Origin of the sequence: Microbacterium sp. USTB-Y (genome assembly GCF_023703415.1) — a bacterium.
Taxonomy (GTDB): Bacteria; Actinomycetota; Actinomycetes; order Actinomycetales; family Microbacteriaceae; genus Microbacterium.
On the sequence record NZ_JAGMTU010000004.1, the window covers coordinates 1 to 111,452 of the forward strand.

The following is a 111,452-nucleotide window of genomic DNA, read 5'->3' on the forward strand; positions in this document are numbered from 1 at the left end:
GGGGGCGGCGCGCGGGCCGTGGGGGTGGGCCCCCCGGCCCCCGGCCCCCGGGGGGGGGGGGCTGCGGCCACGGGCGCGAGGGTCAGCTCGATGACCGGGATGAGCACGTCGGGGCGCCGCACGGGCAGGTGCACGGTGAGCGTGCCCTCCTGCTCCCCCGCCGGAGTCATGAGCGACGCCTGCTGGTGCGGATCCGTCACCGAGGTCTTCAGCCAGGATCCGTCGTTCAGCAGACGCGCGTACGTGACGCGGTCCGCGAGCCCCTCGAGGTGCACGTAGCCGAGCGGCCAGGAGAACAGGTGCAGGTAGAGGCGGTCGCCCCGCCGCGTGTAGACGCCCTCGCGCGGCGCGGCGAAGGGCGCATGGCCCGCGCCGACGATCGCGTCGCGGTGCAGGCGCATCCACTCGCCCAGCTCGGCGAGCACGGCCTCGTCGCGCGGCGCGATGCTCCCCCGGCCGTCCGGGCCGACGTTGAGCAGCATGTTGCCGTCCATCGCCACGGAGTCCGCGAGCATCTGGGCCAGCAGCACGGCGGACTTCTGATCGTGGTTGTCGCGGTGATAGCCCCAGGATCCGTTGATCGTCTGGCACGCCTCCCACACCTGGGGGACGCCCTCCACGACGATCGGGGCGGTCGGCTGGTACTGCTCCGGCGTCACGAAGTCGGCGGGGATCCCGAGCCGGTCGTTCACGAGCATCTGCGGCTGCAGCTCGCGGCAGAGCGCCAGGAGCGTCTCCGCGTCCCAATCCGCCGGCCCCTTCCCCGCCCAGCCGTCCTTCTCCTCGGGGTAGGTGAAGTCGAAGAACAGGTAGTCGATGTCGCCGTACCGGGTGAGCAGCTCGCGCACCTGCCCGTGCAGGTACGCGCGGTAGCGATCCATGTCCCGCGCGCGGTTGCGCTCGTGCTCGATCGCGTCGGCACGGCGAGGGTGGTTCCCATCCACCGTGAAGTCCGGGTGATGCCAGTCGATGAGCGAGTGGTACAGCCCCACCCGCAGTCCCTTGGCGCGCAGGGCGTCGACGTACTCGCGCACCAGATCACGCCCGCACGCCGTCATCGACGTGTAGTCGGTGAGCGCCGAGTCCCAGAGGCAGAACCCGTCGTGGTGCTTCGTGGTGAGCACGACGTAGCCCATCCCCGTCGCCTTCGCACGACGCGCGAGCGCGGTCGCGTCGAACAGGTCGGGGTCGAAGTGGTCGAAGTAGGCGCGATACTCCTCCGCCGTCAGGCGCTCGTAGTTCTGCACCCATTCGTGCCGGGCGGCCCCGCTGTAGAGGCCGAAATGCACGAACATCCCGAACCGGGCCTCATCGAACCACTGCTGTCGCATCTCTGCCTCTTCCTCGATCCTCGGGTGGGTGCGGTTCAGGCGGAGGGGTGCCCGACGACGCCCTTGCGCAGCAGCGCGTTGCCGTACTTGCGGGTCTCCCCCGTGCGCACCATGAGGTAGGCCCCCTGCGCGACGTCGTAGTACGCGAAGCGCTCCACGAAGCGCGTGGTCTCCTCGTCCGTGCCGGCGGCCGCCATGAGCTCCCGCTGCACGTCGAGCACCGTCGCGTCGGCCGACTCCATGAGGTCCATGCCCGGGGCGTCGTCGAGGGGCAGCACCGAGCGGATCGCGGCGACCACGGCCGGCGTCGTGGTGCCGGGCAGATCGACCACGCGCGCGCCGAGCGCCCACGCCGGGAAGTGCGCGTCGGCCACGACGACCGCGTCGGAGTGTCCCATCCGGTCGAGGTGCAGCAGCAGCTCACCGGTGAGCAGGGGGTCGATTCCTTCGAGCATGAGGACTCCTGTTCAGGAAGGGATGAGAGCTTCGGCCGCGAGCTCGCGCCAGAGGTCCGCGGGGATGTCGAGGGCGGCGAGCTGCGCGTTCTGGCGCAGCTGCTCCGGACGGCTCCCGCCCACCACGACCGACGTCACGACCGGGGACTGCAGCGGGTACTGTATCGCGGCCGCGGGCAGCGGGACCCCGTGCGCGCGGCAGATGTCCGCGATCCGGGTGAGACGCTGCCAGAGCTCCTCCGGCAGCGCGCCGTACTCGTAGCGACCGTCGCGGCGCGGCTCGCTCTGCGCGAGCAGGCCCGAGTTGAAGACCGAGGCGGCGACGATGTCGGTCCCGCGCTCGGCGCAGGCCGGGATCACGTCCGCCGCCGCAGGCTGCTCGAGCAGGGTGTAGCGCCCGGCGACCATGATCGTGTCGAGGTCGGCGGAGCGCACCGCGGCGGTCAGGGCCGCGGCCGTCATGGATCCGATGCCGATCCGGCCGACCTCCCCCTGGGCACGCAGCGCCTCGAGCGCGGGGAACGCCTCGGAGAGCGCCAGATCCAGGTCGTGCCGTTCCGGGTCGTGCAGGTAGAGGATGTCGATGCGCTCGATCCCGAGGCGCTCGCGCGACTCGTCGAGGCTCGCGCGGATCCCCGCGTCCGAGAAGTCCCAGACGCGCTGCAGGTCGTCCGGCACGAAGAAGTCGTTGTCGGTGTCGAGACCGCCCGCGACGTGGCCGGGATTCGGACGGAGCAGGCGGCCCGCCTTGGTGGAGAGCACGTACTCGTCACGCGGCTTGGTCTGCAGGAAGGCGCCGAGACGTCGCTCCGAGAGCCCGAGCCCGTAGTGCGGGGCCGTGTCGTAGAGGCGGATCCCGCTCTCCCAGGCCGCGTCCAGCACGGCCCAGGCCTCGTCGTCGGTCAGCGCGCGGAACAGGTTGCCGACGTTCGCGGCGCCGTATCCCAGAGCCGGGACGCCGGGCCGCGTCGTGGCGTCGACGGACTCAGACATGCGCGCCCGCCTCCCGGTGCTCGCCGGTCCAGGTGAACTCCGCGCGGCTCGCCGCCTTCATCTCCATGCCGTTGCCGGGCTCCGTCGGAGCCGTGTAGGAACCGCCGCGGATGTCGGTCGGCACCGCGAAGTGCTCGTGCAGGTGGTCCACGTACTCGATCATGCGCCCTTCGCGGCTTCCGGAGACGGCGACGAAGTCGAACATGGAGAGGTGCTGCACGGCCTCGCACAGGCCGACGCCGCCGGCGTGCGGGCACACCGGCACGCCGAACTTCGCGGCGAGCAGCAGGTTCGCGATGTTCTCGTTCACGCCGGCCACGCGCACCGCGTCGATCTGCATGACCTGGATGGCCTCGGCCTGCAGCAGCTGCTTGAAGATCATCCGGTTCTGCGCGTGCTCGCCGGTCGCGACGCGGATCGGCGCCACGCCACGGGCGATCTCGGCGTGCCCGAGCACGTCGTCGGGGCTCGTCGGCTCCTCGATCCACGCGGGACGGAACTCGGCGAGCGCGTTCACCCAGGCGATCGCCTCGGAGACCTCCCAGCGCTGGTTGGCGTCGATCGCGATCGGGAAGTCGGGGCCGCACACCTCGCGGGCCTTGCGGAACCGCCGGATGTCGTCGTCGAGGTCGGCGCCGACCTTGAGCTTGATCTGCGTGAACCCGTCGGCCATCGCCTCCCGGGCGAGGCGCTCGAGCTTCTCGTCCGAGTAGCCCAGCCAGCCGGGACTCGTCGTGTAGCCCGGGTACCCAGTCGCGAGCAACTGCTGCTCCCGCTCGGCGCGGCCGGGCTCGGCGGCGCGCAGGATCGCCAGGGCGTCCTCGCGGGTGAGCGCGTTGGTGAGGTAGCGGAAGTCGACGAGATCGACGAGCTGCTCCGGCGTCATCCGGGAGAGGAGCTGCCAGAGCGGAAGCCCTGCGCGCTTGGCCTTGATGTCCCACAGCGCGTTGATCACGGCGCCGATCGCCATGTGCATGACGCCCTTCTCCGGGCCGAGCCAGCGCAGCTGCGAGTCGCCGATGATCTCCCGGAACGTGCCGCCCATGTCGTCGAGCAGCGGCTCCAGCTCGCGGCCCACGAGATGCCCGGCGAGCGCGTCGATGCCCGCGACCTGCACGTCGTTGCCGCGGCCGATCGTGAACACGAACGCGTGCCCGTCGATGCCGTCGGCCGCGTCGGTTCGCACGATCACGTAGGCCGCGGAGTAGTCGGGGTCGGGGTTCATCGCGTCGGAGCCGTCGAGGCTGAGCGAGGTGGGGAATCGGATGTCGCTGGTCTCCAGCGCGACGATGCGGCTCACGGTTCTCCTGTTCTGGGCCGAAGTCGGGGCGGTGGCGCGGAAGGCCGTCATGGGCCCCGACAGTTGGAGTGTAAACATCGGATGTCTATACTGTCAACGCGGGATGCATCCGCTCACGTCGTTCCGGCGGCGGATCCACCCATCCCTCTGAGAAGGCAGGAGAATCATGAAGTTCGCGCGTCTGGGCGACCCCGGATCCGAGATCCCGGTCGTCATCGCCGAGGGCCGTACCTACGATCTTCGGCCCGTGACCTCCGATGTGAACGGCGACTTCCTCGCCGCCGACCCGGTGGGCCGCACGCGTGCCGCCCTGGATGCCGGAGCCCTCCCCGAACTGGCCGACGCCGTCGCGCAGCGCATCGGAGCGCCGATCGCGCGCCCCAGCGCCGTGATCTGCGTCGGGCAGAACTACGCCGCCCACGCCCGCGAGTCGGGCGCGGAGCCGCCCACCGTGCCGATCCTGTTCCTGAAGACGCCGAACACCGTCGTGGGTCCCGACGACGCGGTGACGATCCCGCGCGGCAGCGAGAAGACGGACTGGGAGGTGGAGCTCGGCGTCGTGATCGGATCCCGCGCCGCCTACCTCGACTCCCCCGCCGACTCCGCGGCGCACATCGCCGGATACGTGGTGTGCAACGACGTCTCGGAGCGGGCCTTCCAGATGGAGGTCTCCGGCGGGCAGTGGTCCAAGGGCAAGGCGGCCTTCGGGTTCAACCCGACCGGGCCGTGGCTCGTGACCCCCGACGAGGTCGACGTGCAGAACCTGCGGCTGCGCAGCTTCGTGAACGGCGAGCCGCGGCAGGACTCGAACACGAACGACATGATCTTCCCCGTCGCGGAGATCGTGCACCACATCTCGCAGTACATGACCCTCGAGCCCGGGGACCTCATCCTCACGGGCACCCCGCAGGGCGTCGCGTTCGGCGGGAAGTTCCCGTACCTCCGCGCCGGGGACGTCGTCGAGATCGACATCGAGGGGCTGGGGAGCCAGCGTCAGGAATTCATCGCATGGGAGGCACAGGCATGACCGGTCAGGTGGAAGGGCTCGTCGCGATCGTCACGGGCGGCGCATCGGGGATCGGCGCGGCGATCGCCGCGCAGCTGCACGAGCAGGGCGCCGAGGTCGCGGTGCTCGACCGCGACGTGACCGGCGCGGATCCGCGCTTCGCCGCCTTCACGGCCGACGTGTCGGACCGGGCGAGCGTGGACGCGGCCGTCGCCGCCATCGGCGAGCGCTTCGGCCGCATCGACATCGTGGTGAACAACGCCGGGATCGGCGCACAGGGCGACGTCGCCGCGAACGGCGACGACGAGTGGGCGCGCGTGCTCTCGATCAACGTGACGGGCATCGCCCGCGTCTCCGCCGCGGCACTGCCCTGGCTGCGGAAGTCCCCGGCCGCCGCGATCTGCAACACCGCCTCGATCGCCTCGACCACGGGGCTGCCGCAGCGCGCGCTCTACTCCGCCTCGAAGGGCGCCGTGTCCGCGCTCACCCGGGCGATGGCGGCGGATCATCTCCGCGAGGGGATCCGCGTCAACGCGGTCAACCCTGGCACCGCCGACACCCCGTGGGTGGGACGGCTGCTCGACTCCGCCTCCGACCCCGCCGCGGAGCGCGCCGCGCTCAACGCCCGCCAGCCGCACGGTCGCCTGGTGTCGCCGGACGAGGTCGCCGGCGCCGTGCTGTACCTCGTCAGCCCGACCTCCGGATCCACCACCGGCACCTCCATCGAGGTCGACGGCGGCATGGCCCAGCTGCGCCTGCGCGCCGAGTAGCCGGGCTCCGGGGCCGCTTCGGCCGGCTCCCCCACCGGCTTCCGCTGCTCCCGTCGCAGAAGAGCTGCTCCCGTCGCAGAAGATGTCGCTGACCGGCGTTCAGAACGACATCTTCTGCGACGGGAGCGGTTCGAGCCGCCGCGAGCGGTGGGAACGGACTCAGGCCTGGGCAGCCTGGCGCAGCCAGCGCTCGACGCCCGCGATGTGCGCGGTGGCGAGCGAGGTCGCGAGGGCGGGGTCGTGCTGCGCGATCGCATCGGCGATGGCGCGATGCTCGGACAGCGTGCGCTCGACCGCCCCCTGCTCGGTGAGCCCGCGCCAGACCCGGGCACGGATGGTCTGGCTCGACAGGCTGTCGATGAGGCTCGCGAGATAGCCGTTGCCGGTCATCTGCACGATCTCGCGGTGGAAGCGGATGTCGTGAGCCACGAGGTCGTCGATCGAGACGGCGGCGTCGACCCCGTCGATCTCCGCCTGCAGCGTCGCGATCGCCTCATCATCGCCGTGGGTCGCAGCGAGGCCGGTCGCCTGGGACTCCAGCATGCGACGCACCGCGAACAGCTCGAGCAGGGAGTCGTCGTCGTGCATGTCGACGACGAAGCTGATCGCCTCGAGGAGGAGGTGCGGCTCGAGACTCGTCACATAGGTGCCGTCCCCGCGGCGCACGTCGAGGACGCGGATCACCTCGAGCGCCTTGACCGCCTCGCGCATCGAGTTGCGGCTCAGGCCGAGGCGCTCGGCGAGTTCCTTCTCCGGCGGCAGCCGATCGCCGGGGCCGAGCTCGCCCGACACGATCATCGCCTTGATCTTCTCGATCGCCTCGTCGGTGACTGCCATGGCGTCATCCTAGGCGCTGGAGCGAACATCGGATGTCTGCGCCACACGGGCCGCGATCTGCGAAAGAATGTCACCATGCGTCTCCTCGACTCCCACCTGCACCTGTGGGATCCCTCCCGCCTCGACTACACCTGGCTCGACGGACCGCTGGCTCAGCGGTACGCCGCCGAGGAGCTCGCCAAGGCGTCCCTCACCGGCGCCGAGCGGGCTGCGGCGATCTTCGTGCAGGCGGAGTGCGTCGAGGCGGAGTTCCTCGACGAGGTGCGCTGGGTCTCCGAGACCGCCGCGCGCACCGGCGTGATCGGCATCGTGGCGGGGGCACGGCTCGACCGGGGCGAGCAGACGACCGCGCATCTCGACGCGCTCGTCGGCCTCACCGGGGTCGTCGGCGTGCGGCACAACCTCCAGGACGAGCCCGACGGCACCGCCCGCCACGACGCCTTCCGTGCGGGTGCCGCCGCCGTGGCCGCGCGCGGGCTCCGCTTCGACGCCTGCGTGCGCGCCCACCAACTCCCCGACGTCTCCGATCTCGCCGGGGCGGTGCCTGCGCTGCCGATCGTGCTGGACCATCTCGGGAAGCCGTCCGTCGGCACCGCCGCGGATCCGCTCCGCCCCGACGCCGGCTGGCTGCGCGACCTGCGCGCACTGGCGGCGCATCCGCGGGTCGCCGTGAAGCTCTCCGGGCTGCCCGCGGAAGCCGGAGGCCTCTGGAGCCCGGCCCAGGTGATCCCCTTCCTCGATGCGGCCGCCGACGCGTTCGGATCCGACCGCCTGCTCTGGGGCAGCGACTGGCCCGTCTCGGCGATCACCGGCGAGGCGTGCGAGTACCGGGCGGAGAGCCGCGGGCTCTGGGCCGAGACGGTGGTGGAGTGGGCGGCGGCCCGAGGCCTCGACGCCGACGCCGTCCTCTGGGGCAACGCGGCGAGGTTCTACGGCGTGGGCTGATCGCCCTGTCGCCCGTTCAGGCAGACCTCGCACGGTTCTCAGGAATGTCATCAGGTTGGTGAGTGAGGCTTGCCTTACCTACGATGTGATTCGCGACCTCCGCATCACCCCCGCCACGAAGGACTCTCCGTGAACCGTTCCCTCCGCCTGCTCTCCGCTGCGGCAGCAGCCTCCGCCGTCGCCCTGGCCTTGACCGCCTGCAGCGGCGGCGGCTCCACGCCCGCCGCGAGCACCGGCGGCGATAACCTCGCCGGGCAGACCATCACGATCTACAACGCGCAGCACGAAGAGCTCACGAAGTCGTGGACCGATGCGTTCACGACGGCGACCGGCATCAAGGTCCAGGTGCGCAACGGCGACGACACCGAGATGTCCCAGCAGCTCATCCAGGAGGGCGATCGCTCCCCCGCCGACGTGTTCCTCACCGAGAACTCGCCGTCGATGTCGGCCGTCGAGAAGGCGGGCCTGTTCGCGTCGCCGGGCGACGAGGCGCTGAAGAACGTCCCGACGGAGTACCGCCCGTCCTCCGGCAAGTGGGTCGGCATCGCGGCCCGCTCGACCGTGTTCGCCTACAACACGTCGAAGCTCACCGAGGCGCAGCTGCCGAAGTCGCTGATGGATCTCGCCGACCCGTCCTGGAAGGGCCGCTGGGCCGCATCGCCCTCCGGCGCCGACTTCCAGGCCATCGTCTCGGCGCTCGTGCAGCTCAAGGGCGCCGACGCCGCCGAGGAGTGGCTGAAGGCCATGAAGACCAACTCGGTCGCCTACAAGGGCAACTCCACCGCGATGAAGGCGGTCAACGCCGGTGAGATCGACGGCGCGGTGATCTACCACTACTACTGGTTCGGCGATCAGGCGGCGACCGGAGAGAACTCGAAGAACGTGCAGCTGCACTACTTCAAGAACCAGGATCCGGGTGCGTTCGTCTCGGTGTCCGGGGGCGGCGTGCTGAAGTCGAGCAAGCACCAGGCCGCAGCGCAGAAGTTCCTCGCGTTCGTGACGGGCACCGAGGGCCAGAAGATCCTGCAGACCGGAACCTCGTTCGAGTACCCGGTCGGATCCGGGGTCGCCGCGAACCCGAAGCTCGTTCCCCTCGAGGACCTGCAGGCGCCGACCATCGACCCGGCTACGCTGAACTCCAAGCAGGTCACCGATCTGATGACCCAGGCGGGCCTGCTCTAGGGCGCAGACATCACCACCACGACCACTTCCCGACGGGCGGTCGGAGCGCAACGGCTCCGGCCGCCCCGCGGCGTCTCCCGGGGAGCCGGATCCTGGGTCGTGATCACCGCCGGCGTCGTGGTCGCGGCGCTCTCGCTGCTTCCGCTGCTCTTCGTCGTCACGACCGCGGCCCAGATCGGCTGGGCCGAGTCGGCGGCGCTGATCTTCCGCCCACGGGTCGGCGAGCTGCTGACGAACACCGTGCTGCTCGTCGCGATCACCGTGCCACTGTGTGCCGTGATCGGGGTCGGCGGCGCGTGGCTCGTCGAACGGACGTCGCTCGCGGGCGCCGGGGCGTGGGGCGCGGTGCTCGCGATGCCGCTCGCGATCCCCGCGTTCGTGAACTCCTACGCCTGGGTCTCCGCGGTCCCCTCGCTCGCCGGACTCGGATCCGGCGTGCTGCTGGCGACGCTGTCCTACTTCCCGCTCGTGTACCTCCCGGTGCGCGCCGCGCTCGCGCGCCTGGATCCCTCCCTCGAGCAGGCCGCGGCGAGCCTCGGCCGCGGTCCGGTGCGCGTGTTCTTCGGGACCGTGCTGCCGCAGCTGCGCCTCGCGCTGCTCGGCGGCGCGCTGCTCGTGGGGCTGCACCTGCTCAGCGAGTACGGCGCGTTCGCCCTGATCCGCTTCGACACGTTCACGACCGCGATCATGGATCAGTACCGCTCCACGTTCAACGGGTCGGCGGGGAGCATGCTGTCCGGCGTGCTCATGCTGCTCTGCTTCGCGCTGCTGCTGCTGGAGAGCCGCGCCCGCGGACGCGCCCGCTACGCACGGATCGGATCGGGTACGGCAGCGCCGCCCCGACGGATCCGGCTGCGCGGGTGGCAGCTCCCGGCCCAGGTCGCCCTGCTCGCCCTCGGCGTCGCCGCGCTCGGTGTGCCCGCGGTCGTCATCGGCGGCTGGCTGGCCTACGGCGGCACCGCGGTCTGGACGGCGCCCGATCTGGTGCCGACCCTGCTGCAGACGCTCGCTCTCGCGCTCGGCGGCGGTGTGGTCACCGTCGTCGCTGCGTTCCCGCTGTCCTGGCTCGCCGTGCGCCGTCCCGGCGCGCTCAGCCGGCTGCTGGAGCGCACGAACTACATCACCAGCTCCATGCCGGGCATCGTGCTCGCGCTCGCACTCGTCACGGTCTCGCTCTTCTTCGTGCCGGCGCTGTACCAGACGACGGCACTGCTGCTCCTCGCCTATGCCCTCCTCTTCCTTCCCCGCGCACTGGTGCCGCTCCAGGCGGGCATCGCACAGGCGCCGCAGAGCCTCGAGGAAGCGGCGCAGGCGCTCGGCCGTCGGCCGCTGCGGGCCTTCTTCGGGGTCACGCTGCGCCTGGTGGCGCCCGCGACGGCCGCCGCCCTGGCGATGGTGTTCCTCGCGGTGGCCGGGGAGCTGACCGCGACCCTGCTGCTCTCGCCGATCGGCGTGCAGACGCTCGCCACACGGTTCTGGAGCCTGTCCAGCGAGATCGACTTCGCGGGTGCCGCGCCGTACGCGACGCTCCTGATCCTGCTCTCCGCCCCCATGACCTATCTGCTCTTCCGGCAGTCCGCGGTGCTCTCCACCGCCGACGCCTCCCCCGGCAGTTCGACGACGCCCGCCCCCTCGACCGCGGAGAACGCATGACCGCACGCAACCTCGGATCGCTCGGCGCCGTGCCCTCGCCCGGGACCGGCCCCCTGCCCACCGCGCACCTGCAGGTGGCCGGCGTCACTGCGTCGTACGGCGGGCATCGCGTGCTGCACGGCGTCGACCTCGCTGTGCAGAAGGGCGGGATCACCGCGATCGTCGGCGCCTCGGGGTCGGGCAAGACCACCCTGCTGCGCATCATCGCCGGTTTCGAGCGCCCGGAGCAGGGCGAGGTCGTGCTGGGATCCCGCTCCGTCGCGGGTCCCGATACCTGGGTTCCCGTCCATCGCCGCGACATCGGCTACGTGACGCAGGACGGCGGCCTGTTCCCGCATCTCTCGGTCGCGCGCAACATCTCCTTCGGCCTCGACGACCTCGGCCGCGCCGCCCGGGATCGGCGGGTGGCTGAGCTGCTGGCTCTCGTCGCCCTGCCGCAGGACGTGGCGGATCGCCGCCCGGACCAGCTCTCGGGCGGACAGCAGCAGCGCGTCGCGATCGCCCGGGCGCTCGCCCGCGAGCCCGAGCTGATGCTGCTGGACGAGCCGTTCTCCGCCCTCGACACCGGACTGCGCGCCGCGACGCGGGAGGCGGTGGCCCGGATCCTGACCGATGCCGGCACGACGACCATCCTCGTCACGCACGACCAGTCCGAGGCGCTGAGCTTCTCCGACCAGGTGGCCGTGATGCGCGACGGCCGCCTCGTGCAGACGGGGCACCCGTTCGTCGTGTACACGCGTCCGGCGGACCGCGGGGTGGCGGAGTTCCTCGGCGAGGCGATCGTGCTGGACGCCTGGCTGGACGGATCCCTCGCGTCCTGCGCGCTGGGCTACGTGCCGGTGCGGAATCCACCGGTCCAGGGGCATGTGCAGCTCATGCTGCGCCCGGAGCAGGTGCAGCTCGTCGCCGACTCTCCGATCCGGGCGACCGTCGAGTCGGGCGTCTACTTCGGGTCGGAGACGTCGGCGCGGATCCGGCTGGAGCCCCGCGCCGGCGCGGATCCCCGCCTCGATGCGGAGCCGCCGGTGATCGTCATCCGGCACGCCAACCCGGCCCTCACCCGCCCCGGCCAGCGCATCGCCCTGCGCGTGGTCGGCGAGGGCGTGGTCTTCCCGGCGTAGCGCGCCCCGGAGTCGTCGAGCGAGGACGCGCGCAGCGCGACCGGGCTCGGCGTCCTCGGAACAGATGACAGAACGGGCGCCCCCGAAGGGACGCCCGTTCTCTCGTCAGCCGTGGGTCAGCGCGCGGCGCTGCCCTCGACGTAGTCCTCGTCCTGCGACTTCCAGGCGAAGAGCGCACGCAGCTCCTTGCCGGTGGCCTCGATCGGGTGCCCCTGCTCCTTCTCGCGAAGGGCGAGGAACTCGGTCGCGCCGTTGTCCTGGTCCTCGATGAAGCGGGTCGCGAAGGCGCCGGACTGGATGTCCGCGAGGACCTCCTTCATGCGCTCCTTCACACCGGCGTCGATGATGCGCGGACCGGAGACGTAGTCGCCGAACTCGGCGGTGTCGGAGATCGACCAGCGCTGCTTGGCGATGCCGCCCTCCCACATCAGGTCGACGATGAGCTTGAGCTCGTGCAGCACCTCGAAGTAGGCGATCTGCGGCTGGTAGCCCGCCTCGGTGAGGGTCTCGAAGCCCGCCTGCACGAGGTGGCTCATGCCACCGCAGAGCACGGCCTGCTCGCCGAACAGGTCGGTCTCGGTCTCCTCGGTGAAGGTGGTCTTGATGACGCCGGCGCGGGTGCCGCCGATCGCCTTCGCGTACGAGAGGGCGGTCGCCCAGGCGTTGCCCGACGCGTCGCGCTCCACGGCGATGATGTCCGGGATGCCGCGGCCGGCGACGAACTCGCGGCGCACGGTGTGACCCGGGGCCTTCGGGGCGATGAGGATCACATCGACGCCCTCGGGAGCGTCGATGTAGCCGAAGCGGATGTTGAACCCGTGCGCGAACGCGAGGGTCTTGCCCGCGGTGAGGTTCGGCGCGATCGACTCGCTGTAGATGCCGCGCTGGTGCTGGTCCGGCGCGAGGATCATGATGAGGTCGGCCCACTGGGTCGCCTCGGCGACGGTCTTGACGGGGAAGCCGGCCTCCTCGGCCTTGGCGATCGAGCGCGAGCCCTCCTTGAGGGCGATCGCGACCTCGACGCCGCTGTCGCGCAGGTTCATCGCGTGCGCGTGGCCCTGGGAGCCGTAGCCGACGATCGCGACCTTCTTGTTCTGGATGATCGACAGGTCCGCGTCTGCGTCGTAGAAGATCTCGGTGCTCACTGTGTGTTTCTCCTTGTTGGGGTTCTGGGAAGTTCTGCTGCCGGCCCCGTCGACGGGCTCAGGGGCCGGCGGGGGTCAGCTGCGCAGCACGCGCTCCGTGATGCTCTTGCCGCCGCGGCCGATCGCGAGCAGGCCCGACTGGGCGAGCTCCTTGATGCCGAACGGCTCGAGTGCGCGCAGCAGCGCGTCGACCTTGCCCTTGTCGCCCGTGACCTCGACCACGAGCGCCTCGGGCGCGTAGTCGACGACGGACGCGCGGAAGAGGTTCACGACCTCGAGCACGTTCGAACGGCTGTTGTTGTCCGTGCGCACCTTGATGAGCATGTGCTCACGCTGCACGGAGGCGCTCTGCTCCAGCTCGACGATCTTGATGACGTTGATCAGCTTGTTCAGCTGCTTGGTCACCTGCTCGAGCGGGAACTCCTCGACGTCGACGACGACCGTGATCCGGGAGATGCCCGGCACCTCCGTCACGCCCACGGCGAGCGACTCGATGTTGAAGCCGCGGCGCGCGAACAGTCCGGCGACGCGGGTCAGGATACCCGGGGTGTCCTCCACCAGGAGGCTCAGCACATGCGTGGACATGGATCAGTCCTCCTCGTCGAAAGCGGGCGCGTGGTCGCGCGCGTACTGGATGTAGCTGTTGCTGACGCCCTGCGGCACCATCGGCCACACCATGGCATCCGCGCTGACGACGAAGTCGATCACGACGGGGCGATCGTTCGTCTCGAGGGCGAGCTTGATGGCGGCGTCGATCTCCTCCTCCTTCTCCACCCGGATCGCGAGGCAGCCGTAGGCCTCGGCGAGCTTGACGAAGTCGGGGATCCGGATCGTCCCGTGCCCGGTGTTCAGGTCGGTGTTCGAGTGCCGGCCCTCGTAGAACAGGGTCTGCCACTGGCGGACCATGCCCAGGGAGGAGTTGTTGATGATCGCGACCTTGATCGGGATGTCGTTGATGACGCAGGTCGCGAGCTCCTGGTTGGTCATCTGGAAGCAGCCGTCGCCGTCGATCGCCCAGACCACGCGGTCGGGCTCGGCGACCTTGGCGCCCATGGCCGCCGGCACGGCGTAGCCCATGGTGCCGGCACCGCCGGAGTTCAGCCAGGAGTTGGGGCGCTCGTACTTGATGAACTGCGCCGCCCACATCTGATGCTGGCCGACGCCTGCGGCGTAGACCGCCTCGGGGCCGGTGAGCTCGCCGATCCGCTGGATCACGTGCTGCGGGGACATCAGGCCGTCCTCGGGCGGCGTGTAGCCGAGCGGGAACTCGGCACGCAGCCCGTCGAGGTAGGCCCACCACTCCTCGATGTCGCCCTTGGCGCCACCGGTGAGCCCGCGGAACGCGGCCTCGAGATCCGTGATGACCTCGCGCACGCCGCCCACGATGGGCACGTCGGCGGTGCGGATCTTGGAGATCTCGGCCGGGTCGATGTCGACGTGGACGACCTTCGCGTTCGGGGCGAACAGCTCGGCCTTGCCCGTCACGCGGTCGTCGAACCGGGTGCCGAGGGCCACGAGCAGATCGGCCTCCTGCAGCGCGAGCACCGCCGGCACCGTGCCGTGCATGCCGGGCATGCCGACGTGCTGCGGGTGCGAGTCGGGGAACGCGCCACGCGCCATCAGCGTGGTCACGACGGGAGCGCCGGTGAGCTCGGCGAGGGTCAGCAGCTCCTCCGAGGCGTTGCCGCGGATGATGCCGCCGCCGACGTAGAGCACCGGCTTCTTGGCCTCTGCGAGCAGGGTCGCCGCGGCCTGGATCTGCTTGCCGTGCGCCTTCGTCACGGGACGGTAGCCGGGCAGGTCGTACTTCGGCGGCCACACGAAGGGCGCCGTCGCCTGCTGCGCGTCCTTGGTGATGTCCACCAGGACGGGCCCGGGACGACCGGTCGCGGCGATCTCGAACGCCGCGGCGATGGCGCCCGGGATGTCCTCCGGACGCTTGACGAGGATCGAGTGCTTGGTGATCGGCATGGTGATGCCGACGATGTCCGCCTCCTGGAACGCATCCGTGCCCATCAGCCGGGAGAACACCTGTCCGGTGATCGCGACGATCGGGATGGAGTCCATGTAGGCGTCCGCGATCGCGGTGACGAGGTTGGTCGCCCCGGGACCGGAGGTCGCGATGGTGACGCCGACCTTCCCGGAGGCGGTGGCGTAGCCCTCGGCGGCGTGACCGCCGCCCTGCTCGTGACGCACGAGGATGTGACGCAGCTCGGTCGACGCCATCAGCGGGTCGTAGACCTCCATGATCGCGCCGCCGGGGATGCCGAACACATCCGTGACCCCGAGGAGCTCGAGGGAGCGGACGACGGCCTGCGCGCCGGTGAGGACAGGGGCCGCCGCCGGGCGGGCAGGCGGACGAGGGACGGCTGGAGCGGTATCAGCGGTCATGAAGGTTCCTTGCGGTGATGAACGATCGGCGGAAGCGGCGGGACGATGCCCCGTCGCGGACGACTCTCCGACCCGGTCCGCGGGGAGCGGGCCGCAGGGGTCGGGAATGCTGGGCTGGAACGCCTCGGGTGCAGCGCGGGGAAGTCGGCTCGACGTCGCGACGAACATCGTCGCGGTAGGAGCCCGGCTCAGGCGTCCCGGCGAGTGGGCCGAGAGCACGAGCCGCGATATCGACCCGAATCAGATCACCATCGCGCCCGACGGACTGCGAGACCGCCGGAGCTCTGCGTCCGATCCGTGATCCGGTTGTGCCGATCACGCATCGAACGTGCGTCAAGCCTAACGCATGATCCTCGCGGGCCAGGACGCGGATGCGCACGACGAACGGACGACCGTGTTCGTCCTGCGCGCGCATGGAAGAAGTCTATTGCGCGCTCGCCCTGGCGTCGGCCAGGGCGTCGAGGAGACCCGCGAACGCGGCGGGATCGGCGACGCGCAGTCCCGCGGCCGTCTCGCCCGCGCCGATCCGCACGCCCAGGTCCTCACTGCCGAGCGTGCGCATCCCGTCCTCGTCGGTGACGTCGTCGCCGGCGAAGAGCACGCCGGTCGCCTGCACGTGCGTCCGAAGGCGCGCGAGCGCCGCGTCCTTGCCCTCGGCCCGCCAGGAGAACTCGCGCAGATGGTGCCCCGTGCGACGGCGCCACGAGGGGATGCGCTCGGAGGCCCACTTCTCCACGCGCAGGAACGCGATCTCCTCCTGCCCGGGCGCCGCCGTGCGCGTGTGCACGCCGAAGCCGAAGGTCTTCGGCTCGTGGACCACGCCGTCGAGATCGGCGATCAGCGCGCGCAGCTCGGCGACGACCTCCGCCTGATCGGCGGGCTCGGAGGAGAGGTCCGTCTCCTCCCCCGTGTCCGGGAACCAGAACTGCGCGCCGTGGGATCCGGCGAGCAGGATCGGCGAGCCGTCCTCGTGCTCGGTGATCTCGCGGAGGTCGTGCAGGCTGCGCCCGGACGCGTAGGCGACGAAGGTCTGCGGCAGTGCGGCGAGACGCCCCACGGCGGCGACGGCCGCCGGCAGCGCCCGGGCCGACATCGGGTCCGCGACGTGCGGCGAGACGGTGCCGTCGAAGTCGAGCGCGACCAGCAGGCGCGGCGTGCGGGCGATCGCCGCGAGGGCGGGATCGAGGTCTCCGGGGGTCCAGTCGCGGGTCATCGCGTGCTCCGTACGTCCTCGAGGGCGGTGAGGAACTCCTGCGACCAGGCGTTCACGTCGTTCTCCAGCACCCGTTTGCGCAGCGCCCGCATGCGGCGCGCCTGCTCGCGCGGAGGCATCTCGACGGCCTGCATGATCGCGTCCTTGAGCCCCTCGATGTCGTGCGGGTTGACCAGCACCGCCTGGCGCAGCTCGTCGGCGGCACCGGTGAACTCGCTGAGCACGAGCACCCCGCGGTGGTCGCCGCGGGTGGCGACGTACTCCTTGGCGACGAGGTTCATGCCGTCGCGGAGGGCGGTGACGAGCATCGCGTCGGCGGCGAGGTAGAGCGCGACCATCTCCTCGCGCGGGAAGCCCTGGTGCAGGTAGCGGATCGCCGTGTGGTCGATCGTGTCGTGGTCGCCGTTGATCCGCGCGACGGCGAGCTCGATCTCGTCCCGCAGCTGCACATAGGCGTCGACCCGCTCCCGACTGGGGCTGGCGACCTGCACGAGAGTGACGTCCTCGACGGAGATGCGCCCCTGATCCAGCAGCTCGCCGAACGCCTTGATCCGGTGCCGGATCCCCTTGGTGTAGTCGAGGCGGTCCACCCCGAGCAGGATCTTCTTCGGGTTGCCGAGTCCCTCGCGGATCTCGGCGGCCCGAGCACGCACGTCCGGGCGCGCCGCGAGTTCGAGGTACGGCGTCGTGTCGATGGAGATCGGGAACGCCTGGGCGACGGACGTGCGCGCGCCGCCGTAGGGCACGGACACCGTGGATCCCTTGACGTCCAGCCTCAGCCTGCGGCGCACGGCCGTCAGGAAGTTCGTGGCGTCCTGCGCCCGCTGGAAGCCCACGACATCGGCGCCCAGCAGCCCCTGGAGCACCTGATCGCGCCAGGGCAGCTGCGCGTACAGGCCGTGCGCGGGGAACGGGATGTGGTGGAAGTACCCGATGGTGAGATCGGGACGGCGCTCGCGCAGCATCGCGGGCACCAGCTGGAGCTGATAGTCGTGCACCCAGACCGTTCCGCCCTCGGACACGGCCTGGGCCGCCCGCTCGGCGAAGCGCCGGTTCACCCGGACGTAGGCGTCCCACCACTCCCGGTGGAACTGCGGCGGCGCGATGACGTCGTGATACAGCGGCCAGATCGTGTCGTTCGAGAAGCCCTCGTAGAACTCCTCGACCTCCTGGGCCGACAGCGACACGGGGAGCAGGCGGATCCCGTCCTCCGTGAACGGGTCGAGCTCCAGATCCGGTTGCCCGGCCCACCCCACCCACGCCCCGTCGACGGCCTGCATGACGGGCTCGAGCGCGGCCACGAGGCCGCCGGGCGAACGCCGCCAGACCTCGGAGCCGTCGGGACCGTGCACCCGGTCGACGGGAAGACGGTTGGCGACGATCACGAACGGCGCGGTCGGTGTGGACGAAGGCATGGAACGCTCCTCACGGCAGCGGGGGCTGCATCTCCAGGCTAGCCAACCGACGCCGACCGGCGGTGCGCGTCAGTCCGCGGCGCGGCGCGAGCGCGCCCGCAGCGCGTTCGCCACGCCGGCGACCAGCACCAGCGCAGCGGCGGCGACCGGCAGCACGAGGGCCGTCTGCGCACCGCCGGCATCGGCGACCTGGCCGGCGGTGACGGCGCCGATCGCCTGACCGACCACCATCGCCGAGCCGAGCATCGTCATCACGGTGGCGGATCGATCGGCGGGGCCGAACGCCGCGCCCAGGCTGAACTGGGTCACCAGGGTCGGGCCGATCCCGCAGCCCATCACCGTCAGGGCGATCAGCATCGCCCCCACGTCGTGCACCCAGGGCAGCATCAGGCTGCCGCCGAACAGCACGCCGGCGAAGACGAGCCAGCGCGCGGCGAGCGTGAACCGTGCCGGCAGGAACGCGACGCCGAGCGCGAGGATCGCGGACCCGACGCCCAGCGCGCCGTAGAGCAGGCCCGCCTCCTCGGCCCGGCCGTGCTCCGTCATGAACGCGGTGAGCGAGGTGAGCATGGCGCCGAAGAACACGCCGACCCCGAGCATGCCCACCACCACGATCATCAGCCGAGGGCGGAACAGCTCCGAGACACGCGAGGTCGCGTGCCCGTCGGCGCCGCGCTGCGCGGAGACGTGTGCGGCGGTCGGATGCAGGGCGAAAGCGCCCACGAACACGAGGATGAGGGCGGCGGCGATCACGAGGGGCATCCAGGGCGCGATGGCCGTGGCGAGCACGCCCACGAGGAAAGGGCCGAACACGAACACCGTCTCGTCGGCGGCCGACTCGTACGACATCGTCGACGACGTGGTGCGGGCGCGACGCTCGGCAGGAACCCGCTCGGCGATGATCGTGACCAGGCGCGACCGCGACATCGGCGAGACCTGCGGTGCGGTGGCGCCGATCGCGAACGCGCTGAGCAGCACGAGCGGCTCGGGCGCCGGTGAGTAGACGACGAACGTGAACCCGATCAGCGCCGCGGCGTTGGCGACGGAGATGAGGCCGAGCACGATCCGCTGCCCGCGACGGTCGGCCGCGGCGCCCAGCAGCGGACCGAAGCAGGCGGTGCCGATGCCCACGGCCGCGGAGGTGAGTCCGCCGAGCGCCACCGACTCGCGGGCGGCGACGACGACGGTGAGCACCCCGACGACCATCATCGCGAAGGGAAGCCGGGCGATGAAGGCGATGAGGAAATACGACAGCCCGACCCGGCGGAAGAGGCTCGGGTGGACCGGAGTGGACGAGGTGTGCGAAGTCATGGCGGGAGAGGTCTCTGGCGTCGCCGCGGGAGGAGACGCAGTCAGGTGCCGCCGCTTTCCGCCGGAAGAGCCGGCGGCCGGTAATGCACAACGGTGATGTCACCAGGGTAGCGTGGTCGTATGCGCAACTACCTCTTCGCGAGCGGTCTCTTCGGGGCGATCACGAGCGGCATCGCGCTGCTGCGCGGAACGCGGGACGCGCCGATCACCTGGCGCGCGGTCCTCGCCTGGCTGAGCTGGGGCATCACGATCGCGCTCGCGATCGGCGCCATCGTCGACTTCCGTCGTGACGAGCGCGGCGAGATGGTGTCCGCCGACTCGCCCGTCGCGCCGGTGCAGTTCAAGCGGGCCAAGAAGGCGCTCAAGGCCGAGGAGAAGGCCGAGCGCAAGGCTCAGAAGTAGGGGCCCGGGTTCGATCAGACCAGCTCGATCTCGTAGTGGATGAACCCGCTGCGGGAGGCGACCCGGTCGTAGAGGCCCCGCGCCGTCGTGTTGGTCTCGGCGGTGAGCCAGTAGACCTTGTCGCTGCCGGCCGCCCGCGCCGCCTCGGTCACATGCGCGATCAGAGCGCGTCCCACGCCGCCGCCGCGGACCGAGGGGTCGACGAACAGGTCCTCGAGATACGTGTAGTGGCTCGTCGACCAGGTCGAGGGGTGCGCGAGCCAGTGCACGATGCCCACCGCGCGGCCGTCGTCGTCGCGCGCGATCGCCCCGTGGATGTCGCCGGCGGGATCCACGATCCGGGCGAAGGTCGACGCGGTGACGTCCCCCGCGAGCGGGGTCTCGTAGAACGTCAGGTACGCCTGCCACAGGGGCAGCCAGTCGTCCCGGTCGGCCGCCGTGAGCGCACGGATCGTCGTCATGCGCCGATCCTACGGGAGCGGTTCCTCAGCGGGTGAGGATCAGCGCCTCGCCCTGACCGCCTCCGCCGCAGAGCGCCACCACGGCGGTGCCCGATCCGCGACGCACCAGTTCGTGGGCCATGTGCACGGCGAGCCGGTTGCCGCTCGCGCCGATCGGGTGGCCGATCGCGATGCCGCCGCCGTGGACGTTGACGATCTGCGGATCCAGGCCGAGCACCGCCTCCGAGCGGGCGACCACGGCCCCGAACGCCTCGTTGATCTCGACCAGGTCGACGTCCGCCGCCGTGATCCCCTGCTTGTCGAGGGCGCGCTGGATGGCGTGCGCCGGCTGCTCCTGCAGTGAGTTGTCGGGGCCCGCGGTCTGTCCGCTGGCGCCGACCGTGACGAGCACCGGCCAGCCGTGGGCCTCGGCCTCGGCGCGCGTGGTGACGACGACCGCCGAAGCGCCGTCGGAGATCTGCGAGGAGTTGCCCGCGGTGATCGACCCGCCTTCGGCGAACGCCGGACGGAGCCCGGCGAGCGTCTCGACGGTCGTCTCCGGCCTGATGCCCTCGTCCGCCGTCAGGACCAGGGGCTCGCCGCGGCGCTGGGGCACGGTGACCGGCACGATCTCCGCGTCGAACACCCCCGCCTCGCGTGCTGCGGCGGCGCGCTGGTGCGAGCGGGCCGCGACCTCGTCCTGCGCCTCGCGGGTGAGGCCGAAGCGCGGGTTGTGCCGCTCGGTCGACGCGCCCATGCTCTCGGCGTCGTAGGCATCGGTGAGACCGTCGTAGGCCATGTGGTCGAGGACTTCGACGGACCCGTAAGTCCAGCCGTCGCGCGAGCCCATCAGCAGGTGCGGTGCGCGGGTCATCGACTCCATGCCGGCCGCGACCACGGTGCGCGCGTCGCCGGTGCGGATCATGCGGGTGGCGTCGATGATCGCGGTGAGCCCCGACAGGCACACCTTGTTCACCGAGTGCGCCGGCACGTCCCATCCGATGCCGGCTCCGATCGCGGCCTGCCGGGCGGCGTTCTGCCCCGACCCCGCGGCCAGGACCTGGCCGACGATGACCGCGTCGACGTCCGCCGCGTCCACCCCGCCCTGCTCCAGCGCGCCCCGGATCGCCAGGGCTCCGAGCTGCGGCGCGGTGAACGACGCCAGCTGCCCCTTCAAGCGGCCCTGCGGCGTGCGCGCCGCAGCCACGATGACGATGTCCTCTGCACTCATGATCACTCCAGTCCCTCGGCGACGAGCAGCGGGGGCTGGGTCGCATCCTTCACATCCTGCACGCTCACCCCGGGCGCGAGCTCCACGAGGCGCAGCCCCTCGGGTGTGACGTCGATCACGGCCAGATCGGTGATGATCCGGTGCACGACCGCGCGGCCGGTGAGCGGCAGGGAGCACTCGTCGACGATCTTCGCCGACCCGTCCCTGGCGACGTGCTCCATCAGCACGATCACCCGTCCCGCACCGTGCACGAGATCCATCGCGCCGCCGGGACCCTTGACCATCTTCCCGGGGATCATCCAGTTGGCCAGATCCCCGGTGGCGCTCACCTGCATCGCGCCGAGGATCGCGGCGTCGATCTTGCCGCCGCGGATCATGCCGAAGCTGAGCCCTGAGTCGAAGAACGCCGCACCGGGCAGGGTGGTGACGGTCTCCTTGCCCGCATTGATGAGGTCGGGGTCGACCGCCTGCTCCTCGGGATAGGGGCCGACGCCGAGAATGCCGTTCTCGGACTGCAGCACCACCGTCACCCCGTCGGGCACGTGGTTGGGCACGAGCGTGGGCAGCCCGATGCCGAGGTTCACGTACGAGCCGTCGGACAGCTCTCGGGCGGCGCGCGCCGCCATCTCGTCCCGTGTCAGAGCCATGTCAGGCCTCCCTGTTCCCGGAGTCGGATCCGGTCCCCGCGCCCGTCGAAGGGCGCACGGTGCGCCGCTCGATGCGCTTCTCGATGTCGGATCCGACCTCGACCACCCGGTGCACGAAGACGCCGGGCAGGTGCACGCGATCCGGATCCAGCTCCCCCGGCTCGACGAGCCGTTCGACCTGCGCGATGCAGACGCGGCCGGCCATCGCTGCGAGCGGGTTGAAGTTGCGGGCGGCCTTGTTGAAGATCAGGTTGCCGTGCCGGTCGCCGAGCGCCGCGTGCACGAGTGCGTAGTCCGTGGTGATCGCCTCCTCGAGCACGAACTCGCGGGGCTGCCCGTGCATCTCGAAGGTGCGCACGTCCTTGGCGGGCGACGCGACCTCCACCGAGCCGTCGGCGGCATAGCGCCGCGGCAGGCCGCCCTCGGCCACCTGGGTGCCGACGCCGGTCTGCGTGAAGAACGCGGCGATGCCGGATCCGCCGGCGCGCAGCTTCTCGGCGAGCGTGCCCTGCGGGGTCAGTTCGAGCTCGAGCTCCCCGGAGAGGAACTGGCGCTCGAACTCCTTGTTCTCCCCGACGTACGACGAGGTCATCTTGCGGATGCGGTGCGCACCCAGCAGCAGCCCGAGGCCCCAGTCGTCCACTCCGCAGTTGTTGCTGACCACGCTGAGACCGGAGGTGCCCTGTGCGAGCAGGGCCCCGATGAGCGCGCTCGGATTGCCGGACAGCCCGAACCCGCCGACGGCGAGCGACGCACCGTCGGGGATGTCGGCGACCGCCTCCGCGGCCGACGCCCATTGCTTGTCGATCACTCGCCACTCCTTCGTGTGTTCCTCCTCACACTCTGCGCTTCGGCGCGGAGCCGCTCAACCCGGCGCTTGCGATGTGGGCGCTGCGTTCGGTAGCGTCCACATCGTGGAACAGACGCCCTCGTCCCGCCGCACCGTGCCGGGCGCGCAGGCGATCGCCCGCGCCGCCGGACTGCTCCGCCTCGTCACCGCATCGCCGGACGGTGCGTCGCTGCAGCGACTCGCGGAGACCTCGGGCCTCAGCCGCTCGACCGCACATCGGCTGCTCTCCGCCCTGCGCGCCGAGGGGCTCGTGGACCAGGATCCGCACACCGCCCTGTGGATGCCCGGTCCCGAGCTGTACCTCATGGGAACAGTGGCCGCGACGCGCTATGACATCACCGAGATCGCGCGCGACATCGTGCGCTCGCTCGCCGTGAAGACCGAGGAGAGCGCGTTCCTCTCGGTGCGCAGGGCGGACGAGACCGTCTGCCTGCTGCGCGAGGAGGGCGCCTTCCCCATCCGCTCCTTCGTGCTCAGCGAGGGTGTGCGGTTCCCCCTCGGCGTCGCCAGCGCCGGCCTCGCGATCCTCTCCTTCCTCCCCGACCACGATGTGGATGCCTATCTCGAACGCCACCCCGAGCTCGGCGAGCGCTGGGGCCGAACGCACGCCGCGACGCCGTTGCGCCGACGGCTTGCGGAGACCAAGGCGCGCGGGTACGCGGTCAATCCCGGCCTCATCGTCGAGGGCAGCTGGGGCATGGGCGCCGCGGTGTTCGACCGCGACGGGCGCCCGGAGTGGGCACTGAGCCTCACCGGCGTCGAGTTCCGCTTCGGTCCGGATCGCCTGCCGACGCTCGGCCGCACCCTTCTCGCGCACGCGCACCAGCTGTCCGCACGCATCGCCGGCCGCGCCTCCCGCTGAGCGACGCAGGTGCGTCGACGGCGTGACGCTTGCCATTTACATACCCTCGGATATATACTTCAGTTATGAATCACGGCGAGATCCTGCAGTCGATCGTCTTCTCGACGCACGCGCTCACCCGCATCGCGGCACAGGAGGCCGGAAACGACGCTCCTGCCGCCCAGTGGCGGGCCCTCAGCCTGCTCGACGGCAGGGATGGACAGCGCGTGGGAGAGCTGGCGAAGGCCAGCCGCACCACGCAGCCAGGGATGACCCGCATGATCGGACAGCTGGAGCACGAGGGCCTCGTGCTCCGCTCCCCCGACCCCGAGGACTCCCGCGCCACCGTGGTCACGATCACGGCGGCGGGACGCAGCGCCCTGCACGCCTGGCGCGACGAGCTGCAGCGGATCCTCGCCCCGCGATTCAGCGATCTCGACGACACGGACTGGCAGCACCTGGCCCGCGCCGCGGAGATCCTGCACACCCACTCGCTTCTGGAAAGGACAGCACGTTGAGCACCACCGCTTCCCCGGCATCGATCTGGAGGCAGCCCGCACAAGTGTGGGCCGTCGCCTTCGCCTGCGTCGTCGCGTTCATGGGGATCGGTCTGGTCGACCCGATCCTGCCCGCGATCGCCGAGTCGCTGAAGGCGACGCCGGTGCAGACCGAGCTGCTGTTCACGAGCTACCTGCTCGTCACGGGCGTGGCGATGCTGTTCACCAGCTGGATCTCCAGCCGGATCGGCGCCAAGGCCACGCTCCTGGTCGGCCTCGCCCTCATCGTCGTCTTCGCGCTCTTCTGCGCGCTCAGCGGAAGCGTCGACGCCATCATCGGCTTCCGGGCCGGCTGGGGCCTGGGCAACGCGCTGTTCATCTCGACCGCGCTCGCCACGATCGTGGGAGCCGCGAGCGGCGGATCCAGCGCGGCGATCATCCTGTACGAGGCGGCCCTGGGCCTCGGCATCGCGATCGGCCCGCTCCTCGGCGGCCTGCTCGGCGAGGTCGCCTGGCAGGGTCCGTTCTTCGGCGTGGTCGTGCTCATGGCGATCGGCTTCATCGCGGTGCTCACGCTGCTGCGCGGCCCGTTCGAGAAGCGCCAGCCCGTGCCGTTCTCCGCACCGTTCAAGGCGCTCGGGCGGCCCGCGCTGGGCGTGCTCGCGGTCGCCGCCCTGTTCTACAACATCGGCTTCTTCGTGCTGCTGGCGTTCTCGCCGTTCCCGCTCGGCTTCAGCGCGATCGGCATCGGCCTCACCTTCTTCGGCTGGGGCATCGCGCTGGCGGTCACGAGCGTCTGGGTCGCGCCGATCCTGCTGCGGCGCATGCCGATCACCCGGATCATCCTGTTCGTGCTGCCGCTGCTGGCCCTCGACCTCATCGTCGCGGGGATCCTGGTCGCGATCCCGATGGCTCTGGTGATCTGCATCATCGTCGGCGGACTGCTCCTCGGTATCATGAACACGGTGCTCACCGAGGCCGTCATGGAGGCGACGGACCTGCCCCGCTCGGTCGCCTCCTCGGCCTACTCGGCGGTGCGCTTCATCGGCGGCGCCGTCGCTCCTCCCCTCGCCGCGCTCCTCTCGCACCTCTGGGGCGACACCGTCCCGTACCTGTTCGCCGGCGTGTCGGTGCTCATCGCGGCGCTCGTGGTGCTGCTCGGCCGTCGTGCGCTCGCGCACATCGACCGCGGTTCGCACGATGTCGCCGAGGATGCGGAAGCGATCCTCATCGGCGACGCCGCCTGAGGATCTGCGCCACCCGAAGGCGCCGCGAACCGCCCGCCCCGCACGATGGTGCGCGGGGCGGGCTTCGTCGTCCGCGCCGGGGCATACGCTGGAGTCATGCTCATCGGTGTCATCCGCCCCGTCGAATCCAAGACCCACACCGTGCAGGCCGAGGAGCTCGACGAGATCCAGGATCTGCTGGCCGCCGAGACCCCTGCGGGATGGCAGCTCGCCTCGGCCCCGGTCGCGATGGCGAAGAAGGACACGATCCTCACGGCAGAGGGCACGATCGTCCGTCGCGACGGCCTGCAGGAGATCGAGGCCGACGACATGACGGCACTCGAGGCCAAGGTGCCCGAGGGGTATCAGCTGCTCTCGGTGCGCGTGGTCTGATCGGATCCCGCCGATGACGACCGCGCAGGACCCCGCGCCCGAGGGCGGGCTGCGGCCGGGCCAGTCCGCTCGGATCCGGGTGTGGGATCGCGCGACGGGAACGACCCGCACGGTCCACGCGTCCACGACGCGGCGGTACGAGGCGCCGAACTGGACCGCCGACGGGCGGCTCCTCGTGAACGGCGACGGGCGGCTCTGGCTGCTCCCCGCCGACGGCACGGGCGAGCCGGCGCCCCTCGCGGCGATCGGGCTCCCCGAGGCGAACAACGACCACGTGCTCTCGCCGGATGGCAGCACCGTGTTCGCCTCCGCCCAGGACTGGCACATCTGGTCCGTCCCGATCGAAGGCGGACCGGCGCACCGGGTCACGCCGGACGACGGCGGGATGCACTTCCTGCACGGCGTCAGCCCCGACGGTGCACGCCTCGGTTATGTGCGGCTCGACCCCGACGGCGGGAACTGGTGGGCGTCGGCGACGATCCACACGATCGGGGTCGACGGACGGGACGACGTCGCCGTCACCACGCATCCGGGGCCCGCGGACGGCTGCGCCTGGACGCCGGACGGCGAGTGGATCGTCTTCAACACCGAGCAGTTCTCCCCCGCTCCGGGGCACGCGCAGCTGGCGCGGGTGCGCCCCGACGGCACCGAGCTCGAACAGCTGACCTTCGACGAGCGCGTGAACTGGTTCCCGCACGTCGCGCCGTCGGGGGATGTCGCGGTCTACCTCAGCTACCCGCCCGGCACCACAGGGCATCCCGCAGACCTCAGGGTCGAGCTGCGCCTGGTCTCCGTCGACTCCTGGGCGGAGCCGACGACGATCGTCGAGCTCCTCGGCGGTCAGGGCACGATCAACGTGCCCTGCTGGGCGCCGGACGGATCCGCGTTCGCGTTCGTCGACTATCCCGACGGCGAGGCCGACGGGATCTGAACCCGTCCCGACCGCGCGACGTGCTCAGAGCGCGCGCACGCGGTTGTTCCGCGCGTTGTGCTCCAGCTCGACCAGCCCGAGCCGCTCGAGCAGCGGCGGCAGGTACATCCCGAAGCGTCCGCGGTACCCCTTGCGCAGCCCGTACCAGCCGCCGACCGGGTTGTCCTCCGCCCGGCCGAACGCCTCCACGGTTCCCTCCGCAGCCGGCTTCTGCTCGTCTGCCGCCCCCAGCGGGACCCAGTCCCCCTGGGCCTGGAGCCAAGAATGCAGATCCTCGATGGAGCGCGCCTGATACTTCAGCGTCGTCGACCCGACCTGGCAGACGAGTTCGTCGCCGTCGCGGTGCATCGTGTACTCGCTCGAACCCGGCGCCGTGCGCAGCCGCCACGGGCTCGCCGCGGTCCCCTCCCCATCCGTCATGGGCGCGAGTCTACTGAGCACCGCAGACACGCAGAAGGCCCGGTCGGAATCTCTTCCGACCGGGCCTTCCTCGCTGGTGCACCCCCTGGGACTCGAACCCAGAACCCACTGATTAAGAGTCAGTTGCTCTGCCGATTGAGCTAGAGGTGCTCGGCGGGCCGGTTCCCCGGCCGAGGAATCACATTACCAGCGGTTCGGACGGAAGCGAAATCGGCGGCTGCTCTCCGTGTATCCCTGGCGTGTCGTCGGCCCGGAGTGCGCTCTGGGCCGCGTGCGCCCAGAGTTCGGCCACTGCGCGCCAGTATCCTGGAGGCGTGTCTGAGACCCGCGCCGCTGCCGACTTCCAGAGCGACCTCGACCTCGCTCTCCGCCTTGCCGACGCCGCCGACGGGCAGTCACTGCCCCGTTTCGACGCCGCCGATCTGAGCGTCTCGCTCAAGGCCGACCGCTCGCACGTGACCGATGCGGATCTGGCGACCGAGCGCGCGATCCGGGAGATCCTGCAGGCAGAGCGCCCGGAGGACGGGATCCTCGGCGAGGAGTTCGGCACCTCGGGCGATGCGCACCGGCAGTGGATCATCGATCCGATCGACGGCACGGCGAACTTCCTTCGCGGGGTGCCGATGTGGGGCACCATGATCAGCCTCGCCGTCGACGGCGTCGCCCGCGTCGGCGTGGTCAGCATGCCGGCCCTGGGGCGCCGCTGGTGGGCCGCGCCCGGCCTCGGCGCGTGGGCAGCCTCCACGGATGCGGAGCCGCGCCCGATCCGCGTGTCGGACGTCGCGAGCCTCGACGACGCGAGCGTCAGCTTCCAGAGCATCGCCCAGTGGGACGAGGCGGGCCACCTCGACGAGCTCATCGCGCTGAGCCGCCGCGTGTGGCGCGACCGCGCCTACGGCGACGTGTTCTCCTACATGATGCTCGCCGAGGGCCGCATCGACATGGTCGCCGAGTTCGACGTCAAGGAGTACGACATCGCGGCGGCCTTCGCGATCGTCGCCGAGGCGGGCGGCGCCGCCACCGCCTACGACGGGACCGCGACGCTCTCCGGACGCTCGGCGCTCGCCACGAACGGGGTGCTGCACGAGGCGTTCCTCGCGCAGCTGCACGGAGCCGCAGAGCCGCCTGCGGCGGCCGCTCGCTGATATGCGGTTCTCCACGCGCGCACTGGCCGTCGCGGCGGTGTCGCTCGGCGTGCTCGCCGCGACCACCGCCTGCACCGGGACTCCCTCCCCTGCCCCGTCAGCCTCTTCCGCGTCGCGCGCGTCGGACGAGCCCACCCGTTCGGCATCGTCCCCGACGCCGGCCGCCACCGATGTCCCCGCCGCGTCGCCGCGCCCGTTGAGCTGCGAGACGCTCATCCCCGCCGACACCGTCGCCGCTCTGCATGCGCAGGGCTGGTCGGCGATGCAGCGCGACTTCGCGTTCGGCCCGGATCCGGTCCCGGGCGGCATCGCCTGCCTGTGGGCGGATCCGTCCACAGCATCGGATCACGGCCTGCTCTACGGCTGGGCGCCGATCTCGGGCGCCGATGCCGCCGCTCGGGAGGCCGAGCTGGTCTCGGAGGGATGGGTCCGCGAGGACAGCGACCGCGGCGTGTACGTCACGGCGGATCCGCGCACCACGCTCAGCAGGGACGCCGAGGGCTACGGTATGACCTATCTGTTCGGCCGCGGCTGGGTCTCCGTCTCCGACACGAAGCAGGGGCTGATCCTGATCAACCCCCGGAGCTGATCACGATCGTCGTCGGATCCTTCGCCTGACGCTCGGCTCACTCCCGGACGCCGGGCGAGTTGCCCGGCACCCCGCAGCCTTCTACTGTCGAGAGTGTGATGGCAGATGCGCTCCAGTCCGCGTGGTCCGACGTCTCCAGCCGCGACACGGTGCGCATCGCCCGGGCGCTCGACGCGTTCCGCGAACTGCTCCCGCAAGCACTGATGACCGAGGGGGAAGGCGGTTCCGCGCACCGCAGCGCGCTGCGCGGCCTGGCCCACGGCCTGGACGAACTCGGGCGTGAGGACGAGGCCAGAGAGCTCTACCGCACTCTTGCCGAGGTCTGCGAGGGTGCGCTCGCGGATCAGGGTCTTGGGGATGAGGATCGCGAAGACCTCTTCGACGACCACCTGCATGCCCGCGCCGCGGAGCAGCTGGTCGGCGGGGACCTCGCCTCCGCCGGCACCGTCGCCGCTCTCGACGCCCTCATCGCCGAAGGCGAGCAGGTGCTGGGCGGCGCGCACGGACGCGTGCTCTGGCTGCTGGACCGGCGGGCACAACTGCTCTCCCGGATGAACGAGGCGGAGGGGCTGCTCGCCTACGACCTGCTCATCGCCCGGGCCGCCGCAGCAGACGAGCGCGGCGAGAATCATCTGACCGCGCTCGCGGCGAAGGCCGCCGAGCTGTCCCGGCGGGACGAGGACGAACAGTCCGCCCTGCTCTGGGGACAGGTGCTGGACGGACGCCGCGCCCTGCTCGGGATGGATGCTCCGGCGACGCTGGACGCCTGGTGGTGGCGAGCGAGGACCCGCTACTGGTCGGGCGACACGGCCGGGGCCGATGCCGACCTCGCCCTGCTGATCCCGGCGCTGCAGCGGCAGCGCGGCGAGGACGATGCGCTCACCCTGGACGCCATGAGGTTCCGCATCAACCCTCTGCGCGTGCTCGCCCGCGACGGCGCCCCCGCGGAGGACCCGCTGCCGCTGGTGCGCCGGATCGCCGTGCTCGAGACCGCGCGGTTCGGCCCCGGCTCCGATGAGGTGCTCACCTCCCGGATGATGGCCGTCGAGGTGCAGCTCGACCGCGCAGACGGCCTTCGTGGGTGGCCGGGGCTCATCGCCGAAGCCCGCGAGATCGTCGACGATACGGTCGATCGCCCGTCGCGCGCCTCGCTCGCGCTGCGCTCGCGAGACCTCCTGTCCCGGGTCCTGCGTGCGGCGACGGAGCGGGACGCGTCGTCCGCCCCTCCGGAGACCGCCCTCGCCGCAGCCGTCGAGCGGTGCGCGCATCTGGATCGTGCCGTCGAAGAGCTGCGCTCCGCCGATGTCGCGTCCGAGGCGGATTCGAGTCCCACCGCGGATCCGGATCCATCCCTGGCGACCCCGTACCAGCTCGCGAGCGAGCTCGCGCACGCCTGGACCGATCTGTCCCGGTGGCACGACGCGCACTCCCCCGAAGCCCTGGACGCGCTGCAGACCGGCGCGGAGCGCCTTCGCGGACTCGGCCCCGCCGGCCGCCGGAGCGAGATCGATCTGCGCGACCGCCTCGGCTCGGCGCTGCGCGATGCCGGCCGCGGCTCCGAGGCTCTCGCCCCCTTCGAACGGTCTCTCGAACTGGAGTCGAGCCTCGCGGCGGAGGCCTCGACGGCGGAGGATCTCCGCACCGCCGCCACCCGGCTCGCACAATCCCGATACGCACTCGGCGCGACGCTGCGCGGCATCGGACGCAATGCCGAGAGCGAAGAGCTGCTCGCCGACGCGATCGAGATCGCACAGCACGACGGCGCATCCCCGCAGGCCGTCTCCGAACTCCGCGACGTCCGCGCCCTCGCGCTGCAGGATCTGGGGCGCAGCGACGAGGCCGCCGCCGAGATGCGCGCACTCTATGACGCCTCAGGCGACGTCGGCCATGCGATCGACCTCGCCGCGGTGCATCTGCGCAACGATCGCCCCGCCGAGGCGGAGGCGCTGCTGCGGCCCGTGCTCGCCCGGCTGGAGGCCGGCGGATCCGCCGACACCGCACAGGCCGGCCGCGTCATCGGCAACCTCGCTCTCGCCGCCTGCCAACTCGACCGGGATGCCGAGGCGGCCGCGACCTACGATCGGCTGTACGCGCTGCAGTCGCGCATCCTCGGCACGGAGCATCGGGACACCCTGATCACCTTGCACAACCGCGCCCTGGAGGAGAGGCATCTCGGTCGGTTCGCCGACGCGGTCCGCCGCTTCGAAGCCGTTCTCGCCCGGCGCACCGCTGCTCTCGGCGCTCGCGATCCGCACACGCTGAGCACACTGTCCGCGCTCGCCGGTGCCGTGGCCGATGCGGGTGACCTGCACCGTGCCAGGGAGCTGAGCGAACGCGTCGTCGCGGAGACGCGAGAGGTCCTCGGCGATACGGACCCGCAGACGCTGAGCCGGATCCGCGACCTGGACGGGATCCTTGCCCGTCTCGGCGACGCCCAGGAGGAGCGGGATGTCCTCGCCGCTCAGGTCAGCGCCGGGTTCGCCTCGACGAGTCGCGCTTCCGACGACGGCAGTGCGTCACCCGGACTCGCCGCACTGCGCTATGCCGACCATCTCGCGCGGCAGAATCGCTACGGCGATGCCCTCGTCGAGTACAGCCGCGCCCGCGAGGTGCTGAGCGACACCGCCGGCATCGACTGGCTGCGTGCCGAGCGCGGCGCCGCCGAGTGCTCGAAGCGCCTCGGCGCGTACCGCGAGGCCGCCGAGGCCTACGCCCGGATCGTGCCGCAGCTCGAGCGTCTGCTGCCCGGCGATCCGTGGGCGCTCGCCGACGCCTTGAACGACCACAGTCTCGCCCTCTCGCACCTGGGCCGCGTCGATGAGATGGCCGTCGTGCAGCAGCGCGCGATCGAGGTCGCCGACGGCGCCGGATCGAACCCCGAGCGGGCCGTGCAGCTGCGCATCTGGCTCGGCCGGCGACTGGCCGAGGCCCGGCGCTTCCCCGAGGCGCTCGCGGCCTACGACGACGCCGCGAAGACGGGCGCCGGCACGCTCGGCGCCGAGCACGCGATCACGCTCGACGCCACGGACGATCGCGCGGAGACGCTGATCTCGCTCGGGCGGCATCGCGAGGCGCTGCGGATCTACCGCACCAACATCCCCGCCATGGAACGCGTCCTCGGCGCCGACTCCGCGGCCGTGCGGCGCGCCCGCGGCAAGCAGAAGACGTCCGCCCAGCAGGCCTCGAAGACCCGCTCGGCGATCATCGGCGGAGTGATCGTCGCCGCGATCCTCGTCTACGTCGTCGTGACGCGGATGACCTGAGGCGCCTGCTTCCTCGCAGGGATCCCGGGCAGAAACTACGATCGGCATCATGACGGTTCCGATCCTCGAGTACTCCGCCCTCACCCCGCGGGCGTGGAAGAACGGTCTCGGGATCACCCGGACGCTGTTCGACGACGCCGACGCCACGGACGCGTGGACCTGGCGGATCAGCATCGCGGAGATCACCGGCACGCAGCCGTACAGCGCCTACCCCGGCGTGCGCCGGGGGCAGGTCGCGCTCGGCCCTGGTGCGGTGGACCTCGTGATCAACGGCCGGGCCGAGACGCTCGCGGTCGACGACGTCATCGCCTTCGACGGCGAGGACGAGGTCTCCGCGACGCCGCGCGAGGCCGGATTCCTCGATCTGAACGTCATGACGCGGCGGGACGCCTGGGACTCGACGGTGGAGGTCATCGATGCTACGACCGTGAGCGCCGAGCCCGGCGGCCCGACGACGCTGATCGCTCTCGACGACGACGGCGCGATCGACGACCGCCCCCTCGCACGCCTCGATGCCGCCCTGCTCGAGCCCGGTATGACCTGCACGCTGCGCGGCCGCTTCGTGATCGCTCGGCTGCGCCGGATCTGAGGCGCGCACGAAGAAGCCTCCGGGATCCGTGCCGATGGCACGGATCCCGGAGGCTTCTCACGGCGACAGCGGTGTGGTTCTGACGAGCGGAGCCCGTGGTGGAGCTGGGGGGAATCGAACCCCCGTCCAACGCTGAGTCTCCACGCCTTCTCCGGGCGCAGTCTGTGCAGACGTTCTGCTCGGCTCCGACCTTTGTCACAGACACCTAAGTCGACAAGCCCAGCCTGGGAAGAGTCCCACGCGACGTCCAGACGCCGTCGCGCAGCAAGATTCCTAGATGACGCCAGGATCCGTATCGGAATCACATACGGCCTGACGGACTATCGGGCTCGCTTACGCAGCGAGGGCGAAGTCAGTGCGCTTTGCATTGGCACTTATTGTTTTGCAGGGAGCGTTCACGAGATAACCCTGCATCCTCGGCCCGCTTCTCGTGGATTCACAGGCGCTGTCGAAACCGATCAGCCCCGTGGACCTTCTTGCGAAGGAGCCGCTGTCGCACTGTGGAATTACCGGCGGACGCCGAAGCGCCCGAGCTACCCAGAGTACAACGGTTGCGGAGTCCGCGCCATTCCACGCCGCGGCGGCGACTTCGCGGCACCCGCCGCCGCGATCACGTGCCGTAGAGTCGCGGCATGAGCGAGGTCGTCATCACCGTCCGCGGCGAGCACGAGGTGCGGGTCGCACCCGAGCGCGCCATCGTCAGTCTGTCCGTCGCCTGGGACGGACCCGATCGCGAGACCGTCGTCAACCGCACGCTGGCCCTCGCCGAGCCTGTGCGCGAGGGCATCGCGGCGCAGAAGGATGCCGGCGCCGTCGAGGAGTGGTCGAGCCGTCGCCTGGCCGTGCGGTCGGAGCGACCGTGGAGCAACGACGGGACGCGGCTCGCCCTCGTGCACCACGCCTCCGTCGACTTCTCCGCGGTCTTCGTCGACTTCGCCGCCCTCTCCACCTGGGTCGCCGAAGTGTCGGCCGGCGACGGCATCGCCGTCAACGGCACCGAATGGATCCTCACGCCGCAGACGCGCGCCAGGGTGGAGCAGGAGGTGGCTGCGGAGGCGGTGCGAACGGCGGTCACACGCGCCGGCGCCTACGCGACGGCACTGGGACTTGCGAAGGTCGAACCGATCGAGATCGCCGATGCGGGTCTCATCACCGACCACGGTTCGGCGGACATGGCCCCGAAGGCGATGCGCGCCTTCGCGGCTCCCCCGTCGGGCGGCGGCGGTCTCGAGCTGCAGGGCGATGACATCGCGGTCTCCGCGACCGTCGAGGCGCGGTTCGTCGCCGCCTGAGCCGGCCCCGCGCCGACCCCGGTCAGGCGACGAACGGTGCGAGCTCCGCGGCCAGGCGCTCGCCCACGTGAGCGTGGATCCGAGTGCCCTCCTCCTCGTGCGCGACCTCCAGCAGCAGACCGGTCTCGTGCACCGCGGCGACCAGGTCTCCCCGGTCGTACGGCACCACGGCACGGATCTCCACCGCGGGCTTCGGCAGCGCCTCGTCGATCGCGGCGCGCAGTTCGGCCACGCCCTCGCCACTGCGCGACGAGACGAAGTGCGCCCCGGGCACGAGCCCGCGCAGCACCATCCGCTCGTCGTCGTCCAGCAGATCCGCCTTGTTGAACACGATGATCTCGGGGATGCTCCGCGCACCGACGTCGCCCATCACGTCCCGGACGGTCTTGATCTGACCGGCCGGATCCGGGTGGGATCCGTCGACGACGTGGACGATGACGTCGGCGTCGGCGACCTCTTCGAGCGTCGAGCGGAACGCCTCGACGAGCTGGTGCGGGAGGTTGCGCACGAACCCGACGGTGTCGGTGAGCGTGTAGACACGCCCGTCCGCCGTCTCGGCCCGACGCACTGTCGCGTCGAGGGTGGCGAACAGCGCGTTCTCGACGAGCACGCCCGCGCTCGTGAGCGCATTGAGCAGGCTCGACTTGCCGGCGTTGGTGTACCCGGCGATCGCCACGGACGGAATCGTGTGGCGCTTGCGCTCAGCGCGCTTGGCCTCGCGGGCCGGCGTGAAGTCGCGGATCTGCTTGCGCAACATCGCCATCCGGGTGCGGATGCGGCGACGGTCGAGCTCGATCTTCGTCTCACCGGGTCCGCGCGATCCCATGCCTGCGCCACCGGCGCCGACCTGACCACCCGCCTGGCGGCTCATCGAGTCACCCCAGCCGCGCAGGCGCGGGAGCAGGTACTCGAGCTGCGCCAGTTCGACCTGAGCGCGTCCCTCGCGGCTCTTCGCGTGCTGGCTGAAGATGTCGAGGATCACCGTCGTCCGGTCGATGACCTTCACCTTGACGACGTCCTCCAGCGCGCGTCGCTGGGACGCGGCCAGCTCGGTGTCGGCGATCACCGTGTCTGCGCCGACCGCGGCCACGATGTCCTTGAGCTCCTGGGCCTTGCCGCGGCCGAGGTACGTCGCGGGATCCGGATGCGGTCGACGCTGCAGCAGCCCGTCGAGGACCACAGCACCGGCGGTCTCCGCCAGCGCGGCGAGCTCGCGCAGCGAGTTCTCCGCGTCATCCTGTGCACCCTGGGGGTACACGCCGACGAGCACCACGTTCTCCAGCCGGAGCTGGCGGTACTCGACCTCGGTGACGTCCTCGAGCTCGGTCGAGAGACCGGCCACGCGACGGAGCGCATGCCGTTCCTCCAGGTCCCATTGCTCGCCGTCCGCCGAGTCGTGACCGGTGGTGGCCGTGTCCTGCAGCGCCTGCGCGGAACCGAACACGTGCGATTCCGCCCGTCGTTCCGCGGCGGCCAGAACGCGATCGACCGCGTCGCCGTGCTCATCATGTGTCGTGGACTGCGTCATCCGCACCTTTCTCCTGCCCGCCGATTCGGACGGGCGCCTTAACTTTAGCTGCGAGTGTCCGCTACGCTCGCTCCATGGGCTCGGACCACTACTTCACTGCGGCCCCCGCCAGCCCCGAGAACCTCCGCAGGATCAAGGTGAACCTTGCGGGCCGAGAAGTCGAACTCACCACCGCGGCCGGAGTCTTCAGCCCCGACCACGTGGATGTCGGCACCTCAGTGCTCCTCGCCAACACCCCACCCCCGCCGCCCGGCGGGCATCTGCTCGATCTCGGGTGCGGCTGGGGTCCGATCTCGCTGTCGCTCGCCCTCGCCGCGCCGCATGCGACCGTCTGGGCCGTCGACGTGAACGAGCGCGCGCTGGATCTGGTCCGGCGCAACGCCGCGGAACTCGGTCTCGACAATGTCAACGCCGTGACGCCCGACGATGTTCCCGCCGACGTGACCTTCCGCACCATCCGCTCCAACCCGCCCATCCGCGTCGGCAAGAGCGAGCTGCACGACCTGCTGGAGCGCTGGATCCCCCGACTGGACGAGCGGGCGGACGGCTGGTTCGTGGTGAGCCGCAACCTCGGCGCCGACTCGCTGCAGCGCTGGCTGGCGGCGACGTTCGACGAAGGCTACAGCGTGTGGCGGGCGACGACCGGCCGCGGCTTCCGCGTCCTCAAGGTCCGACGGCACGGCATGCCCCGTACCGAGGGCATCGAGCTGCCTTAAGCCCCGGCCGACCCGATCAGGCGAGTTCGATCTCCCCCGAGAACGCGAGCTGCGCAGGCCCGGACAGGAGCACGTGCTCGCCGTCTGCGCCCGGAGCCATGGTCACTCGGAGCGTTCCTCCGGGAACCTCGACCAGCCACTCGTCCGGGGCTCCCGCTCCGGCCCAGTGGCGCACGGCGAGCGCGGTCGCGGCGACGCCGGTGCCGCAGCTCAGGGTCTCCCCCACGCCCCGCTCGAACACCCGCATGCGCACCCGCCCGGCTCCGTCCTGCACCAGGGGCTCCGCCGGCACGACGAACTCGACGTTCGCACCGTGCTCGGGCATCGGCGCGAGCTCGGGTCCGTGGGTCAGTTCGAGGCCGTCGAGCTCCTCATCGGACGCGATCGCGACGACGACGTGCGGGTTGCCGACGTCGATGCCGAGGCCGGGACGCGGCACGCTCAGGCCGACGGCCCGGGCCAGGGGGTCATGCCCCGAGAGCCGCCAGGCGCCGATGTCCACGCGATACCCCTCGGCACTGCGGGTGACCTCGCGCACGCCGGCTCGTGTGCCGATCGCGAGGGTGCCGCCCTCCTCGAGCTCGGCGAGGCCGGTGCGCAGCAGGTAGTGGGCGAACACGCGGACGCCGTTGCCGCACATCTCGGCGATGGATCCATCGGCGTTGCGGTAGTCCATGAACCACTCGGCGGCCGGGTTCTCACTGAGGGCGCGGGCCCCCTCCGGAAGGGCCGCGGAGCGCACGACGCGCAGCAGCCCGTCGGCGCCGATCCCGAAGTGCCGGTCGCAGAGCGCGGCGACCTGCTCGGCCCGGAACTCGAGGGCGCCGTCGGGGTCGGCGATGATGACGAAGTCGTTGCCCGTGCCGTGCCCCTTGGTGAATGCGACCATGCGTCGATTCTAAGGCGGCGCGCACCGGCGCCCGTCCGCTCCCGCCCCTTGCGCGGAGCGCCCTCTCTGCTTCGGGCGGATCCGCTCGAGGCAGATCCGGTGGCGGCGCCCGCCCCAGGCGGGCGAGGCTTCCTGCATGACCGATGACATGCCCCGCAACCTCTTCGACGCCGACACGCGTCGGATGCTGTTCGCCCGACGGGTGCTCGTGCTCGACGGCGTGCTGGACGACGACAACGGCGTGCTGCTCATGACGCAGCTGCTCGCCCTCGCCGCCGAGGACCCGGATGCCGACATCACGCTGTGGATCCATTCCCCGGGCGGATCCGTCCCTGCGATGCTCGCGATCCGCGACCTGATGCGCACGGTGCCCTGCGACGTCGCCACCGTCGCCTTCGGGCTCGCCTGCAGTGCCGGCCAGTTCCTGCTCTCGGCCGGGACGAAGGGCAAGCGCCGCGCTCTCCCGCACAGCCGGATCCTGCTGCATCAGGGTTCGGCGGGGATCGGCGGCACCGCCGTCGACGTCGAGCTGCAGGCCGCCGATCTCCGGCACACCCGAGACACCGTGCTCGGCCTCATCGCCCAGGACACCGGACAGCCGCTGGACCGCGTCTTCGAGGACTCCCTGCACGACCGCTGGTACAGCGCCGAGGAGGCGCTCGCCTACGGCTTCATCGACGAGATCGCCACCGGATTCGCAGCGGTGCTGCCGCCGATCACCCGCCGCAGCGTCGGCCTGACCGCACAAGGAGCCTGAGATGGCATCGTTCCTCGTCCCGAACGTGATCGCCACGTCGCCGCGCGGAGACCGCGTACTCGACGTCTACTCGCACCTGCTCGCCGAGCGGGTCATCTATCTCGGCACTCCGCTCGACGCCGACGTCGCGAACGTGCTCGTGGCCCAGCTGCTGCACCTCGACTCGACCGGGAGCGACCGCGACATCCAGCTCTACATCAACTGCGAGGGCGGCGATCCGAGCGCGATGCTCGCCGTGTACGACACCATGCGGTTCATCCGCTCGGATGTCGCGACGTTCTGCGTCGGACAGGCGGTGGCGGTCGGCGCGGTCCTGCTCGCCGCAGGAGCGGCCGGCAAACGCGCGGCTCTCCCGCACGCCCGAGTCATCCTGCATCAGCCGGCCGCCCAGGGGCGCGGCACCATCCCCGACCTCATCCTGCAGGCCGACGAGGTCGTCCGCGTGCGCGACAGCCTGGAGCAGATCCTCGTGGCGCACACCGGGCAGAGTCCGGAGCGCCTGCGTGCGGATACGGACCGGGATCTGGTGCTGACGGCGCCGGGAGCCCGCGCCTACGGTCTCGTGGACCAGGTGGTGGAGCAGGCCCCGCCCCCGCGGAGCGCGCTGCCCGGAGATGATCCGGGTCAGGCCGCCAGCGCGTAGCAGGCGCGCGCCGGCTGGGCGGTCGCGCGCACCGGCGCGGCCGTCTCCGGGGAGATCCGCTCGGCGACTCCGAGCGTGAGATCGAGCAGCGTCAGTTCGAGCGCTCCGGACACGGCGGCGAGCATCTCGCTCGATGCCTCCTTGCGACCGCGCTCCATCTCCGACAGGTACTGCGGGGAGACACCGGCGCGCTGGGCGGTTTCGGCGAGGGTCTCGCCCCGGTCCGCCCTCGCATCGCGCAGCAGCTCGCCCACCACCGTGCGCCAGAGCCGCTCCGGCTCGGGACCGCGCTGCGGAGGCCCCTCGTGCTTGGGCGTACGGTCGATGCGGGGGGACTCCGGCAGGGCGGTCATGGCGCCATGCTAGGCACGCGGCCTGCGGCGTCGCGAGCGGATCCGCTCTGAGCAGAATCCGCCGAACGGCCGCCCGCTCAGACGTCGTGGATGAGGCGCTTACCGGTGTTGCCGACATCGAAGCGCTCATAGCCCAGCGCGTCGTAGAAGCCGAGCACCTGCTCGTTCCCCGGGCGGACCATGAGCTGGACCTTGGGGCACCCCATCCCGAGGAGGAGCCGTTCGGCTTCGACGACGAGAGCCCGGCCGATACCCGCGCCGCGACGGTCGGACGCACTCGCGAGGTAGTAGAGCCATCCTCGATGCCCGTCGTACCCCGCCATCACCGAACCGACGATCCGCGGCGCACCGCCGTGGTGCTCCCCCTCCTCCGCGACCAGGAAGAGCTCCGGCTGCACCGCGAGCTTTCGCTCGATGTCGGCGCGGGGATCGTTCCACGGCCGGGTGAGCCCGGCGTCCTCCCAGAGCGCGACGACCGCGTCCGTGTCGGGTCGTCCGAAGGCCCTGATCTCGAAGCTCTCACTCATCCGTGCTCTCCTCCACGATCGCGTCCGCATCGATCCCGCCGAGCGCATCGAGCCACTCGGCCTCCGCGTACCGGCGGAACCACGAGACCTGACGTCGCGCATACCGCCGGGTGAGCGCCTGGGTCTCGGCGATCGCCTGCTCCTGCGTGAGCTTCCCCTCGAGCTGCGCCAGGGCCTGTGCATAGCCGATCGCCCGGCGTGCCGTCGTGCCGTTCTCGAGGCCCGCCTCACGCAGGCGCTCGACCTCGGCGAGCATGCCCTGCTCCCACATCCGCTCCACCCGGCGATCCAGCCGCGGCACCAGGGCGGCGCGTTCCACGCCCAGTGCCAGCACCCGGGATCCGGGAAGCCACAGCGCGGGCTGCTCGGGAAGCGCCGCACCGTGCGTGCGCTCCCCCTGGGCGAGAACTTCGAGAGCGCGCACGATGCGCCGGCCGTTGTGCGGGTCGATCCGGGCGGCCGTCTGCGGATCCTGCGCGTGCAGACGCGCCAGCAGCGGCCCCGTCCCGTGCTCCTCCAGCTCCGCCTCGAGACGGGCGCGGAGTCCCGCGTCGCGCGGCGGGAAACGGAAGTCGTAGATCACGCTGGAAACGTAGAGACCGGATCCGCCGACGAGGATCGCCTCCGCACCCCGCGCGTGGATCTGCCGGATCGCCTCGCGTGCCCGAGGCTGGTACCACGCCACCGCCGCCTCGGCGGTGACGTCGAGCACGTCGAACAGGTGATGCGGAATGCCGCGCCGCTCGTCGACGGGGAGCTTGGCCGTGCCGACGTCCATGCCGCGGTACAGCTGCATCGCATCGGCGTTGACGATCTCGGCGCGACGACCGCGCGCGGCGAGGGCCTCGGCGAGGTCGAGCGAGAGGTCGCTCTTGCCCGTTCCGGTCGCCCCGACGACGGCCCAGAGCCGCGGTGCATGCCGACGGACGTCGTCCACCGGTTCCGACCGCGGCCCGGCTGCCGGCGCGGTCACACGCCGGCGCGGAGCGTCGGCAGGCCCAGCGACACCGCGCGGGGCTTCCCGTCTGCCGCGGGAGCCGCCGGCACCGCGCACGACTCCGACTGCGCACGGTCCCAGGCATCGCCCCCGCGAGTGCGCCGGATCCGCAGCGGGGCGCCGTCCGGCGCGTCCGCGAGCAGGTGGAAGGGGGCGGCGTGCGTGACGGTGACGGTGACGACATCGCCCGGGCGGGGGCGGTCCGATCCCTCCGGGAGCTCGAAGTGCACGAGCCGGTTGTCCTGGGCGCGCCCCGTGAGGCGGTGCGTCTCCGCGTCCTTCTTGCCCTCGCCGACGGAGACGAGCACCTCGACCTCGCGGCCGAGCTGCTTCTGGTTCTCCTCGAGCGAGATGCGCTCCTGGAGGGCGATCAGGCGGTCGTAGCGCGCCTGCACGATCTCCTTGGGGATCTGGTCCTCCATCGTCGCGGCAGGCGTTCCCTCGCGGATCGAGTACTGGAAGGTGAACGCGCTCGCGAAGCGCGCCTGTTCCACCACGCGCATCGTTTCCTCGAAGTCCTCCTCGGTCTCGCCGGGGAAGCCGACGATGATGTCGGTCGAGATCGCCGCGTTCGGGATCTTCGCGCGCACGCGATCGAGGATCCCGAGGAAGCGGTCGCTGCGGTAGGAGCGACGCATCGCGCGCAGGATCCGGTCGCTGCCGGACTGCAGCGGCATGTGCAGCTGCGGCATCACGTTCGGCGTCTCGGCCATGGCGTCGATGACGTCGTCGGTGAAGGCCGCCGGGTGCGGGCTGGTGAACCGGATCCGCTCCAGTCCGTCGATCTCGCCCGCCGCACGGAGCAGCTTGCCGAAAGCCTGCCGGTCGCCGAACTCGACACCGTAGGAGTTCACGTTCTGTCCGAGCAGCGTGACCTCGATCGCGCCGTCCTCGACGAGCAGACGGATCTCGTTCAGGATGTCGCCCGGGCGGCGGTCCTTCTCCTTGCCGCGCAGGCTCGGCACGATGCAGAAGGTGCAGGTGTTGTTGCAGCCGACGGAGATCGAGACCCACCCGCTGTGCGCCGAATCACGCCGGGTCGGCAGCGTGGAGGGGAACACCTCGAGGGACTCGAGGATCTCCAGCTCCGCCTCGCCGTTGTGACGGGCCCGCTCGAGCAGTCCCGGCAGCGAGCCCATGTTGTGGGTGCCGAAGACCACATCGACCCACGGCGCCTTGTCGAGCACCGCCTGCTTGTCCATCTGGGCGAGGCAGCCGCCGACGGCGATCTGCATGCCGTCGTGCTTGTCCTTGCGGCTCTTGAGGTGCCCCAGCGTGCCGTACAACTTGCCCGCGGCGTTGTCGCGCACCGCGCACGTGTTGATGATGACGATGTCGGCCTCGTCGTCCGCGCCGGCACGCACGTAGCCCGCGCTCTCCAGCGAGCCGGACAGCCGCTCGGAGTCGTGCACGTTCATCTGGCAGCCGAAGGTGCGCACCTCGTAAGTGCGCGCGCGCCCGGCCTCATCGAGCGCCGCATCGGAGGGCGCGATGATCGTGGGCTCTGAGAGGGGAATGGTCATAGTGCCTGCCATTCTACTTTCGCCAGGCGGGAATCGGACCCGCGCCTCGTCCGAGCCGAAGCCGCTCCGGCCCGCCGGACGCCACGGCCTCACGTCTCCTCGAAACGCACCCTGCCCACACCGCCACCGCGCTGGGTCTCTCGCCACGCCGTGCGCGCCGCCGTCAGAGCGATGCTCCCGCCATACCCCCGACGGGACAGCTGCCCCACGAGCCGGCGCACCGCCGTGTCCTCGTCGTATCGGCGCAGGCTGGAGACCTTCGTCCGGGCGTAGTCGAGTGCCCGCTCGGCATCGTCGTCGTCCAAGACGGCCAGAGCTTCGTCGCCGATCTCTCGCGGAATCCCTCGCTGGTTCAGAGTTCGCGCGATCGCGACACGTCCCTGCCCCTTCCGCTGCGACCCCGAGGTCACGAGGAGCTCGGCGAGCGACGCATCGTCGAGATAGCCCCGCCGCTCGAAGTCGGCGACGATGTCGTCCCGGAGGTCGGCCGGCACGCCCTGCTCGCGGAGCACCTCCCGCGCCTCCCGGCTCGAAAGCTGCTTGGAACGGAGCTTGCGCACGAGGACCTCGCTCGCATCGACCACCGGATCCTCCGACGCGTCTTCTGATCCGGTGCTGTGCCCGCCGATCGCACGCAGACCGCGGCGCGCCGACGATGCCGGCGCTTCCGACGACGCGGCAGGGGTCTCAGCAGAGGCGAGCGCCACGGCGGCCGGGTGGCGTGGACCGGGTCCGCGCCGTACCGCTGCGGACTCATCAGCCCAGGTCGAGCGCCATTCGTCCGCCGTGGGACGGCCCGCGGGGCGCCCATCCGCGGCTCTGCCGTCAGCCGGCGCTCCCCCGCTCCTCGCACCGAAGAGCGGGATGACGGGGGCGAGGCGCTCGTCCTCGGACGGCGCCCCGCCCCTCTCATCGCTCACGGCTCACTCCGGTTGCCGAGCTCCGTCGAAGCACGGTCGCTGAGCCCCGTCGACGCATGATCAGGCCGGACGACGCTGAGCCAGCTCGTCGGCGGCCGCGGCGGGAGCCGACGCGCCGCCGATGCCGAGCTTCTGCTTGATCTGCGTCTCGATCGTCTCGGCGATGTCGGGGTTCTTCAGCAGGAAGTTGCGGGCGTTCTCCTTGCCCTGGCCGAGCTGGTCGCCGTCGTAGGTGTACCAGGCGCCCGACTTCTTCACGATGCCGTGATCGACGCCGAAGTCGATGAGGCTTCCCTCGCGAGAGATGCCCACACCGTAGAGGATGTCGAACTCGGCCTGCTTGAACGGCGGAGCCATCTTGTTCTTCACGACCTTGACGCGCGTACGGTTTCCGACCGCCTCCGCGCCGTCCTTGAGCGTCTCGATGCGGCGGATGTCGAGGCGCACCGAGGCGTAGAACTTGAGCGCCTTGCCTCCCGCGGTGGTCTCCGGCGAGCCGAAGAACACGCCGATCTTCTCGCGCAGCTGGTTGATGAAGATCATCGTGGTGTTGGTCTGGTTCAGCCCACCGGTGAGCTTGCGCAGCGCCTGCGACATCAGTCGCGCCTGAAGGCCCACGTGCGAGTCGCCCATCTCGCCCTCGATCTCCGCACGCGGCACCAGGGCCGCCACCGAGTCGATGACGATGAGGTCGATGGCTCCCGAGCGCACGAGCATGTCGGCGATCTCGAGCGCCTGCTCGCCGGTGTCGGGCTGGGAGACGAGCAGCGCGTCGATGTCGACGCCGAGCTTCTTGGCGTACTCGGGGTCGAGGGCGTGCTCCGCGTCCACGAACGCGGCGATGCCGCCGGCGCGCTGCGCGTTGGCGATCGCGTGCAGCGTGAGCGTCGTCTTACCCGAGGACTCCGGACCGTAGATCTCCACGATCCGGCCCCGCGGCAGTCCACCGACACCGAGCGCGACGTCGAGCGCGATGGAGCCGGTGGGGATCACGGCGACAGGAGCGCGCTCGTCGCTGCCCAGCCGCATGACCGAGCCCTTTCCGAACTGCTTGTCGATCTGGGCGAGTGCGGTCTCGAGGGACTTCTCGCGGTCTGCGGGAGAGGGCATGTCGTGCTCCTTCGTGCTCGTGAACTGCCGCCTGTAGGCTGTCGCGGCCGCCCCGGCTGGGGCGAGCTCTCCGACAAGGCGTATGACCTCGTGGTCATGTCGAACACGTTAGGAGGGGCCACCGACATCGAGCCGAAGGTCCCGGGAATCGTGCAGATGCCGATCACGAGATCATCTGTGCAGGACGATACGCCCACCTCGAACATGTCTTCGACGACACGCCGACGGAACAGCGAAACCGATCGAACACCGGACGAACCGGCGGTCGATCAACGACGCTTCGGCTCGAGCCGGCCCACGCCGTGCCGTCGAGAGTCGGGAACATCGGTCTCGGCGCACAGCGCCAGCCACACCTCGCGCGGGGGCACACCCGCTTCCATGGCCTGCACGGCGGTCCGTCCGCCGACGGCCGTCAGCACCAGATCAGCCACGAGCGCAGCACCACGCGTCCCGAACTCCGCGTCGACCGCGCGGAGGAACTCGCTTCTCCGCATCCGGTCAGCGCAGCGAGAGCTCGGACTCGACCGAGGCCACCAGGTCGTCCGGGACCACGTCCGGGATGACCTGCAGCCCCTCGAGCACGGCGATGCGATCACCGACCTCGCGCATGATCGTCGAGATGGGGACGTCGAGCGCTTCGGCGACCGAAGCGAGGATCTCGCTGGAGGCCTCCTTCTGCCCGCGCTCGACCTCGCTGAGGTACCCGAGCGCGACGGATGCCTTTCCTGCGACCTGGCGGAGGGTGCGGCCCTTCTGCAGACGGAAGTCCCGCAGCACGTCGCCGATCTCCTGTCGTACGAGAATCATCGGGACCTCCTCTCCCCCATCGCCCCGGCGGAACCGCCGGATCGGATGGTCAGTCTAACCCGACCTGACATGTTCGACACTACTGTTTCGTCCTGTGCATTGAATGTGAGCACACTCGACTCAACTTCATCCAGAAGCACTCTATTCCCGCTGCGGGACGCCGGGCGCGCCCTGGCCGGATCCGTCGTCCGTCACCGTCTCGAGAAGCAGTTCGAGCGCCGCCTCCACGGTCGCCGCCCGGATCGCGGCGCGGTCGCCCGCGAACAGGAACCGACGGCTCAGCACGCGCTCCCCCACGCTCACGCCGATGTGCACGGTGCCAACGGGCTGCCCGCCCTGCGCCGTGGGTCCGGCGACTCCCGTGGTGGCGAGACCGGCGTCCGCCGGCCGCCCGTCGACAGCGAGGGCCGCACGCGCCCCGATCGCCATCTGCCGGGCCACGTCCGGATCGACGGGCCCGCGGGCTTCGAGCAGCTCCGGATCGACGCCGAGCAGCGAGGACTTGACCGGCGTGGCGTAGGCGACCACCGCACCGTTGAGCACGTCGGACGCGCCGGGGACGGCGACGATCGCGGCGCACAGCGCCCCACCGGTGAGCGATTCCGCGACCGCCAGGGTCATGCCCCGCTCCCGCAGCGCGTCCAGCACGACCGCGGCCCGGGGCGCGACGCCGTCCATCAGACGCCGGTCTCGCGATCAGTCCGAGAACCGCGCACCTGAGCGACGACGTAGTCGATGCCGCTGAGGATCGTCAGGATCAGCGCGGCGACCATGAGCACCGTCGTCATGATCGTCCACGCCGGAAGACCGATCCACGCCTGCAGCGGCAGCAGCGCCCAGGACAGGGCGATCCCCTGCACGGTCGTCTTGATCTTGCCCATCCAGGCCGCCGCGACGACATGCTCCTTGACGATCGTGAAGCGGTGGATCGTGATCCCCCACTCCCGGATGAGGATGATCAGCACCAGCCACCACCACACCTCGCCGAGGATGGCGAGGCCGATGAACCCGGCTCCGGTGAGCAGCTTGTCGGCGATCGGATCCCAGAGCTTGCCGAAGTCGCTGACCAGGTCGTACTTGCGGGCGAGATAGCCGTCGACCCAGTCGGTCGAGATCGCGAGGATGAACAGCCCGGCGGCCACCCAGCGCAACACCGGCTGGCTCGCCCCGTACGTGCCGCCGAGCAGGAGCAGCACGAAGAAGACGACGGCGAGCGGGATCCGGGCGACCGTGATCGCGTTCGGCAGCTGACGCGGGATCGCCATCAGTCGCGCCCCGTCAGGCCCCAGGCGTCCTCATCAGACTCCGCCTCGACCTCCGGGAGACCGCGGTACTGCGCCTCCAGCGGATCCTCGCCGTAGCGGTCGAAGCCGGGCCCCGACGACGCGGGGACCGGGTCCGCCGGACGCGGGGGCAGCGCCGCTGCGGGCGCGGCAGCAGGGACGGGAGCGGCCGGCGCGGGTGCGGCGGGTGCGTCGTCTCCCCGCAGCCGCGCCAGCACACCGGGCAGCTGCTCGGGGGTCACCAGCACGTCACGGGCCTTGGATCCCTCGGACGGGCCGACGATCTCCCGCGACTCGAGGAGGTCCATGAGGCGCCCCGCCTTGGCGAACCCGACCCGCAGCTTCCGCTGGAGCATCGAGGTGGACCCGAACTGCGACGACACGATGAGCTCGGCAGCGGCGAGCAGGAGCTCGAGGTCGTCGCCGATGTCCTCGTCGACCTCCTTCTTCTTGCCCTCGACCGCCTCGGCCACGTCCGGACGGTACTCCGGGCGTGCCTGGCCGGTGACGTGCTTGACGACCGCGTCGATCTCGCTCTCATCGACCCAAGCGCCCTGCAGGCGGAAGGGCTTGGAGGATCCCATCGGGGAGAAGAGCGCGTCGCCCTGTCCGATCAGCTTGTCGGCTCCCGGGCTGTCCAGGATGACGCGGCTGTCGGTGACGCTCGTCACCGCGAACGCGAGACGGGACGGCACGTTGGCCTTGATCAGGCCCGTGACGACGTCGACGCTGGGTCGCTGGGTCGCGAGCACCAGGTGGATGCCGCTCGCCCGGGCGAGCTGGGTGATGCGCACGATCGAGTCCTCGACGTCGCGCGGGGCGACCATCATGAGGTCGGCGAGCTCGTCGACCACCACGAGGAGGTACGGGTAGGGCTTGAGCACCCGCTCGCTGCCCGGCGGGACCTCGACCTCGCCGGCGCGCACCGCGCGGTTGAAGTCGTCGATGTGGCGGAACCCGAACGACGCAAGGTCGTCGTACCGCATGTCCATCTCCTTCACGACCCACTGCAGCGCCTCGGCGGCCTTCTTCGGGTTCGTGATGATGGGCGTGATGAGGTGCGGGACGCCCGCATAGCTCGTGAGCTCGACGCGCTTCGGGTCGATGAGCACCATGCGCACGTCGGCCGGCCGCGCCCGCATGAGCAGGCTGGTGATCATCGAGTTCACGAAGCTCGACTTTCCGGATCCGGTGGATCCGGCCACGAGCAGGTGGGGCATCTTGGCGAGGTTCGCGACGACGAAGTTGCCGCCGACGTCCTTGCCGACGCCGATCGTCAGGGGGTGCGTGCTCTTCTGGGCGGCCGCGGAGCGCAGCACGTCACCGAGGGCCACGGTCTCGCGGTCGGCGTTGGGGATCTCGATGCCGATCGCGCTCTTGCCCGGGATGGGCGAGAGGATGCGGACATCGTTGGACGCGACGGCATAGGCGAAGTTGTTGCTCAGCTGCAGGATCTTCTCGACCTTGACGCCGTGCCCGACCTCGACCTCGTACTGCGTCACCGTCGGACCGCGCGAGAAGCCGGTGACCTTCGCATCGACGTTGAACTGCGTGAGCACGTTGGTGATCTGCTCGACGACGCGGTCGTTCGCCTCGGAGCGGGCCACCGACGGCGGACCCGCCTTGAGCGCCCCCGGCGACGGGAGGATGTACGGCGCCAGCGGGGCCTGCAGACCGTGATCCCCGGGTCCATCTGTGCCGAAGCCGTCGAAGCCCGCCAGCTCGAGTTCACCGGTGTCCCCGTCGTCGAGCAGGGCCGTGCTCTGCTGCTCCGCGAGGGAGTCGGCGACAGCGCGCACGTCGGTGAGCACCTCGGTCGCGGCGTCGTACGGGTCGTCGTCTTTGATGACCGCCTGGTCATAGGCCGTCGCCTGGGCGACGGTGGGGGTGTCGTCCTGAGCCGTGAGCAGCTCGGTGAGATCCTGCGACCCGGCTCCGCCGTCCGGATCCTCTTCACGCCCCGTCTTGTTCCGCCGCCACCAGGGCAGCACGTCGGGGTCGTCGACCTTCTCCGCCTCGTCGACGACGGCGTCCTCGGCCGGTGCCGCCTTCGGCGCGCGCTCCGCGTCGAACATCCAGGCGTACAGGTCGCCGAGCCGCTGTCCGATCCGGTTCGGCGGGGTCTTGGTGAGGATCAGCACACTGAGCGCGGCCAGCAGCGACAGCACGATGTAGGCGGGGATCGTCGTCAGGTAGCTGAGCGGCTGCCCCAGGAGCCAGCCGAACAATCCCCCGGCGGCGCTCAGCGAGACCATGCCCTGGCGCGGCTGCGGCATGCCGCCGGCGATGTGGCAGAAGCCCGCGAGGGCCACGACGAACAGGCCGAAGCCGATCCCGATCCGTCCGTTGTCGTGCACGGACGACGGGTGGCGGAACAGCCAGCCGGCGAGCAGGAGAAGCAGTACGGGCATGATGAAGGCGGCGCGCCCGATCAGCGCCCCCACCGAGTAGGCGCTGATGTTGGACGCGACGGCGCTGCCGATGAAGAACCACTCGTTGACGGCTCCGGCGACGGCGAGGAGCACGAGCAGGAACGGGAACCCGTCCCGGCGCTGGTCCTTCTCCAGGGTCTCCAGCCCGAAGGCGCGGAACAGACCCCCGACGCCGTGCGCGAGCCCGGTCCAGGCGCGCACCGCCACCGGCGGCTTGTCCGGCTCGTCGACGTACTTCCTCGGGGCGGGCGCCGCCTTGGCCTGGGCACGCGGCTTCGCCCCGGACGTGGAGCGACTGCGCGTCGAGGGCTTGTCGGCCGCGCTCTTGGTCGCAGAGGAACTCCTGGGCATGCTTCCACGCTAGGCCCGCGGACCGGCATCGGCCCGCAATGACGCGGCATTCCGCGGGATTGCGGGCCTACGGCCGCACCAGAGCCGCACAGACCCTGCGTGAGGGCCGGCGCTCGATCAGGCCTCGATGACGAGCGGCACGATCATGGGCCGGCGACGCAGCTTCTGGTTCACCCAGCGCCCGATCGTGCGCCGCACGATCTGCGACAGCGCGTGGTTGTCCCGCACGCCGTTGCCCGCCGCCTCCTTGAGGGCCGCGACGATCTTCGGGGCGACGTCGTCGAAGACCGAGTCGTCCTCCGCCACACCCCGGGCGTGGATCTCCGGACCCGAGATGATCCGCCCGGTCGTGGAGTCGACCACGACGATGACGGACACGAAGCCCTCCTCGCCGAGGATCCGCCGGTCCTTCAGATCCGCGTCGGTGATCTCGCCGACGGTGGAGCCGTCCACGTACACGAAGCCGATGTCGAGCTGTCCGGCGACGCGCGCGACGCCGTCCTTGAGGTCGATCACGGTTCCGTTGGATCCGACGATGGTGCGCTCGGCGTCGATGCCGGTGTCCTGCGCGAGCTTGGCGTTCGCGATCAGATGACGGTACTCGCCGTGCACGGGGAGCACGTTCTTCGGCTTCAGGATGTTGTAGCAGTAGATCAGCTCGCCGGCTGCGGCGTGGCCCGAGACGTGCACGCGGGCGTTGGCCTTGTGCACGACGTTCGCGCCGAGCTTGGTCAGGCCGTCGATGACGCGGTAGACGGCGTTCTCGTTGCCGGGGATGAGGCTCGAGGCGAGGATCACCGTGTCGCCGGGGCCCGGCTCGATCGCGTGATCGAGGTTGGCCATGCGGCTGAGCACCGCCATCGGCTCGCCCTGCGACCCCGTCGACATGTAGACGATCTGATCGTCGGGCAGGTCGCGCGCCTTCTTGTAGTCGATGAGCACGCCGTCGGGCACCTTGAGGTAGCCGAGCTGCTCCGCGATCGTCATGTTGCGCACCATCGAGCGCCCGAGGAAGGCCACCCGGCGGCCGTGCGCGTGCGCGGCGTCGATGACCTGCTGCACGCGGTGCACGTGGCTGGAGAAGCTCGCGACGATCACGCGGCGCGGAGCCTTGCCGATCACCTGGTCCAGCACCGGACCGATCGAGCGCTCCGTGGGCGTGAAGCCCGGCACGTCGGCGTTCGTGGAGTCGACGAGGAACAGATCCACGCCCTCCTCGCCCAGACGCGCGAAAGCCCGCAGATCCGTGATGCGGCCGTCCAGCGGCAGCTGGTCCATCTTGAAGTCGCCGGTGGCGAGCACCATTCCTGCCGGCGTGCGGATCGCGACGGCGAGCGCGTCGGGGATGGAGTGGTTGACCGCCACGAACTCGAGGTCGAACGGCCCGACCTGCTCGCGCTGGCCCTCCTTCACCGTGAGGGTGAAGGGCTTGATGCGGTGCTCCTTGAGCTTCGCCTCGACGAGGGCGAGGGTGAGCCCGGACCCGATCAGGGGGATGTCGGCCTTGAGACGCAGCAGGTAGGGGACGGCGCCGATGTGGTCCTCGTGACCGTGGGTGAGCACGACCCCGACGATGTCGTCCAGGCGGTCCTTGATCGGCTCGAAGTCGGGCAGGATCAGGTCGACGCCCGGCTGGTGCTCCTCGGGGAAGAGCACGCCGCAGTCGACCACGAGGATCTTGCCGTCGTACTCGAAGATCGTCATGTTGCGGCCGACCTCCCCGAGTCCGCCCAGGGGCGTGACGCGGAGCGTGCCGGGTGCGAGCGTCTCGGGCTCGGCGAGGGGAATGGTCATGTGGTGCCTCCTAGGCGGGGCGCGCGGCGCGCCCGATGTTCGTGGTCCCCCCGCCGAATAGGAGCGGATCCGAGTGCGCGTTCCGCGCGGATCCGTCCTGTCCGGGCCCGATGCCCGTCGGCCACGCCCTCATCGGGTCGTGCCGTGCACCTTGGGGAGGGCGCCGCCGGCGGCGGCATTGCGGTCGGGGCGGAAGTCGGAGAAGTCCGCGCCCGGGATGTCCTTGACGAGCGCGAGCTCGTCCTCGATGAGAGCGGCCTCCCACTCCTCCGGCCCCACGAGGGGCAGGCGGACGCGGGGGCTCGTGATGCGGCCGAGGCCGTGCAGGATGTACTTCGCCGACACCGTGCCGGGCACGTGCGTCATCGCGGCGCGCACGAGCGGCTCCAGGCGCTTGTGCTCGGCGGTGGCCGCGGCGAGATCGCCCCGGTTCACCGCGTCGACGATCGCGCGGTACGGCGCCGAGGTGATGTTCGCCGTCACGCCGATGAGGCCGGTCGCGCCGATCGACAGGTGCGGGAGCACGTTCGAGTCGTCGCCGGAGAAGTACATGAGGTCGGTCTGGTTGAGCACCCGGCTGACCTCGGAGAAGTCGCCCTTGGCGTCCTTCACGGCGAGGATGTTGGGGTGCTTGGCGAGGCGCAGGATCGTCTCGTACTTGATCGGCACACCCGTGCGCCCGGGGATGTCGTAGAGGATCACCGGCAGATCGGTCGCGTCCGCGACGAGGCGGAAGTGGGTCAGGATGCCGGCCTGGGTGGGCTTGTTGTAGTACGGCGTGACGATCATGATGCCGTCCGCGCCGGCCTTCTCGCTGGCCTTGTAGAGCTCGATCGCGTGCGCGGTCTCGTTGGACCCACCGCCCGTGATGATCTTCGCGCGCCCGGCGGCGACGTCCTTGCCGACCTCCACCAGGCGCAGCTTCTCCGCGTCGGTGAGGGTCGAGGTCTCCCCCGTGGTGCCGGTGACGACGATGCCGTCCGCACCGTCCGAGATGACGCGGTCGATGTGCTTCTCGACGGAAGGCCAGTCGACCTCGCCGTCGGCCGTCATCGGGGTGATGAGGGCGACGAGCACCTGTCCGAAGGGATTGCCCGTGTGCGTCATGCCTCCAGCGTATCTGCTCGGGGCGGCCTCACGCTGTCGGCGTCACCCGGATGACGTCTCCACGGGCGAGGTCGACGCTCGGCTTGAGGAGCAGTCCGGCGGCGACGCCCACCGGCGCCTCATCGGCCTTCTTCCGGAACATCTCGATCCCGGTGATGGTGCTGACGCCCGACTGCGCGGATCCGCGGAGGACCACCACCCGGTCGCCCGTGCGCATCGCGCCCGTCGTGGTCCTGCCTGTGGCGACCTGCCCGCGCCCCGTGATCGTGAAGACGTCCTCCACGACGAACTCGGAGCCCCCGCCGGTCGAGACCGTGCCCGCAACCGAGGCGATTCCCGCGCTCGGAGCGATCCCGGCCGCGGCGAGGCGCTCGGCCTCCTGCGCGTTGTACCGCCGGAGCATCTCGTTCGCGTCCAGCGGATCCTTCTTCTTCCCGAACCAGCCCATGCTCCGAGCCTAGGCGCGCTCGCGGTCCTGGACGCCCGGGCACGGCGGCTAGGCTCCCGCCATGGCCTGGCACACGCGGGAATCGCGCATCGTCTACGACAATCGCTGGATCTCCGTCCGCGAGGATCAGGTCTCGGGACCCGCGGGCGACGGGATCTACGGGGTCGTCGCGCTGAAGAATCCGGCCGTCTTCGTCGTCGCCCTCGACACGGAGGACCGGGTGTGCCTGGTCACGATCGACCGCTACACGACCGGACGCTCGATCGAAGTGCCCGCCGGGGGCACCGACGGCGAGGATCCGCTCGTCGCCGCACGCCGCGAACTGCTCGAGGAGACCGGACTCGAAGCGGACGAGTGGACGCCGATCGGCACGATGAACGCCCTCAACGGGGTGACCGTGGCGCCGGAGCACGTCTTCCTCGCCCGGGGCCTGCGCCAGGCCGAGGACAGCACGCTCACGCAGGCCGAAGAGGGCATCGACGAACTGGCGTGGGTGCCGTTCGCCGAGGCGCTCGCGATGGTGGCCGATGGACGCATCCGCGACGGCGAGACGATCGCCGCCCTCGCGTACGCGGGGATCCGTCTCGGCCGCTTCACCTGAGCCGAGTGCAGGCCGCCACGCCGATGCGGGCCGCTGTGCAGGCGGCACGGGTGCCGCTGCCGCGGACGCCGATGTGCAGGGCGGGTAGGGCGTTCTGCAGGGACGCCGCGTCGCGCTCCGCTGACGCCCCGCGGAATCTCGCCCGGGAGATCCACCGATCTGCTCAACGACCCTGCGCAACGACGGAGGCTCCCTGCACAACGGCCCCGAGCGCGGCGAGCCGCCCCTCGATGGCCGCGAGAACGGTCGGCCAGTCATGCACGATCATCGCGTAGTCGAACCGCAGGGTCTCATACCCCTGAGCGGCAGCCCTGGCGTCGCGCATCAGGTCCTTGTGCCGGTGTGACGCGCCATCGTGGTTGAGACGCCCGTCGACTTCGAGGATGATACGGCCGCCGAGCACGAAGTCGACACGACCGACACCGTCGATCTGCACCTGGGCCGCCAGGGTGATTCCGCAGCGTCGCAGGCGCAGCTTCAGCAGAGATTCCAATCCGCTCTCCGAACGGTCGTCAGCGAGGTCGAGGAGCTCGTGGAAGCGCGTCGGAAGACTCTCGCGCAGGCGTTGCACGCCGGCCAAGCCGATCAGGCCGAGATGCAGCGACGACTCGACAGCGACGAAGAACGCCTCGGGCGAGGCGCAGCACGCGAACTGCATCAGTGCGAGGAGCACATCCACGAAGCCGAACCCAACGCCGCGCTCCCCCGTCTCGTGATGCGTCCGGCACCGGCAAGCGGCATGTCGGTGCTGTCGACCGGATGGACCGATCCAGACGTGGGGTCGAGAGGACGGCGCCGCACTCCCCTCCTCGGCATCGTCCAGGATCCACACTCCCCGCTGCCGGAGCGCCCCCGCACAGCCGACTTCACCTCCGTGCCTGGCCGCAGTCAGCACGTCCGCATCGACGTGCGCGAGTGCGTAGACGCCCTTGCGCACGAGGATGACCCCGCCGTCGGCGATCGCCCGGGCGATCGCCGCCCGGCGGATCCCGTGGCTCTCGAGCTGTGCGCGGCGCGCCACGCCGCCGTACCCGGCCAGAACTCGTTCGATCGACACCCGCTCGATGTTGCCCGCCTGCACAGGCGCGCCGGTTGCCGATCACGCGATCGGTGGACAACTCGTCCGAAGGCCGAGCTGTGGAGGACGAATGGAGGGACGGCGAGCAAGCCGTTGTGCAGGGAGGGTAGGTCAATGTGCAGGGTCTGGGGCCGCCCACCGTCGCCCTTTCCGCAGAAAGACGCGGCGTTGGTGGGCGGTTCGGGCTTACGGCCCTGCAGAACACGGAAGCTCCCTGCAGAACGGCCCGGATCCGCGCGAGAGGTTCGGCGGACTACATGCGGCCGCGGCGGGCGATGCGCGTCGTGAGCGAACGCGGGACCAGTCGCGAACCGAGGATGACCGCCTTGTAGCGCAGCGACGGGATCACGACGGATCTGCCCTGCGCGGCGGCGCGCAGTCCCTGGCGGACGACGAAGGGGGCATCCAGCCAGAGGAACCGCGGCACCCCTTCCTGTCCGGCGCCGAGGCCCATCCGGGAGTGGAAGGTCGTGTGCACGAACCCGGGGCAGAGCGCGGTGACCGTGACGCCGTCGCGCGCGTACTCGCCGTTCGCCCAGCGACTGAATCCGATGAGCCACGCCTTGCACGCGGAGTACGTCGACCGCGAGATGAATCCGGCCACCGAGGCGACGTTGATGATCCGTCCGCCGCGGCCACGCATGACCCCCAGGGCCGCGTGCATGAGCCGCATCGGCGCCTCGACGTGGACGCGCAGGTGCCGCACCTCGTCCGCGATGTCGTTGTCGGCGAAGTGCAGCGGCAGCCCGAACCCTGCGTTGTTCACGAGCAGGTCGATCGGGCGTGCCGCGTCGGCGATCCGCTGCGCCACGCGATCGACGTCCGACTCCTCGGCGAGGTCGGCGAGGAACACCTCGACGGCGACGCCATGGCTCGCGCGCAGCTCGGCGGCGAGCGCCTGCAGCGCGTCATCCGACCGGGCGACCAGCACGAGGTCCGCACCGCGGTCGGCGAGCTGACGGGCGAACTCGGCACCGAGTCCTGCGCTGGCGCCGGTGATGAGGGCGACGGGCATACGGGTCCTCCTGTCGGAACGGGGATGCGGTCAGCGCTGGTAGCCGAGGAAACGGAAGCGGATCCCGGTCCGGCTGGTCTGCCACTCCCCCTCCGAGACGAGGCGGAACCCCTCGCGCGACGGAGCGAAGGCGTCGCCGGGCACATCGAGGTCGAGCTCGGTCACCTCGAGACGGTCGGCATGGCCGATCACCTCGCGGAAGATCTCGCCGCCCCCGATCACCCAGGCCTCGTCGAGACCGGCGAGGCCGTCGGCGACCGATCCTGCGGTGCGCGCGCCGTCGGAGCGCCATCCCGTCTGCCGCGTGATGACGACGTTCTCGCGTCCCGGTAGCGGACGGAACCGCTCGGGAAGGGACTCCCAGGTGCGCCGACCCATGACCACGGGGGCTCCGAGGGTGACCTCCTTGAAGTGGGCGAGGTCCTCCGGCACGTGCCAGGGCATGGTGCCGCCGGCGCCGATCACGCCGTCCTCCGCCTCCGCCCAGATCAGCCCGATGCGCGTTCCGGCGATCACACCGCCACCGCCGCCCGGATCGCCGGGTGGTGCCGGTAGTCCTCGACGGAGAAGTCCTCGTACGCGTAGTCGAAGATCGAGTCCGGCTTCCGGGTGATCCGCAGCGTCGGGTACGGGTAGGGGTCCCGGGTGAGCTGCTCGCGCACCTGCTCGAGGTGGTTGTCGTAGATGTGGCAGTCGCCGCCGGTCCACACGAAGTCGCCCGGCTCGAGGCCGGTCTGCTGCGCCACCATGAGGGTGAGCAGCGCGTAGGAGGCGATGTTGAACGGCACGCCGAGGAAGAGATCGGCGCTGCGCTGGTAGAGCTGGCAGGACAGCTTGCCGTCGGCCACGTAGAACTGGAACAGGGCGTGGCAGGGGGCGAGCGCCATGTCGGGGATGTCCGCCGGGTTCCAGGCCGAGACGATGATGCGGCGCGAATCCGGCGAGTTCCGGATCTGGTCGATCACCTGCTGCAGCTGGTCGATGTGCCCGCCGTCGGGCGTCGGCCAGGAACGCCACTGCACTCCGTACACCGGTCCGAGGTCGCCGTCGGCGTCGGCCCACTCGTCCCAGATGGTGACGCCGTGCTCCTGCAGCCAGCGCACGTTCGAGTCGCCGCGCAGGAACCAGAGCAGCTCGTACGCGATCGACTTGAAGTGCACGCGCTTGGTGGTGATCAGCGGGAAGCCCTGTGAGAGATCGAAGCGGATCTGGCGCCCGAACACGCTGGTCGTTCCCGTGCCGGTGCGATCGTCCTTGTGCGTGCCCGTGGCCAGCACGTCGCGGAGCAGGTCTTCGTACGGCGTGGGGGTCGTGGCGCTCATGGCTTTCAGCGTACCGGCGGGCGAGCGGCGGCGGGCGGGAGCACGCTGACTCGAACCGTCATATCCGCCCCTGCCCTGCCGACTCGGACGTAGCCTCGGAGCATGTCCCTGCCGATCGCCCTCGTCATCGGCGCCGCGCTGCTCGCGGCGACCGTCGTGGCCGGTCTGCTCCTGCGCCGGCGGGACGGCCGGGCCGTGGTCGTGCACGGCGACCGGCACGTGGATCCCGCCGACCTCATGCGACCGCTCGGGTCCCAGGCGACGCTGGTGCAGTTCAGCACCGAGTTCTGCGCACGCTGCCCGCAGGTGCGGCGCATGCTCGGCTCCGTCGCCGACGAGCGCGCCGGCGTCGTGCTGGCGGAGGTCGACCTCACCTCGCGCTCCGACCTCGCCGCGCGATACAAGGTGCTCTCGACGCCGACCACGCTCGTCGTCGATCCGGAGGGCAGGATCCGCTCCCGTTTCACCGGCGTGCCCGCGCGGGCCGACGTGCTCGCCGCGCTCGCCGCCACGACTCCTCAGGAGGCCCGTCCATGACCGCTCCCGCCGGCATCGATCCCCGCGGCCCGCGCTTCGCCGCGTGGATCACCTCCGCCCTGCTCCTCGTCGCGACCGTGCTGGGACTCGTCGCAGGATCGCCACCTGCCACGATCTCCTTCGGCTGGTTCGCGTATCAGCCGCTCGCGGACGCCACCTACGCCTCCGGTGACTTCGCTTTCATCGCCGGCCGCCCGTTCTGGCTTCAGATCCTGCTGCTGCGCGCCGCCCAGCCGGCGTTCCTGCTCACCCTCGTGATCGCGCTGCTCTTCCTCTGGGGCGTGCTCTCGCCGCGCACCCAGCCGTGGAGCCTGCTGTTCCGCACACTCGTCCGCCCGCGCCTGGATCCTCCGGCCGAGCTGGAGGACCCGCGCCCGCCGCGCTTCGCCCAGGGCGTGGGCCTGTTCGTCGTGACGGTCGGGCTGCTGCTGCATCTGCTCGGCGTGCCGTGGGCGCTGCCCATCGCCACCGCGATGGCGTTCGTGGCTGCCTTCCTGAACGCGGCCTTCGGCCTCTGCCTGGGCTGCCAGCTCTACCTGCTGCTCCAGCGCGCGGGCATCCTGGGCCGGGCGCCGCGACTTCCCTGAGAAGTACGGATCCCTCCGGGCCCGGTCGATAGGCTGGCAGTCTCACCCATTCCGATCGGAGGATCCCATGTCCGTCACGAGCGAAGCCGCTGCCACCTGGACCGGAAGTCTCATCGAAGGCGAGGGATCCGTCTCCTTCTCCTCCTCGCACCTGGGCACGTTCCCCCTGAACTGGAAGGCCCGTTCCGAGGGGTCCGAGACCACGACCACGCCCGAGGAGCTCATCGCCGCCGCGCACTCCTCCTGCTTCAGCATGGCGCTCTCGCACGCGCTGGCCGGAAACGGCACCCCTGCGGAGCGGGTCGACACGACCGCGTCCGTCACGTTCAAGCCCGGCGTCGGCATCACCGGCAGCCACCTCAACGTGAACGCGACGGTCCCCGGCCTCGACGCCGAGACCTTCCAGCGCCTCGCTCAGGAGGCGAAGGTGGGCTGCCCCGTCTCCGCCGCGCTGTCGGGCATCGAGATCACGCTCGAGGCGACCCTGGCCTGAACGCCTCGCGAACCTCGAAGGGCCGTGCCTCCTCGGAGGCGCGGCCCTTTCGCATCAGAGACCGGTCCTGCGCCGCGGTCCGCGAGACCGGTGGCCCGCCGTCGCCCGAGGACGGCGGAGCACCTACTTCGCGAGTCGGATCGCGGCGCGGATCGCGGCGCGCGCATCCTTCCGCCGACCGGCCGCATCCTGGACCACGCCCAGGCGGTACTGCGCGCGCCAGTCCTCCGGGCCCGCCTCGGCGGCTGCGCCGTACTCCGCCAGGAGACGGTCGGCGTCCTCGGGCAGCAGGCGCCCGTTCGAGCGCAGGTGCTCCGGCGCCTCCGGCATCCCGCCCTCGTCGTTCAGCGTGCGGCCGAGGCGGTCGGCCGCGAGGCCGAACTGCAGCTCGCGCACCAGCGCCCATGCTCCGATCAGCGGCATCACGAGCAGGGCTGCGCCCATGGTGATCCCGAGCGCCTGCCCCGACCCGAGCAGCACCACCGCGCGCCAGCCGACGAGTGCGATGTACAGCACGAGGAGCGCGGCCATGACGGCGACGCCGATCCGGGATCCCATCTCTCCATCCTAGGTCGGCGCGCCATCGCGTCCGGCGCCGGCGACAGGCCCGCTCCCGGGGGGCCGACGCTCGACGGCACCGCCGCGGACAGCGCCGGACAGCGTACGACAGCGACACGACAGCGGTCCGAAAGCGGCGGGCCGGATGCTCGGAACATGACGAACTCCACCACCGACTGGGCCCTCGAGGCCGACGGACTCGTGAAGGTGTTCGGTGCGAACCGCGCGGTCGACGGCGTCGACCTGCAGGTGCGCACCGGCGCCGTCTACGGCGTCCTCGGCCCGAACGGCGCCGGCAAGACGACCACCATCAACATGCTCGCGACGCTGCTGCGTCCGGACGGCGGCACCGGCCGCGTGTTCGGGCACGACGTCGTCCGAGAGCCGCACGTTGTGCGGCAGCTCATCGGCGTCACCGGGCAGTTCGCCTCGGTCGACGAGACGCTCTCCGCGACCGAGAACCTCATGATCTTCTCCCGTCTGCTGGGTCTGAGCCGCAGCGAGGCGAAGGCGAAGTCCGCGGATCTCCTCGATCGGTTCGGGTTGTCCGAGGCGGCGAAGCGTCCGCTGCAGAACTTCTCCGGCGGCATGCGGCGGCGCCTCGACCTCGCCGCCTCGCTCCTCGCGCAGCCGCCGCTGATCTTCCTCGATGAGCCGACCACCGGCCTCGATCCGCGCACGCGCGGGCAGATGTGGGACACGATCCGCGAGCTCGTGAGCACCGGATCCACCGTGCTGCTGACGACGCAGTACCTCGACGAGGCCGACCAGCTCGCCGACCGCATCGCCGTGATCGACCGGGGCAAGGTCGTGGCGGAGGGCACACCGGACGACCTCAAGGCCTCCGTCGGCACCTCTTCGCTGCAGCTCCGCGTCCGCGACGCCGCCGACACGGCCGACGCGCTGCGCGCGATCGAGCAGACCCTCGGCGTCCGCGGCGTCCTCTCGCCCGAGGCATCCCGCATCACCGCTCCGATGGCCGACCCCGACCGGATCGCCGATCTGCTGATCACGTTCCGCGAGGCCGGGATCGGTCTCGCGGAGGTGAGCGTGCAGAAGCCCACCCTCGACGAGGTGTTCCTCACCATCACCGGCCACCCGGCGGAGGAGGAGCCCGCCGGGGATCCCACCGCCGCACAGAACCAGGAGGTCCGCGCATGAGCACTCTCTCCCCTGTCGCCGGTCGTATCGTCCCCGCTTCCGAGCGCCGGCCGGCCCCGCGCCCGAGCCTGTCCCTGACGCTGCGCAACACCGTCACCATGGCGGCCCGCGGCCTCATCAAGATCCGCAGGACCCCGGAGCAGCTGGTCGACGTGACCCTGCAGCCGATCCTGTTCACCCTGATGTTCACCTACATCTTCGGTGGAGCGATCTCCGGCGACGTCACGAACTACCTGCCCGTGATCATCCCCGGGATCCTCGTGCAGACCGTGATCACGACCTCGGTCGTGACCGGCGTGCAGCTGCGCGAGGACATGGACAAGGGCGTGTTCGACCGCTTCCGCTCGCTGCCGATCGCGCGTATCGCGCCGCTGTCCGGGGCGCTGCTGGCCGACACGATCCGTTACGGCATCGCCACCGTGCTGACGTTCACGATGGGTTTCATCATGGGCTTCCGTCCGGCGGGCGGTCTCGGCGCTGTCGTCGCCGCCGGCCTGCTGGTGATCGCGTGCTCCTGGGCGATCAGCTGGATCTTCGCCTTCGCCGGCGTCATCGCCCGGACCGCGTCGAGCGTGCAGGGCATCTCGATGCTCATCCTGTTCCCGCTCACGTTCCTCTCCAACGCGTTCGTCCCGGTCGACACGATGCCGAGCTGGCTGCAGTGGTTCGTGAACGTCAACCCGGTCTCGCATCTCGTGACCGCCGTGCGCGATCTGGTCAACACGGGCGCGTTCGGTGCCGACGCCTGGGTGTCACTCCTCGGCGCCGTGGTGATCGTCGCGATCTTCGCGCCGCTCACCGTGCGGGCGTACATGCGCAAGGCCTGAACAGGGCTCGTCACGGGGCGTCCTCCTCTCGGAGGGCGCCCCTCGGCGCTGGGCGGCCCCGCTCTCCGCGCGCCGTGCTCAGCGAGCGCGCCGTGCTCAGCGAGCGCCCAGCACGGCGAGGCCGCGCGCCACCCTCTCGTCAGGATCCAGTGCCGCCGCGTCCGCCCGGGCCTCGGCGACCTCCGCGGATCCGGCGATCCTCTCCGCATCCGCGAGATGCACGGCGAGGCTGAGACTCGGCATGTTCTGCCGCCCGCCGAGCACCTCGGCGAGCGCGACGGCCGCTGTCCCCCGTCCGATGAGCTCCGGCTGCCGGATCGCCCAGGCCGACCATCCGATCAGGGCCGTACCGAGCACCGGCCGGTCCACGCCCTCCCGGCGCAGCCGGCAGGCGGCGATGGTGCGCGTGCGCAGCCGCCGCTCCCACACGGCCAGCTCCGCCTCCGGCACCTCGAGCTCCCGCACGGCCGCCGAGACATACCCCGACAGCGCCATCAGGTACCAGGGCGAGCGACGGTGCACGGGATCGGCGAAAGCCGCCATCGCCCGGCGGAAGCCCTCGGTCGCGTCGGCCCTGCGCCCCTCCAGGAGGTCGGCCTCCGCGAGCCCGTACAGACCGATCGACCCCAGTTCCACGCCGTCCTGGCTGAGGCCCCCTTCTTCGACGAGCCGGCTGAACAGCGCTCGGGCCTCGTCGCCGCGGCCCAGGCAGAGCAGCGCGCCTCCGCGCACCCACTCCTGGTGGTCGATCTGATCCTGCGCTTCGAACTCGGCGAACACGGCGCCCGCACGCTGGATCCAGGTCATCGCCTCGGCCGGACGGGCCGACTGCGCGGCCAGCTGGGCGGCGAGGTCGGCGGCCATGCCCTCCGCCCACCGCTCGTCGAGGCTGCGCGCCCGCTGCCAGGCGCTGCGGGCGGCTTCCATCGCCTCCTCCGCCTCGCCGTCGTTCTCTGCGCGGTGCGAGCGCAGCACGTCCGCGGCCAGCTGCGCGCGCGGATCCGACCTCTGCGGCCCCTCGGGCAACGACCCCATCGGCGCGCCCCGGCCCACGGAGAGCAGCGCGTCCGACAGCAGTTGCCAGGCCGGTGCGAGCGCGTCGCCGGCTGCGCGCACGGCACGGGCGACGAAGGCGAGTCCGCGCGCGGCGAGGGGGTCCCCGCTGATCATGCAGCCGAGCGAGGCCATCACGACGGCCATGACCTGCAGGTCGGGCTCGACGTCCCCGGCCGGCAGAGCGTCAACGATCTCGATCATCGGCCCCGCATAGCCGATGAACTCGGTGAAGGAGCCGCGGATGAACCAGGACTGACCGAGGACGGTGAACAGACGCACCGCGTCGCGGCCGCGCCGCTCCGCGACCAGGTGCCGCAGCACATGCACGAGGTTGTCGTGCTCGCGCGTGATCGCGAGGTGCGCCCGCGCGGTCAGGCCCGCGGGGAACGCCCGCGTCCTCGCACCGTGCGCGGCGACGAAGGCGAGCGCCCATGCGACCACGGCCTCCCACGCGTCCTGCTCGGCGCCGATCTCGACCAGCCGGTCGTGTCCGAACTCGCGCACGGTCTCCAGCATGCGGAAGCGCACGTCGCCGTCGCCGATCTCCACGACGTTCAGCAGCGACTGCGAGACGAGTCCCTCCAGCACATCGTCGGACGCAGCGGTCAGGACGGCGTCGGCGGTCTCCGCCGAGAAGCCGCCGGGAAGCACGGACAGCAGCGCGAGCGCCTGCCGCGCCTCCGGCGAGAGCAGATCCCAGCTCCACTCGATCACGGCCTCCAGCGTGCGGTGGCGCTCGGGAGCCGAACGGTCACCGGTGGTCAGCAGCGCGAACCGGTTCTCCAGCCGCCGTTCGATCTGCTCGGGCGTCATCGTGCGCACCCGCGCCGCAGCGAGCTCGATCGCGAGCGGCAGCCCGTCCAGACGTGCACACAGGCGCGCGACGACCTCGAGATCGAGCGTCGCTCCCGGACGTGCGGCCTGCGCACGCTCCACGAAGAGGCGCACGGCCGGTGCATCCTGCGTCGCCTCGATCCCCAGCGGCTCCAGCGGAAGCACGCGCTCCGCGGCGATCGCGAGCGGGGTGCGGCTGGTGGTCAGGATCCGCAACGACGGCACCATGGCCAGCAGATCCGCCGACCAGCGCGCGACACCGTCGATCACCTGCTCGCAGTTGTCCAGGACCAGGAGCGTCGTCCGCTCACCGAGAGCGGCGATGATGCGGGCGCCGAGGTCGGGACGCGGACGCTGCTCCGAGAGCCTGCCGCCGGGGGCGTTCTCGCTGATTCCCAGGGCGGCGGCGACCGCCAGCGGCACGCCCCCGTCGGTGCGCACACCGGCGAGCGGGACGACGACCACGGCGGGCGCCGGCGACTCCGCCGCCAGTGCCTGCGCGAGCCGGGTCTTGCCCAGTCCGCCCGCGCCCATGATGGTCACGAGCCGTGCGGTGCGCAGCAGGACGCGCGCGCTCGCCAGCGCTCCGTCGCGGCCGATGAGCTCGTTCGGGGCGGACTGCACACCGATCCGCACCCGCGGCCCCTCGTCCCGCCCGCGCAGCAGCCGCGCGTTCAGCTCGACGAGCTCGGGGCCGGGCGAGCTGCCCAGCGCGTCGGCGAGGGCGGCGCGCAGCCGTGCGAAGACGCCGAGGGCCTCAGGGACCCTGCCGTCGTCGGCGAGTGCCGTCATCAGCGCGGCCTGAGCCGTCTCATCGAGCGGATGGGCCGCAGCGAGTTCCTCGAGGATCCCGATGCCCTCCGCCGCCTGCCCAGCGGCCACGAGCGAGGCGGCGAGGCAGCCGCGGAGTGCGGCCTGCAGGCCCTGCGTGTGCGCCGCGAGCTCCTCCGCGATCGGAGCCCCCGCGAGGTCCGCGCCGGGCTCGCCCCGCCACAGGGCGAGGGCCGCGCGCAGCAACCGGACGCGGTCGGGATCGCCGTCGTCGAGTGTCTCCGCCTCGGCGCGCAGACGGCGCGCGGACTGGAGGTCGGTGTCATCGGTGCCCAGGGCATAGCCTCCCGGAGCGCTCGCGATGGCGTCCGGCCCGGCGAGCGCCCTGGCCCGGGAGACGAGCGTCTGCAGGGCCGCCTTCGGGTTCTGCGGCTGGTCGTCCCCCCAGACCTCGTCGGCCAGCGCGGGCACGGATCGCGTGGTGCCGGTGCCCGCCAGGACGAGCGCCGTCAGCAGAGCGCGCATGGGCGTGCCTCCGGCGTCGCGATCCGCGATCCGCACCGGGCCGAGCACGCCGATGCGCGCGGTCATGCGCGCGGCCGGATCCCCAGATCGATCACGTTCTCCAGGCCCACGACCACACCGCGCAGATCACGGGCGTACGGCAGGGCGAGGCGGATCCCGGGGGCGTACGCCGCCGCCGACTGCACGGTGTCGTGCACGATCGTGAGCGACTCCCCCGGGCCCGAAAGGATGACCTCCTGCTTGGCGAGCACGCCGGGCCGGCGCAGCGAGTGCACCGGGACGCCGGCGACCTGCTGGCCGCGCGCGCGCTGGTCGACGTGCGGCGCATCGACGGGCCCCTGCTCGGAGCGGGCCGCCGCGATCAGTTCCGCAGTGCGCACCGCCGTGCCGCTGGGCGAGTCGATCTTCGTGTGCTGGTGCGCCTCGATGATCTCGACGGACCCGAAGAACGGAGCGGCGAGGGCGGCCAGCGCCGTGCCCAGCACGGATCCCAGCGAGAAGTTGGGCACGAACAGCGCTCCCGTGCCGGCGGCGTCGATGGCCGGCCGCACCTGGGCGATGCGGTCGGCAGACCACCCCGAGGTCGCGACGAGGAGGTTGATGCCGCGGTCGACCGCGGCGCGCACGATCTCGACGCTGGAGGCCGGCGTGGTCGCATCGACCACGAGGTCGGCGCCGTCGAGCTCGTCCATCGTGCTGTTCGAGCCGAGCACCGCGCCGAGCTCGAACCCGTCCAGCTGCGCGATCACATCGCCGATGATGGTGCCGAGCTTGCCGGAGGCGCCCACCAGGGCCACGCGCGTCGTCATGTCCACAGTCTATTCAGGGCGGCGGACGCGGCTCCTCCGCGCGGCTGGTGCGGTCCGGGGCGCGTCGAGGGCATAACGTCGGAGCATGCCCACGTTCCGGATCGCATCCCCCGAGGATGCCGACGCGCACGCCGTGCTGGTCGCCTACTTCACCCTGCGGGCCGCGGAGTTCCCCGGTGGCACCTACTCCCCTACATATCCGAAGGCCGCGGCGTTCCAGGATCCTGACGGCGTCTTCCTGCTTCTCGAAGACGACGACGCGATCGTGGGCTGCGGCGGGATCCGCCGCGTCGCGATGCCCGACGGCGCGCCGGACGTGTTCGAGATCAAACACGTGTTCCTGAGCCCGGAGACGCGCGGTCGCGGCTGGGGGCGCCTGCTGCTCGAGGAGTTGGAACGCCGCGCTCGCGGATTCGGGGCCGGCGCCCTCGTGCTCGACACCCACCACACGCTCGAGGCGGCCGGCCACCTCTACCGCAACAGCGGCTTCGCCGAGATCCCCCGTTACAACGAGAATCCCAACGCGACCCGTTGGTATCGGAAGGATCTGGAGGCGCACGCGTGAGGCTGTGGTCTGTTCACCCCCGCTACTACGATCGGCAGGCGCTCACGGCGTGCTGGCGCGAGGGACTGCTCGCGCAGGCGGTGATCGCGGACCCGACGCGGCGCGGCTATGCGAACCACCCGCAGCTGCAGCGGTTCCGCGCCGTGCGGGATCCGCTCGCGGCGATCGGCGACTACCTCTCCGCAGTGGTGGACGAGGCCGACGCACGCGGCTACCGGTTCGCGCGGGAGAAGATCCTCAAGACCGGTCCCGTGGAGCGGATCCCCGTCGCCCACGGTCAGCTCGAGTACGAGTGGGGGCACCTGCTGCGCAAGCTCGAGGTCCGCAACCCGGACCTCTGGGAGCGGTGGCGCACCCGTGCGCTCCCGGATCCGCATCCGCTCTTCATCGTCGAGCCGGGTCCGATCGCCGACTGGGAGCGCATCAGCTGATCCCGGCGCGACGCGGCGGGCCGTCCTCGCCCGTCACGATCAGCACACGTGGTGACGATCAGCACACGGATCCGGCGAACTCGTGTGCTGATCGTGACAGGCCGTGCGGATCGTCACGAACATGCGCCGCGCAAGCGCCGCGTCCACGGTTGTGAGGTCAGACCGCGAGGGGATCCGGCAGGCCGGTGCGCAGCTCCACAGGCAGATGGCTCAGGTCGTTGTGCGCGAGCAGGGTCCACGGGCGGCCCTGCTTCTGCGAGATCACGGTGAGTCCGCAGTTCGCCTGGTTGAGCGTCATCCAGCGCCAGTCCGGCGCCTCGAGCACCTCGCGGACGAACCAGCCGATCACGAAGTTGTGCGTGATGAGCACCTCGTGGACGTCACCGGGCTTGCGGACCAGGTACTCGTTGACGGCGTCATCCATCTGCGCCCTGCCGGCCTCGATCTCCGCATCGGTGACGGATCCGAAGAAGGGCTCGAAGACGGCTGGTGTCTCCTCCGTCATGCCGGTGGGCACGCAGTCGAACAGCAGCGCGGACGGCTCAGCCTCGACCGAGGGGATCCGCTCGGAGATCGCCCTCGCCGTCTCGGCGGCGCGGAGCAGCGGAGAATGCCAGATCGCGTCGAGCGGGAGCCCGGACAGGCGGTCGGCGATCAGCTCGGCCTGACGGCGACCGCGCGGCGAGAGGGGGCCGTCGGCGAGACCGTGCTCGGCGTCCTGATGTTCGCCGTGCCGGACCAGATAGATGTAATGCGTCACAACCGCTCGCCTCGTCGCCGACTCCGTGGTCGGGGTGCTTCCAGCCTATGTCACGGATCGGACACGGACCGGATCAGCTCGCCGCCCGGGTGAGTTCGGCCAGCTGCGCCCGCCCCAGCGCGACACCCGCGCCCTGCATGAGCTCATCCACCTGGTCGGTCGCGAAGGCGTTGACGATGGGGGCGGTGACCGTGCGCTGCGCGAGCAGCCAGCCGATCGCCACCGCCGCAACGGGCACCTGCAGCTCGTCCGCCGCGATGTCGAGAGCCCGCAGCACCTTGATTCCGCGGCGGTTGATGTTGCCGCGCAACTGCATGCCGCGCACGCCCTGCAGGGCCTGCTTCGAACGGTGGCGCCCCGAGAGGAAGCCGTGCTCGAGGGCGTGCGAGGGCGTCACCGCGAGCCCCTGGGCCGCGGCGACCAGTCGCAGGTCGCCCTCGAAGCCCTGGCGGCGCAGCAGGTTATACGGCTCGTCCAGCACCTCGATGCGCGGGTACCCCGCCGAGGCGAGGATCCGGGCCTCGACCAGACGCTCCGGGGTGAACCCGAAGGCTCCCAGCAGGCGCACCTTGCCGGTCTCGACCAGCCACTCCGCCGTGGCGAGGGTGTCCTCGAGGGCGCTGCCGTCGTCGACCGTGCCGTCGAGGTAGAGCACGTCGATGCACTCGACTCCGAGCCGGTTCAGCGAGGCCTCCACCGCGCGGACGAGGTTCACCGCGCCGATGCCGGGGTTGTCGGGGTGACCGCCCACGCGCACGCTCAGCACGATGTCGTCGCGGTTGCGCCGCGACGCGAGCCAGCGCCCGATGATGTGCTCGCTGCGCCCCGCGGCGAAGCTGTCGGCGGTGTGCACCGCGTTGCCGCCGAACTCGGCGTAGCGGTCGAGAATGCGCAGGGCGGTGTCGGCGTCGGTGTTCCAGCCGAACTCCGCGCCGCCCAGGATCAATGGGAAGGTGCGGATGCCTGTCTCGCCGATCGGCACGCGCAGGCTCGTGCCGATGCCGGGTCCGACCACGGGGATCGGGGCGGACGGATGCGGCGGCACCACGGCAGGCGGCGTCGTGACGGCGGGCGCGGTCGCGACGGCAGGCGCGGCACCGCCGGTCGCGGATCCGGGTCCGACACTGAAGAGACGCATGCGATCACCCCCGTGTCTGCTGCGCTGTGCTTCGAACGCACCCCCCGGTGCGTTCCCTACGAGAGTAAGGGAGGCCTCGGACGCTTCCGTTCATTGAGACGGCCGGGAGGCGAACAATGGATAACGGTTCGGTCACGAAGACGCGAAAAGGCCCGCCATGTCCCCCCTTCGGCGGACATGACGGGCCTTTTCGTGAGGAATCAGGCCTCGGCGGTCTCGGCGACCGGCTCCGCAGCCTCGGCCGGAGCCTCGTCGATGACGGGCTCGAGCGAGAGCTTGCCGCGGTCGTCGATCTTCGTGATCTTCACGAGGATCTTCTGGCCGACGGAGAGCACGTCGTCGACGTTCTCCACGCGCTTGCCACCGGCGAGCTTGCGCACCTCGGTGACGTGCAGGAGGCCGTCCTTGCCCGGGAGCAGGGAGACGAACGCGCCGAAGGTCGCGATCTTGACGACCGTGCCGAGGAACTGCTCACCGACCTCGGGGTTGGTCGGGTTGGCGATCGCGTTCACCTGGGCACGGGCGGCCTCGGCCGACGGGCCGTCGGTCGCGCCGATGTAGACGGTGCCGTCCTCCTCGATGGAGATCTGCGCGCCGGTCTCGTCCTGGATCGCGTTGATCGTCTTGCCCTTCGGGCCGATCAGCTCGCCGATCTTGTCGACCGGGATCTGCACGCTGATCACGCGCGGCGCGGTCGGCGCCATCTCGTCCGGGCTGTCGATCGCGGCGTTGAGCACGTTGAGGATCGTCAGACGCGCGTCCTTGGCCTGGGTCAGCGCGCCGGCGAGCACCTCGGAGGGGATGCCGTCGAGCTTGGTGTCCAGCTGGATCGCGGTGACGAACTCGCTCGTGCCGGCGACCTTGAAGTCCATGTCGCCGAGCGCGTCCTCGGCGCCCAGGATGTCGGTGAGCGCCGCGTAGCGGGTCTCGCCGTCGACCTGGTCGGACACGAGGCCCATCGCGATGCCGGCGACGGGGGCGCGCAGCGGCACACCCGCGTTCAGCAGCGACAGGGTCGAGGCGCAGACGGATCCCATCGAGGTGGATCCGTTGGAGCTGAGCGCCTCGGAGACCTGACGGATCGCGTAGGGGAACTCTTCGCGGCTCGGCAGCACCGGCACGAGGGCGCGCTCGGCGAGGAAGCCGTGCCCGATCTCGCGACGCTTCGGCGAACCCACGCGGCCGGTCTCGCCGGTCGAGTAGGGCGGGAAGTTGTAGTGGTGCATGTAGCGCTTGCTCGTGGTGGGCGACAGCGAGTCGATCTGCTGCTCCATCTTGAGCATGTTGAGCGTGGTGACGCCCAGGATCTGGGTCTCGCCGCGCTGGAAGATCGCGGAGCCGTGCACGCGCGGGATGACCTGCACCTCGGCGTCGAGCGGGCGGATGTCCGCGAGGCCGCGACCGTCGATGCGGACGCCCTCGGTGAGGATCCGGCCGCGCACGATCTTCTTCGTGACGGACTTGTAGGCGGCGGAGAACTCGCTGAGGGCGATCTCCGGCTGCTCGCCGGCCTCGACGGCGGCGACCAGCTCGGCCTTGACACGGTCCTTGATCGCGTCGTCGGCGTTCTGGCGCTCCTGCTTGTCGGCGATCTGGTAGACGTCGACGAGCTCGGCGAAGGCGCGCGACGAGACGAAGTCGAACGTCTCCTCGCTGTACGGCAGGAAGACCGGGTACACGCCCGGCTCCTTCGACGCCGTGGCGGCGAGCTGTGCCTGCGCCTCGACGAGCTGCTTGAGGAACGGCTTGGCCGCCTCGAGACCCTGCGCGACGATGTCCTCGCTGGGCTTGGTGGCGCCGGCCTTGATCAGGTTCCAGCTACCCTCGGTCGCCTCGGCCTCCACCATCATGATCGCGACGTCGGTGCTGCCGTCACCCTTGGTGACCACGCGGCCCGCGACGACGAGGTCGAAGACGGCCTGCTCGACCTGCTCCGCGTTGGGGAACGCGACCCACTGGTCCGCGTGCTCGCCGTGGCCGGGGATGAACGCGAGGCGCACACCGGCCACGGGGCCGGAGAACGGCAGGCCCGAGATCTGGGTCGACGCGGACGCCGCGTTGATCGCGAGCGCGTCGTAGTACTCGCCCGGAGCGATGCTCAGGACGGTGATGACGATCTGCACCTCGTTGCGCAGGCCGTCGACGAACGACGGACGCAGCGGACGGTCGATCAGACGGCAGACGAGGATCGCCTCGGTGGACGGACGGCCCTCGCGACGGAAGAACGAGCCGGGGATCTTGCCCGCGGCGTACGAGCGCTCCTCGACGTCGACGGTCAGCGGGAAGAAGTCGAAGCCCTCGCGCGGCGACTTGCCCGCGCTCGTGGCCGAGAGGAGCATCGTCTCCTCGTCGAGGTAAGCGGCGACCGCGCCCTGCGCCTGCTGCGCGAGACGGCCCGTCTCGAAGCGGACGGTGCGGGTGCCGAAGCGGCCGTTGTCGAGAACGGCCTCGGTGGCAGTGATTTCAGGACCTTCCAAGAGGTCTCTCCTTCTTTGTTTAGGCTCGCTCTCCCGTGTGGAGCGCGAGCATGGACGGATGCGCACAGAGGCATCCTGTTCGATCCTATCAGCGCGCGGCGCAACAGCTGCCCCGGCCTCTCCCGCCGCGCAGCCGATCAGACCTCGCTCGGCTCCCGCACTCCCCGCTCGCGGCCGAGGCGCACGTAGTCGTGGTGCTTCGCGCTGCGTCCGTCGCCCGCGGCCCGTCCATGCAGACGCCGCCACACCCAGGGGAGCGCATGCCGACGCCACCACACGCCGGCCCCGGTGCGCTCCGACGCGTGCAGGGCCTCGTCCAGCGCGCCGAGCTCGTCCGCGAGGGCCACGCCGAGCACGCCGCCGGCCCGATAGGCGAGGAAGCGGTGCCCTCGACTGGAGAGGTGCACGAGGTCCTCCCCCCAGTTCGGCCTCTCGGCGAGCTGCGGATGCAGGTCGGTGTCCAGCAGGATCGCGCCCTGGCGGCGGGCGATGCCCGCGAGCGCCGTGGCCCAGGCGGAGAACCGGCGGGCGTAGATCCGCGCCGCCGGGTTGCCCGGCAGGAACGCCGTGACGACCAGGACGTCGGCGCCCGCCTCGCGCAGCTGCCGCACGGCGTCCTCGAGACGCGCCGCGAGCCGCGGGATCGAGGCGCGCCGCTTCACCAGGTCGTTCGCGCCGACGAGGATCGACGCGAGATCCGGGCGCAGCTCGAGGGCGCGCTGCAGCTGCGTGCCGCAGACGTCCTCGACGCGCTTCGAGCGGATCGCGAGGTTCGCGTAGTCCAGCGGTTCCCGGGCAGCCAGCAGCAGAGCGAGCCGATCCGCCCAGCCGCGCAGTGCGCCGTCGGGCCCCGGATCGCACAGGCCCTCGGTCAGCGAGTCGCCGAGCGCGACATAGCGGCGCCAGTGCTTGCGCTCCCCCGCCGGCGCGGGCTCGGGTCGCACCGCCCGGGGAGCGCGGAGGCCCGCGTCGGCCCTGTGCAGCTCCTGCGCCTCGGCGAAGTGCCCGAGGAGCTGGTCGCACACGGCGCTCCAGCTGCGCCCCTCGACCGCCTCGCGACCCGCGCGGCCGAACGCCTGCCGTTTGCAGGCGTCACCGGCGAGATCCCGCACCCGCTCGCGCAGATCCTCGAGATCGCCCGGGCGGTAGAGCCAGCCGTCGATCCCCTTCCGCACGAGGTCGAGCGGGCCGCCCCGGCCCGTCGCGACCACCGGGATCCCGCTCGCGTGGGCCTCCTGCAGCGTCTGACCGAAGGTCTCGCTCTCCCCCGGATGCACGAAGACGTCGAAGGACGCCATCGCCCGGGCGAGCTCGGCCCCGCCGAGGTGCCCCAGGAAGAGCGCGCCGGGCAGCAGCGCCTCGAGACGGGGACGGGCGGGTCCGTCGCCTACGATCACGAGCCGCACCCCGGGGAGGTCGGCGAGCACGCGCAGATCCTCCACCTGCTTCTCCGGCGCCAGCCGCCCGACGTAGCCGACGACGACGTCCGACCCGCCCCGGTGCTCCCAGTCCGCCACCCGCCGATCGGGGTGGAAGCGTTCGGCGTCCACTCCCCTGCCCCAGCGACGCACCCGGTCGACGCCGAGACGGGCGAGCTGCTCCTCGGACTCCGACGACGGAGCGAGGGTCAGCGTCGCCCGACGGTGCAGACGCGCGATGTGCGCTTCGGCGAGCGCGGTGGTGAGGGCCACTCCGTAGCGGGCGGCGTAGGCGGCGACGTCGGTCTGGTACGCCGCGACCGACGGCACCCCGATGCGCTCCGCGGCGAGCGCACCGCGCCAGCCCAGCGCGAAGGGCGACGCGAGGTGCACGACGTCGGGCTCGAAGCGGGCCAGCGCGACGGACAGCCGGTGCGCGCTCGAGGTGCCCACCCGCACGGTGCGGTAGCCGGGCAGGGCGACCGACGGGATCGGCTCAATCCGCGCGTGCCCGATCATGCGCGGCATGTCCGCGGCCGCGGGCGCGTACACACGGGCCTCATGTCCGTGACGCTCGAGATGGCGGAGGATCTGCAGGACGCTCCCGGTCACGCCGTTCATGTGCGGGAGGAAGGATTCCGTCACGATCGCTGCTCTCACGTGATCAGGATCCCGCCCCGCCGGCTCCGGAGGCGCCCGGATCGGCGATCATCGCGCAGTGTTCACCGGATGCACGGCACCCGGTCACCGATCGTCTGCCGCCGCGTCCTCCGCCGACGATGCCGTCCTCGGGACCGGCACGCGACCGGCGACGAGCCGCGGCGACGATGGCCCTGTCGGGACGCACGCCCTAGGCTGGCGCGCATGAGTACCGACGACACCGCCGCTGCGGACATGAAGCGCAAGTTCAAGGAGGCGCTCGAGAAGAAGAACGCCCAGCAGCATCGGGGCGAGGCGCATCTGGACGGCGACTCCGCCGTGCACGGCACACACGCCGCGCAGACCAAGCGCGAGTTCCGCCGCAAGAGCGGCTGATGCCCGGATCCACCCGGTAAGGGGCGCCGACGCATCGCCGTCGGCGCCCCTCCGCATGCGGCCCCCGAGACCGGTCCGTGCCGTCGCAGTTCCGATCCACAGGCAACCGGGTTACGGTCGAAAGGTGAGCGATCCGTCCCGAACCGCCGCTCCCTCGCGAAGGGGCCGCGCCGCGCGCCTGCTCGCCGCGATCCTGGCGACCTCGACGCTCGTGGCGGGCCCGATGGTCGCGGCGCCGGCGTACGCGGACGACTACCCGTCCTGGCAGGACGTGCAGAACGCGCAGGGCGACGAACAGGCCACGCAGGACGAGATCGCCAAAGTGAACGACGCGCTCGCGGGAACGCAGCAGAAGGCGGCGGACGCCTCGACCGCCGCGATGAAGGCGGCCCAGGCCTCCGACGCCGCGCGAGCCGACGCCGATGCCGCCGCGAAGCGCGCCGATCAGCTGACCGCACAGGCGGCCGACGCCACTGCGGCGGCCGAGCGCACGCACGAACAGGTGGGCACGATCATCGCCGGCCGGGCCCGGACGGAGACCGCTGCGCCGCTCTCCGTACGCCTCCTGACCGCTTCGGATCCGGATCAGCTGCTCACCCGGCTCGGGGTCATGCAGCGCCTGGACGCGACGTGGAGCACTCTCGGCGCACGCGCTCTCGCGGAGCAGGGGGTTGCGGCCACGCTGCGGGATCAGGCGCAGACGGCGCGCACGGCACGCGATCAGCGGGCGACGGCGGCGGAGCAGGCCGCCCGGGAGGCGAAAGCGGCCGCGGATGCCGAGGCCGCCGCGGTCCAGGACCTGCAGGGCCACGTCACGACGCTCTATCAACAGCTCGCCGCGCTGAAGAACACCACGGCGGACGTCGAGCGCCGCTACCGGCTCGGCCAGCAGGTGGCCGAGCAGGAGCGCCAGGCCGAGCTGCAGCGCGAGGCGGCCGCCGCGGCCGCGGCCGCGGGTTCCGGCGGCGGCTCCTCGGGCGGCTCCGGAGGCGGATCCACCGACCTCGGCGGGGGCGGGGTGAACGTCGACCCGGCCGGCGCCCAGGCTTACGCCGCCGGGCAGCTCGGCAACTACGGCTGGGGCCAGGATCAGTTCCCCTGCCTGTACCGCCTGTGGATGCAGGAGTCCAGCTGGCGTGCGGACGCGCTCAACCCCGACAGCGATGCCTACGGGATCCCGCAGGCCCTGCCCGCCGAGAAGCTGGCGGCGGCCGGCCCCGACTGGCGCACCAACGGGAACACCCAGATCGACTGGGGGCTGAACTACATCCAGGACCGGTACGGGTCCCCCTGCGGCGCCTGGGCGCACGAGGTCTCGAACAACTGGTACTGAGCAGTCCTCAGGGACGAGCCCGCGCCGCGCGGGCGGCGTCGAGGACGACCGGATCCGCACAGCCGCGCGCGAAACCGGCGATCCTGCGGCGGATCTCCCGTCCCAGGACGACGGTGCCGATGCGTTCCGCGACGGGGGCGAGCCACGCGGGTCGGCAGGTGAAACTGTACTTCCAGACGGCGCGCGTGCCGCCGTCCACCGGTTCGAAGCGCCAGCCCGCACCGAGCGTGCGGAGGAACCACGGCCCGCGCTCCATCACCATCCCCACGGTCGTCGGCGGGGCGTAGGAGACGTAGTGGGTGGTCATGGCGAGGCCGAACCTCTGCCGGGTGAAGGTGCGCACGCCCTTCGCCGGGGTCGTCGCACCGTCGAGGAAGTGCTGCGCGTGGATGAAGCCGTCCCAGCGGCGTCGTACCTCCCCCGTCGTCTGCGAGACCGCGAAGGCCAGGTCGGGGGAGATCGGGACGACGACGGCGGCCTGGACGACGGGCATGCTCCGACGCTAGCGCCTCGGCCGCGACGGCGAGGCACGCGACGGCCGGGGCGGGGCGTCGTCGGCGCCCCGGCCCGGCCTCAGCGGGCGATCCGGGTCAGCCGCGCCCGGCGCGAGCGCGTGCCCGCTCCTGCTTGGCGGCCATCTCGTCCACGGCGGCATGTCCGAGCGTCTCGGTGCTGACCGCCTCCGCCTCACCGCGGCCGAGCGCGGCAGAGGGCGCGTCGTGCCCGACGCCGTCCAGGGTCGACTCGTCGAACGGCCGCGCACCCGAGAGGACCGCGCGCACCTGCTCCGCATCGATCTGCTTCGTCCAGGTGCCGATGAGGATCGTGGCGACCGCGTTGCCGGTGAAGTTGGTCAGCGCGCGGCCCTCCGACATGAAGCGGTCGATGCCCACGATCACGCCCACGCCGTTCACGAGGTCGGGCCGGTACGCCTGCAGGCCGCCCGCCAGCGTCGCGAGCCCGGCGCCGGTGACGCCCGCGGCGCCCTTGCTCGCGATGATCATGAAGACGAGGAGGCCGATCTGCTCGGGGATCGACATCGGCTGGCCGAGGCCCGTCGCGATGAACAGGGACGCCATCGTGAGGTAGATCGCCGTGCCGTCGAGGTTGAACGAGTAGCCGGTCGGCACCGTGATGCCGACGACGGGCTTCGCGACCCCGAGGTGCTCCATCTTCGCGATCAGGCGAGGCAGCGCCGACTCGGAGGACGAGGTGCCGACGATCAGCAGGTACTCGCGCGCCAGGTACTTCATGAGCTGGAAGATGTTCACCCGCGCGACGAGCATCAGGATCCCGCCCAGCACCACGACGATGAACACGATGCAGGTCAGGTAGAACGCACCGAGGAGGATCCCGAGGCTCCAGATCGCCGCAACGCCCGTCTTTCCGACCACGGCGGCGATCGCGCCGAACGCGCCGAGCGGGGCGAGCCACAGGATCATCCCGAGCACGCGGAACACGAGCGTCTGCAGGTGCTTGATCGCCGTCATGATGGGCGCGCCGCGCTCCCCCAGCCCCTGCAGCGCGAACCCGACGAGCAGCGCGATGAAGAGCACCTGCAGCACGCTCTCGCCGGTGAAGGCGCCGAAGAACGTGGCGGGGATGATGCCGAGGATGAAGTCCTGCGTCGTCTTCGCCTCGGTCGTCGCGGCCTCATAGGTCGCGCCCGCCATGTGCAGCCCCTCGCCGGGATGGATGATGTTGCCGACGACCAGCCCGATCGCGAGGGCGAACGTCGACATCACCATGAAGTAGACGAGCGCGAGCCCGCCGATCTTGCCGACCGTCGCCGCCTTCGCGATGGATCCGACGCCGATCACGATCGTGCAGAAGATGATCGGCGCGATCATCATCTTGATGAGGCTCACGAATCCCTTGCCGATGGGTTCGAGACCCTGCGCGAACTGCGGGAACACGAGCCCCACGGCGATCCCGAGGGCCACCGCGATGAGCACGGACACATAGAGCCAGGTGTGCTTGTCCCAGGAGTTCTTGCCGCGGCGCCAGTCGTGCCGCGGGAGAGTGAAACCTTCGGTGAGAGCCATCATCGCCTCCGCTGAGTGAACCTGAAGCCCGCACCCCTGCGGGCGGGCTGTGCCGACCATCGTGCGGATCCGCGGCTCTGCCCGGCGAGTTCTGGTCGTATTGAAACCGGCTCGGATCCGCTCCGGGCCGCCGCTGGTCCGGGGAGCTCGCGCATACTGGCTGAGGAGGTCGGGATCGGCGATGGCGACGACAAGACGCGGCGGAGTGCGCAGTGCGGCATCACGCGTGTTCGCGCTCCTGATCGGATCCGTGCTGCTGATCGGCGCCGCGATCGGGGCGTTCCTCACCTGGGAGGCGCAGACCTCGGCGCGGCAGGAGGCCGAGCACGTCACCGCGGCGATCGCGCAGGCGCTCGCCGCGGCACCGGAGATCGAGGCCGCCGTGACCGCCGCCGACCGCCCCACGGCGGCGGGGGGTCTGCGCGCGTACGTCGAGTCCGCCCGCACCGGCGCCGGGCTCGACTTCATCACCGTGATGGACCGCGACGGCGTGCGCCTGACGCATCCGGATCCCGCCCGGATCGGCGAGAAGTACCTGGGCACGATCCCCGCCGACGGTCGTCCCCTCACCGAGCAGTACACGGGGACGCTCGGGCCGTCCGTGCGCACGATCGCCCCGGTCCACGACGCGGACGGCGCGATCGTCGGCTGGGTGTCGGCGGGCGTGACCGTGGAGTCGCTCGCCGGGGCGCTGCTGCGACGCCTGCCCGTGATCGTGCTGCTGACCCTCGCCGTCGTGGCCCTGGGCGCGATCGGGGCCGTGCTCGCCCGGCTCGCGACACGGCGCATCACGGGCGATCTGGATGCCCGCGATGTGCGCGAGGCCGTGGCCGGGTACGAGTCGGTGCGCACGCTCGGCGAGGCGCTGCGCGCGCAGACCCACGAACACGGCAACCGCCTGCACACGGCGCTGTCTCTGCTCGAGCTCGACCGCCGCGACGAGGCGATCGCGTTGCTGTCCGAATCCTCCCTGCAGAGCCAGTCGGTGATCGACCAGATGACGCTGCGGGACGGGGATCCGACGCTCGGCGCGCTGCTGCTCGGCAAGGCCTCCCAGGCGAAGGAACGCGGCGTGCGCTGGCAGGTCCAGGTGGATCCGGCCGCTCCCCGTGCGGATCTGCCCCCGGTCGACGCCGTCGCCGTGGTCGGCAACCTCATCGACAACGCCCTCGACGCCGCGCGTCAGGCTGGGACGGGCGCCGACCGCTGGGTGCGGGTGGACGTGACGGCGGCGGACGGCGGCGCCGTCGCGATCACCGTCGCGGACGGGGGCCCCGGAGTCCCCGCGGACGACCGGGAGCGCATCTTCGAGCACGGCTACTCCACCAAGCCGAGCGACCGCACGGGGCGCGGCGTCGGACTGGCCCTCGTCCGCGACATCGTGACCGCCGCCGGCGGGAGGGTCGAGCTGTCCGCAGACCCGACCGCGTTCCGTGTCACGCTGCCGGGTGCGCCGTCGGAGAGGAGATCCGGATGATCGGCGTCCTGCTCGTCGACGACGATCCGCTCACGCTCGAGCTGCACGCGGCGTACCTCGCACGGCTCGACGGCTTCGAGGTCGTCGGCGAGTGCACCGGCGTCCGCGCCGCGCTCAGCGCGCTGACCACGGAGGCGGAGCGGATCGACCTGGTGCTGCTGGACCTCACGATGCCGGACGGATCCGGCATCGACGTCCTGCGGCGCATCCGCGGAGCCGGGAGCGCGATCGACGTGATCGCGGTGACGAGTGTCCGCGATGTCGAGGCCGTGCGGCGGATGTCGGCGCTCGGCGTCGCCCAGTATCTGCTCAAGCCGTTCCCGTTCGCCGTCTTCCGCGAACGCCTGCTGCAGTACCGCGACCGGCACGAGCGCGCGATCGCCCTCGCCGGAGCCGCCAGCCAGGAGGAGATCGACGCCCTGATCGGCGGGCCGACGACCGGGACGATCGCCCTCCCGAAGGGACTCGCGGTCGAGACGCTGCAGACGGTGACCGCCGTGCTGCGCGCCCACGGCGACCTCTCGGCGGCGGAGGCCGCACCCCTCGTGGGCGTCTCGCGGGTCACCGCGCGACGCTACCTGGAGCACCTCGTCGCCCAGCAGATCGCGATCCGCGCCCCGCGCTACGGGGCGCCGGGACGTCCGGAGACCGCGTACCGCCTGGCCGGAACGGGAACGGCTTCACACTGACCGCCCCGCCCGTCGCCGTGGTCGGCGCGCCCTCACCGCGGTGATAGCGTCGTCCTGTCCTCAGGGCGGGGTGAGAGTCCCCACCGGCGGTGTCGCGGCATGGTCCGCGCGAGCCCGCGAACGGTCCCCATGGTGGGGACCGCCGATCCGGTGCGATTCCGGAGCCGACGGTCACAGTCCGGATGAGAGAGGACAGAAGGAGCAGTCCACCATGCCCAGAATCGCCATCGTCGCCGCGCAGTGGCACGCCGAGATCGTCGAACAGGCCGTTTCCGCCTTCACCGAGCGCCTCGCCGAGCTCGGCATCGACCAGGTCGACGTGTTCCGCGTTCCCGGGGCGTTCGAGATCCCGCTGCACGCGCAGCGCCTCGCCCGCACCGGTCGCTACGACGCCATCGCCACGAGCGCCCTCGTCGTGGACGGCGGCATCTACCGGCACGACTTCGTCGCCGGATCCGTCGTCGACGCGCTCATGCGCGTGCAGCTCAGCACCGACGTCCCGGTGTTCTCCGCGGTGCTCACCCCGCATCACTTCCACGAGCACGACGAGCACCAGGACTACTTCCGCCGGCACTTCTCCGTGAAGGGCCGGGAGCTCGCCGAGGCCGTATCCGCCACCGTGCAGAGCCTCGCCGCGATCGGCTGACCGACTCACGAGGCCTGGCTCAGGCACGCCCGCCGTCGCCGAGGACGGATCTCAGCGCGGCAGGCGTCCCTCGTGCAGGACGGCGTCGGGGTCGGCGCTCGCCCGCACCGCCCGGAGCCGATCGAGGTCGGAGTCCGTGGCGCAGCGCTCGAGCGTCTGCCCCGGCGTGAGGAACGTCGGCACCGTCCGATCGGCGACCGCCGGCGCGAGCAGGTCGACCAGCCCCGCGATGCTCGCATCGCCGGGCTCGGTCGGCGCCCCGGGGAAGTTCGGCACGAGCGCGTGCAGGAGCCACGAGGCTGAGGCGAGCGAGGCGAACCCGGATCGTCGCGGTGCGTCGAGCGCTCCGCCCAGCATGCGCAGGTCGATCCCGACGATCGGCGCCTGCTCGGGCGCCTGACGGAACTCCGCCAGGGCGTCGATCGTCGCGTCGTCCAGTCGATCGAGCGCGACGGAGGCGCCCCGGCCCGCGGTCGGCTCGGTCGGCTCCCCCGAGGCCGCGGCGAGGGCGGCGAGCGAGGTCGGGCCTGCGGTCTCCCGCTGCACGGCGCCTGAACGACGGACGCCGTCGAGCAGCGCGTCGGCCGCGCCGTCGGCGGACAGCGCCTGGACGGTCAGGAAGCTCTTGCCGCGGATCGCCTCGGGCAGCATCGGGACGTCCGGCATCCGCATCGAGTTCACGAACACGTTGAGCGTCGCGGGCGCCACCGCGGCGAGATCCCGCACGGCGCGGATCACGGCGGCGGTGTCCGCCGCGTCGAAGGTCAGCGCGGCGCCCCACTGCGCCGGGGCGCGGACGAGGTCGATCTCGAGCGCGGTGACGATCCCGACGACGCCGCCCGCCCCGCGCAGCGCCCACATCGCCTCGGGGTCGCTGCCGTCGTCGATGCGCTCGTGCGTGCCGTCAGGCCGCAGCACCCACGCGGCGCGCAGGTTGTCGGATCCGAGACCCGCCGTGCGGCTGAACCAGGAGTGCCCGCCGCCGAGCGTGTAGCCCGCGACGGAGACGACGGGGCTCGTCCCCGCGGGCGCCGCCCATCCGCTGCCCTCGAGCGCGTCGACGACGGCGCCCCAGCGCACGCCGCTGCCGACCACCACGACTCCGGCGTCGTGATCGATCTCGAGCCGGTCGAAGGCCGCCGTGCGCACGATCACCGCGCCGGACAGGTCCCCGGAGGCGCCGTGCCCGCTCGGCTGAACGGCGAGAGGCGTTCCCGCCTCGCGCGCGGCCGCGAGGATCAGGCGCAGGTCGTCGAGCCCCGCCGGGGCTGAGACGGCCGCCGGCAGCTGATCGATCGAGAGGTTCCACGGGCGGCGGGCGGCGTCGAACCCGTCGTCTCCGGCACGGAGGAGGGATCCGTCGAGCCGACCGGGAAGGGAGTCGAACGCAGAGAGAAGGGGCATGACGCCACCCTAGGATGCCCCACGGACATTCCCTGCGGCGTCATGCCCCTGCGCGCTGCGCGGCCCTACTCCCCTGCGAGACCGCCGAGCAGGTGCCCGAACGAGCGCCCTTCGCCGAGGTAGTTGCCCGGATCGAAGGGATCCTTGTCGGCCGCGGGCTCCCGCCGGGCCATCGCCTCCGCGAGCTCCCGCGCGCCGCGCTCGACGCGCGTGCTGAGCGGCGCGACCTCGTCGGCATTCGCCCCCCAGTCGCTCGAGGCGGCGAAGACCCCCGTCGGCACGGGCTCCGCGTGCAGGTAGGTGAACAGCGGGCGGATCGCGTAGTCGATCGCGAGCGAGTGCCGCGCCGTGCCGGCGTTGGCCCCGATCAGCACGGGCTTGCCGGAGAGCGCATCCGGGTCGAGGACGTCGATGAAGGACTTGAACAGCCCGGAGTAGCTCGTCGAGAAGATCGGCGTGACGGCGATCAGGCCGTCGGCCGAGACGACCGTGTTGATGGCCGAGTCCAGCGCGGGCGGGGCGAATCCGGTGAGCAGGTTGTTCGTGATGTCGTGCGCGAGATCGCGCAGCTCGATCACGTCGACGCTCACCTCGGAGCCCAGCTCGGTGAGCCGGTGCGCGGTCTCGGCCGCGAGGCGGTCGGCCAGCATGCGCGTGGACGACGGGTTGCTGAGCCCTGCGGAGATCACCGCGATGCGACGGGCGCCCATCTCAGTTCGCCCCCTTCGTGGCCGCGGCTCCGAACGACGAGCCCGCCGCGGCCGGGACCGCGCCGCCGTCCTGGTACGGCGACCCCGCGGTGAGGTTGTCGCCGCGGTTCGCACCGGGGCGCGCCTCGCGAGAGGGCCCGTCGCCGTACACGGCCTTGACGCGCGCGGCATGGGTCGGCGCGTCCGGCGCCGTATCGGGGCGGTTCTGCGCCAGCTCCTTGCGGAGCACCGGCACGACCTCGCCGCCCAGCAGGTCGAGCTGCTCGAGCACGATCTTCAGCGGGAGCCCCGCGTGGTCCATGAGGAAGAGCTGGCGCTGGTAGTCGCCGTAGTGGTCGCGCATCGCGGCGTAGCGGTCGATGACCTGCTGCGGGGATCCGACGGTGAGGGGCGTCATCTCGGTGAAGTCCTCCATCGACGGCCCGTGGCCGTAGACCGGGGCGTTGTCGAAGTAGGGACGGAACTCGTTCACCGCGTCCTGGGAGTTCGGGCGGATGAACGCCTGGCCGCCGAGCCCCACGATCGCCTGCTCCGGGGTGCCGTGACCGTAGTGCGCGAAGCGCTGCCGATACAGCTCGATGAGGCGCTGGTAGTGCTCCTTCGGCCAGAAGATGTTGTTCGCGAAGAACCCGTCGCCGTAGTACGCGGCCTGCTCTGCGATCTCCGGCGTGCGGATGGAGCCGTGCCAGACGAACGGGGCGATGCCGTCGAGCGGGCGCGGGGTGGAGGTGAAGCCCTGCAGCGAGGTGCGGAACTTGCCCTCCCAGTCCACGACGTCCTTCGTCCACAGCTCGTGCAGCAGCGCGTAGTTCTCGATCGCGAGGGGCAGCCCCTGCCGGATGTCCTTGCCGAACCACGGGTACACCGGGCCCGTGTTGCCGCGGCCCATCATGAGGTCCATGCGGCCGCCGGAGACGTGCTGCAGCATCGCGTAGTCCTCCGCGATCTTCACCGGGTCGTTCGTGGTGATGAGCGTGGTCGAGGTGGAGACGATGAGACGCTCGGTCTGCGCGGCGAGCGCGGCGAGGAACGTCGTGGGGCTCGACGACCAGAACGGCGGGTTGTGGTGCTCGCCGATCGCGAAGACGTCGAGGCCGACCTCTTCGGCGTGCTTGGCGATCGTGAGGGTGTTCTGGATCCGCTCGCGCTCGCTCGGGGTCTCCCCCGTGACCGGGTTGCGGGTGATGTCGCTGACCGACATGAGGCCGAACTGCATGCCCGACCAGGTGCTCGACTCGCTCACTGTGTCTCCTTCAGATTTCTATTCACTTGAATATATCTGGTGAAACGCCGTCCTTCGAGAAGTATTCCCCGGATCCCGGACATCATCCATCCCGGCTTCCCCTTCCCTGTCCGTCATCCGCTCCCCGGACGCGCATCGCTCAGGGGACGGAGGGAAGCGGGCGGAGGGAGATGCGAGCTGCCGGACAGGCCTCAGGCGAAGAGGCCGGCGCCGACGTACGAGCCCTTCTCCGCACCGGGCGGGATCGCCCAGACACCCGAGCCGATGTGGCGGATGTACTCGCTCATGAGGTCGGGCGACAGGCGCTTCTGCAGGGTGACGAACTGCTCCGGCGAGCGCTGATAGGACAGGAAGAACAGCCCCGCGTCGAGGCGCCCGAGGTCGCTGTTGCCGTCGACGTAGTTGTAGCCCCGCCGCAGGATCCTGATGCCGTCGTTGACCGTGGGATGTGCGAGCCGGACGTGCGAGTTCTCGTCGATCGCATGCCCGGCGAACTTCGGCTCCGTCATCTCCCCGCCGCCGGAGAGCGGAGCGCCGCTGCCCTTGGCGCGGCCGATCGTGCGGTCCTGCTCGGCGAGGCGGAGCCGATCCCAGGTCTCCACGAGCATCGCGATCTTGCGGGCCACCAGGTAGGAGCCGCCGGCCATCCACGCGGGCTCGTCCTTCTCCGCCACCCACACGTGCTCGTCGAGGGCCGCCGCATCGTCGGAGAGGATGTTGGCGGTGCCGTCCTTGTAGCCGAACAGGTTGCGCGGCGTCTGCTGGTCGGCGGACGTGCGCGACGTGCGCCCGAAGCCGAGTTGCGACCAGCGCAGCCGTGCCCGCCCGAACGCGATCCGGCTCAGATTGCGCACCGCGTGCACGGCGACCTGCGGGTCGTCGGCGCAGGCCTGGATGCACAGATCCCCGCCCGTGTAGGCGGCGTCCAGCGCATCGCCGACGAAACCCGGCAGGTCGGTGAGCACCGGTGGCCGCCGCGCGGCGATCCCGAAGCGGTCCCCCTCCGCGAGGAACAGCGAGGGGCCGAGCCCGAACGTGATCGTGAGCCCCGCGGCGGTGAGCCCCTGGGCCTCCCCGGTGTCGTCCGGCGGCGCCTCCGGAGATCCCCCGACCGCCCCGGACGCGCTGACGTCCAGGCCCTTCGTGAGCCGCGAGGCCGCATAGCTCCAGTCCTGCAGCAGTGAGATCAGGTCGTCCCGGCTCGCCCGCGGCATCATGTCGAAGCTCGCGAAGTGCAGGTGCTCCTGCACGCGCGTCGTGATCCCCGCCTGGCGGGCGCCCTCGAACGCGTACTCGTCCGCGGGGGCCGATCCGCCCAGCACGCCGGTGGCGGCGACGGCGGCCGCACCGCCCGCACCGACGGCGATGCCGGCGACACCGCTGCCGAGCGCCCATCCGATCAGGCCGCGACGGCTGATGCCGCGACGATCGGACCCCTCGGCGGCGCTCCCCTCCGCGGGCTCGGGCGAAGGGGTGCGCCCCTCCTCGGACTCAGGCGCGGTCATCTCAGCCCAGGATCGTGCTGGTGAGCTTGGAGAGCGGCTCGGCGAGCGCGTTCAGAAGGTCGGTGAGGTCGCGCTTCTGCGTCTCGGTCACGGTCGAGTACGGGGCGAAGCCGTCCTTCAGCGAGCCGTGCACGGCCAGCTCGGCCTCGAGCGCGGAGAAGCCGCGGTCGATCTGCGCGACCAGCTTGCGCCCCTCGTCGCCCTTGCCGTCCGCAAAGTCCCTGACCAGCGAGAACGCCATCTTCGAGCCCTCGACGTTCGCGGCGAAGTCGGACAGGTCGGTTCCCGACCACCAGTCCTCCTCGCCGGTGATCTTGCCGTTGGCGACCTCGTCCAGCAGCGAGATCGCGCCGTTCGAGATGCCGGCGATGCCCTGCGCATCCAGATCCTTGAGGAAGGCGTCGGAGTGGACGTGGTCGTACAGCTCCTGCAGGTCGGCGACGAGCTTGTCGGCGAAGGCACCGCGCTGCTCGGGCGTGGAGGGCGCCCAGTCCAGGTTCGCAGGGGTGGTGCCGTCGGAGTTCATCGCACCGGCGGCGGGAACCCACAGGTCCTTCTCGATGCGGTGGAAGCCGGTCCAGTCGATCCCGTCGGCCTTGGCGTCGAGCTCCCGGAAGTCGAGCCGCGGATCCAGCGTCCCGAGCTTGTCGGCGACCGGCTCGATCCGCTCGTAGTAGGAGCGCACGACGGAGAACTGGGCCTTCGCGGCCGCGTCGTCCCCCGTGCGATAGGCCTCTGCGAAGGTCTTCGCCGCGGGGAGAAGCTGGCCGACCTGGTCCTTGACGAAGGCCGCGTACAGGTCGACAGCCTTCTTCTTCTGCGCGGCGTCGCCACCGGCTTCGGAGACCTTCTCGCCGGTCACGGCGAACGCCGTCTTGCCGACCCCGGAGCCGATCATCCCGGGCTTGCAGACCGTGAAGTACTTGCCGGGCTGCGCGACGACGGTGAGGGTCCGGGATGCTCCCGGAGCGACGTTCTCCACCTCGCCGACGATCCGGACCCCGTCCTCGGCGAGCAGGTAGAACTCGGTGACCTCGTCGCCCTTGTTGCTCACGTCGAAGGCGAGCGTGCCGCTGGTCGCGGTGCCGGCCGAGACGGCGCACCCGTCGGCCGTCGACGAGACGGTGAGGCGTCCGGCGGCGGACACGTCCGCCTTGGCGACGCACCCGGTGAGGGCGAGGCCGAGGGCGGCGGCGCCGAGGACGGCGATCGATCGGCGGGCGAGGGTCATGAGGCTCCTTCGGGAGTGGCGGTCGGCGAGGCGACCCGGGCGGCGTGCTCCGCGGCGACGGGCGCGCCGGAAGCCGCTCCTGCGGCGGTGGACGGGGAATCGGAGGGCGCCGCGGCACGCGACGCAGGGCGGCGCAGGCCGCGCACGAACAGCGTGCCGACGACCAGGAGGTAGAGGGCCCAGGCGATGACCTGGATCCAGCTCATCCTCGGCATGAAGCCGACCGTGGCCTGCAGCAGGACGGCGAGCGCGCTGTCTGGGCGGATGGCGGAGGTGACGTCGAACGCCCAGCCGAACGGCAGCCCTGCCCAGCCCACGAGCACGGCGCCCGAGGCGTCGAGCGGCGCCGCCGACGTGAACGGCCCCGGCACGACGCCCGCCTCCTGCAGGTCGCTGATCGCGTAGGCGAGGACGCCCGCCGCGATGATGACGAGGAAGCCGCCGGTCCAGGTGAAGAAGCGGGACAGGTCCAGGCGCACCGCGCCGCGGGCCAGCAGCCAGCCGGCGAGCACGGCGACGACGAGGCCGAGTGCCGCCCCGAGGATGGCGGAAGGGGCGTCGCCGAAGGACTGCACCATCGACCAGAGCAGGAGGGTGGTCTCCACGCCCTCGCGTGCGACCGAGACGAAGCCGACCAGGACGAGCGCCCAGACGGTGCCCGCCTCGAGGGCGCGATCCACGCCCCCGTGCAGTGTCGCCTTCATCGTGCGGCCGGCCTTGCGCATCCAGAAGATCATCCAGGTGACCATGGCGACCGTGACCAGCGACAGCGTGCCGCCGATGATCTCCTGCCCCTGGAAGGTGAGCGCGTAAGCGCCGAACGTGAGCACCGCGCCGATGGCCAGGGCGAGGAGCACGGCGGCGCCGACGCCCGTCCAGAGCCGGGGAAGCACGTCCCTGCGGTCGAGGCGCTTCAGGTAGGCGACGAGGATGCCGACGACGAGCGCGGCTTCGAGGCCTTCACGAAGGCCGATGAGGAAGGTGGCGAACACGGGAGGGGCTATTCCTGACGTTTCTGAGGTAAGGCATCCCTTACCTCAGAAAGCGTAGCACCCGTCCTCCGCGTTTCCGCATCGTGGGCGTCGCTCTGTGACGGACGGCCCCGCGACGGCCGTGCCGCCCGGGCCCGGAGTAATCCTCGGCAACATTCGCGCCGGGGCCGGCCACCCGGACCTAGCCTCGCCTCATGGCCGAACTGAACCTCCCGATCCTCGATCTGTCCCAGCTCGACGCCGGAGAGGAGGCGGCGGCCCGATTCCGCGACGACCTGCGCGCGGCGACCCACGACGTCGGGTTCTTCTACCTGACCGGCACCGGGGTCACCGACGAGCTCGAGCGGCGCCTGCACCGGGCGGCGAAAGACTTCTTCGCGCTGCCGGAGGACGACAAGCTGGCGATCGAGAACGTGAAGAGCCCGCATTTCCGCGGCTACACGCGCATCGGCGGCGAGCGCACCCAGGGTGCGGTGGACTGGCGCGAGCAGATCGACATCGGTCCCGAGCGGACCGCGGTCCACGGAGGCCCCGGCTACAACCGGCTGATCGGCCCGAACCTGTGGCCCGAGGCGCAGCCCGAGCTGCGGGAGGTCGTCGCGGAGTGGCACGAGCACCTCTCCGGCGTCGCGCGCAAGCTGCTGCGGGCCTGGGCGCTCGCGCTCGGCGCGGCGGAGGACTACTTCGAGTCGAACTTCGGCGATCCGTCGACGCTCATCAAGATCGTCCGTTACCCGGGCTCCCACGAGCCGGAGCCGCAGCAGGGGGTCGGTGCGCACAAGGACTCCGGCGTGCTCACCCTGCTGTGGGTGGAGCCGGGCAAGGGCGGCCTCCAGGTCGAGCGCGACGGCACCTGGGTCGACGCTCCTCCGGTCGACGGCGCGTTCGTCGTCAACATCGGCGAGCTCCTGGAGTACGCCACCGACGGCTACCTCAAGGCGACGAACCATCGCGTGGTCTCGCCGAAGGCTCCCGAGGAGCGGATCTCGATCCCCTTCTTCTTCAATCCCGCCCTCGACGCCCGCCTGCCGCTCATCGAGCTTCCCGCCGAGCTCGCCGCCCAGGCGCGCGGAGTCACCAAGGATCCCGCGAATCCGATCCACGCGCTGTACGGCGAGAACGCGCTGAAGTCGCGCCTGCGCGCGCACCCCGACGTCGCCGCGATCCACCACGCGGACCTGGTCGGCGCACCGGCCTGATCCACGGCGCGGAGGGGGTCAGCCGTCCAGGACTCCGTCCAGCTGAGCGAGCACGGGCTCCCTGCTCATCTCGATGTGCGCGTACATCAGCGCCGCCGCGAGCGAGCCGCGTCCGTGCGCGATCGCCTCGACGAGGTCGACGTGCTCGTCGGTCTGCTCCCGGTCCCTGGCCTCCCTGGTCAGCCGAAACACCCACTCCATGCGCCCCGCGAGGGGACCGAGACTGCGCAGCAGCAGGCGGCTGCCGCTGAGGCGGACGACCTCGGAATGGAAATCGATGCTCGCCGCCCGTGCGATCTGGGGATCCGCGACGGACGCCGCCTCGTGCAGCTCGTCCAGCCGGTCGATGCTCTCCGCCCCGTCGCGCACGCGCTCCGCTGCGCGCTGCGCGGCGAACGGCTCGAAGCAGAGGCGGGTGTCGAAGAGGTCGTGCACGTCGGCGCGGGTGAGCGGCGTGACGTTCGCGCCCCTGTGTCGGGACGCGATGACGAACCCCTCGGCCTCGAGGCGCTGCAGCGCCTGGCGGACGGGGATGCGGGACACCTCGAAGCGCTCGGAGAGCTCGCGCTCCTTCAACCAGGCGCCGGGCGCCGTCTCGCCCTCGATGATGGAGCGCAGGACGTCGCGGTAGACGCGATCGGCGAGCGCGAGCGCCGCGTGCTCCGCCTCAGGACCGCTCTCCATCGCCCATCCTCTCCCCCATCCGCCGGAACACGGGCGGGAACAGTCCCCCGCCGCCGAGGTGATCGCGCTCGTCGTACCCGGCGCGCATCACATCGAACAGCGCCTGTGCGTCGTCGCGGACGGCGTGCAGGTCGACGCCGTCGATCGCTCCGTCGCGCATCACGACCCGGCCCGCGACCATCGTAAGGCACGCGTCCCGCGCGCTTCCGGCCAGCACGAGGTTGCGCAGCGGGTCCTCGATCGGCCCGAAGCGCACATCCGACAACCGGAAGGCCGTGAGGTCGGCGGACGCGCCCTCGGCGATGCGCCCGAGATCCGGGCGGTGCAGCGCCCTCGCGCCGCCGAGCGTCGCGGCCTCGATGTAGCCGGCGAGGTCCCCGGCGGCCAGCGAGCGGTTCTGCACCTTCGCGACGGACACGCCGGTGTCGATGCCGCGGATGAGGTCGGGCGGGAACGAGTCGGTGCCCAGCGAGATGTTCAGCCCCGCGTCACGGTAGCGCCCGAACGTCTCCAGCTCGGAGCCGTAGCGCGCGTTCGTGAGCGGACAGTGCACGATCGAGACGCCGGCGTCGACGAGCGTCGCGAGATCGCCGCGGTCCTCGCCCCACACCCGGGGATTGACGTCGAGGAAGACGCCGTGCGGGATGATCAGCCGGTCGTCCAGCAGCCCCTGCGCGCGGATCAGCTCGAGCGGGGTGCAGCCGTAGCGCTCGAGGATCCAGTCCCGTTCGAAATCGCCCTGGAGGGCGTGCAGGCGGACCAGTGCTCCGCGCTGCCGCGCCGCGTCCGCGGTCGCGGCGAGCAGCTCGGGGGTCAGCGTCTCGATGCGGCAGGGCAGGAACACGGGCGTGAGCAGCGGATCCCTCCAGGACCGGACCGTGTCGTGGAAGCGGATCGCCTCGGCGAGGCCCGCGACCCCCTCCGCCTCGTCGAACGCGATGTCGCGCTGTCCGTCCCGCACGACGTTGACGCCCGAGCGATAGGACGGCCCGAGGAATCCGCGCAGCCCGAGCGTGCGCGAATACTCCGCCATCGCCAGGAAGTCGTCGGCGGTCTCCGCCCAGACCGAGTGCACCTCGGAGGCGATCGGCATGTAGCTGGTGATGCCGTGCAGGGCGAGCTGTACGAGCGCGATCTCGCGGATGCGCCGGCGCTGGGCCGTGTCGAAGACATGGCGCCGGCGCAGGAGGTAGTCCGCGGACCACTGCAGGCGCCGGGCGTGCTCCGCGGTGGACCACGAGTCGAGGATCAGGTGGTCGATGTCGGTGAGGGCGTCCAGGTCGATCAGCCCGGGCATGAGCAGGCTCTCGCCGAGCTCCATCGTGCGCTCGACGTCGCGCGGCGCCTCCGCCCGGGGGCCGACGAACGCGATCCGCTCCCCCTCGATGACGACCGCGCCGTCGCGCAGCTCGACGGGGGCTGTGCCGTCGAAGGCAAGGACATGATCGGCGGTGATCAGGGTGCGCACAGGTCTCATTCTCCCGAGAGTCGATTGGTATCCAAAAGCCGAGCTTTCTCCGCGAGATGCCCCCGAAACGACGGGGATTGGTCAGAGATGGCTTTCGTTTGGTATACATATCCTACTGGTTTGGTATACAATTCCAGCAACCCCCGTCCCCGAGCATCAAGGAAGATCGTGACGGACACCCTGCCGACGGCCCCGAAGACCGAGGCCGTCATCATGCCGAAGATCGCCACCGGCCGCTCCCTCCTCGGGACGGCCTGGCTGCGCATCAAGCGCAGCAAGATCGCGCTCGTGTCGCTCGGCGTCGTCGTCGCGATCATCCTGTTCGCGCTCCTCGCACCGGTCCTCACCGCGATCGAGGGCCAGGACCCGTTCACGACGCACACCGGCCCCGACATGCTGGACGACTTCAACACCCCGGGCCTGCCGCTGCCGCAGTTCATCTATCCGTCCGCCCAGCACTGGCTCGGCGTCGAACCGGGTCTCGGCCGCGACCTCTTCGCACGGCTCGCCTACGGCGCCCAGGTGTCACTGACGATCGCGCTGCTGGCGACGCTGGTCTCGGTCGTGCTGGGAACGATCCTGGGCGCGGCCGCCGGCTTCTTCGGCGGGAAGGTCGACATGGTCATCAGCCGCCTGATCGACCTGTTCCTCGCCTTCCCGCACCTGCTCCTGGTGCTCTCGCTCACGCCCATCCTGCAGTCCCGCCTGCGGGGCACCGCACTCGGGCAGGGCAGCTTCGTACCGATCGCCTCCCTCGTGATCATCCTGGGATTCTTCGGCTGGGCGTATCTCGCCCGCGTCGTCCGCGGCCAGGTGCTCAGCATCCGGGAGCAGGAGTACATCGAGGCCGCGCGCTCCTACGGCGCATCCAAGCGCACGATCCTGTTCACCCAGGTCATCCCGAACGTGTCCGGCGTCGTGCTCGTCTACGCGACCATGATGATCCCCACGAACATCTCGGCCGAGGCCGCGCTCTCCTTCCTCGGAGTCGGCGTCAAGGATCCGACGCCGTCCTGGGGACAGATGCTCAACGCCGCCCAGTCCGGCAACTGGTACCTCGTCGATCCCTGGTTCCTGTTCGTCCCCGGCATCGCGCTGGTCATCACGGTCCTCGCGTTCAACCTGCTCGGCGACGCCGTGCGCGATGCGCTGGATCCCAAGGCCTCGCGCAGCTGACCCCTAGTTCGCCCCACCACCCACCCCGAGAAAAGAAGCACCATGAGACACAGTCGTCCCCTGTTCGCCGCCTCCGTCGTGGCCGTCGCGCTCGCCGTGACCGGCTGCGCGGCCGGATCCGCGCCGAGCGGCTCCGCGTCCGGCTCCTCGAACGCGAACAACCCCTACGCCCCGCACGTCGTGAACGAGGGCTTCAGCACCAAGGGCGGAAACGTCAACGTGCTGATGTCGAGCGACTTCCAGACGCTCGACCCGGGCAACAGCAACTACGTCCAGACCGCCAACGTCGGTCAGCTCTACTACCGCACGCTGACCATGGCCAAGGAGACGGCCGGCCAGCCGCCGAAGATCGTCCCCGATCTCGCGACCGACCTCGGCAAGGTCTCCTCGGACGGCCTCACCTGGACGTACACGCTCAAGGACGGCCTCAAGTACGAGGACGGATCCCCGATCACCTCCGCCGACATCAAGTACGGCATCGAGCGCACCTTCGCCCGCGACGTCTACACCCAGGCCCCGCAGGAGCTGAACGCGGTCCTCGACGCGGACACCTACAAGGGCCCGTACACCGGCGGAGACCTCGCCGCCGTGGAGACCCCGGACGCGAAGACCGTGATCTTCCACCTGAAGCAGCCGTACCCCGACTTCCCCTCGCTCGCATCGCGCTCCAACAGCGCCCCGGTGCCGCAGGCGAAGGACACCAAGCTCGACTACACGAACCACCCGATCTCGTCGGGGCCGTACATGATCTCGAGCTACGACCGCGGCCGCGAGCTCAAGCTCGTGCGCAACCCGAACTGGGACGCGAAGACCGATGAGAACCGCACGGCCCTGCCCGACACGTTCTCCTTCTCGCTGTCCACGGCGCAGGCGACGATCAGCCAGCAGCTCCTGAGCGACTCCGACCCGACCGCGATCACGCTGGACTCGAACGGCGCCCTGCAGGCCTCGGATGCGGCGCGTCTCACCGATGCGACCATCAAGCCGCGTACCGCCGCCGGACTGCTCGGCTGCACCGACGTGCTGAACCTGAACACCACCACGATCACCGATCCGGACGTGCGCCACGCTCTCGCGCTCGCGATGGACCGCGCCGCGATCCAGGTGCAGTACGGCGGCAAGCGCTTCGGCCAGCTGACGAACTCGTACCTGAACGACGCGCAGGTGGGCTGGATCCCGCCGACGATCGACCTCGACCCGAACGGCAAGCCGAAGCTCGACGAGGCGAAGAAGCTCCTGCAGGGCAAGACCGTGCCGAAGACGCTCACCTACGGCTACTCGAACGCCACCGAGCGGTTCAAGAACCTCGGCACCGTGCTGCAGCAGAACTTCAAGGAGCTCGGCATCGACCTGCAGATGGTCGCGATCCCGGCGCCGAACTACTACACCACCCTCGCAGGCGACCAGATGCCGGACATCGCGCGCGCCGGCTGGTGCGGCGGCGCGGCCTCCGCATCGACCCGCACGACGGTCGACCCGAACCTCGGCCCGAGCCTGGACGGCACGACCTACGGGTTCAGCAACATCTCGCGCTACTTCGACCCCACCATCTCGGGCGAGATGTACAAGCTGCGCGACACCAACGGCTCGTCCGAGGAGCTCAACACCGAGTGGACGAAGCTCTACAACAAGGCCATGGAGACCTACCCGATCGTGCCGCTGTTCCGCACGTACACCTCGAGCGTCGTCGGATCCAAGATCCAGAACGCCCAGGTCGGGTACTTCTTCGGAAGCATCGACCTGTCCACCGTCGGCGTCAAGAACTGACGCCTCACCCCTGAAAGGACGGGGCCGGCCGGCAGCATCGGCCGGCCCCGCACGGGACAGCAATGTTCGGATTCCTCGTCCGCCGCGTGGCGGGCCTCGTCATCCTTCTCCTCGTCGTGAGCTTCGTCACGTTCGCGCTCTTCCAGATCGGCCCCTCCGACCCCGCGGCGGCCGCCTGCGGGCAGGAGTGCACGCCCGAGCGCATCGAGCAGGCGCGCATCGCGCTCGGCATGGACAAGCCCTTCTTCGTGCAGTACTTCGCCTACCTCTCCGGCTTCATCGGCCCGCGGATGATCGGCGCCCCCGGCGCGGAGCAGCTCTGCGCCTGGCCGTGCCTGGGCAAGTCTTTCCAGACCAACGAGAACGTCACCGACGTGCTCGCCCGCGCCCTCCCGTACACGCTGTCGATCGCGGTCGGCGCCGTCGTGCTGTGGACGATCGCCGGCGTGGGGCTCGGCCTGCTGGCTGCGCTGCGCAAGGGCAGGCCGACGGACAAGATCATCGTCGGCGCCGCCTCGGTGGGGGTCTCGCTGCCGATCCCCGTCACCGGTCTCCTGCTGCTGCTCGTCTTCGTCAGCACCCTGCACTGGCTGCCGTTCACCAGCAACCAGATCTTCAGCCCCGCCGGCCCCGAGGGCCCGGCCGCCTGGTTCACGAACTACCTGCTGCCCTGGATCGCGCTCGCGGTGCTGTTCAGCGCGCAGTACATCCGCATCACCCGCAACAACATGATCGAGACGTTCGGCGAGGACTTCATGCGCACCGCCCGCGCCAAGGGTCTCGGACGGCGCGCCATCGTGTTCCGGCACGGCGTCCGCGCCGGCATCACCCCGATCGTCACGATGCTCGGCCTCGACATCGGCGCGCTCCTCGGCGGCGCCGTGCTCACCGAGCAGATCTTCTCCGTCCCCGGCCTCGGATTCACCGCGGTGCACGCGGCCGTGGCCGGCGACCTGCCCGTGACGATGGCGATCACCATGCTCGCCGCGTTCTTCATCATCACCGCCAACGTCATCGTCGACCTGGTCTACGCCGGCATCGACCCCAGAGTGAGGATCAGCTGATGGCCTCCCCCTTCCTGGACATCCGCGACCTGCGGGTGGACTTCCCCACGGACGACGGGCTCGTGCACGCCGTCAACGGCATGGATCTCACCCTCGAGCGCGGCGACACGATCGGCATCGTGGGCGAATCCGGATCCGGCAAGACGGTCACCAGCCAGACCCTGATGGGACTGCTCAAGGGGACCAGCGCGCGGGTCAGCGGGCAGATCCTCTTCGAGGGGACCGACCTCGTGCCGCTCAGCGAGAACGAGATGCGCCCCTACCGGGGCCGCAAGATCGGCATGATCTTCCAGGATCCGCTGTCGGCCATGCACCCCTTCTACACGGTCGGCACGCAGATCGCCGAGGCGTACCGCGTGCACAACGCCGTGAGCGCGAAGGCGGCCAGGGCCCAGGCGATCGACATGCTCGCGCGGGTCGGGATCCCGGATCCGGTCTCCCGCTACGACTCCTACCCGCACGAGTTCTCGGGCGGCATGCGGCAGCGTGCGATGATCGCGATGGCCCTGATCTGCGAGCCGGAGCTCCTCATCGCCGACGAGCCCACCACGGCACTGGACGTGACCGTCCAGGCGCAGATCCTGGACCTCATCGCCTCGCTCCAGCAGGAGACCGGATCCGCGGTCGTCTACGTCACGCACGACCTCGGCGTCGTCGCCGAGGTCTGCCAGCGCGTCGTCGTCATGTACGGCGGTCAGTGCGTCGAGCACGCCACGGTGCAGGACGCGTTCGCGCACACCGCCCACCCGTACACGAAGGGGCTGCTCGCCTCGATGCCCTCGATGGCGGACGACGCCGGCAGGCTCACGCCGATCCCGGGGTTCCCGCCCTCTCTGCTGAACCTTCCGCAGGGCTGCCTGTTCGCCGAGCGCTGCCCGGTGCGGCACCTGGTGCCCGGGGATCGCTGCATCACCGAGCGGCCGGAGCTGCACGGGGCCGGATCGCACCGCTCCCGGTGCCACCTGTCCGAGAACCTCGGCGTCGCGGATGCCCCCGGCGCCCCCACGATGACGGAGGCCGCACGATGAGCGCACCGCTGCTGCAGGTCGAGTCCCTCACCAAGCACTTCTCCGTGTCGAAGGGCTTCCTCCGCCCGAAGAGCACCGTGCGCGCCGTCGACGGGGTCTCGTTCAGCCTCGAGCGCGGCCAGACGCTGGGCCTCGTCGGCGAGTCCGGGTGCGGCAAGTCGACGACGGGCCGCCTGCTCATGCGCCTGCTGACGCCGACCGCCGGCAGCATCCGACTCGACGGCGCCGACGTCGCGGGGCTCACCGGGTCCGAGCTGCAGGACTTCCGCCGGCGGGTGCAGATGGTGTTCCAGAATCCGGCATCGTCGCTGAACCCCCGACAGAGCGTGGGCGCCGCGATCGCCGCGCCGCTGCGCGCGCAGGGCATCGCCCCGAAGGAGGGCCTGAAGGTGCGCGTGCAGTCGCTCATGGATCGCGTCGGGCTGCGGCCGGAGCACTACAACCGCTTCCCTCATGAGTTCTCCGGCGGGCAGAAGCAGCGCGTCGGGATCGCCCGCGCGCTCGCGCTCGAACCCGACGTGGTGATCTGCGACGAGCCCGTCTCGGCGCTGGACGTGTCGGTGCAGGCGCAGGTGATCAACCTGCTCCAGGACATCCAGGACGACACCGGGATCTCCTACGTGTTCATCGCCCACGACCTCTCCGTCGTCAAGCACTTCGCGAACGATGTGGCCGTGATGTACCTCGGGAAGATCATGGAGATCGGCACCAGGGACGAGGTGTTCGACGCGCCCCGGCATCCCTACACGCAGTCGCTGCTGTCGTCGGTGCCCTCGCCGGACCCGAACGCCGACCGCAGCGGACGCATCCGCCTGTCCGGAGACCTGCCGCACCCGTCGAACCCGCCGAGCGGCTGCGTGTTCCGCACGCGCTGCCCCGTGTTCGCCCTCCTCGACGAGGAGAGGAAGAGGATGTGCGTGGAGCAGGTGCCCACCGGCGCCGTCGCCTGCCACCACCCCGCCGAGGCCGCCGCGTTCGCGGCGAGCTCCCCCGAAGAGAGGAAGATCCTTGCTGATTCGTGACGCCCGCCCCTGGGGCGGCCCCGCATCCGACGTCGTGATCGAGGACGGCCGCATCGCCGCCGTGCGCCCCCACGATGAGAGCGTCCCGCTCGGGGCAGGAGACGTCGACGGTCGCGGCCGGCTGCTGCTGCCCTCGTTCAGCGACGTGCACGTGCACCTGGACTCCTCGCGCATCGGGCTTCCGTTCCGGGAGCACACGGGCGCCCCCGGGGTGTGGGCGATGATGATGAACGACCGCCGCAACTGGCGCAACACCGACGTGCCCCATGCCGAGATCGTCGCCGGGACCCTGGAGACGATGATCGCGCGCGGCACCACCCGGGTCCGGTCGTACGCGCAGGTCGACGTGGACTGCAAGCTGGAGAAGTTCGACTCGGTGATGGCCGCCAAGGAGAAGTTCGCCGGAGCCGCCGAAGTGCAGGTCATGACGTTCCCGCAGGCCGGGATCCTGCTCGAGGAGGGCACCGTCGACTATCTCGAGGAGTCCCTCAAGCAGGGCGCCGACGTCATGGGCGGGATCGACCCCTCCCAGCTCGACCGCGACCCGGTGCGCCACCTCGACGTCGTGTTCGGTCTCGCCGAGAAGTACCAGGTCGAGGTGGACATCCACCTGCACGAACCCGGACACCTCGGCGTGTTCAGCACCGACCTCGTGCTCGAGCGGGTGCGGGCTCTGGGCATGCAGGGCAAGGTCACCCTGTCGCACGCCTACGAGCTCGGCGGCGTGGACGAGGCCACGAGTCGCCGCCTGATCGAGGAGTTCGCCGAACTCGACATCGCCATGGCGAGCGTCGCCCCGGCCGCGCGCAACCAGCTCTCGCTCGTCGCCCTCACCGAGGCGGGCGTGCGCTTCGGGCTCGGCGAGGACGGCCAGCGCGACTACTGGAGCCCCTACGGCAACGGCGACATGCTGGACCGCACCTGGCAGCTCGCGTTCACCAACAACTTCCGCCGCGACGAGCACATCGAGATGTGCCTGGCCATCGCGACGATGGGCGGAGCCGCCATCATGTCGCACGACGTGCCGCGCCTGGCGGGAGCGAAGGACCGCCCCGGCACGGCGATCGGCGACCGGGCCGACCTGCTGCTCGTGGACGGGCAGACCCCCACCAGCGCCGTGATGGACCGCGGCACCGACCGGACCGTCCTGCACGACGGACGCGTCGTCGCCGATGGGCTCCGTGTCCTCGCGAGCTGATCGGGTCGACGGCCATGTCGTCCCGGCCGGGCGCGCGGGGGGCCGCGCCCGGCCCGCGCCGACGGGGACCGCCGCCCGAGCCCTCGCGCTCGGCGCCGCGCTCCTCGTCGGCGTCAATCTGAGACCGGCGATCACCTCGGTCTCCGCGCTGCTGGATCAGGCGACGAGCGAGTTCGGCCTGGGCGGAGTGGAGCGCAGCCTCCTCGCGACGCTTCCCGTGATCGCCTTCGGTCTCACCGCGTTGCTCGGGCCGCTGCTGGCGCGGCGGTTCGGGACGACCCGCGCGATCCTCGGCGCGATGTCGGCGCTCGCCGCGGGCCTCGTGCTGCGCGTCCTCAGCGGGTGGATGCTGCTGCCGGGCACGTTCCTCGCGGGGGCGGCGATCATGGTCGCCGCGACGCTGCTGCCGCCGTACCTCAAGGCGCTCGGCGCGAGCGGGCTCTGGGTGGGCCTCAGCAGCATGTCCTTCGGCATCGGCGCGGCGCTCGGCGCCGGACTCGCCGTGCCCCTGGATGAGGCGTTCGGCCTGCGCCCGGCCCTCGCCGCCTGGAGCGTGCTCGCGGTGCTCGCCGCGCTGGCGATGCTCGCCGTGGGCCGCGGATCGGCGGCCACCGCGCCGATCCGGGAGCCGGTCTCCATTCCCGCCGAGGCACGGGTGTCCGTCGCCGTGATGACGGCGGTCTTCTCGCTGCAGGCGCTGCTGTACTTCGCCGTCACCACCTGGCTTCCGTTGATGCTGTCCTCGCACGGCGAATCGCGGGCGGCCGCGGGCGGGCTCCTGGGCTGGTTCAGCCTGATCGGGCTCGTGCCGACCCTGGTGGCGCCGGTGATCGCGCGCCGGCGCCGGATACTGACCTGGTTCGGTCCCGGCCTCGGTCTCGTCATGGCGGCGGGCTTCGTGTGGTTCGCCCTGGACGGCGGTCATGATCCGGTGGTCGTGACGGTGCTCGGGATCGTGCAGAACGCCGGCTTCGGGCTCGCCATGGGGCTGCTCGTCAGCCTCGCCGCCGACGAGTCGTCCGCGGGGATCCTCTCGGCGATCGCCCAGGGCGCGGGCTATGCCGTCGCCGGCATCGGAAGCCTGCTGCTCGGCGTCGTCCACGACGCGACCGGCACCTGGACGCCGAGTCTGCTGATCATGGCGGTCTGCGCGCTGCTGCTCGCGGGATCCGTGGCGCTTGTGATCCGCCGCCGTCCGGTGTCGCTGATCCGGCGCTGACCACGCCGTCGCGTCCGCTGCGCCGCGAGAACCACCTCCTGCACGAGAGACGACGTCTGATGTGATGTCTCGCGCAGGACGTGGTTTCTCGCGCGGATGCCGATCGCGAGCGGGATCAGATGTCGGGTCTGCCACCGGCGACGATGTCCCTCAGCGCCTGCACGTGCGCCTCGAACGCCCGCTCACCGGACGCTGTGGCGCGCACCCAGGTACGCGGCCGGGTGCCAACCTGCCCCTTCCTGCTGACGACGTAGCCGGCGTCCGACAGCGCGGCGATCGCCTTGCTCACCGCGGAGTCGTTCGCCTGCAGCACGTGCGCGAGCGTCGCGAAGTCCATCTCCACGCCATCGCGCAGGGCAGCCATCATCGAGAAGCGGATCGCGCCGGCGAAGGTGTCATCGAGGCGCATTCGCGGATGCGGCTCAGTCATCGCGACCGGCCGGCCAGAGCGCCGCGACGACGAAGAGCGCCAGGATCGCGCCCGCGGCGATGCCACCGATCGTGCCGCCGTGCAACGGGGTCGCGAATGCCGGAATCGGCGCGACGCAGGTGATCACGGCGGAGATCGCGAACGCCGTCGATTGCGGGGGACGCCATGCCGCACCGATCGCGGGCACCGCGTCGAGCGCGGCCTGCGCGGCGAGCCGCTCGTGCATGCCGTCCGTGTCGTCGATGCGGCGCTCCTCAGTCATCGCCGCGTCCCGGGAGCCGACTGACGATCGCCGCCAGGACCAGGACCACGGCCCCGAGGGCGAAGCCGAGCGCCGGCGCGAGCGCTGGACGCGTGCTGGTGAGGAGCACCATCGCCGCCGCGGCGGATGCGCCGAACCCGAACATGGTCCACTGCGGCGCCCGCCAGGTGCCGCCCAGATCCGCGCACCACCGTGTCAGCACCGCGATCAGGGAGAGGATCACGACGGCGCACACCCCCAAGGAGCTGACGCCGGGGCCCCATCCCGGGACCGCCGCCACCCCGCTGAGGGCGACGCTGATCGCGAGGCAGGCACCCACCGCCAGCGTGCCGACCCGTGCCGTGCGGGTGAACGGCGCCCGCGCGGGCGCAGTGCGGGAAGGGTCGTACCGCCCGTCATGGCGCAGAGACAGACCGGCCGAAAGTCCTCCGGCGAGGAAGAGCAGTGAGGGCAAGGGAAGCCAGAACCACGAGAAGGCGCCGAGGAACCCATCGATGAGAACGAGCGCGAGCCCGAGCACGGCACCGGTGATGGCGAGGCCGTAGTAGGCGACCGCACGCGCACCCCGAAGCACGCGGCGGGCGCCGTATCCTTCCCTGACTTCGCGCGCGAGAAACGACCAGATGAGGAGGACGGCGAGGAGGCTCATCGGTGCGATGGGCAGGTCGGGATTCTGCCGATGCAGCCCCCAGGCGATGAAATAGACGCCGACGTACAGGGCGGATGCGATGCCTTCCACGATGTACAGACGCCCGAGCCGCCGCAGATCGAGCACGCCGTCGGCACGCTGCCGGACGTCGGGCAACACGTCCAGATAGGCCTGCGCGGTGACCGCATCCGGCTGTTCCAGGGGCTCCGCACCCCGCATGGCCCGCTGCTCCATCGATCCCCCCGAATCGCCGATCTCGCTTTCCTGAGGGAAAGCTTCTTCTGCTTTCCTACAGGAAAGTTGCGTCAGGATCAATGGCCGCGACGGGCCGGGTCCGACGACGGCACGGGATGCTGCCGAGCGGACGGGCTGTCGACGCGATCAGGCCGTGCGCTCGACGGGGTCCCGTCCACTCGACGCCGGAGCGCGAGCCCGTCCGACCGCGGGGACAGGGCGCGACAAAGGTCGAGGCCCGCCCCACACCGTGGGACGGGCCTCGCAAGAATGTTTTGCGCGATTGTACGCTGGCTGCCTTAGCGGCGGAGCCCGAGACGCTCGATCAGCGAGCGGTAGCGCTCGATGTCGACATCCTGGAGGTAGCCGAGCAGACGACGACGCTGACCGACGAGCAGGAACAGACCACGACGCGAGTGGTGGTCGTGCTTGTGCTCCTTGAGGTGCTCGGTGAGGTCCTTGATGCGCTGCGTCAGCATCGCAACCTGCACCTCGGGGGATCCGGTGTCACCGGGGTGCGTCGCGTACTCTTCGATGATCGCCTTCTTGACGTCTGCATCCAGTGCCATAGGTGATCCCCTTCCTCTTTGCTGCGCGGTGCCCGACGCCGAATGCGTGGGCTCTCTTTATCCGCGGCCGATCGAACGGCAACCGCACAAGTCTATCAGCACGGAGAGGTCCCGTGCGCCGAGCCGGATCCCCGGCCTCCGCAGCGCCGCTACGCTCGACGGGTGAGCCATCTGATCGACCTGAGCCCGTTCCGGCAGAGCCCGGCGTTCGCCCGGATGTGGATCGGATCCACCCTCAGCGGCATCGGCGGGCAGCTCACGGTCGTGACCGTCATGCTGCACGTGTTCGAGCTCACGCAGAGCACCTTCGCCGTCTCCATGATCGCCGTCGCAGGACTCGTCCCGATGATCCTCGCCGGCCTGTACGGCGGCATGCTCGCCGACGCGTTCGACCGCCGGCGGGTCGCACTCATCGCCGCCGTGATCACCTTCGCCGCGACCGCGCTGCTGGCGACCCTCACCTGGACGCACCGCGAGACCATCTGGTGGCTCTACGCGCTGAGCATGATCATCGCCGCGGCCAACTCGGTCGGAATGGCCACGCGCACCGCGATCGTGCCCCGCCTGCTCCCCCGTGAGCTGCTCGCGCCGGCCTCGGCGCTCAACGGCGTGGCCTTCGGCATGACCGTCATGGCGGGCCCCGCGCTCGCCGGCGTGCTCGTGGCGCTCACCGGCTACGGCTGGACCTACACGATCGACGTGATCCTGATGCTGTCCATGTTCCTCGGGCTGTGGACCCTCCCCGCTCTCAAGCCGGAGGGCGAGATCGTGCGCCCCGGCCTCGCCTCGCTCGTCGACGGCTGGCGCTTCCTCCGGCGCGCCGGCAACATCCGGATGCAGTACATCCTCGACATCTGCGCCATGACCTTCGGCCAGCCGCTGGCTCTCTTCCCCGCGCTCGGCACCGTGATCCTGGGCGGAGGAGCGGTCACCACGGGCCTGCTCACCGCAGCCGTCGCGGTCGGGACGTTCCTCTCGAGCCTGTTCTCGGGGCGGATCGTGCACTACCGCTGGCACGGCCGCGGCATCGCCCGGGCGGTGCAGGCCTACGGCGCGGCGATCGCGCTGTTCGGCGCCGTCCTGCTGATCGGCGCGCTCCTCCCCGCGGGACACGCCACTGCCGCCGCGCCCAACGTGCTGCTGATCGCGCTCGGCTGCCTCGCCCTGGCGTTCTCGGGAGCCGCGGACAACGTCAGCTCGATCTACCGCAACACGATGATGCAGGCGGCTGTCCCCGACACGATGCGCGGCCGCCTGCAGGGCGTCTTCATCATCGTCGTCGCCGGGGGCCCGCGCCTCGGCGCCCTCTACGCCGGAGCGCTGGCCTCGCTCACCGCACTGTGGTTCCCGCCGCTGCTCGGCGGGCTGCTCGTGATCGGTCTCGTCGCGCTGTTCGTGCGGCTCAGCCCGCGCTTCCGTGCGTACGACGCCGAGGATCCGCAGCCTTGAACGCCGATGGACGGAGGCTGCGGATCCCCTGTGCTCATCAGCGCTGACCGGCAGGCTGACGGATCGCGACGTTGATGCGGTTCCACACGTTGATCGCACTGATCGCCACGATCAGGGCGGACAGCTGGCGCTTGTCGAACTGCGCGGACACCTCGGCCCACAACTCGTCGGGCACTGGATCGGCCTTGTCCGCGATCCGGGTGAGCGCCTCGGTGAGCGCCAGCGCGGCCCGCTCCCGCGCGGTGAACAGCGGCGCCTCACGCCAGGCCGCGACGCCGAAGACGCGCTCCTCGCTCGCTCCGTCCGCACGCATCTCCTTGGAATGCTCGATCGTGCACCAGCTGCAGCCGTTGATCTGACTGGCCCGCAGGTGCACCAGGTGCAGCAGCTCCTCCGGCAGATCGGTCGAACCGGCCACCCTGCTGAGCGCGGTGAGTGCGTCGAACCCGCCCTCCAGCAGGAACGCGGGGTGCGGCATCCGCGCCTTGATCGCGACGGCGGCCGTGGTGTCGATGGTCTGGTCGATGGTCATGTCAGACTCTTCCCGTTCTTCTCGTCAGATGCCGCCGATCCGGGCGGTCACTCTGATGACACGCGAGCCGGAGGAGATGTGACATGACGGACCAACTTTCTCTCGCCGCGAGCTTCGAGGAGCATCGACCACGGCTGCGCCGGCTCGCGCAACGCATGCTCGGATCCACGGCGGAGGTCGATGACATCGTGCAGGACGTCTGGCTGCGGGCGTCCGCAGCCGGCGCGGACGACGTACAGAACCTCGGCGGCTGGTTGACCACGATCGCATCCCGCGCCTGTCTGAATGTGCTGCGTTCTCGCGCCTCACGAGGTGAGATCCCGCTCGATGACGATACGACGGGTCCCGTCATCGAGACAGATGAGCGGGAGCCCGGCCCGCAGGAGGAGGCGCTGCAGGCCGAGGCCGTCGGCGCCGCGCTGGCACTGGTGCACGAGCGTCTCTCCCCGGCCGAACGCGTGGCGTTCGTGCTGCACGACTCGTTCGACGTGCCCTTCGAGCAGATCGCGAGCCTGCTCCAACGCTCGCCCGATGCGGTGCGGCAGCTGGCCAGCCGTGCACGCCGCCGGGTGCGCTCGGCGGATGTCGCCACCCCCCGCCCCGCCCGGGAACGACGCCCCATCGTCGAGGCGTTCTTCGCGGCCGCCCGCGCGGGGGACTTCGACCGCTTGGTGTCGCTGCTCTCCCCCGACGTCGAGCTGCGGGTCGAGCAGGGGCTCTCCGCCACGGCGATCGTACGCGGGGACGCCGCTGTCGCAGGCCGCGCGCTCATGTTCGCGGTCCCGGATGCCGTGCTCCGTCCCGTGCTCGTGGACGGCCTGCCGGGTGTCGTGGTCACGGTCGGCGCGCGCACGGTATCGGTCATGGCGTTCGACGTCGTTGGAGAAAGGATCGCGGCGATCGACGCATTCGCCGGTCCGGCGCGCGTCGCCGAGCTGTCGCTCCCGCACTGACGCGCGGGGCCGCCGCGACGCCGCCCTCGCCGGATTGTCCGACCCCCGGCGCAGACTGGCGGCATGAGCACGACGACTCGCACGACGACGCTGCCCCTCCGCGGGCCCTACGACCTCCGCGAGGTCGCTCTCATGGGATTCGGGCATCGCGACGAATCCGCCTTCGACGGCGTCATGCGGCTCGCGTTCTGCACCGACGGGCTCGATGCCCAGGTCGGCGTCGCGGTGCGGCAGCAGGGCGACGCCCTCGACCTGACCGTGCACGGTGAGGGCGACCTCGACGCGATCGCGGCCCAGGTGGCGCGCGTGGTCTCGGCGGACCACGACGGCGATGCCTGGGCCGCCGTGTGCGCGGCGGATCCGGTGCTCGCGCGGGTGCACGCCGCCTCGCCGGGATTCCGCCCGTCCAACTTCTACAGTCCGTACGAGGCGGCGGTGTGGGCCGTGCTGTCGGCGCGCCGGGCACGACGACAAGGGATCGCGCTGCGCCGGCGCCTGTCCGAGCAGCACGGCGCCGTCTTCGAGCTCGCGGGGCGGGACGAGGCCGCACTCCCGCTGCCCGAGCAGTTGCTCGCGCTCACCGCCTTCCCGGGGCTCCCCGCCGACCGGATCCCCCGGCTCCACGCCATCGCCCGCGCCGCCCTGGACGGACAGCTCGACGCGCGGCGCCTCGCCGCGATGCCGCCGGAGGAGGCGATGCTCGACGTCCAGCGCCTTCCCGGCATCGGACCGTTCTACAGCGCCCTCATCGTCATCCGCGCCTGCGGGCTCACCGACGTGCTGTCGACCCAGGAGGATCACACACGGGCCGCGGTGCAGGCGCTGTACGGGCTCGATCACACCCCCGGCGACGACGAGCTGCGGCGGATCGCCGAGGCGTGGCGCCCCTTCCGCACCTGGGCCGCCGTGGCTCTGCGCGCGGTGGGGTCGCGACTGATCGACGAGCCTGCGGCCTGACGGCGTCGACGGCGACGCGCAGGGCGACGCGCCCCGGGGCCGGCGCCGGCTTCACACCGCACACAGCACGAAGGGCGGCCACCGCGTGCTGCGGCGCCGCCCTCTGCCCTGCTGCGGTTACGCCGCCAGGGCGCCCTGCAGGTCGAGCGTGATGGTGACGTCCTTGCCGACGAGAACGCCCCCGGTCTCCAGCGCGGCGTTCCACGTGAGGCCGAAGTCCTCGCGGTTGATGACGGTCTTCGCCGATGCGCCGGCCTTGTAGTTGCCGTACGGGTCGGAGCCGAAGCCGCCGAAGTCCAGCTCGAAGGTGACCGGCTTGGTGACGCCGTGGATCGTCAGGTCGCCGTCGACGAACAGCTCGCCGTTCTCGGCGCGCGCACCCGTCGAGACGAAGTCCATCGTCGGGTACTTCTCGGCGTCGAAGAAGTCGCCGGACATCAGGTGGCCGTCGCGCCCGGCGTCGCCGGTGCTCAGCGAGGTCACGTCGACGCTCGCCTCGACCCGCGCCTCGAGCGGGTTCTCGGGGGCGACCAGGGTCGCGCTCTTGACGCCGAACGTGCCGCGCACCTTCGAGATCATCATGTGGCGGACGCTGAAGGTGACCTCGCTGTGGGCGGGGTCGAGGTTCCAGGTGCCGCTGCGGTAGCCGGGGATGTCGATGGTCATGAGTGCTCCTCGTCGGAAGTGTTCGTCGGGCCGCGTTTCGGCGACATGAGGGCACAACCTCCATTCACGTGAATGCATTCCCGACTCGTCGGATTTTTCTGAGATTCCCTCCCGACACGACGAAGGCCCCGTCGATGACGGGGCCTTCGATCGGGATCTGTCAGCCGACGGCGACGAGATCGATGATGAAGATGAGGGTCTTCCCGCCGAGGAAGTGCCCGGATCCGGCGGGTCCGTAGGCGAGGTGCGGCGGGATGATCAGCTCACGACGTCCGCCGACCTTCATCCCGGGGATGCCCTCCTGCCAGCCCTGGATCAGACCGCGGAGGGGGAACTGGATGGTCTCGCCGCGGCCCCACGACGAGTCGAACTCCTCGCCGGTGTCGTGCTCGACTCCGGCGTAGTGCACGGTCACGGTGTCGCCGGGCTTGGCCTCGTCACCGGTTCCCTCGATGAGGTCGCGGATCACGAGCTCCGTGGGGGCGGGACCGGTGGGGGCGTCGAACTCGGGCTTGGTGCGCTCAGTCATGCTTCCATCCAACCGGAGCGTGCCGGGCGGGGTCAACGCGAGGCACTGCGCCGACGGCGAACAACCCCGCGATGAGGCCGGAGTCCGCAACGGATCCTTGACATCGCGGCACGGCGGGTGCACTCTGAGTGCAGATCAACTCAGCGCCCGGAGGACTTGCAGGCATCGCCGCAGCACCGGGCGCTGAGTCTTGTTCAGACCGCGAGCAGGGCGTCCCGCGCGGCGTGCGTGCGCAGCAGCAACGTCTGCTCGTCCTGGGCGGCCAGCGGATCCCGGCCGGTGATGATGCGCTGGCGCACCGAGGCGAGCGTCGTCGCGTCCTTGATGAACCCGCGCATGATCGGGCGCCGATCGCCGCGCAGACCGGATGCCCACTGCATGCCGGCACGCCGTCCCGCGGGGGTCGCGAGCATCGACACCTCCTGCGGGGTGAACCAGCCGGCCGTCGCGTAGTCCCCGAGGCGGGCGTAGGTGAGCCGGGCCTCCTCCTTGCGCAACAGGATGATCGCGACGATGAATCCGACGAACAGCGGGACCTGCAGCACGATGTAGAGCACGAAGAAGTTGCCGATCATCGACGATCCGTTCCACAGCGCGTGCAGCGCGATGGCCCCGAGCAGCCCCATCGCGCCGAAGCCGAGGGCGCGCCCGGCGGACGCGCCGCGCCGCGCCGCCAGCCCGATCGCGAAACCCGTCACCGAGGTGAACATGGCGTGGGCGAACGGCGACATGAGCCCGCGCAGCACGAACGTGACGGTGAGGTCGGGCGCACCGCCCTCGATCAGGCTGATCGCGAAGTACTGGATGTTCTCGGTGAACGCGAACCCTGCTCCGACGAGCGCCCCGTAGACGATGCCGTCGATGGGGCCGTCGAACGACCGCCGCGCCATCAGGAAGACGAGGAAGACGCCGAGCCCCTTGGCGGTCTCCTCGACGATCGGCGCCTGCATCACGGCGGTCAGGTCGTCGCCGCGCTGGCCGAGCAGGAGCGTCAGCAGCAGATCGACGAGGAGCGCGAGGCCCACGGAGGCGATCGCCCCCCACGCGATCGCGAACGCCACGAGAGACCGGGGCTCCGGTTCCCAGCGATCGATGAAGAACACTCCGAAGAACACGATCGTCAGCGGGACGAGCGCGAGCACCATGCCGATCATCGAGGCCGCCGGCCCGAGCGCCCACACGAAGTAGGCGATGAGTCCCAGCAGCACGAAGCCCAGCGCGCCGAACGCCCAGACCGAGGCATGGCGCCCCTTCGCCGAGGGCACCGGCAGCGCCGGAACGGCCTGCACGGGTGCGGGCGGGGCGTACGCGCTGTAGGCGACGACGCCGTGATGCTCCGGCCGCTGCGCGAGCACGGACCCGTACACCGGGGAGACCGGCGTGGACGCGGTCTGCGGATAGAGCTGCGGCTGCACGTACTGCGGCTGCGGCGCGTACGCCGACTGCTGCGGATACGGCGCGGCGGCCGGCGTGGCCTGCTGCGGATCGACATGCGGCGCCGCGGCTGCGGGGTGCGGGGCCGGGCGCTGCGCGGCGGGGTCGCCGTGTCCTCCAAAGCTCATGCCCAAAGCCTAGAGGCTCGCCCCGGCGGGGTCGTGGCCGCGCCCGGTAGCGTGGAACCATGCGGTTCGCTCATCTGCGCCGTCCCGAGTCCGACGTCCCCGCCCTCGCCGTCCTCGACGGCGACGGTGCGACCCTCGTCTCCGACCTCGTGGATCCGGCCCCTGCCACACTCCAGCAGCTCATCGAAGGCGGCGACGACCTCCTCGCCCGGGTGCGTGAGGCCCACGCCCGGGGCGGCGCCCCGGTGCACCCCCTCGACGGCTTCGCCTTCAGCACCGCGGTGCTCGCACCCCCGGTGGTGCTCGCCGTCGGGCTGAACTACGCGGCGCACTCCAGCGAGCTCGGCCTCAAGACGGACACCGCGCCGACCGTGTTCACGCTGTGGCCGAACTCCCTCACCGGCCACGGACAGACCACCTCCTGGCCGCGCGCACTGTCGGAGTCGGTCGACTACGAGGCCGAGCTCGGCGTCGTGATCGGCACCGCAGCCAAGGACGTCTCCGCCGAGGACGCCCTCGACCATGTCTGGGGATACACGGTCGTCAACGACATCACCGCGCGCGACATCCAGTTCGCCGAGGCGCAGTGGTCGCGGTGCAAGTCGTTCGACGGCTTCTCCCCCGCCGGACCCGTCGTGGTGACCGCCGACGAGATCCCGGATCCGCAGGATCTGCACATCTGGACCGTGGTCGACGGGCACACCGTTCAGGATGCGTCGACCTCCCAGATGGTGCGACCGGTGTCGGCGCTCATCGCGCACCTGTCGCGCTCGCTCACCCTGCAGCCCGGCACCCTGATCTCCACGGGCAGCCCGGGCGGGGCCGGATACTCCCGCGATCCGCAGATCTTCCTGCGCGACCGCTCGACCGTGACGGTCGGCATCGACGGGATCGGCGAGCTCACCACGCACTGCCGGATCCTGGACTGACCCCGCCGCGCCGGGGGCGGCTCAGCAGCCGCAGCTGCCCCCGATGCGCAGCTCCGTCGCGAGCCGCACGGTGCGCGCGGGCGCGCTTCCGTCGCCGGGATCCGTCAGCAGAAGCCGGGCCGCGATCCGGCCCATCAGCTCCATCGGCTGACGCACCGTCGTGAGGGCCGGCGACGACAGCCGGCTCGCCAGGATGCCGTCGAAGCCCGTCACGAGCACGTCCCGCGGCACGCCGATCCCCTCGCCGCGGAGCACGTCCATCACGCGGAGCGCCGTCTGGTCGCTGCCGCAGACCAGCGCATCCGGCAGTGTTCCCGCGCCGGCGCGCTCGCGCAGCACCGGATAGGCGGGGATCCTCTCCAGATCGGTGTCGTCGAGAGTCTCCGCTTCGGCGCCGCCGATGCCCTGCACCGCCGCGAGGAACCCCTCGCGGCGCTCGTCCAGGTCGTCCTCGCCGATCGCCCCGACCCAGCCGAAGGTCCGGGCGCCGTGCTGCTCGTGCAGGTGCGCGACGAGCATCCGCATTCCTCCGGCGTTGTCGACGGTGACCCGGTGGCCGATGCCCGCGCGCTTGCTCAACTGCACGACCGGGACGCGTGCCGCCACGGCCTCGATGGCCGCGGCCGTCGATCGGCCGGGCAGGATGGCGAGGCCGTCCACCCGCCCGGCGGTGTCCGCCAGGTCGGACACCCCGACCCCGCCGCTGGAGAGCAGCACCGCCGTGCCGTGGCGCTTGCACTCGAGCACGAAGCCCCGCTGCACCTCGTCGACGTACAGCGGGAAGGTGCGCGGGTCGCTCTCGCGCTCGTCCGCGGAGGCGTCCCAGATCACCGGGTCGGCATCCAGGTCGATCTCGTCCCCGTCGATCCGCGCGGCTCCGCGCGTGGAGGGCGTCGCCCCGGGCTCCTCGTCGAGCAGCATGTCGAAGAGGTGCAGCCCGAGCACGCCGGTGCGCCCCCGCGCCAGGCTGCGCGCCGATCCGCTCGGCACGTAGCCGATCTCGCGCGCCGCTTCGAGCACGACCCGGCGGGTGTCCTCGCGCACCTTGTCGGGGCGTCGGAACGCGAACGAGACCGTGGCGATCGACACCCCGGCACGCTGCGCCACGTCATAGACGGTGGGCCGGCTCGACGCCATGAGCACCTCGCTTTCGGAGCGATTCTACTGAGCGCGCGGTCAGCAGATCGTCAGGCCGGCGCCGCGGCGGAAGACCGGATCCTCCGTGCCCCCGGGGACGTCCGCGAACGCGGCCCGCACCGCGTCCATCGACCGCGGGATGTCGACGGGGAGAGCACCGCGCGGCGGAGTACGCGCGGAGAGCGCTGCGAGCACGGCGGCGTCCGAGCTGCCGAACTCCACCGCGATCGCGGCCGCGAACGGGATCAGCGGTGTCAGGATCGCGGGCCGGTCGAGGTCCACGACGACCACGAGCGGGCAGTGCTCCGCGATCCGGCGCAGCCGCACGATCAGCCCCGGCGGGAACTCGAGCGAGCCCTGATGGAACCAGGCCTCCAGGAAGAGGTCGTCGCGCGGCTCGAACGGCGCCCCGATCCGCACCAGCGCGAGGTCGGCGTCCTCCGGGGCCGCAACCCGGTCGGCGTATTCGGCGAGCGCCGGGGTCGAGAGGCCCTCGGCGTAGACCCTTTGCCGCCCGGTCCGGAACAGCGGGAGGGCGTCGTCCCGGTTCTGCAGCACCGTGAGGGATTCGGCCTGGGCGCGCTCCCCCTCGGCGCGGAACTCTGCAGCGCCCACGATGCGCTCCGCCTCATCCTCGTCCACATAGGGGTCGTCGAAGAGCCCGAGACGGAACTTCACGAGCAGGATGCGCCGCGCGGATACGTCGATCCGCGCCGTGCTGACCGCTCCCTCGGCCACGAGCTCCAGGAGCAGTTCGACGCACTCCTCGCCGCCGAACTGATCGACTCCCGCGTCCAGCAGCCGCAGCAGCCGCTCCCGCGGGCTCAGCCCCTCCACACCCCACGCCCGTGCGGGCAGCACCTGATCGCCGACGTGGTTGTCGTTGATCAGCTCCCAGTCGCTGAGCACGACGCCGTCGTAGCCCAGCTCCTCCCGCAGCAGGTCGGTGACGATCTGCCGACTGTAGCTGAAACCCACCTCTTCGATCGGCTCGCCGTTGCGCTCCAGCCCCACCGGCATCCCGTAGTACGGCATGATGCCCGCCGTGCCCCGACGGATCGCCTCGACGAACGGCCGCAGGTGCTCGTCGAAGCGCCCACCGGGATACACCTGCTCCCGCCCGTAGGGGAAGTGCGCATCCTCGCCGTCGAGCTGCGGCCCGCCGCCCGGGAAGTGCTTCGTGACGCAGGCGACGCTCTCCGGACCGAGCACGGCGCCCTGGAACCCCTCGAGGTACGCGCCGGTCATCTCGGCCACGCGCTCGGCGTCGTAGCCGAACGTCTGCGCCTGGCGTCCCCAGCGCGCCTCGGTCGGCAGATCCACCTGCGGGTGCAGCGCCATCCGGATGCCCACCGCGCGGTACTCCCGGCCGGCGATCTCCGCGAAGCGCCGCACCAGCTCGACATCGTCCAGGGCCGCGAGCCCCAGCGGCTCCGGCCACTGCGAGAACGGACCGGCGGCGAACCCGACGCCCGAGTTCTCCACGAACGCGTGCCGGGGATCCGTGCTGATGGTCACCGGGATGCCGTGCGGGGAGCCGGCGGCCAGGGCCTGGAGCCGGTTGTTCCAGCGGGCCCCTTCGCGCGCGCTCCGCATCCCGTGCACGTTGAAATGCGTGAGGTGCTTGCGGAGCACGACCTCCGTCGTCGGAGACTTCGAGATCGCGCCGGGCTCCTCGCGCAGCTCGCCGTCGTCACCGATCTCGATGACGGTGTGGAACAGGAGCCCGGCCTTCTCCTCGATCGACAGGCGGCCGAGCAGGTCCTCGACCCGCTCCTCGGCGCTCAGCCGCGGATCCTCGTACGGATCCATCACTGCGTTGCCGTTGAGGTCGCGGAAGCGCACGCCCTCGTCCGTCGTCCGAAACTCATCCCTCATGGGTGTCCCTCTCCCTCGTCGCGTCATTTCAGGCCCGTCGTCGCGACGCCCCGGATGAACCACCGCTGCAGGAAGACGAAGAGCAGCAGGATCGGGGCGATCACGAGCACCGAGCCCGCGAGCAGCAGCCCGTAGTCGGTGGCGTTCTGGCCGGTGGAGTACAACGACAGCGCGACGGGCAGCGTGTACATGTCCTCGGTCTGGGCCGCCACGAGCGGCCACAGGAAGTTGTTCCAGGAGCCCAGGAACGTGAGGATCCCGAGCGTCGCCAGGGGCGGCCCGCACAGCGGCATCACGACACCGCGGAAGATCCTCCACTCCCCCGCGCCGTCCAGGCGCGCCGCCTCGAGCAGCGCGTCCGGGATCCCCGCCATGAACTGGCGCATGAGGAACACTCCCAGGGGCGCCGTGATGAACGGCAGGATCAGTGCGGGATAGCTGTTCACGAGCCCGAGCTTGGAGACCATCACGAAGAGCGGCACGAAGGTCACGACGCCGGGCACCATGAGCGTGATCATCACCGCGGCGAACAGGATGCGCTTGCCCGGGAACTCCATCTTGGCCAGCGCGTAGCCGACCATCGAGCAGAAGACGAGGTTGCCGAGCACGGTCACGAGCGCGACGATCAGGCTGTTCCCGAAGAAGTGCCAGAAGTCGAGGGGACCGAACCACTGCGCGTAGTTCGCGCCGGTCGGCGCCTGCGGCCACCATGTGGGCGGCCGGCGCAGGATCTCCCCCTGCGTCTTGACGGATCCGAGCACCATCCACAGGAACGGGAGGAGCCAGATCGCCAGGCCGACGGTGAGCACGCCGTACGACGTCGCCCTGCCGCTCAGGCGGCGCGGCCGGCGTCTGCGGGTCGGGGGTGCGGTCTGCGCGAGAGCCATGGGTCAGTCCTTCGATCGCAGCAGGCGGAACTGCAGCAGGCTCACGAGCGCGATCACGAGGAACAGCACGTAGCTGGCCGCGGACGCGAGGCCGTACTCGCCGAACCCGAACTGCTGGTAGGTGTAGAACGCCACGGAGAGCGTCGAGTCCAGGGGCCCGCCCTTGGTCATCACGAAGGACTCCTCGAAGAACTGCAGGTAGCCGACGGAGATGAGCACGGCCCCGAGCAGGAGCGTGGGCCGCAGCAGCGGCAGGGTGACCGAGATCAGTCGTCGCCAGGGCGAGGCCCCGTCCATGATCGCCGCCTCTGAGACGTCCTCGGGCACCGCCTGGAGTCCCGCGAGGAAGATCACCATGAGGGTGCCCACGTTGCGCCACACCGCCATGAGGATGAGCGACGGGAGCGCGAAGGCGGGATCGTTCAGCCAGTTGGGCCCGTGGATGCCGATCGCGGCGAGTGCGGTGTTCAGCAGTCCGTCCGGCTGCAGGATGTACCGCCAGACGACGGCGACGGCCACGATGCTCGTGACCACCGGCGCGTAGAAGCCGACCCGGAAGAAGGCGACCAGCCTCCCCTTGCCGCTGTTCAGCGCCAGGGCGAGGGCCAGGGCGACGATCATCGTCACCGGGATGCCCACGACCACGAACACCCCCGTCACCCCCAGCGAGGTGAGGAACCGCGGATCCCGGAAGAGCGTGACGTACTGCTCCAGGCCGACGG

The 111,452-nt window shown here is 71.0% G+C and carries 109 protein-coding genes, 1 tRNA gene, 1 other RNA gene, 1 pseudogene and 1 riboswitch (1 of these 113 running past the window's edge); of the genes and pseudogenes, 45 read left to right on the forward strand and 67 right to left on the reverse strand.

What is annotated here, in order from left to right:
- The 4 genes from J8G10_RS10755 to J8G10_RS10770 form a co-directional block, all read right to left on the reverse strand.
- Positions 1 to 1,331 (reverse strand): alpha-L-fucosidase (locus tag J8G10_RS10755; protein ID WP_251444365.1); only part of this gene is annotated, 1,331 nt, incomplete at its 3' end.
- A gap of 35 nt (positions 1,332 to 1,366) precedes the next feature.
- Positions 1,367 to 1,786 carry an RbsD/FucU family protein gene (locus J8G10_RS10760; RefSeq protein ID WP_251444366.1) on the reverse strand — a complete coding sequence of 140 codons (420 nt, stop codon included), beginning with the start codon at positions 1,784 to 1,786 and terminating at the stop codon, positions 1,367 to 1,369.
- Between the two features lie 12 nt (positions 1,787 to 1,798).
- On the reverse strand, positions 1,799 to 2,779 hold the full coding sequence (locus J8G10_RS10765) for an aldo/keto reductase (protein ID WP_251444367.1): 981 nt from the start codon (positions 2,777 to 2,779) through the stop codon (positions 1,799 to 1,801).
- Complete coding sequence (locus J8G10_RS10770; RefSeq protein ID WP_251444368.1) at positions 2,772 to 4,079, reverse strand: L-fuconate dehydratase; 1,308 nt, start codon at positions 4,077 to 4,079, stop codon at positions 2,772 to 2,774. Before J8G10_RS10770 ends, J8G10_RS10765 begins: the two co-directional genes overlap by 8 nt.
- Before the next feature lie 166 nt (positions 4,080 to 4,245).
- On the opposite strand from J8G10_RS10770, the gene J8G10_RS10775 reads away from it, so the two are divergent.
- A complete protein-coding gene (locus J8G10_RS10775) occupies positions 4,246 to 5,106 on the forward strand; it encodes a fumarylacetoacetate hydrolase family protein (protein WP_251444369.1) in 861 nt (286 codons plus the stop codon).
- Positions 5,103 to 5,855, forward strand: a complete 753-nt coding sequence (locus J8G10_RS10780; protein ID WP_251444370.1) for an SDR family NAD(P)-dependent oxidoreductase — start codon at positions 5,103 to 5,105, stop codon at positions 5,853 to 5,855. The genes J8G10_RS10775 and J8G10_RS10780 overlap by 4 nt, the downstream gene beginning before the upstream one ends.
- 159 nt (positions 5,856 to 6,014) lie before the next feature.
- On the opposite strand, the gene J8G10_RS10785 is transcribed toward J8G10_RS10780, so the two are convergent.
- Positions 6,015 to 6,692, reverse strand: a complete 678-nt coding sequence (locus J8G10_RS10785; RefSeq protein WP_251444372.1) for a FadR/GntR family transcriptional regulator — start codon at positions 6,690 to 6,692, stop codon at positions 6,015 to 6,017.
- Positions 6,693 to 6,767: 75 nt separating this feature from the next.
- Here J8G10_RS10785 and J8G10_RS10790 point away from each other — a divergent pair, with 75 nt between their 5' ends.
- From J8G10_RS10790 to J8G10_RS10805, 4 genes are all read left to right on the forward strand, one after another.
- A complete protein-coding gene (locus J8G10_RS10790; protein WP_251444374.1) occupies positions 6,768 to 7,637 on the forward strand; it encodes an amidohydrolase in 870 nt (289 codons plus the stop codon).
- Between the two features lie 129 nt (positions 7,638 to 7,766).
- Entirely contained in the window at positions 7,767 to 8,819 is a 1,053-nt protein-coding gene (locus J8G10_RS10795) for an iron ABC transporter substrate-binding protein (RefSeq protein ID WP_251444376.1), read from the forward strand.
- Between the two features lie 9 nt (positions 8,820 to 8,828).
- Positions 8,829 to 10,472, forward strand: coding sequence for an ABC transporter permease (locus tag J8G10_RS10800; RefSeq protein ID WP_374208778.1), 1,644 nt, complete (start codon positions 8,829 to 8,831; stop codon positions 10,470 to 10,472).
- Positions 10,469 to 11,593 (forward strand): ABC transporter ATP-binding protein, encoded by a 1,125-nt coding sequence (locus tag J8G10_RS10805; protein ID WP_251444380.1) that lies wholly within the window; start codon positions 10,469 to 10,471, stop codon positions 11,591 to 11,593. Before J8G10_RS10800 ends, J8G10_RS10805 begins: the two co-directional genes overlap by 4 nt.
- Positions 11,594 to 11,709: 116 nt before the next feature.
- On the opposite strand, the gene ilvC is transcribed toward J8G10_RS10805, so the two are convergent.
- The 6 genes from ilvC to J8G10_RS10835 all read right to left on the reverse strand — a co-directional run bounded on the left by ilvC (position 11,710) and on the right by J8G10_RS10835 (position 19,068).
- Positions 11,710 to 12,738, reverse strand: coding sequence for a ketol-acid reductoisomerase (gene ilvC, locus J8G10_RS10810; RefSeq protein ID WP_251444382.1), 1,029 nt, complete (start codon positions 12,736 to 12,738; stop codon positions 11,710 to 11,712).
- A gap of 75 nt (positions 12,739 to 12,813) precedes the next feature.
- On the reverse strand, positions 12,814 to 13,323 hold the full coding sequence (gene ilvN / locus J8G10_RS10815) for an acetolactate synthase small subunit (protein ID WP_251444389.1): 510 nt from the start codon (positions 13,321 to 13,323) through the stop codon (positions 12,814 to 12,816).
- A 3-nt stretch (positions 13,324 to 13,326) separates the two neighbouring features.
- Positions 13,327 to 15,129, reverse strand: a complete 1,803-nt coding sequence (locus tag J8G10_RS10820) for an acetolactate synthase large subunit (RefSeq protein WP_251444391.1) — start codon at positions 15,127 to 15,129, stop codon at positions 13,327 to 13,329.
- 424 nt (positions 15,130 to 15,553) lie between these two features.
- The gene (otsB, locus tag J8G10_RS10825; RefSeq protein ID WP_251444399.1) at positions 15,554 to 16,342 is read right to left on the reverse strand and encodes a trehalose-phosphatase; all 789 of its coding nucleotides are present in this window, start codon (positions 16,340 to 16,342) and stop codon (positions 15,554 to 15,556) included.
- Positions 16,339 to 17,757: a trehalose-6-phosphate synthase gene (locus tag J8G10_RS10830; RefSeq protein WP_251444401.1), complete on the reverse strand. Its 1,419-nt coding sequence runs from the start codon at positions 17,755 to 17,757 to the stop codon at positions 16,339 to 16,341. The genes otsB and J8G10_RS10830 overlap by 4 nt, the downstream gene beginning before the upstream one ends.
- 69 nt (positions 17,758 to 17,826) lie before the next feature.
- Complete coding sequence (locus tag J8G10_RS10835; RefSeq protein ID WP_251444403.1) at positions 17,827 to 19,068, reverse strand: MFS transporter; 1,242 nt, start codon at positions 19,066 to 19,068, stop codon at positions 17,827 to 17,829.
- 120 nt (positions 19,069 to 19,188) lie between these two features.
- Between J8G10_RS10835 and J8G10_RS10840 the strand changes: the two genes are divergently transcribed.
- Positions 19,189 to 19,470, forward strand: coding sequence for a hypothetical protein (locus tag J8G10_RS10840; RefSeq protein ID WP_251444405.1), 282 nt, complete (start codon positions 19,189 to 19,191; stop codon positions 19,468 to 19,470).
- A 14-nt stretch (positions 19,471 to 19,484) separates the two neighbouring features.
- On the opposite strand, the gene J8G10_RS10845 is transcribed toward J8G10_RS10840, so the two are convergent.
- The 4 genes from J8G10_RS10845 to J8G10_RS10860 are packed head-to-tail and all read right to left on the reverse strand — an operon-like array spanning position 19,485 to position 22,599.
- Entirely contained in the window at positions 19,485 to 19,931 is a 447-nt protein-coding gene (locus J8G10_RS10845; protein WP_251444407.1) for a GNAT family N-acetyltransferase, read from the reverse strand.
- A 25-nt stretch (positions 19,932 to 19,956) separates the two neighbouring features.
- The gene (locus J8G10_RS10850; protein WP_251444429.1) at positions 19,957 to 21,141 is read right to left on the reverse strand and encodes an acetyl-CoA C-acetyltransferase; all 1,185 of its coding nucleotides are present in this window, start codon (positions 21,139 to 21,141) and stop codon (positions 19,957 to 19,959) included.
- A gap of 2 nt (positions 21,142 to 21,143) precedes the next feature.
- A complete protein-coding gene (locus tag J8G10_RS10855) occupies positions 21,144 to 21,788 on the reverse strand; it encodes a 3-oxoacid CoA-transferase subunit B (RefSeq protein ID WP_251444430.1) in 645 nt (214 codons plus the stop codon).
- Between the two features lies 1 nt (position 21,789).
- Complete coding sequence (locus tag J8G10_RS10860) at positions 21,790 to 22,599, reverse strand: CoA transferase subunit A (RefSeq protein WP_251444431.1); 810 nt, start codon at positions 22,597 to 22,599, stop codon at positions 21,790 to 21,792.
- Positions 22,600 to 22,702: 103 nt separating this feature from the next.
- Here J8G10_RS10860 and J8G10_RS10865 point away from each other — a divergent pair, with 103 nt between their 5' ends.
- The 5 genes from J8G10_RS10865 to J8G10_RS10885 all read left to right on the forward strand — a co-directional run bounded on the left by J8G10_RS10865 (position 22,703) and on the right by J8G10_RS10885 (position 26,526).
- The gene (locus J8G10_RS10865) at positions 22,703 to 23,500 is read left to right on the forward strand and encodes an IclR family transcriptional regulator (protein ID WP_251444432.1); all 798 of its coding nucleotides are present in this window, start codon (positions 22,703 to 22,705) and stop codon (positions 23,498 to 23,500) included.
- 65 nt (positions 23,501 to 23,565) lie between these two features.
- The gene (locus tag J8G10_RS10870) at positions 23,566 to 23,997 is read left to right on the forward strand and encodes a MarR family winged helix-turn-helix transcriptional regulator (protein WP_251444434.1); all 432 of its coding nucleotides are present in this window, start codon (positions 23,566 to 23,568) and stop codon (positions 23,995 to 23,997) included.
- Positions 23,994 to 25,223: an MFS transporter gene (locus J8G10_RS10875; protein WP_251444436.1), complete on the forward strand. Its 1,230-nt coding sequence runs from the start codon at positions 23,994 to 23,996 to the stop codon at positions 25,221 to 25,223. The genes J8G10_RS10870 and J8G10_RS10875 overlap by 4 nt, the downstream gene beginning before the upstream one ends.
- A gap of 96 nt (positions 25,224 to 25,319) precedes the next feature.
- Positions 25,320 to 25,595 (forward strand): hypothetical protein, encoded by a 276-nt coding sequence (locus tag J8G10_RS10880; RefSeq protein ID WP_251444438.1) that lies wholly within the window; start codon positions 25,320 to 25,322, stop codon positions 25,593 to 25,595.
- A gap of 13 nt (positions 25,596 to 25,608) precedes the next feature.
- The gene (locus J8G10_RS10885) at positions 25,609 to 26,526 is read left to right on the forward strand and encodes a hypothetical protein (protein WP_251444441.1); all 918 of its coding nucleotides are present in this window, start codon (positions 25,609 to 25,611) and stop codon (positions 26,524 to 26,526) included.
- 24 nt (positions 26,527 to 26,550) lie between these two features.
- On the opposite strand, the gene J8G10_RS10890 is transcribed toward J8G10_RS10885, so the two are convergent.
- Both J8G10_RS10890 and J8G10_RS10895 read right to left on the reverse strand, forming a co-directional pair.
- A complete protein-coding gene (locus tag J8G10_RS10890; RefSeq protein WP_251444443.1) occupies positions 26,551 to 26,946 on the reverse strand; it encodes a DUF6855 family protein in 396 nt (131 codons plus the stop codon).
- 74 nt (positions 26,947 to 27,020) lie between these two features.
- Positions 27,021 to 27,096: transfer RNA gene (locus J8G10_RS10895), tRNA-Lys, on the reverse strand.
- A 164-nt stretch (positions 27,097 to 27,260) separates the two neighbouring features.
- Here J8G10_RS10895 and J8G10_RS10900 point away from each other — a divergent pair.
- The 4 genes from J8G10_RS10900 (at position 27,261) to J8G10_RS10915 (ending at position 32,532) form a co-directional block, all read left to right on the forward strand.
- On the forward strand, positions 27,261 to 28,091 hold the full coding sequence (locus tag J8G10_RS10900) for an inositol monophosphatase family protein (RefSeq protein ID WP_251444445.1): 831 nt from the start codon (positions 27,261 to 27,263) through the stop codon (positions 28,089 to 28,091).
- Position 28,092: 1 nt separating this feature from the next.
- Positions 28,093 to 28,680, forward strand: a complete 588-nt coding sequence (locus J8G10_RS10905) for a hypothetical protein (protein ID WP_251444447.1) — start codon at positions 28,093 to 28,095, stop codon at positions 28,678 to 28,680.
- Positions 28,681 to 28,778: 98 nt separating this feature from the next.
- Positions 28,779 to 31,943: a tetratricopeptide repeat protein gene (locus tag J8G10_RS10910; RefSeq protein WP_251444449.1), complete on the forward strand. Its 3,165-nt coding sequence runs from the start codon at positions 28,779 to 28,781 to the stop codon at positions 31,941 to 31,943.
- Positions 31,944 to 31,992: 49 nt separating this feature from the next.
- Positions 31,993 to 32,532 (forward strand): HutD family protein, encoded by a 540-nt coding sequence (locus J8G10_RS10915; RefSeq protein ID WP_251444451.1) that lies wholly within the window; start codon positions 31,993 to 31,995, stop codon positions 32,530 to 32,532.
- A 96-nt stretch (positions 32,533 to 32,628) separates the two neighbouring features.
- Here the strand turns inward: J8G10_RS10915 and ssrA are convergent.
- Positions 32,629 to 32,998, reverse strand: a transfer-messenger RNA (tmRNA) gene (gene ssrA, locus J8G10_RS10920).
- A 166-nt stretch (positions 32,999 to 33,164) separates the two neighbouring features.
- On the opposite strand from ssrA, the gene J8G10_RS10925 reads away from it, so the two are divergent.
- Complete coding sequence (locus J8G10_RS10925; RefSeq protein ID WP_251444453.1) at positions 33,165 to 33,824, forward strand: SIMPL domain-containing protein; 660 nt, start codon at positions 33,165 to 33,167, stop codon at positions 33,822 to 33,824.
- Positions 33,825 to 33,846: 22 nt separating this feature from the next.
- On the opposite strand, the gene hflX is transcribed toward J8G10_RS10925, so the two are convergent.
- Positions 33,847 to 35,352 (reverse strand): GTPase HflX, encoded by a 1,506-nt coding sequence (gene hflX / locus J8G10_RS10930; RefSeq protein WP_251444455.1) that lies wholly within the window; start codon positions 35,350 to 35,352, stop codon positions 33,847 to 33,849.
- 74 nt (positions 35,353 to 35,426) lie between these two features.
- On the opposite strand from hflX, the gene J8G10_RS10935 reads away from it, so the two are divergent.
- On the forward strand, positions 35,427 to 36,068 hold the full coding sequence (locus J8G10_RS10935) for a class I SAM-dependent methyltransferase (protein WP_251444457.1): 642 nt from the start codon (positions 35,427 to 35,429) through the stop codon (positions 36,066 to 36,068).
- A 16-nt stretch (positions 36,069 to 36,084) separates the two neighbouring features.
- Here J8G10_RS10935 and dapF read toward each other — a convergent pair whose 3' ends face one another.
- On the reverse strand, positions 36,085 to 36,957 hold the full coding sequence (dapF, locus tag J8G10_RS10940) for a diaminopimelate epimerase (protein ID WP_251444458.1): 873 nt from the start codon (positions 36,955 to 36,957) through the stop codon (positions 36,085 to 36,087).
- Positions 36,958 to 37,093: 136 nt separating this feature from the next.
- Between dapF and J8G10_RS10945 the strand changes: the two genes are divergently transcribed.
- Both J8G10_RS10945 and J8G10_RS10950 read left to right on the forward strand, forming a co-directional pair.
- On the forward strand, positions 37,094 to 37,714 hold the full coding sequence (locus J8G10_RS10945) for a ClpP family protease (protein ID WP_251444459.1): 621 nt from the start codon (positions 37,094 to 37,096) through the stop codon (positions 37,712 to 37,714).
- A gap of 1 nt (position 37,715) precedes the next feature.
- Positions 37,716 to 38,357 carry a ClpP family protease gene (locus J8G10_RS10950; RefSeq protein WP_251444460.1) on the forward strand — a complete coding sequence of 214 codons (642 nt, stop codon included), beginning with the start codon at positions 37,716 to 37,718 and terminating at the stop codon, positions 38,355 to 38,357.
- Here J8G10_RS10950 and J8G10_RS10955 read toward each other — a convergent pair.
- The 14 genes from J8G10_RS10955 to J8G10_RS11020 form a co-directional block, all read right to left on the reverse strand.
- Positions 38,339 to 38,710: a helix-turn-helix domain-containing protein gene (locus J8G10_RS10955; protein WP_251444461.1), complete on the reverse strand. Its 372-nt coding sequence runs from the start codon at positions 38,708 to 38,710 to the stop codon at positions 38,339 to 38,341. The two genes, J8G10_RS10950 and J8G10_RS10955, sit on opposite strands and share 19 nt — an antisense overlap.
- Positions 38,711 to 38,787: 77 nt before the next feature.
- Positions 38,788 to 39,237 (reverse strand): GNAT family acetyltransferase, encoded by a 450-nt coding sequence (locus J8G10_RS10960; protein ID WP_251444462.1) that lies wholly within the window; start codon positions 39,235 to 39,237, stop codon positions 38,788 to 38,790.
- Positions 39,230 to 40,174 (reverse strand): tRNA (adenosine(37)-N6)-dimethylallyltransferase MiaA, encoded by a 945-nt coding sequence (miaA, locus tag J8G10_RS10965; RefSeq protein ID WP_251444463.1) that lies wholly within the window; start codon positions 40,172 to 40,174, stop codon positions 39,230 to 39,232. Before miaA ends, J8G10_RS10960 begins: the two co-directional genes overlap by 8 nt.
- Before the next feature lie 32 nt (positions 40,175 to 40,206).
- Positions 40,207 to 41,757 carry a tRNA (N6-isopentenyl adenosine(37)-C2)-methylthiotransferase MiaB gene (gene miaB, locus J8G10_RS10970; protein ID WP_251444465.1) on the reverse strand — a complete coding sequence of 517 codons (1,551 nt, stop codon included), beginning with the start codon at positions 41,755 to 41,757 and terminating at the stop codon, positions 40,207 to 40,209.
- Positions 41,758 to 41,846: 89 nt separating this feature from the next.
- Positions 41,847 to 42,677: a regulatory protein RecX gene (locus J8G10_RS10975; protein ID WP_251444467.1), complete on the reverse strand. Its 831-nt coding sequence runs from the start codon at positions 42,675 to 42,677 to the stop codon at positions 41,847 to 41,849.
- 60 nt (positions 42,678 to 42,737) lie between these two features.
- Positions 42,738 to 43,787, reverse strand: a complete 1,050-nt coding sequence (gene recA, locus J8G10_RS10980) for a recombinase RecA (RefSeq protein WP_251444469.1) — start codon at positions 43,785 to 43,787, stop codon at positions 42,738 to 42,740.
- Positions 43,788 to 44,056: 269 nt separating this feature from the next.
- Positions 44,057 to 44,281: a DUF3046 domain-containing protein gene (locus J8G10_RS10985; protein WP_251444471.1), complete on the reverse strand. Its 225-nt coding sequence runs from the start codon at positions 44,279 to 44,281 to the stop codon at positions 44,057 to 44,059.
- Positions 44,282 to 44,285: 4 nt separating this feature from the next.
- Entirely contained in the window at positions 44,286 to 44,594 is a 309-nt protein-coding gene (locus J8G10_RS10990; RefSeq protein ID WP_251444473.1) for a helix-turn-helix domain-containing protein, read from the reverse strand.
- A 141-nt stretch (positions 44,595 to 44,735) separates the two neighbouring features.
- Positions 44,736 to 45,272 (reverse strand): CinA family protein, encoded by a 537-nt coding sequence (locus J8G10_RS10995; RefSeq protein WP_251444475.1) that lies wholly within the window; start codon positions 45,270 to 45,272, stop codon positions 44,736 to 44,738.
- Positions 45,272 to 45,859, reverse strand: coding sequence for a CDP-diacylglycerol--glycerol-3-phosphate 3-phosphatidyltransferase (pgsA, locus tag J8G10_RS11000; protein WP_251444477.1), 588 nt, complete (start codon positions 45,857 to 45,859; stop codon positions 45,272 to 45,274). Before pgsA ends, J8G10_RS10995 begins: the two co-directional genes overlap by 1 nt.
- Complete coding sequence (locus tag J8G10_RS11005; protein ID WP_251444479.1) at positions 45,859 to 48,660, reverse strand: DNA translocase FtsK; 2,802 nt, start codon at positions 48,658 to 48,660, stop codon at positions 45,859 to 45,861. The genes pgsA and J8G10_RS11005 overlap by 1 nt, the downstream gene beginning before the upstream one ends.
- A 117-nt stretch (positions 48,661 to 48,777) precedes the next feature.
- The gene (locus tag J8G10_RS11010; protein WP_251444481.1) at positions 48,778 to 50,454 is read right to left on the reverse strand and encodes a ribonuclease J; all 1,677 of its coding nucleotides are present in this window, start codon (positions 50,452 to 50,454) and stop codon (positions 48,778 to 48,780) included.
- A gap of 129 nt (positions 50,455 to 50,583) precedes the next feature.
- Positions 50,584 to 51,561, reverse strand: a complete 978-nt coding sequence (gene dapA, locus J8G10_RS11015) for a 4-hydroxy-tetrahydrodipicolinate synthase (protein ID WP_045273778.1) — start codon at positions 51,559 to 51,561, stop codon at positions 50,584 to 50,586.
- A gap of 28 nt (positions 51,562 to 51,589) precedes the next feature.
- Positions 51,590 to 52,009, reverse strand: a complete 420-nt coding sequence (locus J8G10_RS11020) for an EF-Tu/IF-2/RF-3 family GTPase (protein WP_251444483.1) — start codon at positions 52,007 to 52,009, stop codon at positions 51,590 to 51,592.
- A 61-nt stretch (positions 52,010 to 52,070) separates the two neighbouring features.
- Between J8G10_RS11020 and J8G10_RS11025 the strand changes: the two genes are divergently transcribed.
- Positions 52,071 to 52,610, forward strand: coding sequence for an NUDIX hydrolase (locus J8G10_RS11025; protein WP_251444485.1), 540 nt, complete (start codon positions 52,071 to 52,073; stop codon positions 52,608 to 52,610).
- A 163-nt stretch (positions 52,611 to 52,773) separates the two neighbouring features.
- Here the strand turns inward: J8G10_RS11025 and J8G10_RS11030 are convergent, their stop codons facing one another.
- From J8G10_RS11030 to J8G10_RS11045, 4 genes are all read right to left on the reverse strand, one after another.
- The gene (locus J8G10_RS11030; RefSeq protein ID WP_251444487.1) at positions 52,774 to 53,691 is read right to left on the reverse strand and encodes an endonuclease domain-containing protein; all 918 of its coding nucleotides are present in this window, start codon (positions 53,689 to 53,691) and stop codon (positions 52,774 to 52,776) included.
- Between the two features lie 250 nt (positions 53,692 to 53,941).
- A complete protein-coding gene (locus J8G10_RS11035) occupies positions 53,942 to 54,703 on the reverse strand; it encodes an SDR family oxidoreductase (protein ID WP_251444489.1) in 762 nt (253 codons plus the stop codon).
- A 30-nt stretch (positions 54,704 to 54,733) separates the two neighbouring features.
- Positions 54,734 to 55,219 (reverse strand): dihydrofolate reductase, encoded by a 486-nt coding sequence (locus J8G10_RS11040; RefSeq protein ID WP_308220693.1) that lies wholly within the window; start codon positions 55,217 to 55,219, stop codon positions 54,734 to 54,736.
- The gene (locus J8G10_RS11045; RefSeq protein WP_251444491.1) at positions 55,216 to 56,025 is read right to left on the reverse strand and encodes a thymidylate synthase; all 810 of its coding nucleotides are present in this window, start codon (positions 56,023 to 56,025) and stop codon (positions 55,216 to 55,218) included. Before J8G10_RS11045 ends, J8G10_RS11040 begins: the two co-directional genes overlap by 4 nt.
- Before the next feature lie 102 nt (positions 56,026 to 56,127).
- On the opposite strand from J8G10_RS11045, the gene J8G10_RS11050 reads away from it, so the two are divergent.
- From J8G10_RS11050 to J8G10_RS11060, 3 genes are all read left to right on the forward strand, one after another.
- Entirely contained in the window at positions 56,128 to 56,562 is a 435-nt protein-coding gene (locus J8G10_RS11050; RefSeq protein ID WP_251444493.1) for a thioredoxin family protein, read from the forward strand.
- Positions 56,559 to 57,149, forward strand: a complete 591-nt coding sequence (locus J8G10_RS11055) for a DUF4395 domain-containing protein (RefSeq protein ID WP_251444494.1) — start codon at positions 56,559 to 56,561, stop codon at positions 57,147 to 57,149. The genes J8G10_RS11050 and J8G10_RS11055 overlap by 4 nt, the downstream gene beginning before the upstream one ends.
- A gap of 67 nt (positions 57,150 to 57,216) precedes the next feature.
- Positions 57,217 to 57,642, forward strand: coding sequence for an OsmC family peroxiredoxin (locus tag J8G10_RS11060; RefSeq protein ID WP_251444497.1), 426 nt, complete (start codon positions 57,217 to 57,219; stop codon positions 57,640 to 57,642).
- Positions 57,643 to 57,765: 123 nt separating this feature from the next.
- On the opposite strand, the gene J8G10_RS11065 is transcribed toward J8G10_RS11060, so the two are convergent.
- Entirely contained in the window at positions 57,766 to 58,200 is a 435-nt protein-coding gene (locus J8G10_RS11065; protein WP_251444499.1) for a hypothetical protein, read from the reverse strand.
- Positions 58,201 to 58,356: 156 nt separating this feature from the next.
- Between J8G10_RS11065 and J8G10_RS11070 the strand changes: the two genes are divergently transcribed.
- A complete protein-coding gene (locus J8G10_RS11070) occupies positions 58,357 to 59,361 on the forward strand; it encodes an ATP-binding cassette domain-containing protein (RefSeq protein ID WP_251444501.1) in 1,005 nt (334 codons plus the stop codon).
- Positions 59,358 to 60,188 (forward strand): ABC transporter permease, encoded by an 831-nt coding sequence (locus J8G10_RS11075; RefSeq protein WP_251444503.1) that lies wholly within the window; start codon positions 59,358 to 59,360, stop codon positions 60,186 to 60,188. Before J8G10_RS11070 ends, J8G10_RS11075 begins: the two co-directional genes overlap by 4 nt.
- Before the next feature lie 96 nt (positions 60,189 to 60,284).
- Here J8G10_RS11075 and J8G10_RS11080 read toward each other — a convergent pair whose 3' ends face one another.
- Both J8G10_RS11080 and dapB read right to left on the reverse strand, forming a co-directional pair.
- Complete coding sequence (locus tag J8G10_RS11080; protein WP_251444505.1) at positions 60,285 to 63,440, reverse strand: BTAD domain-containing putative transcriptional regulator; 3,156 nt, start codon at positions 63,438 to 63,440, stop codon at positions 60,285 to 60,287.
- On the reverse strand, positions 63,437 to 64,183 hold the full coding sequence (gene dapB, locus J8G10_RS11085; protein WP_251444507.1) for a 4-hydroxy-tetrahydrodipicolinate reductase: 747 nt from the start codon (positions 64,181 to 64,183) through the stop codon (positions 63,437 to 63,439). The genes J8G10_RS11080 and dapB overlap by 4 nt, the downstream gene beginning before the upstream one ends.
- Before the next feature lie 85 nt (positions 64,184 to 64,268).
- Between dapB and J8G10_RS11090 the strand changes: the two genes are divergently transcribed.
- Positions 64,269 to 64,748, forward strand: coding sequence for a GNAT family N-acetyltransferase (locus J8G10_RS11090; protein WP_251444509.1), 480 nt, complete (start codon positions 64,269 to 64,271; stop codon positions 64,746 to 64,748).
- Complete coding sequence (locus J8G10_RS11095) at positions 64,745 to 65,179, forward strand: pyrimidine dimer DNA glycosylase/endonuclease V (RefSeq protein WP_251444511.1); 435 nt, start codon at positions 64,745 to 64,747, stop codon at positions 65,177 to 65,179. Before J8G10_RS11090 ends, J8G10_RS11095 begins: the two co-directional genes overlap by 4 nt.
- A 157-nt stretch (positions 65,180 to 65,336) precedes the next feature.
- Here the strand turns inward: J8G10_RS11095 and J8G10_RS11100 are convergent, their stop codons facing one another.
- The 4 genes from J8G10_RS11100 to J8G10_RS11115 form a co-directional block, all read right to left on the reverse strand.
- Complete coding sequence (locus J8G10_RS11100) at positions 65,337 to 65,939, reverse strand: histidine phosphatase family protein (protein WP_251444513.1); 603 nt, start codon at positions 65,937 to 65,939, stop codon at positions 65,337 to 65,339.
- A gap of 73 nt (positions 65,940 to 66,012) precedes the next feature.
- The gene (locus tag J8G10_RS11105; RefSeq protein WP_251444515.1) at positions 66,013 to 67,077 is read right to left on the reverse strand and encodes an aldo/keto reductase; all 1,065 of its coding nucleotides are present in this window, start codon (positions 67,075 to 67,077) and stop codon (positions 66,013 to 66,015) included.
- A gap of 200 nt (positions 67,078 to 67,277) precedes the next feature.
- Positions 67,278 to 69,554, reverse strand: coding sequence for a polyribonucleotide nucleotidyltransferase (locus J8G10_RS11110; protein WP_251444517.1), 2,277 nt, complete (start codon positions 69,552 to 69,554; stop codon positions 67,278 to 67,280).
- A gap of 137 nt (positions 69,555 to 69,691) precedes the next feature.
- Complete coding sequence (locus J8G10_RS11115; protein ID WP_251444518.1) at positions 69,692 to 71,617, reverse strand: GDSL-type esterase/lipase family protein; 1,926 nt, start codon at positions 71,615 to 71,617, stop codon at positions 69,692 to 69,694.
- A 219-nt stretch (positions 71,618 to 71,836) separates the two neighbouring features.
- Here J8G10_RS11115 and J8G10_RS11120 point away from each other — a divergent pair, with 219 nt between their 5' ends.
- Together J8G10_RS11120 and J8G10_RS11125 are read left to right on the forward strand one after the other, a co-directional pair.
- Entirely contained in the window at positions 71,837 to 72,007 is a 171-nt protein-coding gene (locus J8G10_RS11120) for a DUF5302 domain-containing protein (protein ID WP_091477308.1), read from the forward strand.
- Positions 72,008 to 72,131: 124 nt separating this feature from the next.
- On the forward strand, positions 72,132 to 73,340 hold the full coding sequence (locus J8G10_RS11125) for a hypothetical protein (RefSeq protein WP_251444520.1): 1,209 nt from the start codon (positions 72,132 to 72,134) through the stop codon (positions 73,338 to 73,340).
- Between the two features lie 7 nt (positions 73,341 to 73,347).
- Here the strand turns inward: J8G10_RS11125 and J8G10_RS11130 are convergent, their stop codons facing one another.
- Positions 73,348 to 73,833, reverse strand: coding sequence for an SRPBCC family protein (locus tag J8G10_RS11130; protein WP_251444522.1), 486 nt, complete (start codon positions 73,831 to 73,833; stop codon positions 73,348 to 73,350).
- A 97-nt stretch (positions 73,834 to 73,930) separates the two neighbouring features.
- Positions 73,931 to 75,385, reverse strand: coding sequence for a cation:dicarboxylate symporter family transporter (locus tag J8G10_RS11135; RefSeq protein ID WP_251444524.1), 1,455 nt, complete (start codon positions 75,383 to 75,385; stop codon positions 73,931 to 73,933).
- A gap of 181 nt (positions 75,386 to 75,566) precedes the next feature.
- Here J8G10_RS11135 and J8G10_RS11140 point away from each other — a divergent pair, with 181 nt between their 5' ends.
- From J8G10_RS11140 to J8G10_RS11150, 3 genes and pseudogenes are all read left to right on the forward strand, one after another.
- A complete protein-coding gene (locus J8G10_RS11140) occupies positions 75,567 to 76,862 on the forward strand; it encodes an ATP-binding protein (RefSeq protein WP_251444526.1) in 1,296 nt (431 codons plus the stop codon).
- Positions 76,859 to 77,551: a response regulator gene (locus J8G10_RS11145; RefSeq protein ID WP_251444529.1), complete on the forward strand. Its 693-nt coding sequence runs from the start codon at positions 76,859 to 76,861 to the stop codon at positions 77,549 to 77,551. Before J8G10_RS11140 ends, J8G10_RS11145 begins: the two co-directional genes overlap by 4 nt.
- 52 nt (positions 77,552 to 77,603) lie before the next feature.
- A riboswitch (FMN riboswitch) is annotated at positions 77,604 to 77,749 on the forward strand.
- Between the two features lie 7 nt (positions 77,750 to 77,756).
- Positions 77,757 to 78,197, forward strand: a pseudogene (locus tag J8G10_RS11150) (6,7-dimethyl-8-ribityllumazine synthase); the annotation flags it as partial.
- A 51-nt stretch (positions 78,198 to 78,248) separates the two neighbouring features.
- Here the strand turns inward: J8G10_RS11150 and J8G10_RS11155 are convergent.
- The 6 genes from J8G10_RS11155 to efeU all read right to left on the reverse strand — a co-directional run bounded on the left by J8G10_RS11155 (position 78,249) and on the right by efeU (position 85,282).
- Positions 78,249 to 79,601 (reverse strand): FAD-binding oxidoreductase, encoded by a 1,353-nt coding sequence (locus J8G10_RS11155; protein ID WP_251444532.1) that lies wholly within the window; start codon positions 79,599 to 79,601, stop codon positions 78,249 to 78,251.
- Between the two features lie 65 nt (positions 79,602 to 79,666).
- Positions 79,667 to 80,311 carry an FMN reductase gene (locus tag J8G10_RS11160; protein ID WP_251444534.1) on the reverse strand — a complete coding sequence of 215 codons (645 nt, stop codon included), beginning with the start codon at positions 80,309 to 80,311 and terminating at the stop codon, positions 79,667 to 79,669.
- 1 nt (position 80,312) lies between these two features.
- Positions 80,313 to 81,527 (reverse strand): LLM class flavin-dependent oxidoreductase, encoded by a 1,215-nt coding sequence (locus tag J8G10_RS11165; RefSeq protein ID WP_251445370.1) that lies wholly within the window; start codon positions 81,525 to 81,527, stop codon positions 80,313 to 80,315.
- Between the two features lie 218 nt (positions 81,528 to 81,745).
- Positions 81,746 to 83,059 (reverse strand): iron uptake transporter deferrochelatase/peroxidase subunit, encoded by a 1,314-nt coding sequence (efeB, locus tag J8G10_RS11170; protein WP_251444535.1) that lies wholly within the window; start codon positions 83,057 to 83,059, stop codon positions 81,746 to 81,748.
- 1 nt (position 83,060) lies between these two features.
- Entirely contained in the window at positions 83,061 to 84,290 is a 1,230-nt protein-coding gene (efeO, locus tag J8G10_RS11175) for an iron uptake system protein EfeO (RefSeq protein ID WP_251444537.1), read from the reverse strand.
- Complete coding sequence (gene efeU, locus J8G10_RS11180) at positions 84,287 to 85,282, reverse strand: iron uptake transporter permease EfeU (protein ID WP_251444539.1); 996 nt, start codon at positions 85,280 to 85,282, stop codon at positions 84,287 to 84,289. The genes efeO and efeU overlap by 4 nt, the downstream gene beginning before the upstream one ends.
- 194 nt (positions 85,283 to 85,476) lie before the next feature.
- On the opposite strand from efeU, the gene J8G10_RS11185 reads away from it, so the two are divergent.
- On the forward strand, positions 85,477 to 86,481 hold the full coding sequence (locus tag J8G10_RS11185; RefSeq protein ID WP_251444542.1) for an isopenicillin N synthase family oxygenase: 1,005 nt from the start codon (positions 85,477 to 85,479) through the stop codon (positions 86,479 to 86,481).
- Positions 86,482 to 86,499: 18 nt separating this feature from the next.
- On the opposite strand, the gene J8G10_RS11190 is transcribed toward J8G10_RS11185, so the two are convergent.
- Together J8G10_RS11190 and J8G10_RS11195 are read right to left on the reverse strand one after the other, a co-directional pair.
- Positions 86,500 to 87,165 carry a GntR family transcriptional regulator gene (locus J8G10_RS11190; protein ID WP_251444544.1) on the reverse strand — a complete coding sequence of 222 codons (666 nt, stop codon included), beginning with the start codon at positions 87,163 to 87,165 and terminating at the stop codon, positions 86,500 to 86,502.
- Positions 87,149 to 88,642 (reverse strand): chlorohydrolase family protein, encoded by a 1,494-nt coding sequence (locus J8G10_RS11195; protein ID WP_374208775.1) that lies wholly within the window; start codon positions 88,640 to 88,642, stop codon positions 87,149 to 87,151. The genes J8G10_RS11190 and J8G10_RS11195 overlap by 17 nt, the downstream gene beginning before the upstream one ends.
- A gap of 159 nt (positions 88,643 to 88,801) precedes the next feature.
- Between J8G10_RS11195 and J8G10_RS11200 the strand changes: the two genes are divergently transcribed.
- From J8G10_RS11200 to J8G10_RS11230, 7 genes are all read left to right on the forward strand, one after another.
- Positions 88,802 to 89,809 (forward strand): ABC transporter permease, encoded by a 1,008-nt coding sequence (locus tag J8G10_RS11200; RefSeq protein WP_251444548.1) that lies wholly within the window; start codon positions 88,802 to 88,804, stop codon positions 89,807 to 89,809.
- 42 nt (positions 89,810 to 89,851) lie between these two features.
- Positions 89,852 to 91,576 carry an ABC transporter substrate-binding protein gene (locus J8G10_RS11205; RefSeq protein WP_251444549.1) on the forward strand — a complete coding sequence of 575 codons (1,725 nt, stop codon included), beginning with the start codon at positions 89,852 to 89,854 and terminating at the stop codon, positions 91,574 to 91,576.
- Between the two features lie 62 nt (positions 91,577 to 91,638).
- A complete protein-coding gene (locus J8G10_RS11210; protein WP_251444551.1) occupies positions 91,639 to 92,640 on the forward strand; it encodes an ABC transporter permease in 1,002 nt (333 codons plus the stop codon).
- Complete coding sequence (locus tag J8G10_RS11215; RefSeq protein WP_251444553.1) at positions 92,640 to 93,668, forward strand: ABC transporter ATP-binding protein; 1,029 nt, start codon at positions 92,640 to 92,642, stop codon at positions 93,666 to 93,668. Before J8G10_RS11210 ends, J8G10_RS11215 begins: the two co-directional genes overlap by 1 nt.
- Complete coding sequence (locus tag J8G10_RS11220; RefSeq protein ID WP_251444555.1) at positions 93,665 to 94,690, forward strand: ABC transporter ATP-binding protein; 1,026 nt, start codon at positions 93,665 to 93,667, stop codon at positions 94,688 to 94,690. The genes J8G10_RS11215 and J8G10_RS11220 overlap by 4 nt, the downstream gene beginning before the upstream one ends.
- A complete protein-coding gene (locus tag J8G10_RS11225) occupies positions 94,677 to 95,888 on the forward strand; it encodes an amidohydrolase family protein (RefSeq protein ID WP_251444557.1) in 1,212 nt (403 codons plus the stop codon). The genes J8G10_RS11220 and J8G10_RS11225 overlap by 14 nt, the downstream gene beginning before the upstream one ends.
- Entirely contained in the window at positions 95,872 to 97,107 is a 1,236-nt protein-coding gene (locus J8G10_RS11230; protein ID WP_251444558.1) for an MFS transporter, read from the forward strand. Before J8G10_RS11225 ends, J8G10_RS11230 begins: the two co-directional genes overlap by 17 nt.
- 115 nt (positions 97,108 to 97,222) lie before the next feature.
- Here the strand turns inward: J8G10_RS11230 and J8G10_RS11235 are convergent, their stop codons facing one another.
- The 4 genes from J8G10_RS11235 to rpsO all read right to left on the reverse strand — a co-directional run bounded on the left by J8G10_RS11235 (position 97,223) and on the right by rpsO (position 99,251).
- Positions 97,223 to 97,516, reverse strand: coding sequence for a transcriptional regulator (locus J8G10_RS11235; RefSeq protein ID WP_251444559.1), 294 nt, complete (start codon positions 97,514 to 97,516; stop codon positions 97,223 to 97,225).
- 13 nt (positions 97,517 to 97,529) lie between these two features.
- Positions 97,530 to 97,799 carry a hypothetical protein gene (locus tag J8G10_RS11240; protein WP_251444560.1) on the reverse strand — a complete coding sequence of 90 codons (270 nt, stop codon included), beginning with the start codon at positions 97,797 to 97,799 and terminating at the stop codon, positions 97,530 to 97,532.
- Positions 97,792 to 98,763, reverse strand: a complete 972-nt coding sequence (locus J8G10_RS11245) for a hypothetical protein (protein ID WP_251444561.1) — start codon at positions 98,761 to 98,763, stop codon at positions 97,792 to 97,794. The genes J8G10_RS11240 and J8G10_RS11245 overlap by 8 nt, the downstream gene beginning before the upstream one ends.
- Before the next feature lie 218 nt (positions 98,764 to 98,981).
- Complete coding sequence (rpsO, locus tag J8G10_RS11250) at positions 98,982 to 99,251, reverse strand: 30S ribosomal protein S15 (RefSeq protein WP_045251768.1); 270 nt, start codon at positions 99,249 to 99,251, stop codon at positions 98,982 to 98,984.
- A gap of 216 nt (positions 99,252 to 99,467) precedes the next feature.
- Between rpsO and J8G10_RS11255 the strand changes: the two genes are divergently transcribed.
- Positions 99,468 to 100,700, forward strand: a complete 1,233-nt coding sequence (locus tag J8G10_RS11255) for an MFS transporter (RefSeq protein WP_251445373.1) — start codon at positions 99,468 to 99,470, stop codon at positions 100,698 to 100,700.
- Between the two features lie 37 nt (positions 100,701 to 100,737).
- On the opposite strand, the gene J8G10_RS11260 is transcribed toward J8G10_RS11255, so the two are convergent.
- Entirely contained in the window at positions 100,738 to 101,232 is a 495-nt protein-coding gene (locus J8G10_RS11260; RefSeq protein ID WP_251444562.1) for a carboxymuconolactone decarboxylase family protein, read from the reverse strand.
- Between the two features lie 83 nt (positions 101,233 to 101,315).
- Here J8G10_RS11260 and J8G10_RS11265 point away from each other — a divergent pair, with 83 nt between their 5' ends.
- Both J8G10_RS11265 and J8G10_RS11270 read left to right on the forward strand, forming a co-directional pair.
- On the forward strand, positions 101,316 to 102,185 hold the full coding sequence (locus J8G10_RS11265) for a sigma-70 family RNA polymerase sigma factor (RefSeq protein ID WP_251444563.1): 870 nt from the start codon (positions 101,316 to 101,318) through the stop codon (positions 102,183 to 102,185).
- Between the two features lie 63 nt (positions 102,186 to 102,248).
- Positions 102,249 to 103,142 (forward strand): DNA-3-methyladenine glycosylase, encoded by an 894-nt coding sequence (locus tag J8G10_RS11270; protein WP_251444564.1) that lies wholly within the window; start codon positions 102,249 to 102,251, stop codon positions 103,140 to 103,142.
- A gap of 117 nt (positions 103,143 to 103,259) precedes the next feature.
- Here J8G10_RS11270 and J8G10_RS11275 read toward each other — a convergent pair whose 3' ends face one another.
- The 3 genes from J8G10_RS11275 to J8G10_RS11285 all read right to left on the reverse strand — a co-directional run bounded on the left by J8G10_RS11275 (position 103,260) and on the right by J8G10_RS11285 (position 105,899).
- Positions 103,260 to 103,808, reverse strand: a complete 549-nt coding sequence (locus J8G10_RS11275) for a YceI family protein (protein WP_251444566.1) — start codon at positions 103,806 to 103,808, stop codon at positions 103,260 to 103,262.
- Between the two features lie 160 nt (positions 103,809 to 103,968).
- Positions 103,969 to 104,337, reverse strand: coding sequence for an FKBP-type peptidyl-prolyl cis-trans isomerase (locus J8G10_RS11280; RefSeq protein ID WP_251444568.1), 369 nt, complete (start codon positions 104,335 to 104,337; stop codon positions 103,969 to 103,971).
- A gap of 194 nt (positions 104,338 to 104,531) precedes the next feature.
- Positions 104,532 to 105,899 carry a PrsW family intramembrane metalloprotease gene (locus J8G10_RS11285; RefSeq protein ID WP_251444570.1) on the reverse strand — a complete coding sequence of 456 codons (1,368 nt, stop codon included), beginning with the start codon at positions 105,897 to 105,899 and terminating at the stop codon, positions 104,532 to 104,534.
- 59 nt (positions 105,900 to 105,958) lie between these two features.
- Between J8G10_RS11285 and J8G10_RS11290 the strand changes: the two genes are divergently transcribed.
- Positions 105,959 to 106,828 (forward strand): fumarylacetoacetate hydrolase family protein, encoded by an 870-nt coding sequence (locus J8G10_RS11290; protein WP_251444572.1) that lies wholly within the window; start codon positions 105,959 to 105,961, stop codon positions 106,826 to 106,828.
- A gap of 21 nt (positions 106,829 to 106,849) precedes the next feature.
- Here the strand turns inward: J8G10_RS11290 and J8G10_RS11295 are convergent, their stop codons facing one another.
- The 4 genes in view from J8G10_RS11295 to J8G10_RS11310 are tightly spaced (at most 39 nt apart) and all read right to left on the reverse strand, a layout consistent with a single transcriptional unit that may run on beyond the window.
- Positions 106,850 to 107,965: a LacI family DNA-binding transcriptional regulator gene (locus J8G10_RS11295; protein WP_251444574.1), complete on the reverse strand. Its 1,116-nt coding sequence runs from the start codon at positions 107,963 to 107,965 to the stop codon at positions 106,850 to 106,852.
- A gap of 39 nt (positions 107,966 to 108,004) precedes the next feature.
- Positions 108,005 to 109,843 carry a glycoside hydrolase family 3 protein gene (locus J8G10_RS11300; protein WP_251444576.1) on the reverse strand — a complete coding sequence of 613 codons (1,839 nt, stop codon included), beginning with the start codon at positions 109,841 to 109,843 and terminating at the stop codon, positions 108,005 to 108,007.
- A 23-nt stretch (positions 109,844 to 109,866) separates the two neighbouring features.
- Positions 109,867 to 110,730: a carbohydrate ABC transporter permease gene (locus J8G10_RS11305; protein WP_251444578.1), complete on the reverse strand. Its 864-nt coding sequence runs from the start codon at positions 110,728 to 110,730 to the stop codon at positions 109,867 to 109,869.
- A gap of 3 nt (positions 110,731 to 110,733) precedes the next feature.
- On the reverse strand, positions 110,734 to 111,452 hold the 3' portion of the coding sequence (locus tag J8G10_RS11310) for a carbohydrate ABC transporter permease (RefSeq protein WP_251444581.1). The gene runs 241 nt beyond the window's last position; only the last 719 of its 960 coding nucleotides appear in the window; the start codon falls outside the window, past its right edge; the stop codon is at positions 110,734 to 110,736.

Coding starts and splice junctions, on each gene's coding strand:
- J8G10_RS10760 (WP_251444366.1), bottom strand. CDS start 1,786: ATGCTCGAAGGAATCGACCCCCTGCTCACCGGTGAGCTGCTGCTGCAC.
- J8G10_RS10765 (WP_251444367.1), bottom strand. CDS start 2,779: ATGTCTGAGTCCGTCGACGCCACGACGCGGCCCGGCGTCCCGGCTCTG.
- J8G10_RS10775 (WP_251444369.1), top strand. CDS start 4,246: ATGAAGTTCGCGCGTCTGGGCGACCCCGGATCCGAGATCCCGGTCGTC.
- J8G10_RS10780 (WP_251444370.1), top strand. CDS start 5,103: ATGACCGGTCAGGTGGAAGGGCTCGTCGCGATCGTCACGGGCGGCGCA.
- J8G10_RS10785 (WP_251444372.1), bottom strand. CDS start 6,692: ATGGCAGTCACCGACGAGGCGATCGAGAAGATCAAGGCGATGATCGTG.
- J8G10_RS10790 (WP_251444374.1), top strand. CDS start 6,768: ATGCGTCTCCTCGACTCCCACCTGCACCTGTGGGATCCCTCCCGCCTC.
- J8G10_RS10805 (WP_251444380.1), top strand. CDS start 10,469: ATGACCGCACGCAACCTCGGATCGCTCGGCGCCGTGCCCTCGCCCGGG.
- ilvN (WP_251444389.1), bottom strand. CDS start 13,323: ATGTCCACGCATGTGCTGAGCCTCCTGGTGGAGGACACCCCGGGTATC.
- J8G10_RS10820 (WP_251444391.1), bottom strand. CDS start 15,129: ATGACCGCTGATACCGCTCCAGCCGTCCCTCGTCCGCCTGCCCGCCCG.
- otsB (WP_251444399.1), bottom strand. CDS start 16,342: ATGACCCGCGACTGGACCCCCGGAGACCTCGATCCCGCCCTCGCGGCG.
- J8G10_RS10830 (WP_251444401.1), bottom strand. CDS start 17,757: ATGCCTTCGTCCACACCGACCGCGCCGTTCGTGATCGTCGCCAACCGT.
- J8G10_RS10835 (WP_251444403.1), bottom strand. CDS start 19,068: ATGACTTCGCACACCTCGTCCACTCCGGTCCACCCGAGCCTCTTCCGC.
- J8G10_RS10840 (WP_251444405.1), top strand. CDS start 19,189: ATGCGCAACTACCTCTTCGCGAGCGGTCTCTTCGGGGCGATCACGAGC.
- J8G10_RS10845 (WP_251444407.1), bottom strand. CDS start 19,931: ATGACGACGATCCGTGCGCTCACGGCGGCCGACCGGGACGACTGGCTG.
- J8G10_RS10850 (WP_251444429.1), bottom strand. CDS start 21,141: ATGAGTGCAGAGGACATCGTCATCGTGGCTGCGGCGCGCACGCCGCAG.
- J8G10_RS10855 (WP_251444430.1), bottom strand. CDS start 21,788: ATGGCTCTGACACGGGACGAGATGGCGGCGCGCGCCGCCCGAGAGCTG.
- J8G10_RS10870 (WP_251444434.1), top strand. CDS start 23,566: ATGAATCACGGCGAGATCCTGCAGTCGATCGTCTTCTCGACGCACGCG.
- J8G10_RS10880 (WP_251444438.1), top strand. CDS start 25,320: ATGCTCATCGGTGTCATCCGCCCCGTCGAATCCAAGACCCACACCGTG.
- J8G10_RS10885 (WP_251444441.1), top strand. CDS start 25,609: ATGACGACCGCGCAGGACCCCGCGCCCGAGGGCGGGCTGCGGCCGGGC.
- J8G10_RS10890 (WP_251444443.1), bottom strand. CDS start 26,946: ATGACGGATGGGGAGGGGACCGCGGCGAGCCCGTGGCGGCTGCGCACG.
- J8G10_RS10905 (WP_251444447.1), top strand. CDS start 28,093: ATGCGGTTCTCCACGCGCGCACTGGCCGTCGCGGCGGTGTCGCTCGGC.
- J8G10_RS10910 (WP_251444449.1), top strand. CDS start 28,779: ATGGCAGATGCGCTCCAGTCCGCGTGGTCCGACGTCTCCAGCCGCGAC.
- J8G10_RS10915 (WP_251444451.1), top strand. CDS start 31,993: ATGACGGTTCCGATCCTCGAGTACTCCGCCCTCACCCCGCGGGCGTGG.
- J8G10_RS10925 (WP_251444453.1), top strand. CDS start 33,165: ATGAGCGAGGTCGTCATCACCGTCCGCGGCGAGCACGAGGTGCGGGTC.
- hflX (WP_251444455.1), bottom strand. CDS start 35,352: ATGACGCAGTCCACGACACATGATGAGCACGGCGACGCGGTCGATCGC.
- J8G10_RS10935 (WP_251444457.1), top strand. CDS start 35,427: ATGGGCTCGGACCACTACTTCACTGCGGCCCCCGCCAGCCCCGAGAAC.
- dapF (WP_251444458.1), bottom strand. CDS start 36,957: ATGGTCGCATTCACCAAGGGGCACGGCACGGGCAACGACTTCGTCATC.
- J8G10_RS10945 (WP_251444459.1), top strand. CDS start 37,094: ATGACCGATGACATGCCCCGCAACCTCTTCGACGCCGACACGCGTCGG.
- J8G10_RS10950 (WP_251444460.1), top strand. CDS start 37,716: ATGGCATCGTTCCTCGTCCCGAACGTGATCGCCACGTCGCCGCGCGGA.
- J8G10_RS10955 (WP_251444461.1), bottom strand. CDS start 38,710: ATGACCGCCCTGCCGGAGTCCCCCCGCATCGACCGTACGCCCAAGCAC.
- J8G10_RS10960 (WP_251444462.1), bottom strand. CDS start 39,237: ATGAGTGAGAGCTTCGAGATCAGGGCCTTCGGACGACCCGACACGGAC.
- miaB (WP_251444465.1), bottom strand. CDS start 41,757: ATGACCATTCCCCTCTCAGAGCCCACGATCATCGCGCCCTCCGATGCG.
- recA (WP_251444469.1), bottom strand. CDS start 43,787: ATGCCCTCTCCCGCAGACCGCGAGAAGTCCCTCGAGACCGCACTCGCC.
- J8G10_RS10985 (WP_251444471.1), bottom strand. CDS start 44,281: ATGCGGAGAAGCGAGTTCCTCCGCGCGGTCGACGCGGAGTTCGGGACG.
- J8G10_RS10990 (WP_251444473.1), bottom strand. CDS start 44,594: ATGATTCTCGTACGACAGGAGATCGGCGACGTGCTGCGGGACTTCCGT.
- J8G10_RS10995 (WP_251444475.1), bottom strand. CDS start 45,272: ATGGACGGCGTCGCGCCCCGGGCCGCGGTCGTGCTGGACGCGCTGCGG.
- pgsA (WP_251444477.1), bottom strand. CDS start 45,859: ATGGCGATCCCGCGTCAGCTGCCGAACGCGATCACGGTCGCCCGGATC.
- J8G10_RS11005 (WP_251444479.1), bottom strand. CDS start 48,660: ATGCCCAGGAGTTCCTCTGCGACCAAGAGCGCGGCCGACAAGCCCTCG.
- J8G10_RS11010 (WP_251444481.1), bottom strand. CDS start 50,454: ATGACCATTCCCCTCGCCGAGCCCGAGACGCTCGCACCCGGCACGCTC.
- dapA (WP_045273778.1), bottom strand. CDS start 51,561: ATGACGCACACGGGCAATCCCTTCGGACAGGTGCTCGTCGCCCTCATC.
- J8G10_RS11020 (WP_251444483.1), bottom strand. CDS start 52,009: ATGGGCTGGTTCGGGAAGAAGAAGGATCCGCTGGACGCGAACGAGATG.
- J8G10_RS11025 (WP_251444485.1), top strand. CDS start 52,071: ATGGCCTGGCACACGCGGGAATCGCGCATCGTCTACGACAATCGCTGG.
- J8G10_RS11035 (WP_251444489.1), bottom strand. CDS start 54,703: ATGCCCGTCGCCCTCATCACCGGCGCCAGCGCAGGACTCGGTGCCGAG.
- J8G10_RS11045 (WP_251444491.1), bottom strand. CDS start 56,025: ATGAGCGCCACGACCCCCACGCCGTACGAAGACCTGCTCCGCGACGTG.
- J8G10_RS11050 (WP_251444493.1), top strand. CDS start 56,128: ATGTCCCTGCCGATCGCCCTCGTCATCGGCGCCGCGCTGCTCGCGGCG.
- J8G10_RS11055 (WP_251444494.1), top strand. CDS start 56,559: ATGACCGCTCCCGCCGGCATCGATCCCCGCGGCCCGCGCTTCGCCGCG.
- J8G10_RS11060 (WP_251444497.1), top strand. CDS start 57,217: ATGTCCGTCACGAGCGAAGCCGCTGCCACCTGGACCGGAAGTCTCATC.
- J8G10_RS11065 (WP_251444499.1), bottom strand. CDS start 58,200: ATGGGATCCCGGATCGGCGTCGCCGTCATGGCCGCGCTCCTCGTGCTG.
- J8G10_RS11070 (WP_251444501.1), top strand. CDS start 58,357: ATGACGAACTCCACCACCGACTGGGCCCTCGAGGCCGACGGACTCGTG.
- J8G10_RS11075 (WP_251444503.1), top strand. CDS start 59,358: ATGAGCACTCTCTCCCCTGTCGCCGGTCGTATCGTCCCCGCTTCCGAG.
- J8G10_RS11080 (WP_251444505.1), bottom strand. CDS start 63,440: ATGACCGCGCGCATCGGCGTGCTCGGCCCGGTGCGGATCGCGGATCGC.
- dapB (WP_251444507.1), bottom strand. CDS start 64,183: ATGACGACGCGCGTGGCCCTGGTGGGCGCCTCCGGCAAGCTCGGCACC.
- J8G10_RS11090 (WP_251444509.1), top strand. CDS start 64,269: ATGCCCACGTTCCGGATCGCATCCCCCGAGGATGCCGACGCGCACGCC.
- J8G10_RS11105 (WP_251444515.1), bottom strand. CDS start 67,077: ATGCGTCTCTTCAGTGTCGGACCCGGATCCGCGACCGGCGGTGCCGCG.
- J8G10_RS11120 (WP_091477308.1), top strand. CDS start 71,837: ATGAGTACCGACGACACCGCCGCTGCGGACATGAAGCGCAAGTTCAAG.
- J8G10_RS11130 (WP_251444522.1), bottom strand. CDS start 73,833: ATGCCCGTCGTCCAGGCCGCCGTCGTCGTCCCGATCTCCCCCGACCTG.
- J8G10_RS11135 (WP_251444524.1), bottom strand. CDS start 75,385: ATGGCTCTCACCGAAGGTTTCACTCTCCCGCGGCACGACTGGCGCCGC.
- J8G10_RS11140 (WP_251444526.1), top strand. CDS start 75,567: ATGGCGACGACAAGACGCGGCGGAGTGCGCAGTGCGGCATCACGCGTG.
- J8G10_RS11145 (WP_251444529.1), top strand. CDS start 76,859: ATGATCGGCGTCCTGCTCGTCGACGACGATCCGCTCACGCTCGAGCTG.
- J8G10_RS11155 (WP_251444532.1), bottom strand. CDS start 79,601: ATGCCCCTTCTCTCTGCGTTCGACTCCCTTCCCGGTCGGCTCGACGGA.
- J8G10_RS11160 (WP_251444534.1), bottom strand. CDS start 80,311: ATGGGCGCCCGTCGCATCGCGGTGATCTCCGCAGGGCTCAGCAACCCG.
- J8G10_RS11165 (WP_251445370.1), bottom strand. CDS start 81,527: ATGCAGTTCGGCCTCATGTCGGTCAGCGACATCACCCGCAACCCGGTC.
- efeB (WP_251444535.1), bottom strand. CDS start 83,059: ATGACCGCGCCTGAGTCCGAGGAGGGGCGCACCCCTTCGCCCGAGCCC.
- efeO (WP_251444537.1), bottom strand. CDS start 84,290: ATGACCCTCGCCCGCCGATCGATCGCCGTCCTCGGCGCCGCCGCCCTC.
- J8G10_RS11185 (WP_251444542.1), top strand. CDS start 85,477: ATGGCCGAACTGAACCTCCCGATCCTCGATCTGTCCCAGCTCGACGCC.
- J8G10_RS11190 (WP_251444544.1), bottom strand. CDS start 87,165: ATGGAGAGCGGTCCTGAGGCGGAGCACGCGGCGCTCGCGCTCGCCGAT.
- J8G10_RS11195 (WP_374208775.1), bottom strand. CDS start 88,642: ATGAGACCTGTGCGCACCCTGATCACCGCCGATCATGTCCTTGCCTTC.
- J8G10_RS11205 (WP_251444549.1), top strand. CDS start 89,852: ATGAGACACAGTCGTCCCCTGTTCGCCGCCTCCGTCGTGGCCGTCGCG.
- J8G10_RS11210 (WP_251444551.1), top strand. CDS start 91,639: ATGTTCGGATTCCTCGTCCGCCGCGTGGCGGGCCTCGTCATCCTTCTC.
- J8G10_RS11215 (WP_251444553.1), top strand. CDS start 92,640: ATGGCCTCCCCCTTCCTGGACATCCGCGACCTGCGGGTGGACTTCCCC.
- J8G10_RS11220 (WP_251444555.1), top strand. CDS start 93,665: ATGAGCGCACCGCTGCTGCAGGTCGAGTCCCTCACCAAGCACTTCTCC.
- J8G10_RS11235 (WP_251444559.1), bottom strand. CDS start 97,516: ATGCGCCTCGATGACACCTTCGCCGGCGCGATCCGCTTCTCGATGATG.
- J8G10_RS11240 (WP_251444560.1), bottom strand. CDS start 97,799: ATGACTGAGGAGCGCCGCATCGACGACACGGACGGCATGCACGAGCGG.
- rpsO (WP_045251768.1), bottom strand. CDS start 99,251: ATGGCACTGGATGCAGACGTCAAGAAGGCGATCATCGAAGAGTACGCG.
- J8G10_RS11255 (WP_251445373.1), top strand. CDS start 99,468: ATGTGGATCGGATCCACCCTCAGCGGCATCGGCGGGCAGCTCACGGTC.
- J8G10_RS11260 (WP_251444562.1), bottom strand. CDS start 101,232: ATGACCATCGACCAGACCATCGACACCACGGCCGCCGTCGCGATCAAG.
- J8G10_RS11265 (WP_251444563.1), top strand. CDS start 101,316: ATGACGGACCAACTTTCTCTCGCCGCGAGCTTCGAGGAGCATCGACCA.
- J8G10_RS11270 (WP_251444564.1), top strand. CDS start 102,249: ATGAGCACGACGACTCGCACGACGACGCTGCCCCTCCGCGGGCCCTAC.
- J8G10_RS11275 (WP_251444566.1), bottom strand. CDS start 103,808: ATGACCATCGACATCCCCGGCTACCGCAGCGGCACCTGGAACCTCGAC.
- J8G10_RS11280 (WP_251444568.1), bottom strand. CDS start 104,337: ATGACTGAGCGCACCAAGCCCGAGTTCGACGCCCCCACCGGTCCCGCC.
- J8G10_RS11285 (WP_251444570.1), bottom strand. CDS start 105,899: ATGAGCTTTGGAGGACACGGCGACCCCGCCGCGCAGCGCCCGGCCCCG.
- J8G10_RS11290 (WP_251444572.1), top strand. CDS start 105,959: ATGCGGTTCGCTCATCTGCGCCGTCCCGAGTCCGACGTCCCCGCCCTC.
- J8G10_RS11295 (WP_251444574.1), bottom strand. CDS start 107,965: ATGGCGTCGAGCCGGCCCACCGTCTATGACGTGGCGCAGCGTGCCGGG.
- J8G10_RS11300 (WP_251444576.1), bottom strand. CDS start 109,843: ATGAGGGATGAGTTTCGGACGACGGACGAGGGCGTGCGCTTCCGCGAC.
- J8G10_RS11305 (WP_251444578.1), bottom strand. CDS start 110,730: ATGGCTCTCGCGCAGACCGCACCCCCGACCCGCAGACGCCGGCCGCGC.